This is a genomic window from Ammoniphilus resinae (genome assembly GCF_017873965.1).
Taxonomy (GTDB): Bacteria; Bacillota; Bacilli; order Aneurinibacillales; family RAOX-1; genus Ammoniphilus_A; species Ammoniphilus_A resinae.
The window spans coordinates 57,320-172,662 of sequence record NZ_JAGGKT010000010.1; the positions used below are offsets into that span (position 1 = coordinate 57,320).

General features: G+C 40.5%; 114 protein-coding genes and 3 pseudogenes (2 of these 117 running past the window's edge). 86 read left to right on the forward strand and 31 right to left on the reverse strand.

All coding sequences use genetic code 11. The features are described from left to right. Window positions 1–1,432: the 3' portion of a DEAD/DEAH box helicase gene (locus J2Z37_RS15820; protein ID WP_209811255.1), read on the forward strand. Its footprint begins 1,382 nt before the window's first position; the window shows 1,432 of its 2,814 coding nt (coding positions 1,383–2,814); the start codon falls outside the window, past its left edge; the stop codon is at window positions 1,430–1,432. A gap of 35 nt (window positions 1,433–1,467) precedes the next feature. On the opposite strand, the gene mutT is transcribed toward J2Z37_RS15820, so the two are convergent. Next, the gene (gene mutT, locus J2Z37_RS15825; protein WP_209811256.1) at window positions 1,468–1,866 is read right to left on the reverse strand and encodes an 8-oxo-dGTP diphosphatase MutT; all 399 of its coding nucleotides are present in this window, start codon (window positions 1,864–1,866) and stop codon (window positions 1,468–1,470) included. Between the two features lie 913 nt (window positions 1,867–2,779). Here mutT and J2Z37_RS15830 point away from each other — a divergent pair. The 4 genes from J2Z37_RS15830 to J2Z37_RS15845 all read left to right on the forward strand — a co-directional run bounded on the left by J2Z37_RS15830 (window position 2,780) and on the right by J2Z37_RS15845 (window position 7,371). After that, a complete protein-coding gene (locus J2Z37_RS15830; RefSeq protein ID WP_209811257.1) occupies window positions 2,780–4,081 on the forward strand; it encodes a DUF262 domain-containing protein in 1,302 nt (433 codons plus the stop codon). 3 nt (window positions 4,082–4,084) lie between these two features. Further along, window positions 4,085–5,872, forward strand: a complete 1,788-nt coding sequence (locus tag J2Z37_RS15835) for a DUF262 domain-containing protein (RefSeq protein ID WP_209811258.1) — start codon at window positions 4,085–4,087, stop codon at window positions 5,870–5,872. A 461-nt stretch (window positions 5,873–6,333) separates the two neighbouring features. Then, on the forward strand, window positions 6,334–6,813 hold the full coding sequence (locus J2Z37_RS15840) for an IS110 family transposase (RefSeq protein WP_209811259.1): 480 nt from the start codon (window positions 6,334–6,336) through the stop codon (window positions 6,811–6,813). 21 nt (window positions 6,814–6,834) lie between these two features. After that, a complete protein-coding gene (locus tag J2Z37_RS15845; RefSeq protein WP_209811260.1) occupies window positions 6,835–7,371 on the forward strand; it encodes a transposase in 537 nt (178 codons plus the stop codon). A gap of 122 nt (window positions 7,372–7,493) precedes the next feature. On the opposite strand, the gene J2Z37_RS15850 is transcribed toward J2Z37_RS15845, so the two are convergent. The 9 genes from J2Z37_RS15850 to J2Z37_RS26135 form a co-directional block, all read right to left on the reverse strand. Further along, window positions 7,494–7,652 (reverse strand): YvrJ family protein, encoded by a 159-nt coding sequence (locus tag J2Z37_RS15850; protein WP_245203855.1) that lies wholly within the window; start codon window positions 7,650–7,652, stop codon window positions 7,494–7,496. 67 nt (window positions 7,653–7,719) lie between these two features. Next, window positions 7,720–7,947: a DUF2922 domain-containing protein gene (locus tag J2Z37_RS15855; RefSeq protein WP_245203868.1), complete on the reverse strand. Its 228-nt coding sequence runs from the start codon at window positions 7,945–7,947 to the stop codon at window positions 7,720–7,722. A 61-nt stretch (window positions 7,948–8,008) separates the two neighbouring features. Further along, window positions 8,009–8,233, reverse strand: coding sequence for a DUF1659 domain-containing protein (locus tag J2Z37_RS15860; RefSeq protein WP_209811263.1), 225 nt, complete (start codon window positions 8,231–8,233; stop codon window positions 8,009–8,011). Between the two features lie 107 nt (window positions 8,234–8,340). Beyond that, entirely contained in the window at window positions 8,341–9,033 is a 693-nt protein-coding gene (locus J2Z37_RS15865; protein WP_209811264.1) for an N-acetylmuramoyl-L-alanine amidase, read from the reverse strand. 70 nt (window positions 9,034–9,103) lie between these two features. Continuing rightward, window positions 9,104–9,292, reverse strand: a complete 189-nt coding sequence (locus J2Z37_RS15870) for a hypothetical protein (RefSeq protein WP_209811265.1) — start codon at window positions 9,290–9,292, stop codon at window positions 9,104–9,106. Next, entirely contained in the window at window positions 9,293–10,189 is an 897-nt protein-coding gene (locus J2Z37_RS15875; protein WP_209811266.1) for a hypothetical protein, read from the reverse strand. Window positions 10,190–10,226: 37 nt separating this feature from the next. Beyond that, window positions 10,227–10,583 carry a helix-turn-helix domain-containing protein gene (locus J2Z37_RS15880; protein WP_209811267.1) on the reverse strand — a complete coding sequence of 119 codons (357 nt, stop codon included), beginning with the start codon at window positions 10,581–10,583 and terminating at the stop codon, window positions 10,227–10,229. Between the two features lie 1,421 nt (window positions 10,584–12,004). After that, window positions 12,005–13,033 (reverse strand): PQQ-dependent sugar dehydrogenase, encoded by a 1,029-nt coding sequence (locus J2Z37_RS15885; protein ID WP_209811268.1) that lies wholly within the window; start codon window positions 13,031–13,033, stop codon window positions 12,005–12,007. 761 nt (window positions 13,034–13,794) lie between these two features. Beyond that, window positions 13,795–14,031, reverse strand: coding sequence for a helix-turn-helix domain-containing protein (locus J2Z37_RS26135; protein ID WP_425340332.1), 237 nt, complete (start codon window positions 14,029–14,031; stop codon window positions 13,795–13,797). 461 nt (window positions 14,032–14,492) lie between these two features. Between J2Z37_RS26135 and J2Z37_RS15895 the strand changes: the two genes are divergently transcribed. Genes J2Z37_RS15895 through J2Z37_RS15925 form a run of 7 tightly spaced genes read left to right on the forward strand, consistent with a single transcriptional unit; the run spans window position 14,493 to window position 21,140 of the window. After that, entirely contained in the window at window positions 14,493–15,566 is a 1,074-nt protein-coding gene (locus J2Z37_RS15895) for a TRAP transporter substrate-binding protein (protein ID WP_209811270.1), read from the forward strand. Between the two features lie 60 nt (window positions 15,567–15,626). Next, window positions 15,627–16,094 (forward strand): TRAP transporter small permease, encoded by a 468-nt coding sequence (locus tag J2Z37_RS15900; RefSeq protein WP_245203869.1) that lies wholly within the window; start codon window positions 15,627–15,629, stop codon window positions 16,092–16,094. 14 nt (window positions 16,095–16,108) lie between these two features. Beyond that, window positions 16,109–17,380 (forward strand): TRAP transporter large permease, encoded by a 1,272-nt coding sequence (locus J2Z37_RS15905; protein ID WP_209811272.1) that lies wholly within the window; start codon window positions 16,109–16,111, stop codon window positions 17,378–17,380. A 47-nt stretch (window positions 17,381–17,427) separates the two neighbouring features. Beyond that, on the forward strand, window positions 17,428–18,126 hold the full coding sequence (locus tag J2Z37_RS15910) for a FadR/GntR family transcriptional regulator (RefSeq protein WP_209811273.1): 699 nt from the start codon (window positions 17,428–17,430) through the stop codon (window positions 18,124–18,126). Window positions 18,127–18,144: 18 nt separating this feature from the next. After that, window positions 18,145–19,389: an aconitase X catalytic domain-containing protein gene (locus J2Z37_RS15915; RefSeq protein ID WP_209811274.1), complete on the forward strand. Its 1,245-nt coding sequence runs from the start codon at window positions 18,145–18,147 to the stop codon at window positions 19,387–19,389. Beyond that, window positions 19,377–19,811 (forward strand): aconitase X swivel domain-containing protein, encoded by a 435-nt coding sequence (locus J2Z37_RS15920; protein WP_209811275.1) that lies wholly within the window; start codon window positions 19,377–19,379, stop codon window positions 19,809–19,811. Before J2Z37_RS15915 ends, J2Z37_RS15920 begins: the two co-directional genes overlap by 13 nt. A gap of 21 nt (window positions 19,812–19,832) precedes the next feature. After that, a complete protein-coding gene (locus tag J2Z37_RS15925; RefSeq protein WP_209811276.1) occupies window positions 19,833–21,140 on the forward strand; it encodes an FAD-dependent oxidoreductase in 1,308 nt (435 codons plus the stop codon). A 166-nt stretch (window positions 21,141–21,306) separates the two neighbouring features. Here J2Z37_RS15925 and J2Z37_RS15930 read toward each other — a convergent pair whose 3' ends face one another. Further along, window positions 21,307–21,465, reverse strand: a complete 159-nt coding sequence (locus J2Z37_RS15930) for a YvrJ family protein (RefSeq protein ID WP_245203856.1) — start codon at window positions 21,463–21,465, stop codon at window positions 21,307–21,309. 766 nt (window positions 21,466–22,231) lie between these two features. Between J2Z37_RS15930 and J2Z37_RS25580 the strand changes: the two genes are divergently transcribed. Further along, window positions 22,232–22,339: a putative holin-like toxin gene (locus J2Z37_RS25580; RefSeq protein ID WP_245203857.1), complete on the forward strand. Its 108-nt coding sequence runs from the start codon at window positions 22,232–22,234 to the stop codon at window positions 22,337–22,339. A 503-nt stretch (window positions 22,340–22,842) separates the two neighbouring features. On the opposite strand, the gene gloA is transcribed toward J2Z37_RS25580, so the two are convergent. The 3 genes from gloA to gloB all read right to left on the reverse strand — a co-directional run bounded on the left by gloA (window position 22,843) and on the right by gloB (window position 24,990). Further along, window positions 22,843–23,223, reverse strand: coding sequence for a lactoylglutathione lyase (gene gloA / locus J2Z37_RS15935; RefSeq protein WP_209811278.1), 381 nt, complete (start codon window positions 23,221–23,223; stop codon window positions 22,843–22,845). 139 nt (window positions 23,224–23,362) lie between these two features. Beyond that, window positions 23,363–24,151, reverse strand: a complete 789-nt coding sequence (gene yghU / locus J2Z37_RS15940; protein WP_209811279.1) for a glutathione-dependent disulfide-bond oxidoreductase — start codon at window positions 24,149–24,151, stop codon at window positions 23,363–23,365. Between the two features lie 137 nt (window positions 24,152–24,288). After that, window positions 24,289–24,990 carry a hydroxyacylglutathione hydrolase gene (gloB, locus tag J2Z37_RS15945; protein WP_209811280.1) on the reverse strand — a complete coding sequence of 234 codons (702 nt, stop codon included), beginning with the start codon at window positions 24,988–24,990 and terminating at the stop codon, window positions 24,289–24,291. Window positions 24,991–25,446: 456 nt separating this feature from the next. Between gloB and J2Z37_RS15950 the strand changes: the two genes are divergently transcribed. The 5 genes and pseudogenes from J2Z37_RS15950 (at window position 25,447) to J2Z37_RS15965 (ending at window position 32,076) form a co-directional block, all read left to right on the forward strand. After that, window positions 25,447–27,213 carry an ABC transporter transmembrane domain-containing protein gene (locus tag J2Z37_RS15950; protein WP_209811281.1) on the forward strand — a complete coding sequence of 589 codons (1,767 nt, stop codon included), beginning with the start codon at window positions 25,447–25,449 and terminating at the stop codon, window positions 27,211–27,213. Further along, on the forward strand, window positions 27,197–28,972 hold the full coding sequence (locus J2Z37_RS15955; protein WP_209811282.1) for an ABC transporter ATP-binding protein: 1,776 nt from the start codon (window positions 27,197–27,199) through the stop codon (window positions 28,970–28,972). Before J2Z37_RS15950 ends, J2Z37_RS15955 begins: the two co-directional genes overlap by 17 nt. A 102-nt stretch (window positions 28,973–29,074) precedes the next feature. After that, a pseudogene (locus J2Z37_RS25585) lies at window positions 29,075–29,215 on the forward strand (S-formylglutathione hydrolase); the annotation flags it as partial. 92 nt (window positions 29,216–29,307) lie between these two features. Continuing rightward, complete coding sequence (gene gshAB, locus J2Z37_RS15960; RefSeq protein WP_209811283.1) at window positions 29,308–31,572, forward strand: bifunctional glutamate--cysteine ligase GshA/glutathione synthetase GshB; 2,265 nt, start codon at window positions 29,308–29,310, stop codon at window positions 31,570–31,572. Between the two features lie 153 nt (window positions 31,573–31,725). Further along, window positions 31,726–32,076 carry a DUF6568 family protein gene (locus J2Z37_RS15965; protein WP_209811284.1) on the forward strand — a complete coding sequence of 117 codons (351 nt, stop codon included), beginning with the start codon at window positions 31,726–31,728 and terminating at the stop codon, window positions 32,074–32,076. Window positions 32,077–32,140: 64 nt separating this feature from the next. Here the strand turns inward: J2Z37_RS15965 and J2Z37_RS15970 are convergent, their stop codons facing one another. Further along, window positions 32,141–33,193: a PQQ-dependent sugar dehydrogenase gene (locus J2Z37_RS15970; protein WP_209811285.1), complete on the reverse strand. Its 1,053-nt coding sequence runs from the start codon at window positions 33,191–33,193 to the stop codon at window positions 32,141–32,143. Between the two features lie 195 nt (window positions 33,194–33,388). Here J2Z37_RS15970 and J2Z37_RS15975 point away from each other — a divergent pair, with 195 nt between their 5' ends. Continuing rightward, the gene (locus J2Z37_RS15975; RefSeq protein ID WP_209811286.1) at window positions 33,389–34,306 is read left to right on the forward strand and encodes a ketopantoate reductase family protein; all 918 of its coding nucleotides are present in this window, start codon (window positions 33,389–33,391) and stop codon (window positions 34,304–34,306) included. Window positions 34,307–34,812: 506 nt separating this feature from the next. Here J2Z37_RS15975 and J2Z37_RS15980 read toward each other — a convergent pair. Together J2Z37_RS15980 and J2Z37_RS15985 are read right to left on the reverse strand one after the other, a co-directional pair. Then, window positions 34,813–35,043, reverse strand: coding sequence for a hypothetical protein (locus J2Z37_RS15980; protein WP_209811287.1), 231 nt, complete (start codon window positions 35,041–35,043; stop codon window positions 34,813–34,815). 321 nt (window positions 35,044–35,364) lie between these two features. Continuing rightward, window positions 35,365–36,180: a sugar phosphate isomerase/epimerase family protein gene (locus tag J2Z37_RS15985; protein WP_209811288.1), complete on the reverse strand. Its 816-nt coding sequence runs from the start codon at window positions 36,178–36,180 to the stop codon at window positions 35,365–35,367. A 258-nt stretch (window positions 36,181–36,438) separates the two neighbouring features. On the opposite strand from J2Z37_RS15985, the gene J2Z37_RS15990 reads away from it, so the two are divergent. Genes J2Z37_RS15990 through J2Z37_RS16060 form a run of 15 tightly spaced genes read left to right on the forward strand, consistent with a single transcriptional unit; the run spans window position 36,439 to window position 48,677 of the window. Next, on the forward strand, window positions 36,439–37,233 hold the full coding sequence (locus J2Z37_RS15990; protein WP_209811289.1) for an alpha/beta fold hydrolase: 795 nt from the start codon (window positions 36,439–36,441) through the stop codon (window positions 37,231–37,233). A gap of 1 nt (window position 37,234) precedes the next feature. Then, window positions 37,235–38,419: an LLM class flavin-dependent oxidoreductase gene (locus J2Z37_RS15995; protein ID WP_209811290.1), complete on the forward strand. Its 1,185-nt coding sequence runs from the start codon at window positions 37,235–37,237 to the stop codon at window positions 38,417–38,419. 11 nt (window positions 38,420–38,430) lie between these two features. Further along, on the forward strand, window positions 38,431–39,459 hold the full coding sequence (locus tag J2Z37_RS16000) for an alcohol dehydrogenase catalytic domain-containing protein (protein ID WP_209811291.1): 1,029 nt from the start codon (window positions 38,431–38,433) through the stop codon (window positions 39,457–39,459). Window positions 39,460–39,466: 7 nt separating this feature from the next. Continuing rightward, a complete protein-coding gene (locus tag J2Z37_RS16005; RefSeq protein ID WP_209811292.1) occupies window positions 39,467–40,414 on the forward strand; it encodes an NAD-dependent epimerase/dehydratase family protein in 948 nt (315 codons plus the stop codon). Window positions 40,415–40,439: 25 nt separating this feature from the next. Continuing rightward, window positions 40,440–41,507, forward strand: a complete 1,068-nt coding sequence (locus J2Z37_RS16010) for a TRAP transporter substrate-binding protein (protein WP_209811293.1) — start codon at window positions 40,440–40,442, stop codon at window positions 41,505–41,507. 59 nt (window positions 41,508–41,566) lie between these two features. Then, window positions 41,567–42,046 carry a TRAP transporter small permease gene (locus tag J2Z37_RS16015; protein WP_209811294.1) on the forward strand — a complete coding sequence of 160 codons (480 nt, stop codon included), beginning with the start codon at window positions 41,567–41,569 and terminating at the stop codon, window positions 42,044–42,046. A gap of 23 nt (window positions 42,047–42,069) precedes the next feature. After that, entirely contained in the window at window positions 42,070–43,350 is a 1,281-nt protein-coding gene (locus J2Z37_RS16020; RefSeq protein ID WP_209811295.1) for a TRAP transporter large permease, read from the forward strand. Between the two features lie 36 nt (window positions 43,351–43,386). Continuing rightward, window positions 43,387–44,154, forward strand: a complete 768-nt coding sequence (locus J2Z37_RS16025; RefSeq protein WP_209811296.1) for an IclR family transcriptional regulator — start codon at window positions 43,387–43,389, stop codon at window positions 44,152–44,154. 20 nt (window positions 44,155–44,174) lie between these two features. After that, window positions 44,175–44,951: an alpha/beta fold hydrolase gene (locus J2Z37_RS16030; protein ID WP_209811297.1), complete on the forward strand. Its 777-nt coding sequence runs from the start codon at window positions 44,175–44,177 to the stop codon at window positions 44,949–44,951. Then, window positions 44,951–45,127 (forward strand): tautomerase family protein, encoded by a 177-nt coding sequence (locus J2Z37_RS16035; RefSeq protein ID WP_209811298.1) that lies wholly within the window; start codon window positions 44,951–44,953, stop codon window positions 45,125–45,127. Before J2Z37_RS16030 ends, J2Z37_RS16035 begins: the two co-directional genes overlap by 1 nt. Then, complete coding sequence (locus tag J2Z37_RS16040; RefSeq protein ID WP_209811383.1) at window positions 45,127–45,666, forward strand: NADPH-dependent FMN reductase; 540 nt, start codon at window positions 45,127–45,129, stop codon at window positions 45,664–45,666. The genes J2Z37_RS16035 and J2Z37_RS16040 overlap by 1 nt, the downstream gene beginning before the upstream one ends. A gap of 38 nt (window positions 45,667–45,704) precedes the next feature. Then, window positions 45,705–46,712 carry a 3,4-dihydroxy-2-butanone-4-phosphate synthase gene (locus J2Z37_RS16045; protein ID WP_209811299.1) on the forward strand — a complete coding sequence of 336 codons (1,008 nt, stop codon included), beginning with the start codon at window positions 45,705–45,707 and terminating at the stop codon, window positions 46,710–46,712. Between the two features lie 30 nt (window positions 46,713–46,742). Beyond that, entirely contained in the window at window positions 46,743–47,126 is a 384-nt protein-coding gene (locus J2Z37_RS16050) for a riboflavin kinase (RefSeq protein WP_209811300.1), read from the forward strand. A gap of 26 nt (window positions 47,127–47,152) precedes the next feature. Next, entirely contained in the window at window positions 47,153–47,434 is a 282-nt protein-coding gene (locus tag J2Z37_RS16055) for a hypothetical protein (RefSeq protein WP_245203859.1), read from the forward strand. Between the two features lie 40 nt (window positions 47,435–47,474). Continuing rightward, a complete protein-coding gene (locus J2Z37_RS16060; RefSeq protein ID WP_425340330.1) occupies window positions 47,475–48,677 on the forward strand; it encodes a CynX/NimT family MFS transporter in 1,203 nt (400 codons plus the stop codon). 156 nt (window positions 48,678–48,833) lie between these two features. Here the strand turns inward: J2Z37_RS16060 and J2Z37_RS16065 are convergent, their stop codons facing one another. Next, entirely contained in the window at window positions 48,834–49,043 is a 210-nt protein-coding gene (locus J2Z37_RS16065) for a hypothetical protein (protein ID WP_209811303.1), read from the reverse strand. Window positions 49,044–49,398: 355 nt separating this feature from the next. Between J2Z37_RS16065 and ltrA (J2Z37_RS16070) the strand changes: the two genes are divergently transcribed. From ltrA (J2Z37_RS16070) to J2Z37_RS16170, 23 genes are all read left to right on the forward strand, one after another. Then, window positions 49,399–50,697, forward strand: a complete 1,299-nt coding sequence (gene ltrA, locus J2Z37_RS16070) for a group II intron reverse transcriptase/maturase (RefSeq protein WP_209811304.1) — start codon at window positions 49,399–49,401, stop codon at window positions 50,695–50,697. A 649-nt stretch (window positions 50,698–51,346) separates the two neighbouring features. Then, on the forward strand, window positions 51,347–52,609 hold the full coding sequence (gene ltrA / locus J2Z37_RS16075) for a group II intron reverse transcriptase/maturase (RefSeq protein ID WP_209811305.1): 1,263 nt from the start codon (window positions 51,347–51,349) through the stop codon (window positions 52,607–52,609). Between the two features lie 283 nt (window positions 52,610–52,892). Then, window positions 52,893–53,855, forward strand: coding sequence for a tRNA dihydrouridine synthase (locus J2Z37_RS16080; protein ID WP_209811384.1), 963 nt, complete (start codon window positions 52,893–52,895; stop codon window positions 53,853–53,855). 298 nt (window positions 53,856–54,153) lie between these two features. Further along, entirely contained in the window at window positions 54,154–54,264 is a 111-nt protein-coding gene (locus J2Z37_RS25590) for a putative holin-like toxin (protein ID WP_245203860.1), read from the forward strand. A 195-nt stretch (window positions 54,265–54,459) separates the two neighbouring features. Then, on the forward strand, window positions 54,460–54,633 hold the full coding sequence (locus J2Z37_RS26140; protein ID WP_425340331.1) for a putative holin-like toxin: 174 nt from the start codon (window positions 54,460–54,462) through the stop codon (window positions 54,631–54,633). Window positions 54,634–55,221: 588 nt separating this feature from the next. Continuing rightward, window positions 55,222–57,534, forward strand: coding sequence for a helix-turn-helix domain-containing protein (locus tag J2Z37_RS16085; RefSeq protein WP_209811306.1), 2,313 nt, complete (start codon window positions 55,222–55,224; stop codon window positions 57,532–57,534). Window positions 57,535–57,730: 196 nt separating this feature from the next. Then, window positions 57,731–58,678 carry an ABC transporter permease gene (locus J2Z37_RS16090; protein ID WP_342453846.1) on the forward strand — a complete coding sequence of 316 codons (948 nt, stop codon included), beginning with the start codon at window positions 57,731–57,733 and terminating at the stop codon, window positions 58,676–58,678. Window positions 58,679–58,690: 12 nt separating this feature from the next. Continuing rightward, window positions 58,691–59,587: a carbohydrate ABC transporter permease gene (locus tag J2Z37_RS16095; RefSeq protein WP_245203861.1), complete on the forward strand. Its 897-nt coding sequence runs from the start codon at window positions 58,691–58,693 to the stop codon at window positions 59,585–59,587. A gap of 30 nt (window positions 59,588–59,617) precedes the next feature. Next, window positions 59,618–61,291 (forward strand): ABC transporter substrate-binding protein, encoded by a 1,674-nt coding sequence (locus J2Z37_RS16100; protein ID WP_209811307.1) that lies wholly within the window; start codon window positions 59,618–59,620, stop codon window positions 61,289–61,291. 22 nt (window positions 61,292–61,313) lie between these two features. After that, entirely contained in the window at window positions 61,314–61,613 is a 300-nt protein-coding gene (locus tag J2Z37_RS16105; RefSeq protein ID WP_209811308.1) for a hypothetical protein, read from the forward strand. After that, entirely contained in the window at window positions 61,597–62,391 is a 795-nt protein-coding gene (locus tag J2Z37_RS16110) for a phytanoyl-CoA dioxygenase family protein (RefSeq protein WP_209811309.1), read from the forward strand. Before J2Z37_RS16105 ends, J2Z37_RS16110 begins: the two co-directional genes overlap by 17 nt. Before the next feature lie 62 nt (window positions 62,392–62,453). Beyond that, on the forward strand, window positions 62,454–63,065 hold the full coding sequence (locus J2Z37_RS16115; RefSeq protein ID WP_209811310.1) for a YesL family protein: 612 nt from the start codon (window positions 62,454–62,456) through the stop codon (window positions 63,063–63,065). Window positions 63,066–63,421: 356 nt separating this feature from the next. Continuing rightward, window positions 63,422–64,387, forward strand: a complete 966-nt coding sequence (locus tag J2Z37_RS16120) for an aldo/keto reductase (RefSeq protein WP_209811311.1) — start codon at window positions 63,422–63,424, stop codon at window positions 64,385–64,387. 213 nt (window positions 64,388–64,600) lie between these two features. Continuing rightward, window positions 64,601–65,293 carry a GntR family transcriptional regulator gene (locus tag J2Z37_RS16125; protein ID WP_209811312.1) on the forward strand — a complete coding sequence of 231 codons (693 nt, stop codon included), beginning with the start codon at window positions 64,601–64,603 and terminating at the stop codon, window positions 65,291–65,293. Window positions 65,294–65,582: 289 nt separating this feature from the next. Continuing rightward, window positions 65,583–66,362: an SDR family NAD(P)-dependent oxidoreductase gene (locus J2Z37_RS16130; protein ID WP_209811313.1), complete on the forward strand. Its 780-nt coding sequence runs from the start codon at window positions 65,583–65,585 to the stop codon at window positions 66,360–66,362. A gap of 23 nt (window positions 66,363–66,385) precedes the next feature. Next, window positions 66,386–67,222, forward strand: coding sequence for an amidohydrolase family protein (locus J2Z37_RS16135; protein WP_209811314.1), 837 nt, complete (start codon window positions 66,386–66,388; stop codon window positions 67,220–67,222). 39 nt (window positions 67,223–67,261) lie between these two features. After that, window positions 67,262–68,341, forward strand: coding sequence for a sugar ABC transporter substrate-binding protein (locus tag J2Z37_RS16140; RefSeq protein WP_209811315.1), 1,080 nt, complete (start codon window positions 67,262–67,264; stop codon window positions 68,339–68,341). 105 nt (window positions 68,342–68,446) lie between these two features. After that, window positions 68,447–69,412 carry an ABC transporter permease gene (locus J2Z37_RS16145; RefSeq protein ID WP_209811316.1) on the forward strand — a complete coding sequence of 322 codons (966 nt, stop codon included), beginning with the start codon at window positions 68,447–68,449 and terminating at the stop codon, window positions 69,410–69,412. 29 nt (window positions 69,413–69,441) lie between these two features. Continuing rightward, entirely contained in the window at window positions 69,442–70,485 is a 1,044-nt protein-coding gene (locus tag J2Z37_RS16150) for an ABC transporter permease (protein ID WP_209811317.1), read from the forward strand. After that, window positions 70,482–72,041 (forward strand): sugar ABC transporter ATP-binding protein, encoded by a 1,560-nt coding sequence (locus J2Z37_RS16155; protein WP_209811318.1) that lies wholly within the window; start codon window positions 70,482–70,484, stop codon window positions 72,039–72,041. The genes J2Z37_RS16150 and J2Z37_RS16155 overlap by 4 nt, the downstream gene beginning before the upstream one ends. A gap of 17 nt (window positions 72,042–72,058) precedes the next feature. Next, window positions 72,059–72,382 carry an L-rhamnose mutarotase gene (locus tag J2Z37_RS16160; protein ID WP_209811319.1) on the forward strand — a complete coding sequence of 108 codons (324 nt, stop codon included), beginning with the start codon at window positions 72,059–72,061 and terminating at the stop codon, window positions 72,380–72,382. A 104-nt stretch (window positions 72,383–72,486) separates the two neighbouring features. Beyond that, a complete protein-coding gene (locus J2Z37_RS16165; protein ID WP_209811320.1) occupies window positions 72,487–73,587 on the forward strand; it encodes a mandelate racemase/muconate lactonizing enzyme family protein in 1,101 nt (366 codons plus the stop codon). Between the two features lie 309 nt (window positions 73,588–73,896). Next, entirely contained in the window at window positions 73,897–74,007 is a 111-nt protein-coding gene (locus J2Z37_RS16170; RefSeq protein WP_209811321.1) for a putative holin-like toxin, read from the forward strand. A gap of 304 nt (window positions 74,008–74,311) precedes the next feature. On the opposite strand, the gene J2Z37_RS16175 is transcribed toward J2Z37_RS16170, so the two are convergent. After that, window positions 74,312–75,283 carry an NAD(P)H-dependent flavin oxidoreductase gene (locus J2Z37_RS16175; protein WP_209811322.1) on the reverse strand — a complete coding sequence of 324 codons (972 nt, stop codon included), beginning with the start codon at window positions 75,281–75,283 and terminating at the stop codon, window positions 74,312–74,314. A 315-nt stretch (window positions 75,284–75,598) separates the two neighbouring features. Here J2Z37_RS16175 and J2Z37_RS16180 point away from each other — a divergent pair, with 315 nt between their 5' ends. The 5 genes from J2Z37_RS16180 (at window position 75,599) to J2Z37_RS16200 (ending at window position 82,250) form a co-directional block, all read left to right on the forward strand. After that, window positions 75,599–76,816 carry an MFS transporter gene (locus J2Z37_RS16180; RefSeq protein ID WP_209811323.1) on the forward strand — a complete coding sequence of 406 codons (1,218 nt, stop codon included), beginning with the start codon at window positions 75,599–75,601 and terminating at the stop codon, window positions 76,814–76,816. A 77-nt stretch (window positions 76,817–76,893) separates the two neighbouring features. Then, window positions 76,894–78,270: an FAD-dependent oxidoreductase gene (locus J2Z37_RS16185; protein ID WP_209811324.1), complete on the forward strand. Its 1,377-nt coding sequence runs from the start codon at window positions 76,894–76,896 to the stop codon at window positions 78,268–78,270. A gap of 845 nt (window positions 78,271–79,115) precedes the next feature. Next, a complete protein-coding gene (locus J2Z37_RS16190) occupies window positions 79,116–81,026 on the forward strand; it encodes an ATP-dependent DNA helicase (RefSeq protein WP_209811325.1) in 1,911 nt (636 codons plus the stop codon). A gap of 213 nt (window positions 81,027–81,239) precedes the next feature. Further along, the gene (locus J2Z37_RS16195; RefSeq protein ID WP_209811326.1) at window positions 81,240–81,440 is read left to right on the forward strand and encodes a cold-shock protein; all 201 of its coding nucleotides are present in this window, start codon (window positions 81,240–81,242) and stop codon (window positions 81,438–81,440) included. 555 nt (window positions 81,441–81,995) lie between these two features. Next, window positions 81,996–82,250 carry a hypothetical protein gene (locus J2Z37_RS16200; RefSeq protein WP_209811327.1) on the forward strand — a complete coding sequence of 85 codons (255 nt, stop codon included), beginning with the start codon at window positions 81,996–81,998 and terminating at the stop codon, window positions 82,248–82,250. 96 nt (window positions 82,251–82,346) lie between these two features. Here the strand turns inward: J2Z37_RS16200 and sbnB are convergent, their stop codons facing one another. Genes sbnB through J2Z37_RS16215 form a run of 3 tightly spaced genes read right to left on the reverse strand, consistent with a single transcriptional unit; the run spans window position 82,347 to window position 85,069 of the window. Further along, complete coding sequence (sbnB, locus tag J2Z37_RS16205) at window positions 82,347–83,312, reverse strand: 2,3-diaminopropionate biosynthesis protein SbnB (protein ID WP_209811328.1); 966 nt, start codon at window positions 83,310–83,312, stop codon at window positions 82,347–82,349. A gap of 14 nt (window positions 83,313–83,326) precedes the next feature. Continuing rightward, window positions 83,327–84,292, reverse strand: coding sequence for a 2,3-diaminopropionate biosynthesis protein SbnA (gene sbnA / locus J2Z37_RS16210; protein WP_209811329.1), 966 nt, complete (start codon window positions 84,290–84,292; stop codon window positions 83,327–83,329). 3 nt (window positions 84,293–84,295) lie between these two features. Then, the gene (locus tag J2Z37_RS16215; RefSeq protein WP_209811330.1) at window positions 84,296–85,069 is read right to left on the reverse strand and encodes a YheC/YheD family protein; all 774 of its coding nucleotides are present in this window, start codon (window positions 85,067–85,069) and stop codon (window positions 84,296–84,298) included. Window positions 85,070–85,194: 125 nt separating this feature from the next. On the opposite strand from J2Z37_RS16215, the gene J2Z37_RS16220 reads away from it, so the two are divergent. Continuing rightward, entirely contained in the window at window positions 85,195–86,403 is a 1,209-nt protein-coding gene (locus J2Z37_RS16220) for a phenylacetate--CoA ligase family protein (RefSeq protein ID WP_245203862.1), read from the forward strand. A gap of 283 nt (window positions 86,404–86,686) precedes the next feature. Here the strand turns inward: J2Z37_RS16220 and J2Z37_RS16225 are convergent, their stop codons facing one another. The 3 genes from J2Z37_RS16225 to J2Z37_RS16235 all read right to left on the reverse strand — a co-directional run bounded on the left by J2Z37_RS16225 (window position 86,687) and on the right by J2Z37_RS16235 (window position 89,149). Beyond that, window positions 86,687–87,067, reverse strand: a complete 381-nt coding sequence (locus J2Z37_RS16225) for a hypothetical protein (RefSeq protein ID WP_209811331.1) — start codon at window positions 87,065–87,067, stop codon at window positions 86,687–86,689. Window positions 87,068–87,272: 205 nt separating this feature from the next. Then, window positions 87,273–88,220: a DMT family transporter gene (locus tag J2Z37_RS16230; protein ID WP_209811332.1), complete on the reverse strand. Its 948-nt coding sequence runs from the start codon at window positions 88,218–88,220 to the stop codon at window positions 87,273–87,275. Between the two features lie 137 nt (window positions 88,221–88,357). After that, window positions 88,358–89,149 carry an IclR family transcriptional regulator gene (locus J2Z37_RS16235; RefSeq protein ID WP_209811333.1) on the reverse strand — a complete coding sequence of 264 codons (792 nt, stop codon included), beginning with the start codon at window positions 89,147–89,149 and terminating at the stop codon, window positions 88,358–88,360. Between the two features lie 230 nt (window positions 89,150–89,379). On the opposite strand from J2Z37_RS16235, the gene J2Z37_RS16240 reads away from it, so the two are divergent. The 8 genes and pseudogenes from J2Z37_RS16240 to J2Z37_RS16275 all read left to right on the forward strand — a co-directional run. After that, the gene (locus J2Z37_RS16240; RefSeq protein WP_209811334.1) at window positions 89,380–90,687 is read left to right on the forward strand and encodes an aspartate aminotransferase family protein; all 1,308 of its coding nucleotides are present in this window, start codon (window positions 89,380–89,382) and stop codon (window positions 90,685–90,687) included. A gap of 369 nt (window positions 90,688–91,056) precedes the next feature. Next, window positions 91,057–91,782 carry a GntR family transcriptional regulator gene (locus J2Z37_RS16245; protein ID WP_209811335.1) on the forward strand — a complete coding sequence of 242 codons (726 nt, stop codon included), beginning with the start codon at window positions 91,057–91,059 and terminating at the stop codon, window positions 91,780–91,782. Continuing rightward, entirely contained in the window at window positions 91,779–93,287 is a 1,509-nt protein-coding gene (locus J2Z37_RS16250; RefSeq protein WP_209811336.1) for a M81 family metallopeptidase, read from the forward strand. Before J2Z37_RS16245 ends, J2Z37_RS16250 begins: the two co-directional genes overlap by 4 nt. A gap of 17 nt (window positions 93,288–93,304) precedes the next feature. Next, entirely contained in the window at window positions 93,305–94,498 is a 1,194-nt protein-coding gene (locus J2Z37_RS16255; RefSeq protein ID WP_209811337.1) for a DegT/DnrJ/EryC1/StrS family aminotransferase, read from the forward strand. A 26-nt stretch (window positions 94,499–94,524) separates the two neighbouring features. Then, complete coding sequence (locus J2Z37_RS16260; RefSeq protein WP_209811338.1) at window positions 94,525–95,559, forward strand: sialic acid TRAP transporter substrate-binding protein SiaP; 1,035 nt, start codon at window positions 94,525–94,527, stop codon at window positions 95,557–95,559. Window positions 95,560–95,623: 64 nt separating this feature from the next. After that, entirely contained in the window at window positions 95,624–96,121 is a 498-nt protein-coding gene (locus J2Z37_RS16265; protein WP_209811339.1) for a TRAP transporter small permease, read from the forward strand. Further along, on the forward strand, window positions 96,118–97,392 hold the full coding sequence (locus tag J2Z37_RS16270; protein ID WP_209811340.1) for a TRAP transporter large permease: 1,275 nt from the start codon (window positions 96,118–96,120) through the stop codon (window positions 97,390–97,392). The genes J2Z37_RS16265 and J2Z37_RS16270 overlap by 4 nt, the downstream gene beginning before the upstream one ends. An 18-nt stretch (window positions 97,393–97,410) precedes the next feature. Beyond that, window positions 97,411–97,761: pseudogene (locus J2Z37_RS16275) on the forward strand (MBL fold metallo-hydrolase); the annotation flags it as partial. Window positions 97,762–97,809: 48 nt separating this feature from the next. Here J2Z37_RS16275 and J2Z37_RS16280 read toward each other — a convergent pair. From J2Z37_RS16280 to J2Z37_RS16295, 4 genes are all read right to left on the reverse strand, one after another. Continuing rightward, a complete protein-coding gene (locus J2Z37_RS16280) occupies window positions 97,810–98,085 on the reverse strand; it encodes a hypothetical protein (protein WP_209811341.1) in 276 nt (91 codons plus the stop codon). Between the two features lie 88 nt (window positions 98,086–98,173). Continuing rightward, window positions 98,174–98,368 carry a hypothetical protein gene (locus J2Z37_RS16285; protein WP_209811342.1) on the reverse strand — a complete coding sequence of 65 codons (195 nt, stop codon included), beginning with the start codon at window positions 98,366–98,368 and terminating at the stop codon, window positions 98,174–98,176. Window positions 98,369–98,374: 6 nt separating this feature from the next. Further along, window positions 98,375–98,686 (reverse strand): Rossmann-fold NAD(P)-binding domain-containing protein, encoded by a 312-nt coding sequence (locus J2Z37_RS16290; RefSeq protein ID WP_425340333.1) that lies wholly within the window; start codon window positions 98,684–98,686, stop codon window positions 98,375–98,377. A 73-nt stretch (window positions 98,687–98,759) separates the two neighbouring features. Next, window positions 98,760–99,866: a TRAP transporter substrate-binding protein gene (locus J2Z37_RS16295; protein ID WP_209811344.1), complete on the reverse strand. Its 1,107-nt coding sequence runs from the start codon at window positions 99,864–99,866 to the stop codon at window positions 98,760–98,762. Between the two features lie 344 nt (window positions 99,867–100,210). Here J2Z37_RS16295 and J2Z37_RS16300 point away from each other — a divergent pair, with 344 nt between their 5' ends. The 7 genes from J2Z37_RS16300 to J2Z37_RS16330 all read left to right on the forward strand — a co-directional run bounded on the left by J2Z37_RS16300 (window position 100,211) and on the right by J2Z37_RS16330 (window position 105,741). Further along, window positions 100,211–101,308: an amidohydrolase family protein gene (locus J2Z37_RS16300; protein WP_209811345.1), complete on the forward strand. Its 1,098-nt coding sequence runs from the start codon at window positions 100,211–100,213 to the stop codon at window positions 101,306–101,308. 17 nt (window positions 101,309–101,325) lie between these two features. After that, window positions 101,326–101,736, forward strand: coding sequence for a Rieske (2Fe-2S) protein (locus tag J2Z37_RS16305; protein WP_245203863.1), 411 nt, complete (start codon window positions 101,326–101,328; stop codon window positions 101,734–101,736). Between the two features lie 156 nt (window positions 101,737–101,892). Then, a complete protein-coding gene (locus J2Z37_RS16310) occupies window positions 101,893–102,501 on the forward strand; it encodes a GntR family transcriptional regulator (protein ID WP_209811347.1) in 609 nt (202 codons plus the stop codon). Between the two features lie 27 nt (window positions 102,502–102,528). Then, on the forward strand, window positions 102,529–103,491 hold the full coding sequence (locus J2Z37_RS16315; RefSeq protein ID WP_209811348.1) for an NAD-dependent epimerase/dehydratase family protein: 963 nt from the start codon (window positions 102,529–102,531) through the stop codon (window positions 103,489–103,491). A gap of 60 nt (window positions 103,492–103,551) precedes the next feature. Further along, a complete protein-coding gene (locus tag J2Z37_RS16320; RefSeq protein WP_209811349.1) occupies window positions 103,552–104,148 on the forward strand; it encodes a TetR/AcrR family transcriptional regulator in 597 nt (198 codons plus the stop codon). A 286-nt stretch (window positions 104,149–104,434) separates the two neighbouring features. Further along, window positions 104,435–105,304 (forward strand): alpha/beta fold hydrolase, encoded by an 870-nt coding sequence (locus J2Z37_RS16325; RefSeq protein WP_209811350.1) that lies wholly within the window; start codon window positions 104,435–104,437, stop codon window positions 105,302–105,304. Window positions 105,305–105,363: 59 nt separating this feature from the next. Further along, window positions 105,364–105,741: an MmcQ/YjbR family DNA-binding protein gene (locus tag J2Z37_RS16330; protein WP_209811351.1), complete on the forward strand. Its 378-nt coding sequence runs from the start codon at window positions 105,364–105,366 to the stop codon at window positions 105,739–105,741. 187 nt (window positions 105,742–105,928) lie between these two features. On the opposite strand, the gene J2Z37_RS16335 is transcribed toward J2Z37_RS16330, so the two are convergent. Next, window positions 105,929–106,576 (reverse strand): NAD-dependent epimerase/dehydratase family protein, encoded by a 648-nt coding sequence (locus J2Z37_RS16335; protein WP_209811352.1) that lies wholly within the window; start codon window positions 106,574–106,576, stop codon window positions 105,929–105,931. 135 nt (window positions 106,577–106,711) lie between these two features. Between J2Z37_RS16335 and J2Z37_RS16340 the strand changes: the two genes are divergently transcribed. Together J2Z37_RS16340 and J2Z37_RS16345 are read left to right on the forward strand one after the other, a co-directional pair. Beyond that, the gene (locus J2Z37_RS16340; RefSeq protein WP_209811353.1) at window positions 106,712–107,143 is read left to right on the forward strand and encodes a hypothetical protein; all 432 of its coding nucleotides are present in this window, start codon (window positions 106,712–106,714) and stop codon (window positions 107,141–107,143) included. 138 nt (window positions 107,144–107,281) lie between these two features. Beyond that, window positions 107,282–108,959: pseudogene (locus J2Z37_RS16345) on the forward strand (formate--tetrahydrofolate ligase). Window positions 108,960–109,532: 573 nt separating this feature from the next. Here the strand turns inward: J2Z37_RS16345 and J2Z37_RS16350 are convergent. Next, window positions 109,533–110,534, reverse strand: coding sequence for a LacI family DNA-binding transcriptional regulator (locus tag J2Z37_RS16350; RefSeq protein WP_209811354.1), 1,002 nt, complete (start codon window positions 110,532–110,534; stop codon window positions 109,533–109,535). Window positions 110,535–110,867: 333 nt separating this feature from the next. Here J2Z37_RS16350 and J2Z37_RS16355 point away from each other — a divergent pair, with 333 nt between their 5' ends. The 6 genes in view from J2Z37_RS16355 to J2Z37_RS16380 are tightly spaced (at most 57 nt apart) and all read left to right on the forward strand, a layout consistent with a single transcriptional unit that may run on beyond the window. Then, the gene (locus J2Z37_RS16355) at window positions 110,868–111,932 is read left to right on the forward strand and encodes a TRAP transporter substrate-binding protein (RefSeq protein ID WP_209811355.1); all 1,065 of its coding nucleotides are present in this window, start codon (window positions 110,868–110,870) and stop codon (window positions 111,930–111,932) included. A 57-nt stretch (window positions 111,933–111,989) separates the two neighbouring features. Continuing rightward, window positions 111,990–112,508, forward strand: coding sequence for a TRAP transporter small permease (locus tag J2Z37_RS16360; protein WP_209811356.1), 519 nt, complete (start codon window positions 111,990–111,992; stop codon window positions 112,506–112,508). Beyond that, complete coding sequence (locus J2Z37_RS16365; RefSeq protein ID WP_209811357.1) at window positions 112,505–113,779, forward strand: TRAP transporter large permease; 1,275 nt, start codon at window positions 112,505–112,507, stop codon at window positions 113,777–113,779. Before J2Z37_RS16360 ends, J2Z37_RS16365 begins: the two co-directional genes overlap by 4 nt. Window positions 113,780–113,797: 18 nt before the next feature. Further along, window positions 113,798–114,472, forward strand: coding sequence for a cyclase family protein (locus J2Z37_RS16370; protein WP_209811358.1), 675 nt, complete (start codon window positions 113,798–113,800; stop codon window positions 114,470–114,472). Next, a complete protein-coding gene (locus tag J2Z37_RS16375; protein WP_209811359.1) occupies window positions 114,469–115,260 on the forward strand; it encodes an SDR family NAD(P)-dependent oxidoreductase in 792 nt (263 codons plus the stop codon). Before J2Z37_RS16370 ends, J2Z37_RS16375 begins: the two co-directional genes overlap by 4 nt. A gap of 32 nt (window positions 115,261–115,292) precedes the next feature. Beyond that, window positions 115,293–115,343 carry the beginning of a cyclase family protein gene (locus tag J2Z37_RS16380; protein ID WP_209811360.1) on the forward strand. It continues 738 nt past the right edge of the window, so 51 of the gene's 789 nt are visible here — the first part of the coding sequence; its start codon is at window positions 115,293–115,295; the stop codon falls past the right edge of the window.

Below are 115,343 nucleotides of genomic sequence, written 5' to 3' on the forward strand. Positions count from 1 at the left end.
AAGGGATTTCTATATTCGGAAACTTGAAGATGATGAGGATGATTTAGAAATTATCTTCACTGTAGACATATTTAATGAAGGAGTTGACATTCCTTCCGTTAATACGGTTCTAATGCTAAGACCGACGAACTCACCGATCATATTTATTCAACAATTGGGAAGAGGTTTGAGGAAACATGATGGTAAGACATTTTTAACGGTACTCGATTTTATAGGGAACCATAGCAAAACCTTTCTAATCGCCATTGCTCTAAATGGATGCAGATATTACGATAAAGATAGTTTAAAGGTATCTGTGGCAACAGGATTTGCAAATATTCCGGGTTGTACCCATATTCATCTTGATAAAATATCTCAAGAGAGAATCCTAGCACAGATCGATCTAGAAAACTTTAATTCAATGAAGTATTTAAAGGAAGAATATTTCGAGTTTAAAAAAATGAATCAGGGAAAAACACCGTATTTATTATTGGATTATCTAAAGTATGATGGCTCCCCCGATCCAATAAAATTTATCGAAAAAGAAAATACGTATCTTCATTTTGTCGCTAAAGTTGAAAAAGATAAAGGGTTACAAAATTTGTTAAGTGATGCAAATTTTGAAGGTGCTTTAAAAGAGTTATCAAATAAACTTCCAATCAAGAGAATTCATGAGTTTGTTATATTAAAATATCTTGTAGATCATGATGAAATTTCGTATGAGAAAGCTAGGAATGAAATTTTAAAATATGTGAAAAAAGTTGACGAGGATACTGTAAGGCACGCATTTGAATGTTTAAATCATAATTATTATGATAGTCAGCAAAAGAAAGGGAAATTAAAATTGGTAGTCTATTCCAGTGGGGGAAGTCTATATAAAAGCGAAGAATTTGCAAGTATGGTAGCTAATGATGGGTTTAAGGCATATATAATAGATATCATTAACTACGGAATAATTAGATATGAAAAGGAATTTCAAGAAGATTATTATGGTGTACCTCATTTCAAATTGTATGAACAATATCAAATGATAGATGCCGCATTACTCTCTAATTATCGAAAAATCCATAGTGCCTTTCGTGGAAGTGGCCTACTTAGTCATGAAGGAGAGTATTTCTTGTTTGTTGATCTTCATAAAGAAGAAGGGATCAAGGAAACCATTAGATATAAGGATAAGTTTATTGACGAACGATACTTTCAGTGGCAGACGCCTAATAGTACAAGTCAGAATACTGATAGAGGAAAAAATATAATTTTTAACAAGGATAGAGGAATAAACCTTCATTTGTTTGTAAGAAAATATAAGGAAATTGACGGGAAGTCCGAACCTTACATTTATATAGGTAAAGGAAATTCGGTTAAGTTCTATGGAGAGAAACCGATAACCGTCATACTAGAATTAGAAAATGAAGTGCCATCTAGTATTTACACCGAATTCATACAAATAATCTAAGTCTTCTCATCCGAGAAGACTTTTTTATTAACAAATTAGATTTGAATACCTAAAAGCTTATTAATAGTAGGTACATCTGCTGGAGCCCATTCCAATAACGATAGTTTTTCAAGGGGAACCCATTCTATCTTAGCATGTTCTTTTGCCTGAGGTATTCCATCAACAACCTTAGTTTTAAAAGTGATTAGATGAATAATGGCAAAAGGATATTCATGATTAATATCTTCAATTTTTTCATAGACTTCTATCACACATCCAAGTTCTTCCTGGATCTCTCTTACCAAAGTATCCTCCGGTTTTTCCCCTGTTTCTATCTTTCCACCTGGGAATTCCCACAAATTTGGTAAAGACATCGTAGGTGAACGTAATGCACATAAAATCTCATTTTTTTCGTTTTCTATTACAGCACCGACGACGTGTATTATTTTGCTCATGCATTTCCTCCTGTGATTTCTTGATTATTACTATTATGCCAAAGTGCATATGATGAAAACAACTTTAGATGTGGATCTTGATTGCATCACGTGTTATTTTGGTTATATTGTCTATCAAATTTTCGTTAACAATAAAAAAGCAGAGAGAAAAAGACAAATGTATTTTGTGTCGTAGCTTAAATTTTAATTTGAAATGTAGAAATTGAACCACCTGACGCCTCACGGACGTCACACTCGGTTTTGAAGTTATATCGAGCATGTTTTTTCTAAAATTATCTAATGATAGTAAGTCTCTTGAATCCAGATATACCAAGGCACTTGAATATCCCTGACCTTAGGTAGTCTCTTACTGTTTCATATAGTTTTATTTATTCTGTGACCAATCCATGACCAAAGAGTAATCTGTTTCTACATACTTATAACACTACTTGTAAGGAAAAATTAAAAAGGTGTACGGTGCTTGCTAAGGTCTCATATGAAAAGATGAGAAACCGAATTGTTGTGCTTTTTCTCAATTTCAAAAGTCAAAATACTTCTACCAACGAAATTATAATCTAAGTTGAAATAAGTAATGGAAGCGATACGCAGGCAGCTTTACAGATTCTTCTTAACCAATAGTAATAACTTGTTAGTCTGATGTTAATCTCAGCACACGAAACAGCGACTATCTGCCGCTACTTCGGAATTGAAGGGTGATTTCAGTCTACTGGTTGAAACGATATTGGCTAGTAAATTCTCTAGTATTCAACTCTAACCCTCCCTAAAAGTTTCTCAACTTTATTTTAAAAACTTTAAATACTATAATTAGAGGATTGTCCCACAGTTGTAGGGAAGTTTCTATACACTATCTTATTGGATGCTTACGTTACGCAGATGGATTTATTCTGGCACAGAAACCATAAGGAGAAGAATAATGGCACTAGTTCAAGACGAATTAAAAATTACCAAATTAAAAGACTTGCTTGCTATAAATTTAACCTTGCCATCATACCAGCGACCATATAGTTGGAGCGTGAAGTCAACCAATACCTTATTTATTGATACATATGAGGCGTTTAAAGATGGAATCAATGAATATCGTCTTGGATCGGTAATCTTACACAAAGAACGTTCAGAAAAATATAATATTGTTGATGGGCAACAAAGGCTTACTACATTATCAATTCTGCTTTATTGTTTAGGTGATGACAAACAAAGTCTGTTGGAAGAAAAATACAGCAAACTATCGAATGATGCTATTGTCACAAATTTTGGCGTCCTTTCTAAAAGAGCTGACGAATTAACTTATGATGAACGTCAAAAATATAAAGATTATCTTTTGAATCAATGCACCACAGTTCAAATTGTCACAGATAGTGAGCAAGAGGCATTTCAGTTCTTCGATTCACAAAATTCTCGTGGTAAAGAGTTAGCGCCACATGATTTGTTGAAATCATACCATTTGCGAGAAATGAATAGTGAAGATGAAAACCAAAAAGTTAAAATCATAAATCGCTGGGAAAACATGAACCAAGATGATTTAGACGATTTATTTAAAAGCTATTTGTACCCACTGACTCAATGGTATAGAGGAAAAGATGGTTTAGGTTATTCTTCAAGTAAAATTGATTCTTTCAAAGGAATTAAGGGAGCAAATATCTACAATTATGCAATTTACCATAAAGCTAGTAATCTTTATGTAGAACAATTCAATGCTAATGGTAGTAATGAATTGCTTGCCTCAAAATTTTTGAATCAATTCCAATTGACACAACCCTTGATAGCCGGGAAACGATTCTTTAATTACACACTTCATTACGGAAAACTATTAGAAGAAATACAAAAAAGAATTAAACGCTTTCATGACCAAGATAAAATTCCAAGCAAGCGTTCTGGCGATATTTACATTAAGCAGCTGTATGAATGCTCGTTATTATTCTTTGCCGATAGGTTTGGTCTTGAGAGCTTAACCCAATCTGTGATGCAGCAACTTTATTCATGGAGTTATTCATTACGATTGACAATGACTGCGGTTTATCCGCAGACCATCAATAAATATGCAAAAGGTCAGCATGAACGAGCAAATTATGGAATTGATATGTTTTCTGCAATCAGTGAAATGGCGGATCCAGAAGGATTGAAATTACTCGTGCTTAAACAGCCAGATATTGATGACAATAATAAAGAAAAATACAAAGCAGTTTATGAATTGCTTTGTAAATGGAATAGGTGGTAGGAGATGACTAACGATTTAAAAATAATACCGGTATCACATGTTTTTGCAAACATCAACTACCTAGTGCCGATTTATCAACGTAATTATGCATGGAGTGGAACGCAAATAGAACAGTTAATTGAAGACATTGAAAGCTCTATTGACGATTCTAAAAAAAATTACTTCTTAGGGAATTTGATTGTTAATCAAACAGATAACAATGTTTACGAAGTGATTGATGGGCAGCAACGGTTAACGACTTTATATCTTCTTGAGAAGTATTTAGGGATTGTATTTGCTAAAGAAGCATTGCGATTTGAGGCTCGTGAAAAATCAAATCGCACCCTTTCTTATGTTAGCGATAGTAGTAATCCGGAATTAAATGAAGAATTATCATCACCAGAAATCTTAAATGGTTTTCAAATCGTTAATAACTATTTCAAGAATAAAAATATCGACAAAAGCAGCTTTGTTCAAAAGCTGGAACAAGTTTTTCTTATTAGAGTTCAAGTCCCGCAGAATATTGATTTAAACCATTACTTTGAAATTATGAATACCCGTGGAGAACAATTGGAACTTCATGAAATCGTTAAAGCTAAGTTGTTAGAAGTGCTTGAAAGCGACCACGACAAAAATATAGCAGCGCTGATTTGGGAAAAATGTTCTGATATGAATTCCTATGTTCAGATGAATTTTGATGTGAAAGTGCGAAGAAATATCTTTACTGAGAACTGGAGTAGTCTAAGTCAATCAATTAAGGATTTTGATTCGATAAAAAGTAAAATCCCGACAGCGAATGAATCAATAGATAAAAAATCTTTAATTGAAATCTTGAGAGATAATAAAATGCTTAATGTATCAAACACGCAATCCGAAGATGAGAATGAGCGTTTTGAATCAACTATTTCATTTCCAAACTTCCTATTGCAAGTCAATGCTGTCATGAGAAAACTCGGAGAAGAAGATGCAAGTCTTGACGATAAACACTTCCTTAATAATTTATCTTGGGCATGGTCAACACCTGAAAAAGCAAAAGATTTCTTGTTCCATCTATTAAAGTGTCGAATTCTATTTGACAAGTATGTGTTAAAACGAGAGTTCGCTAGAGATTACAAAGAAACGGGTAAATGGTCTCTGCAACGTTTAGAAAAATATCATGATAACAAGAAAAATAGCGATAAACCTAAATACGTTGGCACATTCGGTGATGAAGGTAATGATAATAAGAAGCTAAGGACACTTCAATCTTGTTTACGTATTACTTATACATCACCAAAAACAATGCACTGGATTTCGGTGGTTTTATCTAACTTGTTAGAAAACGAGGCAACTGACATTATTACCTTGTTGGAGAACTATTGTAAGAAGAAGGTTGTTGATTCCGATTACCAAAACAGGAATGGTTTTGGAGTTGAACGAATTGTATTTACTTATCTTGATTATTTAATTTATCGAGATGGTTATTCATATGATGGAAAAGAAATCATATCACCATTTCAAGATGATTGGCATTTTCAGTTTAGAAGTTCCATTGAGCATTTCCAACCGCAACATCCGGTTGAAGGAGATTGTTGGGAACAAGAGGACTTGAACGGATTTGGTAATCTAGCGTTACTAACGGTTTCGGGGAACTCTAAGTTTTCTAACTTGCCACCTGCTGGAAAAATTAATTCATATCCGAGTATCATCAATCAAAGTCTGAAATTAAAAGTCATGGAAAAAATCACAAGGCTTGGTGATGGGAAGTGGACAGAAGAAAAGGCAAGTAGACATAAAGATGAAATGTTCAACATTTTGGGAAATATAGGGTAGAACACTACTCAAGGAGCATCAGAGGAAATTTAAGGTTCTTCTGATGTTACATACCCAGTAGTTTTTTATCTTTTAGGGAGGTTATAACTATGAATATATTTAAAGTCCTTTCATCAAATGACAGTACAATTTATGAGCCTCACGTACTTCGTTTCTGAACTATCTAATGAAACCTATTGAAAACCATGGGATTGGTTCATACTTGTTAACTTGTTAACTAGATTTTTGGAAGGAAGCATTCATACTGATAGACACTATTATCGTAACATTTTTGTAGACTCAACTCTTGACCTATCCGTTTTTGATATGATTGAACACGGGAAAGCTAGCGCTTTCCCTTCGACAAGCATTCCTGTAGTGCGTTAATTTCCGGTTTGAAATAAAAGGAGCACCTCCGTATGATGGGTAATATAGATGTTCACCACAAACATATATACCCAAACAAGGAGGCGCTCTTATTTATGAAGTTTAAACTTTTTCAAATAACAAATCAACGTATTTTAAATATTACCACTACCCACCTTGTCGTAGGAATTGACATTGCCAAGGAAACCCATGTTGCTAGGGCTGTGAATTTTAGAGGGATTGAGTTAGGAAGGCATCTCTCCTTCTCAAATGATGCGAAGGGGTTTGAGCAGTTATTAGCCTGGATCAGAAAACTACAGAACCAACACTCGCTAGACAAGGTGATCATTGGGATGGAACCGACACGTCATTATTGGTTGAATCTTGCTTATTGGCTCGTAGATAAAGGAGTAGAAACAGCTGTAGTTGACCCTTTCAAAGTCAAAAAGAATAAAGAGAACAGGGATAATTCTCAAACGAAACACGACATCAAGGATGCCCTTGTCATTGCCGACATGATGAAAAACGGTTACTATTCCTTCGTCCGTCTTGCAACAGGTACTCATAAGTCATTACGGGTACTCATGACTTCTTGATCATTTATTCAGAAAAAGTTGTTGAGTGTCCAAAATCAGATAATTCGCTGGATCGATATCTACTTTCCTGAATACCGAAATGTATTTAAAGATTTATGCTGTCGTACATCCCTTGTAACACTACGGCTTTTTCCCACACCAGGTGACGTGTTGAAGTATACTCCTGAAGAAATTCAGAGCGGTTGGAAAAAACATATGAAACGCGCAGAGGGATTAGCTCGCGCCCAAACACTGCTTCATCAGGCACAACATTCGGTGGGAGAAAGAGAGGCCTTGGAGGAAGCGAAGCTCTTTCTGATGCAGCTTTTAGACCAGTATGAACAGATGTCTAAACAACTGGAAGAATTAGAAACAAAGGCACTCTCATTCCTGGAATTGATTCCTTATACCAAGCACATGCTTGCCATTAAAGGGATTAAATCCAACGCGGTGGCTGGGATTTTGGCAGAAGCAGGAGACCTAAGTCAATATCAACATGGGAATCAACTTCTACGCCATGCGGGATTGCATTTATGCGAGGACAGTTCGGGAAAGCATGATCGATCACGGGAAAGCTAGCGCTTTCCCTTCGACAAGGGTCTGACCCCTGTCGAAATCGAGTGTTAAAGTGTTTCATAACACTTAAAAAGCCCAGATTCTCCATAAGAATCAGGGCTTTTCTTTTCCCAGGCTTCCGCCAGCTAAGCTTCCTTATGCCAACTATGAATCGCCTTTGTCATCTCAGTAATCGAGGTGGTCAGGGCTTCCATTTTGCTTTCCACTCGGGTGAGCAGATACCAGGAAACAAAGATGGGGAAACCCAGGTTACCGATAAGGGGTATCGGATCGAAGGCATCCATGGGTTTCCCTCCTTTCATGGGGTTAAGTAAAGGGGCCAGACGAGGTCAGGCCCCTTGGTTATGTTCATTACATACTTTCTACATCAAAGTCTGAAACGGTCCGTTGCGTGATGCCGGCATCTTTGACGGCTGCGATATCGAACAATCCGCCGATTGCAACGATGGCATCCATTTGGGTACGGGCTTCAGATGAAGTTAAGCCGGCTTTAGGAACAGGTACATCAAATTTTGCAGTGGATCCATCGGTTTTGCTGAAATAAAGGGAAAGCGTGGATTCGTTGACTTCACGAGGCATGGGGTACACCTCCTTTCATAAGGGGATGGGGTGAAAAGTTCTTGGGAGTAAAATCTAGAGGTTAGGGAATATCAATGATTTCTTGATCACTGGAGAGGATGACTTGATCCAGTGGCCAGTCGGAGAGAGCTGCGATGGCTTGTCCAAAAGCATAGGCATTGTCCAAAGTAGCATTCTCGACATTGACGTTTTTGTAGGTGCGGCTTTTGTAGGTTGGGTTTCCTTTTAGGTCTGTGCCGCTAAGGAATACTAACTTGATTTCCTTCACATCTTTGGTCGTTAGCATGTTGTTCACCTCCTTTCCTTGATGATTTAAGTATAGCATCTTTGGATCCCTTTGTAAACAATAAATTTATATAATTTATAAATTTTGTGTACAGAAGAAGAGTAACTTTATTTTATTCCTTTCTCCGGAGCTCCCACCAGATCCAATGTATAATCCACTTCGTTCCATTTCACGCTATACCCTAGGCTTTCAGCCACTTTCCGCAATGGGGCATAGGTGGTCCCGTTCTGTAAATAGCCCATGGCGATCGGTGTCCCTTCACGACGAATGGAGACCAGTGGCCAACCGGATTCGAGATCCTTCATTAACATCGTCCACGGGAAAAAGGGACCAGGGCAATTCTCTTTATTAATGGAGTCTATTTCATAATGGCCAATAATGTATTCACGGGTGAGGGGGATGTTCCAACGAGCAGTGATTTGTTGGATCAGCCATAATCCGGCTTGATACTGGGGTTGATCAATGGCTCCGCCGCGATCTTTTCCTTCAAATTCAATGGTGATCGTATAACGGTTAGGGTTACCGCCACGTTGAATGATTTGTTTTGATGTAGGTTTGAGAACCCTTCCGTTTGTCCAGGCTCCGTCTTTTTCTTGCACATATTGATGGATTTCTCCTTTTCGTCCTACGCCATAATGGCTGCTAACCTGGGTTTCTGGATTTTGAAAATGGGCCAAGGTTCCAGTCAGGGATCCGGCCATGGTGTGTAGGACAATCAAAGGGGGAGAGTTGATAGGACCGGATTGGGGTCTTACGTTTGGAGTGAAATGGGGACTGCCTTTCCATTCAATGGGATACATTCTAATTCTCCTCTCAATTATATAAATTTGGAATTACCTGGTTGTATTGAATTACACTCCTAGGCTGCTTTCACGAAGCGAGAAGGTTGTGGTCTTCTAGCTTCTTGGCACATTCATCATGAAAGTATCCGAATGAACCGAAAATCAGAGGATAGGATCTTCCATTGACGAATTCCGCAACGGTAAGTAAACAAAGTAAGCATACTTTGTTGCCATAAGAAAAGAGAACAGGTTGCAGGAGACTGTTTTCTCTTAACATCTATTCGATCTCTCCTAACTGTCTCAATAAATCTTGAATCTCTGCTTTTAATTCTGGGTCAATCTCATCTTCATCAGTGGGATTGGATTCAGGAGGTGATTCTTGTTGTCGCCATACCCATTCCGGGACATCGTGAGGTCGTGTGCGGGGAGGTTTCGGGAGGGAATTAGGAGGGGACACGGGTTTTTTCCATTCATTCAGTAATGCTTTATACAGATAAGCCCCAAATCGTTGTTTATCCTGGCAATAGTTCAAACAGATGAGCATTTTTTGTTTAAAATCAGAAATGCTGAAAGAAGGATGTGTAAAACAGCTCTCATAAGCTTGTATGATTCCTGTCATTCGCTCCTGGAGTCTTGGATCCTCTTGAATCGTCTGTTGTATTTCACTAGGAAGAGAATTCGAGGAAATCGGAATCTCTTTCTGTTCTTTTACAGGATCCTCGGATGGAGGAATAGGCATATCTTCTTTTGGGGTTTCCTGAAGGAAATCTGCATTTGAAAGGTGTCTACCATCAGAATTAGCGGAAATTTCTTCTGGAGAGGATAGAGGCTCTAGTACTTTTGCAGCGTTTTCGGGGCAATTGGAGGGATATTCATAGATGATTATATGAATTTCCTGTCTTTTGTCCTGGGTTGGATGCAGCTGGATGAAACCATATTTGAGAAGTGGTTGTAGTACCTTTTCATAAAAAGTGGTTTTTCCTATTTTCAGTCGTTTGATGATTTTGTTCAGAGAAAGGGGCAGGTAATGATGTTCGCTTGAGGAAGCGCTTTCGTTTTTCCAGCTATGAAATCGTAGCCAGGACAGAAAGGCTTTTTCACCAAGTTTTGTGATCCAGTCCGTTATGGCTATGGGGTGTAGCTGGGGGATACATGCGGGGGATATCATTGTCATTTTTTTAACCTCCTAAAGTTTTTAGTGGTGAAGGGGATTAATTGCGTTTTTGCGATGGAGTAAGCGTTGAAGCGTGCTTGGATACAGCGCCGATCACTTCTTCCATGGTTTGAACCTTCTCGAAGGTGTTCGGTGAATCACAAAACTTGATGAAGGCCAGGTTTGCCTTACTTTTTTTCAGTAAATCTAGGGTTCCATTCGGAACTAAATGGTATAGATTGACATCTAATGCCATCGCTATCCGGGCGAGGGTCTCGATGTTTTTAATGTCTTGTTCTCCGCGCTCTGCCTTTGAGATCGTCTCCGTACTTACACCAGACAGATGTTCCAGGTCTTCTTGGGTCAAACCTAATTCCTTTCTCCGTTTGCGAATACGCTCTCCAACCGATTCCATGCGTTACACCACCTTCCCTTATAACCATAAAGGACAAGCTCTCTTTATCACCAGGTACTGAGAGTCGTTTTATTTGGTGTAAATTCGCATTTTTATACGAGTTGTAAAATGTTAAATAAAAATGGTTTGAAAATTGTTGGATGTTTTAATGATCTATGATCATTTGATGATCTTTTTCAATATCTATTGTTTTATATCTCTATTAATTAATGAGGACAGGACTGGTTCTGGGTGGAGACTAGTGTGTTTTTGAGTGTGGTAGAGGGAACAGGCGGTATGAGTTCTAGCAATATAGGATAGAGGTGGTTTCCATTTGAAATTGGTTTTGATTGAGGAGAGGGCTTTAATCGGGACTGGTGAAAAAGTTAAAGTTCCAGATACTCCTAAATGATTGATTTCTTAAGATTGCTTTAGGCTGTTGCCAGAGGAATCAAAGAAGAAAGTGCAAACAGTCTAGGTTGGGGAGGGAGTGGGGTAAGTAAGGACTAGTACTTATCTAGGACTGATTACTGGATGAAACCAGTTTTCCTGATAGAATATTTACTGATTAAAGCTTGGTTAGGACTTAGAACCGGTTCTGAGTAAGGACTGGTTTTTATTCAATATTAGTTCCGTAAGGGTTGTGAACAACGCCGCCACAAACCAAATAGTTCGAAACAAGAATATACGTTCTTGTTGTTATGCTTTGTGATATAATCTTCTTGTACAATAGAATAGGCTCCTCAAGGGTGGTCGGCTCATCCCCAAATGAAAGGGGTGAGAACATGGTGTCAATAGATGATGCAATAGATTTAGCCATCAATTTCGGTAGCTTCACACTAACATTTATTGGTGTAGTTATTGCCGTTTTGACACTTCTAAGCAAAAAGAAATAGACCGCCCTTGAGCTCACAACTCTGCGGTCTATTTCTCATATACTTGAGCCGACCCCACTTGGGGATCCTCTGTTGTACATGACCGACCGTGTTCCAGCACGATCGGTCTTTTTAGTTTATACAGTGATAATTAATTCTATTATATACAGGGTAACCGATAAACGTCAAATCACATGGTTTCTATTGAAAACTGGTTTTGATTGAGGAGAGGTATCTCTGATCGCAAACGCGTAGCACTTTCCCTAATCTGCTCAAACTTAAAACAAAAACTGATGGAGATACAAAAAGATGGCAAGTAAGCAAAAACAATTGGCCTCATCAATGAGTGACAAGAGATTCACTTGATCGGGATGCCGAAATTGGTAAGAATATAATGGAAAACGACTCCTATAACCATTAATGATCGCAGACGGAGAAGGGGCCAGACCCCTTCTCTGAGCTAAAGCTAAAGCTTTGCGAAGTCGAACACAATTAATAAAAACGTAATTACAGGCTTGCTGAATTGTAGTTCGACTATTTCATTCTAAGGAAGCAAAGCACTCAGCCTTAAACCGGCCTCAACCGAAACAAATGATCATCACCCGGTCGAACACGACCGCGTCCGTCCCGATTGCTGGTCAACACAAAAAGCGATCCATCCGGTCCCTCTACGATATCTCGAATCCGCCCACTCGAACGAAAAAAAGAAGACAATAAGCGGATCGAGCGAGGGCGCCCCTCCTCAATCGAAAAACGTAGAATTTGGCTGCCCCTCAGATTGGCCACCAACAATTGGTTTCTCCACGGTCCTCTTGTCACAAAGGTCATGCCGGAAGGGGCCCAGGTTCGATTGCCACTATGAATCAAGGGACGCACCAACGACTCCTGCTGTTCATCGCCTTCAATGATCGGCCAGCCGTAATTGCCGCCGGCCTGGATCAGATTGATCTCATCATGACCAGAATCCCCATGTTCAGAACTATACAAAATCCTTGTACGAGGATCCCATGCCAATCCTTCAGGGTTTCGGTGGCCTAAGCTGTACACAGGGGAACCGCGAAATGGATTCCTGCTTGGAATTGCCCCGTTTCGTTGAATGCGCAGGATCTTGCCGGATAACAGTCTGCGATTTTGAGCCGAAGAGGATATCCCTGCATCTCCTGTGGTTGCATAAAGCAATCGATCGGGTCCGATTTTTAACCGCCCCCCGTCGTGGATCCGACTGCCAGGGATTGTATCAAGTAAAACCCGGTCAATCCGAGCCACCTGATTATTTTCCACTAATCGGACAATCCGATTTCGGATTTGCCCCCCAGCTTCATAAGTAAGATACACGTAGAAAAAATGGTTTTTGGAAAACTCGGGATCGACCGCGATTCCCAGTAGACCGCCTTCACCGATGCTGATAAAAGGGGGAGAGAACGTAATCAACGGCTCAGGCAAGAGCCTTCCCTGGGCCACCACTCGAACTCTTCCCGGCCTTTCAGTTAGAAAAATCCGTCCGTCAGGTGTAAAATCCAGAGCCCAAGGCACTTGTAATCCTGTGGTGACAATTTCAATGCTGTAGGGTATTCCACCCTGATTCTGTCTTAACATCTCCACACCTCGTCATCGTTTCATAAGGTGATATAACATATTCCAGCAGCGACCTAAGAAGTGCACCCAACAACAAAAAAGCCTGTAGAATCCCGAATTTCCATTGCTTGTATAATGTAATATTTCTTGTACAATCGAATAGGCTCCTCAAGGGTAATCAGCTCACTCCTCATTTTAGTGAGAGGGGGTAGGATTCATGACAGTATACGAAGCACTAAATCTTGTATATGAATTTGGTTAATTGGTTGTAACGATTATTCTTATGATCGTCACCTTTTTGTCAAACAAAAACAAATAAGGCCTCCCTTGGGATTGGCATCCAGGAGACCTTACTTATACGAAGCATCCCTGTTTTTCCTTTTCGAAAGGGTTTAGGAGAATAGCCTGGATGTTTGAATGAACCTTTCTTACCCTCTTGTTTTCACCAATTTTCTATCATAATTAATAGTTGCAGGCTGGTTTTACGTGAGGACTGGTTTTAGTTTTAGCCCGGGTGTGGTTGGTGTGGACACGATCCTGTAAGTGTTACTGCAGCTACGCATTCGGATATGGTGGGTTTCCTTTCCTGATTTCAGATTTACATTGATCAAAGAATAGACCGCACTTAAGTTACGAACTCTGCGGTCTATTTTTCGTGATAAAGACAGAAAAGTCAGCGCTTTCACTGCGCAGGGGATGATTCCTTAGCCGAAGCTTAAGCGCGGAGCAGTTGAACGTCTTCACTCACAAGGTCAAACCGCAATAGTAAACAGGATTAATGTTCATGGTGAGTCTCTAATAATATTATATCTAATCATTTTCCGTACCAATGTAGTTCTATGAACTCCTAAAATGCTTGATAGCTCCTCGATAGAATGAACGCTCTTTAGTTTTTGTGATATAAAATGTTTCTCAAACTCCGCGGTTGCTTCTTTCAGATTATTAATATGTAGCAGAGATCTACTAAAGCTTCTAATATTTTCAGGAAGGCTGTCAGCATCTATGATGCCATCATTCATGATAATTAATCGCTGACGCTGAAGCACTTCCGCGCTTCACCTCTGAATAGGGGTCAGACCCCATCTCTGAGCTAAAGCGTTATCTTTGCGAAGTCGAACACTAAAGATGGAGTAAAGAGGTTGTTTAAACGACAATTTTTTGTATGTAATGAAAAGAAAGAAAAACCATCACTGAATCTTAATTTATTATTGACTAGCTAAATATTCTGAATTAATATAACATTATACCGAAAATTGACCCAACCAATTTCACTAAAAAACAATAATTGTAATCTGTAGTACAAAATATTTCGATTGGGGGTCTGATTAGATGGCATTAAATTCTGTAAATAGGGAGGGTTGCATATTAACTAATACGCTTGAAAGATTAGTGATTTATAGATTAAAAAAGCATGGCTTTAAATTGGTCGGACCGATATTGATCATGGAAGTATAATACAATTTTAAGGGGAAATATTTCTATGAAAAAATTAAAATGGATGCCATTGTTCACTATTGTCACAAGTTTTTTTCTAATAGTAGGATGTTCAACATCTAATACGAGTTCTAATACGACGAATAACACAGATAATGTGGCTAATTCCAAAAATACAAATGAAGGATCAGCCAAAGAAGGAACACCTAAGCCAAAGATCACATTGCAATTTGGTAATATTTACAATGAGGACCATCCATCAGGAAAAGCTGCTTTAAAATTTATTGAACTTGTTAAGGAAAAGACAAATGGAGAAGTAGCAATCGAACATTTTCCATCGGAGCAACTTGGTTCGGAATCGGAGATGTTAGAGAGTGTTAAAATGGGTGCACTAGATATGTCAATTTCAGGAACTGGGATTGCGGGGAAATTCCAAAAACAATATCAGATTTTCCCTCTTGTATATATCACCAAAGATATGGAGCAATTAAATCACATTATGAACAGTCCGCTTGGTGAAGAAATGGCGAATAAGTTTTTAGAAGAGAACGGCGCTAGAGTTCTCGCCAGCAATTGGATTAGAGAACCAAGAGTGCTATTTGGAACTAAACCGGTGAAAACACTTGAAGATCTAAAAGGCTTCCGAATTAGAGTACCTGAGCAACCTGTTTGGATTAAATCTTGGGAAAGACTTGGCGCATCTCCGACACCTATTGCTTTAGGAGAATTATATACAAGTATCGATTCAGGAATTATTGATGGAGCTGAAACGGGAATTTCCTATTACAGTAGCAATGGGTTCCAGAATATTGCTCCCTACGTTATGTTGACTGATCATGTTTTTGAAACCAATTTGGTTGTCATGAATGAAAACGTATTCCAGAAGCTTTCCCCCGAAAACCAAAAAGCGGTAATCGGAGCAGCAAAAGAAGCTGGAGAATACCACATTGAATTAGTTGAAAAGTCTGTCGATGAGCAACTAGAAAAATTGAAAAATGAAGGCGTTACTGTTATTGATGTTGATCGTGATAAATGGATTCAAAAAGTGGATGGACTTGGTTTGGAGCTAGAAGATCTTTGGGGCAAAGGATTATATGAGAAATTTAAAAGCTATCAATAAAATATTCAAAGTATCTTATTTCAGTGTGATTCTAGGAAGAAGGGGATTCAATTGAAAGTAATGCTGCCAAGGATGAAGTCATGGATTGATCTTTGTACGGAAATTGTTTCTGGCATCGGGTTGATTGTGATGTTCTTGTTGCTGTTAATTCAGGTCATTTTACGTTATTTTGACAATCCGCTTTTTTGGGTGGAGGAAGTTGCTTTATTGCTGCAAATTTGGGTGGTTTTTCTAGGTGTATCCATCGTATTGAGAAAAGGCGGCCACCCTTCTCTCATATTATTGCAAAGAGCTTTGTCTTCCACATCATTTAAGTTGCCACTAGAGTTTGTGATCTATGGCTTGATGGGTATTCTTGGGGGGGCGATGTTTTATTATGGAATTCAACTGGCCGAGGAAACGTGGTCCGTAAAAAGTCCAGCATTGGGAATTTCCCGGGGGGTATTTATTTTGCCTGTATCGTTAGGTGGTGCTTTAATTGTGATTGAAGTTTTCTATCAATTTTTCAAATTTCTTAATAAGGATTAATGGAGGATAATCATATGATTCTTACGGTAGGACTCGCGCTGGCAATATTTATCATCATTGGTGTTCCAATATCGTTCAGTATGGGATTGGCAGGCCTTCTCTATCTATGGTTATTACCTGATATTCCTACGATGGTTATTGTTCAACGTTTTGTAAAAGGTGCCGATTCATTCCCACTTATGGCTATACCAATGTTTGTTTTAGCGGGTTCTCTACTAAATGTTGGTGGGGTTACAAGAAAACTGATTAAATTAGCTTCATCACTAGTTGGGCACATACGAGGTGGATTGGCTCAAATGAATGTAATCTCAAGCATGTTTTTTGCAGGAATATCAGGTTCTTCTAATGCTGATGTAGCTGGGCCGGGACGGGTTCTTATCGACGGAATGATAGAGGAAGGGTATGAAAAAGAATTTAGCGCTGCAATCACTGCGTCATCTTCCGTGATGGGACCAATTATTCCTCCAAGCACTTTGTTTATAATTTTTGGTAGCATTTCTATGGTGCCTGTAGGAGATCTTTTTCTTGGCGGTGCAATCCCTGGAATCTTAATGGGAATCTTGATGATGGCGATATCCTATTATTTAGCCCGAAAAAGAAATTATCCATGGCATAGCTCCTTTAGTTGGAAAACGATGTGGGTCAACGTTTACCAAAGCTGGCCGACACTCTTTACGCCGGTGATCATTCTAGGTGGTATTTTAGGTGGTATTTTTACTCCAACCGAGGCAGGAGTTGTAGCTTCAGCATACGCGTTTATTTTGTCAGCATTTGTTTACAAAGAGTTAAAGCTAAAAGACATATGGATTGTTGTTTCAGATACGGTTCAAGCTACCGCGATGATCATGTTTCTGGTAGCTACTGGATTAGGGTTAAGCTGGGTATTAAGTAGGGAGCAGGTTCCCAAGTTATTAGTAGATTCCATTACTTCCTTATCTGGAAACACAACAATCATCTTATTATTAGTGGCATTTGTTTTGTTGGTGTTGGGAATGTTTTTTTCTGTTACTTCCAACTTAATCATGATGGTTCCGTTATTAATGCCTTTAGTTAATATACTACATATTGATCCCGTTCATTTCGGTGTGATAACAGTTCTAGCATTGGCGATCGGGGAGGTTACTCCACCGGTAGGTGCCCCGATGTTTCTTGCCTGTAAGTTTGCCAAAGTATCAATAGGTGATTTTGCACGGGCAAATATGCCGTTCTATATCGTGCTAATTTTAACTCTCCTTTTGGTCGTGCTGTTTCCGCCACTTTCTTTATGGTTACCATCGATATCGTAATAAGTTGAAAATATTGTACCAATTAACAAAGGGATGTGTAGACAGCTTTGGATTTAAATTTAAGTAAAACCCATAAAATTATCAAAATGATTCAGGAGCTTATAAAAGAACGAAAATTAACTACTGGGGAGAGGCTCCCTTCTGAAAGGGTTTTAGCCGAACTCTTTCAAGTAAACCGTTCATCAATTAGGGAAGCTATTCAAATTTTAACAACTTTACGTATGGTAGAAACTAAGGTTGGGTCTGGAGTCTATATAAAAGACCCTAATGTTGAAGCTAGCATTGAATGGCTTTATTTACAGAATAGCTTGGGAATTGGTATGAATCTTCAAGAAATTAAAGATGCCCTTGAAATTCGGCATGTATTAGAAATGTATGCCATCCGAAAAATTTGCCTTCGCCAGGACGACTTCGGATTACGAAAGTTTAAGAAAATATTAAACGAACAAAAAGCCCCCAATATAGACGCAAAAACAGCGAATGAAATTGATAGGAAATTCCATTTAGCCTTGGCAGAAGCCTCTGGTAACCAATTGCTTGTCCGTCTTTTAAATACTTTATATGACCTTTCAATGGACAGAAGAAACAAATATTTCGAAGATGCCAATCGTGTTAAGATATCATTTTCTCACCATGAAGCGATCTATAATGCGTTAAATGCTCGAGATTTAACAAGGGCAGAATCTCTCGTGGCACTTCATGTGAAAGAAGCTCAAGTTGTATATGGAGTGGAAAATAATTTTTAATAAAGGAGGGAAAGCGTAATGATATTAACAGATGAACAAAATAATATATTACACGGAAGTCAAGGGCCACTGCTTCAAAAATACATGCAATGGATGGTTCGATGGGGAACTGCAATGAATGCAGAAAGACTAGTTCCCGTACACAATGTTCATGTATCGGGTGTATCAGCACCTGGTCATATGGTGATCGGCATGCCTGATGGTGTGATGAAGGGAATGAAAGAACAAATTTGGGATACGACTAGCTTCAAGGTGAAAGCACCCACGTATACACATGTTGCAAGGATTACGCTCGATTATGCAGATGAACGAGGATTGGAACCAGATCAACAACAGTTCCAACATGAAATTATAGAACGTGCACGTAAAGCGGGTATTGTTCTAACCTGGTCATGTGCCCCCTATTTAGTTGGTGTTCTTCCAGGAAAAGGCCAGATTTGCGCCTGGACCGAATCTTCCGCAGTAATCTATGCAAATTCCATTTTGGGAGCTCGGACAACCCGTAACGGCCAAGAGTCCGCAACAGCTGCAGCTGCCCTTGGTGTCGTACCTGAATTTGGAGTGTTACTAGATAAAAATCGTGTTGGTGAAATCCTTATTTCGGTTGAAACAGACATAAATAATTCACTGGATTTCGGTCTGGCAGGATATTTTGCTGGTGAATTAGCAGGACTGAAAATTCCCGTATTTGAAGGGTTGCCATCTATTCCTGTTGAGGCAGGCAAACAAATTTCTGCCGCTTTGGCCACCTCCGGAGGAGTCACGATGTTTCATGCTATAGGGGTTACTCCCGAGGCTTCTTCCTTTGACCAGGCTTTTCAAGGGGGTACCCCTAAAGGTAAGTATGTGTTTGATGGTCAAGCTAAAAAAGAGGTATTAAATAAGTTGAATACTATTAAGGACGGGATGATTGACCACGTAATGATAGGGTGCCCACATGCCTCATTAGATGAAATTAGAACGGTTGCAGATTTATTGGATGGAAGGAAGGTGGATAACAACATCAGGTTGGAGGTATGGACACCGAGAGCCATCCGAAGAACAGCAGAGGATTTGGGTTATCTTCAGGTAATTGAAGAAGCTGGTGGAAAAGTTTTATCTGATTCTTGTCCAGCAATTAGTCGAGTTAGCCAAGGAAAAGCGATGGCAACCCATTCTTGTAAACAGGCACATTATTCCCAACAATTATTGGGTAATAAAGTTGCATTGGGTACGATTGAGCAATGCGTCAATTCTGCAATTGAAGGAAGGTGGTTATCATAGAAACCGTAATTCGAATTAAAGGGAAAGGGTTTGCATCTGGAATCGCTGAGGGGGAAGCTGTTGTAGCAGATACAAGAATTTCGTTTTGGGGTGGATTTGATCCTAAAACAGGGGTGATCGTTCAAGATGGGCCTTTAAAGGGGGAAAATATTTCAGGAAAAATCATGGTATTTACTTCCACTAAAGGATCATCAGGGACATCGGGAATGATTTCACTGGCACAGCGCGGGAATAATCACCCGCTAGCTTTTGTGAATCAAGAAGTTGATTGTATGGCGGTATTGGCGTGCATCGTATGTAATATTCCAATGGTTGGTGAACTCGAAGTAAATCCTCTTGAATATATTCAAACAGGGGATTATGTTCGTGTTGATGGGGATAACGGAGTGCTTGAAGTTTACAAGGCCAATATTCATGCCTAAGCGATAATTGGAGGAATTTCAATGTTAGAATGGACAACTGATGTTGCTGTTCTTGGAGGAGGACCCGCTGGGATAGCAGCTGCAATAAGTGCTAAACAAGAAGGTGCCGATGTTATATTAATAGAAAAGTACGGATTCTTAGGAGGTATGGCAACGGCTGGGATGCTTGGCTCTATCTGTGGATTTTACGGAAAAAATGATAAAGGTAAATTTTCCGTGGTAGGAGGTATTGGCTCAAAACTTCTAGACCGTTTATCTTCTCTAAACGGTCTAGGACAAGATATTCATATACTAGGAAAAACATATGTCATACCTTATGATATTCAAGCTTTCAAATTTGTTTGCGATGATTGGGTTGAAGAAACTGGAATTCAACTGATCTTGCATGCATGGGCAGTAGATGTTGATTCACAAAATGGTGAAGTTCGCGAAGTCCACGTTCAGACCAAAGAGGGTTTAGGAATATTAAGAGCTAAAGTATTCATCGATGCAACCGGGGACGGGGATATTGCTGCTGCTGCAGGTGCCGAATATACACTAGATCCTCATCAATTGCAATTGCCATCTACTCTGTTTACTGTAGCGAACGTCAACCAAGAAAAAGCCGAAAAAGTTGATTCCGCTCAATGGGCCTCCCTTGTTCAATTAGCTAAATCAAAGGGGTACCGTTTACCACGAGTTAGCGGTACTGTTAGAAATCTTCCTTACAAAGGATTGTTTCGACTCAATGTGACAATGATTAGCAACGCGTTGGGGGTATTGAATGGTGTTAATCATCAAGATTTAACATTTGCTGAAATAGAAGGACGAAAACAGGTGCGTGAATATTTCAAATTCATGAAAGAATATGTACCTGGTTTTGAAGATAGCTTTATTGCTGAAGTTGCACCGCAGGTTGGAATAAGAGAAACGAGGAAGATCCTTGGTGAGTATGTATTAACAGAGGAAGATATTTTTCGAAATATTCAACCTCATGATGTGATTGCTTTAAATGCTTGGCCATTGGAGCAGCATACAGGCGAACCTGTTACAAAATGGGAATTCATCCCTGGTTCAGGACACCATGGCATTCCGTTTCGTTGTTTGCAACCGGTCAATATAAATAACGTAATGGTAGTTGGACGGTGCATATCGGCTACACATCAGGCTCAAAGTTCGGTTCGCGTTATGGGACCGGCCATGGCAATGGGAGAAGCAGGTGGGGTAGCAGCAGCGTTGATGGTAAAGAAACATCTTAACAATAGTCGTGATATTGAACTAACTGATCTACAAGAAACATTAGTACACCGTGGAGCAATTTTAAGCCTAGACAAAACTGATTGGCAATAAGGAATTTTGTAAAATTCACTAGTGCGAACACGTGAAAGCTACCGCTTTCCCTTTGACAAGTCTGACCCCTGTCGAAATTAGTCGGGAGTTAAAATGTAAATAACACGCAAAAATCCCTGATTCCATAAGTGAATCAGGGACTTCTTTCTTTCCAGGCTTCCGCCAGCTAAGCTTCCTTATGCCAACTATGAATCGCCTTTGTCATCTCGGTGATCGAGGTGGTCAGGGCCTCCATTTTGCTTTCCACTCGGGTGAGCAGGTACCAGGAAACAAAGATGGGGAAACCCAGGTTACCGATAAGGGGTATCGGATCGAAGGTGTCCATGGGTTTCCCTCCTTTCATGAGGTTAAGTAAAGGGGCCAGACGAGGTCAGGCCCCTTGGTTATGTTCATTACATACTTTCTACATCAAAGTCTGAAACGGTCCGTTGCGTGATGCCGGCATCTTTGACGGCTGTGATATCAAACAATCCGCCGATGGCAACGATGGCATCCATTTGGGTCCGGGCTTCGGATCGCAGACGGTGAAGCGCTTTTGCGCCTCACCTCTGAAAAGGGGTCAGACACCTTCTCTGAGCTAAAGCGTTAGCTTTGCGAAAAATAATGCACACCTACAAGGATGCCATTCGTAGGGCTTTCATGGCATGTATCTTATATCCGAATCGATCGTCCTCAGGGGTGAGGTCTTTCCCGGAAAGCCAGCCGACCCCGTGCATGGGTGGGGGCGATCCTGCTTGTGCCGAATCAGGATATGAACGAGCTTATTTCATTTTTAAAAGGGTATTATTTTACTGAAGATGGCGTTGGAGGATAATCAATAAAGGCCTATAGTTGGTAAAGGAAAACGAACCATTTGGATCTACCGGTGTGCCTTAACTATATTTTGTATCGGTATTAATCACAGGATTGCTCAACCGTATTATTATCCAAACCAACCATTTATTTGGTGTGAATAAATAGAATTAAACTAGAACAAACATTCCCTACAATAGGGGCTTATGGTATAATTTTCTTGTACAATCGAATAGGCTCCTCAAGGGGCGGTCGGCTCACTCCTGTTTACTCATTAGGTGAGGAAGGGGGTGAGTGAAATGATGACAGTATACAAAGCATTGAATCTAGTAATTGGATTTGGTCATCTGGTAGTAACGATTATTTTAATTGTAGTTACTATCCTGTCGTCAAATAAAAACAAGTAAGGCCTCCCTTGAGATTAGCACCCAGGAGGCCTTACTACCTTAATAATGAGCCGACTTCCCTAGTGGGAATTCGATTCGTACAATGTAGTCACAGATGTTCGCAGCATCTGTGGCTCTTTCTTATTGTATCCATTTTATCACAGAATTGATTCTTTTTAAACTTTCTATTCTTATTTTACCCATTGTCTGTTTTTTGCCGGGTTTAACCACAGAGCATGAATCTACGTGATGTTCCATTGTTTACTTCTAGTCGTCATCACCATCACACGGAGAGGGTACATTATTTTCTTGTAATCGCTGACGCTGAAGCACTTCCGCGCTTCACCTCTGAATAGGGGTCAGACCCCATCTCTGAGTTGAAGCGTTAGCTTTGCGAAGTTGGACACTCGCCTAACGAGAAATGACACGACATTAAAATAAAAGCCTAACCCTCGTTTCTCTATTTTGTAATTAGAGTGTCGAGGGTTAAATCTTTTTACAATCATTTTTGTATTTAGAACGTTTTATTTCTTACGCTTTACTTCGATTCTATAGCCGTCAGGGTCAGTAACAAAGAAGTAAGAAGGTGTTCCACCTGAAAGTCCTCTCAATTCACCTGTTTCATAAGAAGAAGCTTTACAAATTTTATGCATTTCTTCTAAATCATTTACTGTTACGCCCAAATGACTGAAACCATTTCCTATAATATATGGATCTGCATCATAATTGTAAGTAAGTTCTATTTGTACTGAAGAACCTGGTGAATTTAGATAGATTAAATCAAATTTATCTTCAGGGAATTCTCTGCGACTGGCTACTTCAAAATCAAAAAGCTCAGTATAAAAATCTAAAGTAGCATCAATGTCTCTAACACGTAAACAAATTTCAACGAGCACTTGGTCCATTATATCATCCTCCGTAATTTTATTGATTTTATTTTATCATAGATACTATATAAGTACATTTAATTCGATGAATAAAGTTAATTGTTATTTAAAATGGTTATTTAAAGGAGAAAAACATCAATACATTGTTTTTTTGAAACTACTCCCCAAGCGGCTGATACTCTGCTGCAAGACCTTTTTGAACGCCTGGTCGTTTCGCAATGCGATGAGCCCATTCCAAGAGATAAGTATATTCATCCATGTTTAAAAATTCATAAGAGCCTTCATACAATTTTCCTAAAGCTAAACGTCCGTACCAAGACCATATCGTAATATCTGCAATAGTATAGGTATCACCAGCGATATAAGAATGCTGAGCTAATATTTTATCCAGTAAGTCTAATTGACGTTTCGTTTCCATAGTAAAACGATCAATTGGGTATTTCATAGGCTCTGGCGCATAAGCAAAAAAGTGACCAAACCCTCCACCAACATAAGGACCTGACCCAATTTGCCAGAATAGCCAATTCAGGGTTTTTGTCCGTCCATGAATATCTGTCGGGATCAGTTTTTTAAATTTCTCAGCCAAGTAAAGTAGAATCGATCCTGATTCAAAAATTTCCACACGTGGACTTTGACTTTGATCGACTAGGGCTGGGATCTTAGAATTAGGATTGATCTTGACAAAATCTGAACCAAATTGATCGCCGGCTCCAATATTGATTTTATACAAATTATAGTCTGCACCATCGACACCCAACTCTTTTAGTTCTTCCAGCATAATCGTCACTTTAATACCGTTCGGCGTTCCCAGTGAATAGAGTTGGAACGGTGCCTCTCCGACTGGTAGTTTTTGTTCGAAACGTTCACCGGCTGTCGGACGATTACCGCCTCTATTCGAATTCTCTTCTTCCCACTGCCACACGTTTGGTAATTCATATTTTGTCATCTCAACACTCCTCCCAATAGCTATTTAATAACTCCGGACTCCATCATACTAACAGTATAAAAGTATTCCTGATATTTAGTTTATCATCTATCTATATTTATCATTCGGCAAAAAGCAGCCCAGTAACTCGAATCCCCCTAGAAGTCATCACGGGCGTTGCGCAATTCGATAAAGTACTCCAATGTTTCCACTTGCAGAAAGAGGTTAATTTCCTTCTCTCTGCCGATCGTTGTCGGGAGTGTTGGATGTCCTTTTGCACGCATTTCCCGGACTTCTTCCAATGCTTTGGAAATTTTTTCATTATCTGTCTGCATGTCGTATGCAAAACGTAAATTAATTTCGGTATACTCGTGACCGGGATAAACATTTATATCATCATCCAAGCGCTTAAATTTCTGCAAGGTTTCATATTGAGCTTCGTAATCGCCGGTAAAAACCCGACCGCATCCTGCTGAAAACAAGGAATCCCCGCAAAAGAGATGATCTCCCATTAAAAAACTGATATGGCCATGCGTATGACCTCCCGTTTCGTAGACTTGAAAAGTTTGGCCCAACAAGTTAAAGGAATCCCCTTCCTCTACAACACGATTCGCCAAGCCTTTCGTTTCATTCGGTCCATAAACAGGACTTTCCGGATGTCTCGCTACAATCTCCCGTACCCCGCCGGTATGATCTTCATGCTTATGCGTTAAAAGAATGGCCGCCAAACGAAGCTGCTTTTCTTCGAGGTAATCAAGGACAACTTTCGCTTTTCCCGGATCAACCACAACTGCCTCTGTTTCTTCTTGAATGCACCATATGTAATTATCAGAAAAGGCTTTGATTGGATGAATAATCACCTTACGATTCCTCCTCTTTTCATATATCTTATTCTTTCGCTGACAAGTTTTAGTTTACCTTACTATCATAACATAGAGAATATTATTAATATACATGAAGGGGATAACTCCTCTGACTGAAATTCAATCCAATCCTGTACCGATTATTGGATACATCATTGCGAGTCCGGTTGTTCATGTGCGACGTGCTTTTTAGCCTTGCCTAAACTAGACAATTACTAGATAATGATTGATAGAATTGATATTTCTTTCTATTTGAAAACTGTCTAGTTTTTTTGTAAACTTATATCCGCTTATAGGATTTGATTTTTGAAGTGAATGGGAGGCGGTCACAACCATTCACAGCATTTGGCAGTAAAATTCAAAGAGGACAAGCACTCGCAAAGGAGTGCTTTTTATTTGGTGTAGAGAAGGTGACAGGGTTCATATTCTTATGTTTTTACAGGGGGTGGTTGAATGAAGGTTTTTATGGATTTGAAATGGTTCTTTAAACAGGAAAAAAGACCATATATTCTAGGAATCCTTTTATTAATTGTGGTAGCGATGCTTGAATTGGTTCCGCCCAAAATCATTGGGATTATTGTAGATGCAATGAAAGACGGGACTCTAACAGGAAGCCAGCTTCTGACATGGATGATCGTTTTAACGGTCACAGGCATTTTGATGTATATCATTCGCTATTTTTGGCGGGTCATGATTTTCGGTTCCGCTTATAAGCTTGCTAGACAGCTGCGGGATATGCTGTATTCTCATTTTACGAAAATGTCGCAAACCTTCTATCAAAAGAAAAGAGTAGGCGACTTAATGGCTCACGCGACAAATGATTTACAAGCTATTCAGCAGACCGCAGGAGCCGGCGTATTAACAATGGTCGATTCATTAACGATTGGGATTGCGGTCGTTGTGGTAATGGCAACTACGATAAGCTGGGAATTAACGCTAATTTGCTTAATTCCAATGCCATTCATGGCGATTATGACGAACTGGTATGGTCGTTTGCTTCATAAACGGTTTTACAAGGCGCAAGAAGCCTTTTCGTCTTTGAACGACAAAACACAGGAGAGTATTACAGGAATTAAAGTCATTAAAACATTTGGTCAAGAAAAGGAAGATGTCGAAGAATTTTATCACCAATCAGCCGATGTCGTGAAAAAGAACTTGGCAGTTGCGCGAGTGGATGCCTTATATGATCCAACCATCGCTGGCATTGTAGGGGTCTCTTTTTTCTTATCGATTGCTTTTGGTGCGAAGTTTGTCATAGATGGAATGATTACAATTGGGGAACTCGTTTCGTTTAATGCCTATTTAGGGTTGCTCGTCTGGCCGATGCTGGCATTTGGCTTTTTGTTTAATATTTTGGAAAGAGGGAGAGCTTCTTATGATCGGATACGATCGATTCTGGAAGAGCCAGTTGATATAGTAGATACACCAGATGCGTTCGATCAAGTTCCGACTGGGGATATTGCATTTCATATGGATGATTTTGCTTACCCAGGAGAACAGCAGCCTGTATTAAATCAAATACACTTTAAGTTAAGAAGGGGAGAAACCCTCGGCATTGTCGGAAAAACAGGAGCTGGAAAAACGACTTTGTTAAAACTTCTCATTCGGGAGAGTGAAGGGTTTGATGGAGATATTTTGTTTGGCGAAAGACGTATAGATGAATATAAACTTGAAAGGCTTCGTGAAGCAATTGGTTATGTACCACAGGAGCATTTTCTATTTTCATCTACGGTTGCAGAAAACATTTCATTTGCAAAGCCAGATGCGTCAATTGAGGAAATTCGTCATGCTGCGAGATTAGCGAAGATAGATGAGGATATTCTTCAATTTACGGATGGGTATGATACGATTGTCGGCGAGAGAGGCGTCTCCCTTTCCGGTGGACAAAAGCAAAGGATATCCATTGCTAGAGCGTTATTAATGGAACCAGAAGTCTTAATTCTCGATGACTCTTTATCCGCCGTTGATGCGAAAACGGAAGATGGGATCTTAGCATCATTAAGGGGAACTCGTGCTGGAAAAACAACGATTATTACAGCACATCGCTTAAGTGCGATTCAGCATGCGGATACCATTCTCGTTCTTGATAAAGGAGAGATTGCCCAAATGGGTACACACGATGAACTAATGGAACAGGATGGCTGGTACAAGGAAATGTATCTCCATCAGCAGTTAGAAGCAATTGTAGAGAAAGGGGGATCTCATGGGCAAACCAACTGAATTTACGAAACAGGAGCAGCGTACGATCCTGTTTCGACTGCTTTCCTATACGACCCCTCATTATAAAAAAATTATTTTTGCCTTTATCCTCCTGACGTTGGCTACATTGGCGGAAATTGTCGGACCGTTAATGATTGCACATTTTATTGATGACTATTTAGCGCCGAGATCTCTTTCTCTTCAGCCATTGCTCGTTTTAGGAGGAGGCTACCTTGCTATTCAAGTAGCAAGGTCGTTTATTACGTATTTTCAACAATATAAATTTCAGGAGATTGCCTTAAAAATCATTCAAAAAATCCGTGTGGATGTCTTTACTAAAGTACAGGGACTCGGATTAAGATATTTTGATAGGACTCCAGCTGGAAGTACGGTTTCTAGAGTTACGAATGATACAGAGGCAATAAAGGAACTGTTTGTAACGGTTCTCGCCAGTTTTATCCAAAGTGGATTTTTACTTATCGGTATATTTATCGCGATGTTCATTCTAAATGTTAAATTGGCAGCATTTTGTTTAATCATTATTCCGCTAATTTTATTGATCATAAAACTGTATCGGAAATACAGTTCACGTTATTATGCGGAAATGCGTGAACGATTAGGTGAGCTGAATGCAAAGCTTAATGAATCATTGCAGGGCATGGCCATGATCCAAATGTTCAGACAGCAGAAAAGACTAGAAAGTGAGTTTTCTGCGATCAACGAAAAGCATTTTCTTGCCGGTCGCAGAAATATTAAACTAGACAGCTTGCTTTTAAGGCCTGCAGTCGAGCTCGTGTATTTTGGTTCTTTAATAATGGCACTAAGCTATTTCGGGATTACCTCTTTAAATAGTCCTGTTGAAATCGGTGTGGTATATGCCTTTACAACGTATTTGCATCGTTTCTTTAGGCCAGTGAATGACGTGATGAGGCAGCTATCCTTGTATCAACAAGCCATTATTGCTGCCGGCAGGGTATTCCGACTGCTTGATGAATCGGAAGTGGCACCGGAACAAAAGAATGCGGGTGAAACAAAAATCAAAGAAGGGGAAATTGAGTTTCGTGACGTGAGCTTCTCCTATGATGGGAAAAAGGATGTGCTCAACGAGATTTCCTTCACTGCAAAACCGGGTGAGACTGTAGCGCTAGTCGGTCATACGGGAAGTGGCAAAAGTTCAATCATTAATTTGCTGATGAGATTTTATGAATTTGAGCGAGGGGATATCTTCATCGATGGTATTTCAATTAAGGAATATTCACGTGAAGAGTTACGGGAAAAAATGGGACTCGTCCTTCAAGACCCTTTCCTATTTTATGGTACGGTAATGGATAACATTCGTTTGCATAACGATTCAATGACAAATGAAAAAGTAAAAGAGGCAGCGGAGTTTGTTCGTGCACATCACTTTATCGAAAAGCTAGCGGATGGTTACGAGCATCGGGTCGTTGAGCGTGGCTCTACTTTCTCTAGTGGACAGCGGCAGCTTATTGCATTCGCCAGAACCATTGCTACGGATCCAAAGATCCTTGTTCTCGATGAGGCGACAGCTAATATTGATACGGAAACAGAAGAAGAAATTCAAGCTGCTTTAGCAAAAATGCGTAAGGGGAGAACGACGATTGCGATCGCGCACAGATTATCAACGATTCAAGATGCTGACTTAATTCTCGTCCTCCATCAAGGAAACATTGTCGAAAGAGGATCACACCAGGAACTATTGGCGCAAAAAGGACTCTATTATCAAATGTTCCAGTTGCAAAATGGTCTTGTCGTTTCGTAATGTTTGTCACAAAATATTCACGTGAACAGAAACACTTGCTATATTTTTATGTATTCTTTTGAAATAACAAAACTAATCCTACTGCTGCCAGATGAAACTTATTTATTAAAGAATGCTGGGGAAAATAATCAAGTAGTCAATTATGAGAAAAAGGAAGGTTATGATCATAGCTATTTCTTTATATCTACTTTCTTAGCGGATCATTTCTCTTTCCATATGAAGTACTTAAGATTATTATCATGAGGGGATGTAAAAAATATCCGCATTTTTAACATAACATGGATATTTTTTCCGAATATTTAGTCATATATGGTTAATTGGGAGGAGGCGAAGCTATGGATTTTAAAAAAATGTTAGCGAATGACCGTGTGAAATCATACTTATTAAAAGCCCGTTATGGGATTGAAAAAGAAAGCCATCGAGTGGATTTATCGGGAAATTTAGCTAAAACCGATCATCCTAAGAGCATTACGTTAAAAGATGATCACCCATATATTCAACGAGATTTTTCAGAAACACAAATGGAATTAATCACACCTGTTACGGAGACCGTAGAGGATTTGTTTCATTCCTTGGCAGCGATTCATGATGTTGTTTATCGCTCGATGGATGAGAATGAAATGCTATGGCCATTAAGCATGCCGCCACAGTTACCAGAAAAAGAAGAAGAGATTGTGATTGCGAAATTGGAGAATGTCGAGAATGTTCGATATCGTCAAATTTTATCGCAAACTTATGGCAATCGCAAACAAATGGTTAGCGGAATTCATTTCAACTTTGAATTTGGCGAAGAGTTGGTTCAAGCCTTATTTCGTGCACAATCGGAGTTCAAAGATTATCAGCAGTTTAAAGTGGAAATGTATTTAAAAGTTACAAGAAATTATTTGCACTACCGATGGTTTGTGACTTATTTTTATGGGGCTTCTCCTCAGAGCGAAAAGAACTTTTTTGAAGATGATTCTTTGAATGAACCTGTAAGAAGCATTCGAGGCAGTAAATACGGGTATGCCAATTCGGATGATGTTCAAGTGTCGTATAGCAGTATTCGGAACTATATTTCAGATCTTGCTTCCTTGGTTCAAAGAGGACTTCTATCAGAAGAAAAGGAATTTTATGGACCCATTCGTTTAAGAGGGGGGCATCATGTTTCAGATTTAAAAGATCACGGTATTCAATATATTGAATTGCGCAATATCGATTTAAATCCTTTTGAAAGATATGGAATTAGTGATGAACAAGTAGAATTTCTCCATCTTTTCTTACTTTATTTACTATGGAAAGATGAAGGAGATCATTGTGATGAATGGGTAAAATTGGGGGATTCCTACAATGAGATCGTGGCTCTCGAGCATCCATTAGCGCGCACACAATTTGAAGTAGATGCGAACAAGATGATTGATGAGATGGAGAAGTTAGTAGAAACCTTAGATTTACCTGTTTATGATAGGTTATTTGTTCATCTAAGAGAAATGCTGATGGATCCAAGCAAGACTTTAGCGGGCAGACTTTATAAAGAAAGTGAAAAAAGCAGTCAAAGTCAGGTGGCTACATTAATCTCTAAAGAAAATCATAAAAAATCATGGGAGAAACCATATCAATTAGCAGGATTTACGGATATGGAGTTGTCCACTCAGATTTTAATGTTTGATGCGATTCAACAAGGGATCCAAATAGAAATCTTGGATCGACAAGATCAATTTTTAAAGCTGAAATTAAAGGATCATGTTGAATATGTGAAAAATGGGAACATGACAAGTAAGGATAATTATGTATCGACTTTAATTATGGAAAATAAAACGGTAACAAAGAAAATTCTTCACCAACATGGATTCCGAGTGCCTAAAGGTGAAGAGTTTCAAACAGTTGAGCAGGCTATTCGTTCCTATCATCTATTTTCCAGCAAACCTTTTGTTGTGAAGCCGAAAACAACAAACTATGGAATAGGAATATCCATCTTCAAGGATGGCGCAAAGGAAGAAGATTATCTTAAAGCAATCACTTTAGCCTTTAAAGAAGATCATTCTGTTTTAGTAGAAGAATTTATGAAAGGAACAGAATATCGTTTTTTTGTGTTAAATGATCAAGTTCTTGCTGTTTTATTACGAATTCCTGCGAATGTAAAAGGTGACGGGAAACAAACTATTGAAGAATTAGTCATTAATAAGAATCGTGACCCGCTAAGAGGAAGAGATCATCGGACCCCTCTAGAAACGATACAATTAAGTGAATTAGAGAACCTGATGCTTAAAGGTCAAGGGTATCAAATGGATTCCATTCCAGAAAAGGATGAAATCGTCTATCTGCGTGAAAACTCTAATATTAGTACAGGTGGAGATTCGATTGATGTGACCGATCTCATTCCTGATGATTATAAAAAAATTGCAGTGGATGCGGTAGCCGCCCTAGGCGTTAAAATTTGTGGAATTGATTTAATTATTGAAGATACAGAGGTTCCTGCAGCACATAAAAATGCTTATGGAATTATTGAAGCGAATTTTAATCCATCCATGTATATGCATGTTTATCCTTATAAAGGCAAATCACGACGATTAACAATGCATATTATCCAGTATTTATTCCCTGAACTATTACAAAGTTAGGACTCAAAATTAATCAAACTAGAGGTACCACTAGCAAAAAGCGAATTTACAACGGTAACCTGTTGAAATGAGGGGACGGTTCTCCCGTTCTCCTAATAATTAGGAAAACAAGAGAACCATCCCGCTTTTTACCTAAGAAAGGAGATTGGAACGATGATTGCTGCTTATGAAGAAGATGTAGCTAGTTTTGATAAAATTGATTCCGCAAAAGCACAGGAATTGATAAAAGGAAAAGGCGAAGCGGTTATCTATATTGGCAAGGCTGTTTGTCCTTATTGTCAATTATTCATTAAAAAACTAAAAAAAGTGGCTGCAGAAACGGATACTCACATCTATTATATCAATAGCGTGGAGGAATCTGATATGGAAGGGATTACGGCCTTCCGAAATGAATACGACATTCCAACGGTTCCCGGTTTCATCTATACGAATGGTTACACAGTAAACGTAAAATGCGATTCATCCATGTCAGAAGAAGAAATCAAAACTTTTATCAATAAATAATTCAATACTAAAGACAAGTGTCTGTTATAGAGAAAAGGATTCGCTCCCGCTCATTAAGTGAGCCTTAAATCGGCCTCAACCGAAACAAATGATCATCACCCGGTCGAACACGCCCGCGTCCGTCCCGATTGCTGGTCAACACAAAAAGCGATCCATCTGGACCCTCTATGATATCCCGAATCCGCCCGCGCGAACCAAAAAAAGAAGACAATAAGCGGATCGAGCGTGGGCGCCCCTCCTCAATCGAAAAACGTAGAATTTGGCTACCCCTCAGATTGGCCACCAACAATTGGTTCCTCCACGGTCCTCTTGTCACAAAGGTCATGCCGGAAGGGGCCCAGGTTCGATTGCCACTTTGAATCAATGGGCGCACCAACGCCCCCTGCTGTTCATCGCCTTCAATGATCGGCCAGCCGTAATTGTCGCCTGCCTGAATCAGATTGATCTCATCATGACCAGAATCCCCGTGTTCAGAACTATACAAAATCCTTGTACGAGGATCCCATGCCAATCCCTCAGGATTTCGGTGGCCTAAGCTGAACACAGGGGAACCGCGAAAAGGATTCCTTCTTGGAATTGCTCCGTTTCGTTGAATGCGCAGGATCTTGCCAGACAACAGTCTGCGATTTTGAGCCGAAGAGGATATCCCTACATCACCGGTGGTTGCATAAAGCAATCCATCTGGTCCGAATTTTAACCGCCCCCCGTCGTGGATCCGACTGCCAGGGATTGCATCGAGTAAAACCCGGTCAATCCGAGCCGCCTGATTATTTTCCACTAATCGGACAATCCGATTTCGGATTTGCCCCCTCGCTTCATAAGTAAGATATACGTAGAAAAAATGGTTTTTGGAAAACTCGGGATCGACCGCGATTCCCAGCAGACCGCCTTCACCGACGTTGATAAAAGGGGGAGAGAACGTAATCAACGGGTCAGGCAAGAGTCTTCCCTGGGCCACCCTTCGAACTCTTCCCGGCCTTTCAGTTAGAAAAATCCGTCCGTCAGGTGTAAAATCCAGAGCCCAAGGCACTTGTAATCCTGTGGTGACAATTTCAATGCTGTAGGGTATTCCACCCTGATTCTGTCTAGGCATACCCACACCTCGCCATCGTTTCATAAGGTGATATAACATATTGCAGCAGCGACCTAAGAAGTGCACCCAAAAAACAGATCTCTGTCCTTAAAGGACCAACATATAAAAAACGGAATTCAAAGTATTCACCATTTACAGGTTACATAAGGAATAGTAGTATGTAACTATTAATTACTATTTTCAAATTATTTGGACCCATTTCAGAAAGGGTGATAATAGATGCGAACACTTGTATTAGGAGCAGGAGCAATCGGTGGTTATTTTGGGGGAAGATTGCTTGAAAAGGGAGAAGATATTACCTTTTTAGTAAGGGAAAATCGCCAAAAGGAATTAAGGCAAAATGGATTAGTTCTGAAAAGTGACTTTGGTGATATAACAGTTTCTCCTAAAACCATTACGGTCAATGATTCTCCTTCCTCCTTTGACTTGATTATCTTTTCAACGAAGGCGTATCATTTAGAACAGGCAATAGCTGATATTAAACCATTCGTTGGAGAGCATACAGTGATCCTACCGTTATTAAATGGGATCGCACATGTGCCTTTATTAAAAAGAGAACTGGGAGAACAAAACGTTATTGGGGGTCTGTGTTATGTCTCAGCCACACTAGATGATAAAGGAACCGTGATCCAATCCGGCCCAAATAATCGAATGGTCATTGGAGAATTTGATAGAACGCCATCCAAACGGATTGAAAAAATAAAACACCTGTTCACAAGTGCAAAAACGACATGTGAAATTAGCGATAATATCGAACAAGAAATGTGGCACAAGTATTTATTTATTGCGACTATGTCCGGAGTTACAACGTTGTTCCGTTCCCCAATGGGGGCTATTCGTTCTAGTGAAGGTAGCCGGTCATTCCTGGAAGGATTATCGAATGAAGTAAGAACCGTCATGGAAAGATATGGTGCTCCCTTGAGTGAGGGAATATCCCAAAAGCATTTAGCATCTTTTGATTCAGCACCCTACGGCAGCAAGGCCTCCATGTTAAAAGACATGGAAAAAGGCGCACCGCTTGAAGGAGACCATATACACGGTTATTTACTAAAGCTGTCAAAAGAATTAAATCTTAATAGCCCTTTACTTGAAGTCGTTTATAGTAATCTGGAAGTCTATCAGAGTCAAATTGGATAAAGGCTGAAGCGGCGAGGCGCTTCTAATCGAACACGGAAAAGCTAGCGCTTTCCCTTCGACAAGGGTCTGAAATTATTCGAGAGTTAGAGTGTTTTATAATATGTAAAAGTCCCTGATTCTATGTAGAAATCAGGGACTTTTCCTATCCCAGGCTTCCGCCAGCTAAGATTCCTTGCGCCAACTATGGATGGCCGGCCTGTGTCACCTCGGTGATCGAGGAGGTGGTTAGGGCTTCCATTTTGCTTTCCACTCGGGTGAGCAGGTACCAGTAATCGCTGACGGAAAGCACTATCGCACTTCATCTCAGAAAAGTCAGACCCCTTCTCTGAACTAAAGCGTTGGCTTTGCGAAGTCGAACAAATTTGACATTCTTTCAAGTTGGTTGAAGAGAAGAATTAAGCTATGGACTATGTTTACGATAGGGTGTCAATACATCCGTAAAAAAATCATACTTCTCTGGGTGCAATTTTTTCTCCATGTAAAGGAAATAGTTCCATATACACCTTTCATTTAAATTTTAAAAAAATAGGATATTCGTTGCGGATAATGGCAACCTCCAGGTGCCTCATTCCTTCCACATGCCTTTCCTTCGAAAAATACTGTTCAAGGATTCCATCCACGAAATCGGATCGATTCCCTTTCGTGTTTATCCTCTTGCCGCCTGCCACCCGATCGATGAGCTTTTTTGTTTGCGGTCTGAGGTAAACATGGACCCCGATTTTTTCTATTTTTTTCACAAATATAAGTATTACCATCCGGCAACGGAGCAGCTGTCAGCTTTGTTCTCAATGGATTTCTCATAATGATCACAGATGGTGAAGCGTTGGCTTTGCGAATTTGGACATAGTCATGAATGGGTAGGAATATTACGTTCCTTGTGATTTCAGTACTCAACAATTGGTTTCCATTTGGAAACGAGGTGTTTATTTGAATTCAATTTGATGGCTATAAAGAATCAAAAAGCCCACATACCTAACCGAAATGTGAGGGCTTATACGTTTATTAAATTTCGCTTCTATAACGTCAAAATAAGGGAAATGTTTCAAGGGGGAATCTAGCTATTTAAGAAAGGCAGTTGTTTTTTGAAATGCTTCGATGCAAACCTCCTTTGTATTTCGTTGCCAATAATCCTCGTTAAAAACCTCAACAGAGAATGGTCCGTGATAGCCAGTTTCCTTTATTAGTTTTATCCAATTCATAATTGGTATTATACCATCACCAGGAAAAACTCTATGCTTTGTTCCGATTAAATTAGAAATTGGAATAGACATGGAATCATCAAGATGAACTACCATTATCCTTTCTGGATCAATTCTCCTTATTGCCTTAATGTTTGAGTTTCCTCTATAAACATGAAAAAGGTCGATCACTAGTTTACAGTTAAATCGATTTACTTTTTCAATAACACTTAGAACGCTTTCTAGTGTATTTAACTTCCTGTTTGATCCGATAAATTCTAATCCAAGTACAAGATTGTATGAAGCAGCGATATCACATAATTTTTGAGTGTTAGATATTGTTTCGGGTATTGTTCCTATATTTCCGATAATAGGCATAACAATTCCGCTCGCACCAAGGGCCTGACTGCGTTCAAAAAGTTCTTTAAAATCATTAAGGAGCAGTAATGTTAAATCGTAATGCCATGGATAATAGGATGGGGCAGGACATACGAATAGAATTTCCATTTGATGTTGGTTCAATAATTCTTTGAAAGAGTTAAGGTTCCCATCGATTGAAATAAGCTCCTGTATTTCGTTACTCCAAAGTTCAATGCAATTAAAACCGGCTTCCTTGATCATCTCAATTTTTTCATTAATGGATGCGTATTTTATTGTTATTGTATTTAAAGCTAAATCAAATGGAGTTCTTATCATAGTATTGAACACCTCCGAATTATTAATTTTCAAATAGAAGGACTAACATATGGAATTTCGCTTTTTTACAGATCATGAGGAATTAGGGATTATTTGTTTTGTATTTTATCTTCCATAAGTTAAAAAGTCCATATAAATAACAGAATTTTATATTAACAATAAATACACAGTAAATATAGTATTGACAGAATAAACGGAAAGGTTTATCCTGAAGTTGGATTCGGGGCAGTGTCCCAAATAAAAAACGGAGGGGTTTAGGTGACTACAACAAGTAAGCATTTGCTCGAATATGTTTCAATACAGGGAACAAAAGTGCGTTTGATGCAAGGAGGAACTGGGGAACCGCTTATTTACTTACACGGTGCAGCTGGTGGGGGGAACTGGTTGCCTTGTCTTGATTTACTATCCAAGCATTTTCAAGTATATGCACCGGAACATCCAGGGTACGGCAAGAGTGAAAATTGTACAAAAATCCAGTCGATGACAGATTTGGCTTATTTTTATTTGGATTTAATGGATGATTTATCAATTGACTCAGCTACATTTGTTGGATCTTCTTTAGGAGGTTGGCTTGCCTTAGAGATCGCTATAATTGCACCCCACCGAGTGAGTAAACTTATTCTCCTCGATTCTGCAGGAATTAGGGTTGAGGGTGTTGAGGTAGTTGATCAATTTATTATGGATCCTAACGATGTACTTGAACTTTTATTCTATGACAAATCAATTCCTGAGAAACTGAGATCCCTAGGATCGTCTGATCCTGAAGCAGTGGAAATGAACATACGAAATCGGATAATGACCTCTCATTTGGCGTGGAATCCTTACTTTCATAATCCAAAGATTAGAGAACGAATTCACAGAGTGAAAATACCGGTTTTAATTGTTTGGGGAGAGAAGGATGAAATTTTCCCAGTAGAGTATGGGCATGAATTTTTAAACTTACTGCCAAATGCGAAGTTAACAGTGATTAAAGACTGTGGACATTTGCCTGCTCAAGAAAAAGTAAATGAATTCTATAATGAAGCAATTTCGTTTCTTCAAGGAGGAGAATAAAATGAGGTTCTTTTTTCATCACCTAATGGCGTGGCCTTATGTTACCGAAGAAATGGTAAATAAATATGATGCAGCATGGGTCACTTTTCCAAATAAACATTATGATCCAGAAAAAGGTGTTAAGTTATACGAAAGATATCTAAGTGAACTTGAATATGCCGAAAAGATTGGTTTTGATGGGGTATGTGTAAATGAGCATCATCAAACAGCTTACGGAACGATGCCTTCGCCAAATATTATGGCGGCTGCGCTCGCCAGTAGGACATCTAAGGTGAAAATTGCGGTATTAGGCAATGCTATTCCACTACGTGACAACCCATTAAGAATTGCGGAAGAAATTGCCATGTTAGATGTATTGACGAATGGAAGGATCATTTCGGGTTTTGTAAGAGGAATTGGACCAGAATACCATAGTTTTTCAAAGGACCCAACCTTATCGCGGGATAAATTTTACGAAGCACATGATTTAATTACTAAAGCCTGGACTGAGGAGGGACCCTTCGAATATTATGCAGAGTTTACCAAACTAAGATATGTGAATCCATGGCCACGTCCTGTTCAAAGTAACCCACACCCACCTATTTGGATTCCTTCCCAAGGTAGTTTGGAAACTATTGATTGGGTAGCTAAGAAAAAATACACTTATCTCCAAACCTATAGTTCCATTTCAAATGTTCGAAGGGTATTTACTATGTTCAAAGAAGCAACCCTAAAATACGGATATGAGGCTTCACCATTCCAAATGGGTTGGGCTCTACCTATTTATGTCGCCGAAACGGATGAGCAGGCAAAGCAGGAAGCGCGCCGTCATATTGAATATTTGTTCAACGATGTATTCAAAATGCCTCAGAGAATGTTTTTCCCGGATGGATATCTAACACTTAAATCAACCCAAAAAGTCCTTGAAAGCAAAAAAGGAATCGGAACCAGCTACCTCTCCTTCGACGAACTCTATGAAAAGGAATATGTGATTGTTGGAAGCGCAAAGACAGTTCGAGAGAAAATTAAAAAATATCAAGAGGAATTTGGCTTTGGGAATTTACTAGGGATGATGCACTTTGGTACCTTACCCCATCACCTAACAATTAAGAATATGGATCTATTCGCATCCGAAGTTATGCCGTTCCTTCGTAATTTGGGTGAGAACTCTATGAATGAAGTCGCCGCAGCGGCAGACAACACATAGGAGAACCAGTTATGAGGGCTGCAATATTAAAGGAATTCGTTAAACCAATGATACTACTAGATATTCCGGAACCTGAACCAAAACCTGGTGAGGTTGTTATCAAGGTAAAGGCTTGTGGGATTTGTCACACAGATGTTTCCATATGGGAGGGGAAATACCCTCCTCGGAAACCTTTACCAATGGTGTTGGGACACGAATTGTCCGGTGAAGTCATTTCTGTAGGAGCAAATGTTAAAAGCATTTCCAATGGGCAACGTGTAGTTGTATATAACCTATTAACATGCGGGATTTGTGAGAATTGCAAAAATGGCCGTGAAAACTTATGTTTTTCTTTACAAACCTTAGGCATTGACACTGATGGTGCATTCAAAGAATACATTACTGTTCCTGAAAAAAACTGCCTCTATTTGCCGGAATCGGTTAGTTGGAACGAAGGAGCTGTTATAACTGATGCCGTAAGCACTCCATTTCATGCAATTGAGAGAAGTAACATCAAAATGGGGCAAAATGTGATTATTTATGGAATTGGTGCTCTTGGATTAAACGCTGTGCAAATTGCATCGAAACTTAGAGGGGCAAATGTCATAGCAGTTGATATTACGGATGAGAAATTGGAATGGGCTAAAGAATTCGGGGCGATCCATACTATTAATTCTTTAAAAGAAAACTTGATTGAGAGCATAAAGGACCTTACAAGTGGAAGAGGGGCAGATTGCGCCTTAGAATTTGTCGGATTGGAACAAACATATCAACAAGCAATAGGTAGTGTCCGAACAGGTGGAAAGGTTACAATCGTAGGTGCTACCAGAAAACCATTTATGGTTGATCCGTATCGGTTCTTTAAAGAAGAGGTGCAACTTTCTGGATCATATGGTTATCTGCGTAGTGATCTTGAAAAAGTTTTAGAACTAGTATCTAATGGGAAACTCGATGTAAAAAAGTCGGTATCACATCAGGTAGAACTACAATCAATAAATGAAGGATTTCAAATTGCGCAAGATCCTTTAATCCATTCGCTTAGAGTTGTAGTGTCTTTATAGGAAGGGAGTGTTTATAATAGCTAATATTTTAGTAACAGGTGGAAGCGGATTCATAGGTAGCCATGTAGTTAGACAATTGGTGGATCGGGGTCAAAATGTTGTAGTTTATGATATGTTTCTTAGTGAAAGGTTAAATCAAGTTAAAGAGTCAATAGGATTTGTACAGGGCGATATAAGTGAATGGGATCAGTTGCTTCATGCAATTAAGCAGCACCAGGTTCAAACGATTATTCATTTAGCGTATTATCGTGATATTCAGGAACAGGAAAAGAATCCTCATAGAGCTACGAAAATAAACTGTCTAGGTTTTAATCATATTTTGGAAGCTGCTAGAATTATGGGGATTAAAAGGGTAGTATGGGCAAGTTCAACTGCCGTTTATGGATACCCTCATCTGTATAATGAACCTGTAGATGAGGATGCATTATTAAGTCCTACATCAATATACGGTGCTTGTAAGGCTTATGACGAATATTTATCGAACCATTATCGGAAAGCGTTTGGTTTGGAAACAATCGGATTAAGGCCAACGGTTGTCTATGGGGATGGTAGATGGTACCGTGGATTATCTAATTTTACTTATGATTTATTTGCATATGCTACATCAGGTAAAGAATATGTTGTTCAACACGGTGATAAACGAGTGGATTGGTTACATGTAAAAGATTGTGCAAGGGCTTTTGTTCTAGCGGCATTAGTAACAAATACGGTACACGGTATTTTCAATATTACTGGCCAAGTTGCTACATTAAGAGAAGCAACGGAAGCGATCCAACGCATTGAACCAAATGCAAGATTTGAGATTAAACCGGGTGGCAGAGAAGAGGAATATTGGCCTGCTTATTTGGATGGCACTAGAGCCAAAGATGAACTAGGCTATATACCAGAATTTGATTTATCAAAAGGGTGTAAGGATTACTTAGACATCCTGCGTGCAAGTTTCATAGAAGTTTAAATTTTATTTGGGGGCGGTATTATTTATGTTGAAAAAAAGGGTAGCAACAATTTGTTCCGTCACTTTGATAGCTATGACCACACTAGTTGGTTGTTCTACATCCAACCAAGCCACATCAGAAAATTCAACCTCTAATTCAGGTCAAGAAAGCGAGAGTTCTAGCAGTGAATCTAAGGTGTTCCGTTTAGCACATGTAGTGGCCCCTGATGAAAATCATCCTTACACCGTTACAGCCGAGTCTTTTAAAAAATATGTGGAGGAAAAAACGAATGGAAAAATTAAGATAAATATTTTTCCAGGCGGACAGCTTGGCGGAGATACGGATTTACTAGAAATGGTTAGGAAAGGTACCTTAGATCTAGGTGTCATTTCAGGTCCAGTTTTGGCAAATTATACACCTGTTCAAGCGGTATTAGACCTTCCGTGGCTTTATAATAACAATTTGGAGCTAATGCATGAAGCTTTTACAAGTGAAATTGGACAAAAAGTTTTGGAGCGGATGTCTAAGGATGTTGGGGTTAAAGGATTAGCATATTCTTATCAAGGATTTCGCCATTTTATTACGAACAAGCCTGTTCAGTCAATTGAAGATTTACAAGGTATGAAGTTCAGAACCCAACAAAGTCCATTACATGTTCAAATGTTTCAAACAATTGGGATGAGCCCAACACCAATCCCTTTTCCCGAACTATACTCATCAATGCAAACAGGTGTAATAGACGGCTTTGAAACTGACCTATTCGGCTACGATACATCGAAATTTTATGAAGTCGGAAAATACGTCTCACTCTCAGGCCACTTTAATAATACTGAATTACTTTTGATGTCCAATGAAATATTCGATAAACTCTCGCCGGAAGAACAGAAAATCATTCAAGAAGGTGCTAATTTTGCCACCGAAGAAGCTTATAAGAAAAGTGTTAATTTAAGTGACGAGTACCTAGAACGTTCTAAGAAAAATGGAGCAGTGGTAACAGAGCTTGATATCAGTAAATTGAAGGAAATGGTACAACCGGTATATGATGAATGGTTGGCTAAGGATCCTTTAATAGAAGAATATGTTACATACGTTGAAGGGATAAAAAAGAACTAAAGGTATACACCCGCTGAATAAGCGGGTGAGAATAATTATTTCGGCGGAGAGTGATTTATATGTTATCACGATTGGCGGGATTTGTTGATTCCTTTGCAAGGAATTTCACAACGGTTATTACTATTGTAATAGTAGTGACAGTTATCATGCAGGTTTTTTGTAGATATATTTTAGGTTATTCACTGGCTTGGTCTGAAGAATTAGCTAGAAATTTACTGGTTTGGCTCGTTATGATCGGGGTAAGCACTGCATTTTATAAAGGTAACACTATTGCTGTAGAGTTTTTCAGGGAGCGCTTTCCGGAACCATTACAAGTACTTCTCATTCGAATTGAAAACCTCTTTGTAATGGCGTTTGCAGTTGTTATTGGTTATTTTGGGTGTTTTTTTGCAATTGATAATATGGTTCAAAAAAATCCGGTAATCAATATTTCTATGGGTGTATTATACCTAGGTATTTTGATTGGATCGATTATGATTTTTATTCAATCCTTTGTAGGTTTGTTTATGGCTAAGAAAAGAATTGAAAGTACCCAATAGAACGTGAAGGAGGTCTGAATAAGATGTGGGTAACCATTTCTTCTTTTGCAGTTATACTGGCACTTGGTGTTCCAATTGCAGTTTTACTAGCATTGACTAGTATAATTTACCTTGTGAGTACTGGTCAATCTATGCTTATTGAAGTGATAGCCCAACGTGTATATAACGGTCTTGCCAATTTTAATTTACTTGCCATACCACTTTTTATTTTAGCTGGTGAACTCATGAATGCGGTTGGGATCACTCAAAAGCTTGTTAATTTCTTTAATCTCTTATTCGGCCATATAAAGGGAGGATTAGCCTATGTTAATATCTTCTCAAGTATGTGTTTTGCGGGGATATCAGGAACAGCTACATCTGATGCAGCTGCTATTGGTGGGGTTTTAATACCCGCCATGAAGAAAGAAGGGTATGACGTTCGATTTAGTGCAGCTCTTACGTCAGCGGCATCTACGATTGGACCTATTATTCCTCCAAGTATGATTATGATCCTTTATGCTGTTTTCGCGAATACTTCAGTTGCCGCACTTTTTATAGGGGGAGTCATACCAGGTATATTAATAGGTATTTTTTTGGTTGCAACTGTTTATATTCAAGGAAGGAAGAATGCCTTTCCAAAGACTATGAAAAAAGCTTCTTTTAAAGAAGTTAGGAGAGGATTTTTAGATGCCATTCTTGCCTTTTTGATGCCACTCATTATTTTGGTGGGACTTACAACAGGTGTTTTTACAGCAACAGAATCAGGGGCTGCAGCTGTGGCATATGCCTTAATTATTGGACTATTTATTTATCGATCAATAACACTAAAAGAAATTTATAAAATATGTATGGGTGCAGGGATTTTCTCTGCGAATATTTTAATTATTGCTGGCACAGGTTCTTTTATGGCGTGGGTATTAGCGGCTGGAATGGTCCCGCAAACCATCGCTACATCTATTTTGGAATTTACCCAAGATCCATATTTGATACTTTTTCTAATTAATATTTTTTTATTAATAGTTGGTATGTTCATGGATACAACGGCTGCTCTCATAATTCTGGTTCCAGTATTATTACCAATTATTCACGAAATAGGGGTTGATCCCGTTCATTTTGGTGTTGTGTTATGTTTTAACTTGATACAAGGTCTGATCACACCTCCTTTAGGAGTCAATCTATTTATTACCTCACAAATTGCAGGTATTAAGTTTGAAGAAATGTTAAAACCGCTTACTCCTTATCTATGTGCCAACATCATAGTTTTATTTTTAATTACCTATATTCCACAATTAGTCACGTGGCTTCCAGATCTTTTATTAAAATAAAAGATCTCTTCGAATAATATCAAGGGGGAAATTCATTTGGATAATAAAGAGACTGTTGATAAAAAGGAAACGATCAAAAACATTGAAGTTGTTTTTGATCTTTTAGAGTACATGTCATTGAATCCTGAGGGCATAGGTATTCGCGAAGCGGGTCGTTTAACTGATACAACCAAAAGTACAATCCAAAGGATTTTTAATACTTTAGTTGAAAAAAGAATTGTAACACTAAATCCATTAACTGAAAGATATGTCTTAGACGTTGGTATATTTAAAATCGTCGTACGCCATCAATCAGAGAATAGATTAATCCTGTCAAGTGATTCTATTCTAAAAAATTTGAGGGATCAAACGGATGAAACAGTTTGCCTACATGTTTTAGTAAATGATCAACAACTTCCAATCCTTCAATATAAAAGTACACAAGAATTGAATTGGCACTTAATTGTTGGTAAGACATACCCCGTAAATAGTGGTGCTTCAGGAAAGATATTTTTGGCTTACATGGCACCAGCGAAATTAGATTTCCTTATGTCAACATTTGTAAAGGTAACACCTAACACAATTACGGATGTAGAGGACATATTACAATCTAATGAAACAATTCGAAAAGAAAGGTATGCTGTAAGTTTTGGTGAAATGTCACCTGGCGCGATCGGAATGGCCGTTCCTGTCCTTGATCACAATGGTGTACTTGTTGCAGTGGTGGGACTTTACGGACCGGAATTTAGAATGAGGCCTAAGATAGATGAATTTAAAGAAAAACTTTTAAAAGCTGCAAGGGAAATCGAACAAAAATTAATATAGCAACTTCGGGAGGAATGAGTATGCCATTTAGTACAAGAGAAGGTATTTCAATTCATTATCATACTGAAGGAGTAGGGACCCCAATTATTTTTCTGCATAGTTTAGGAACTAATCATAATATTTGGGACGATCAATTTAATGCATTTAAATCGGATTATAATGTAATTGGTTTTGATTTTAAAGGTCATGGAGAATCGGGTAAGAAACTGCCTTTCACCATTGAGAATGCGATGTTGGATGCAAAACATATCATGGATTTACTTGAAATAAGTGAGGCTCACATTGTGGGTATCTCCCTAGGCGGACACGTTGCAATGAAATTATATGAACAAGTCCCAAATCGAGTTAAATCCCTAACATTGGCGGATACATGGGCATATGTGCCACCTCATTTAAGAGTGGAAAGAACAAACAATAGAATTGGAAGACTTCAAAGTATAAGTATTGAACAGTTTTGTGAGGAATTGGCTGTAAGTTCTATCGCTTTAGGAGCGGAATCAAAGACTATAGAGAAGTTACGCGCACTGATGAATTTTTCAAAGGATACCTACATAAGTGCCTGGGACGCCGTACATAGTGTAGATTTTCGTGAACTCCTCAAAACAATTCATGTACCAGTTTTAGTAATGGTAGGCGATCAGGATAAAAGTTCTCCGTTGAGCTATGCTGAAGAAATTACCACTCAAATTGAAAAAGCTAAACTTGAAATTATTCCAAATGCAGGTCATTTATCTCATTTGACCAATGTACCTTATTTTAATCAAAAATTAAGAGAGTTTTTGGGAGGTAATAAATAATGCCAACAATAACCGTGCAATTGAAAGAGGGACAGAGTGAAGAACAACGTACGAGAATAATTCAAGGATTAACAGATGAGTTTGTAAGATTAACAGATATTAATCCGGAAAAAGTCCACGTTATTATTGAAGAAGTAAAAAGTGGTAATTGGGGGATAGGAGGGAAAATTATTTGATGAAATTATTGGGGATTTCTGGAACAATAACTGGTTCGAAAACAGCTGCTCTAGTCAACAAGGTATTAAACGAAGTTGAAAGAAATTATCCAGACGTTCAGGTGGAGCTTCTAGATCTAAGGAATTATAAGTTAGAATTCTGCGATGGTCGACCTAATTCAGAGTACAATGCCGATACTCAAATGGTGATAGAAACGGTTAATTCGGCTGATTTCTACCTTGTAGGTACACCAATATTTCAAGCATCTATCTCAGGGGCTCTCAAGAATCTTTTTGACCTTATACCAGTTGCTACATTTCGTCAGAAGGTAATAGGGTTCGTAGCAACGGGCGGGACGTATCAACACTTTCTGGTGATAGAAAATCAGTTAAAGCCTATAGCAGGTTATTTTCGTTGTTACATTGCCCCGAGTTATGTTTATGCACATAGTGAACATTTTGATAAAAATAACGAAATAATAGACAGTGATGTAATGGAAAGAATATCAAGTTTGGCGCACGAGTTGGTCTTAATGCAACGAACTTTTAAAAAAGAATAGTATTGAATCTTTTTATGGAGGACGATAAGAGGTGGGGTATGGGGTATCTTAAGGAGAATCAAGATCTTGGATTAAACCGCAATAACCTTTTGATTATATTTGATGACGTCCATTCCCAAGTCGGATATGCTATGGGTTTTGGGCAAGATGTGAAAACTGAACATGTGAATTTTATGATAAAAAACTGCAGGGGATTAGTCTATGTATGTATTTCAAAAGAAAGGGCCTTACAGCTAAAACTACCTCTTATGGTTGTTGAAGGAAGGTCAAACCCTCCTGTAAAAAACTTTGCTATTTCAGTAGATTACAAGAATTCTACTACTGGTATTTCAGCAATTGAACGCGTGGAAACGATTAAAGCATTCACGAATCCTAACACAAAATCGAATGATTTCAAGAAGCCAGGGCATATCTTTCCTTTGATAAGCCAGGAGAATGATTTACAAGAATATCATGGGATTACAGAAGCCGCCGTTTTCTTATCACGACTTATTACAAATGATCCGACTTCGTATTTTTGCGAAATTTTAAATGCTTCGGGAGATGTAGCCGATCTAGAGGAAATTCAGAAGTTTGCTAAAGATCACGGCATGAAACTCTTAAAAGTAAGTGGGATTCTTGAAAATATGTATAGGGACCCAAAATGGTTAGAGATTGTGGATAGAAGTGTTATACGAGTTTCAAATCAGGGGGTAGAGGTCTTTGAAGTTCTAAATCATCTCTATCAGACACATCATGCCATATACTTAAAGATGGGCAGCACTTCAACAAAGGGAGTGATTTTTTATGATGAGTGTCAGCTAGGAGATCTTTTGGGATTGAAAATGAACTGTAAATGTAACAAACATTTTATTGATTTTATGAAGGAATTAGTAAATGGTCGTCTGGATTGTATTGTTTATCAACGACATTCTAAAAATTTATTCAAATCAAAAACAGATACCAATTTTGTTAAAAATCAAGTATACGAGTTTATTCTTCAACTAAGGAAATCCGAATACGGAAGAATTAAAGAAATGAAGGCTCCATTGACAACTATAATTTGATTTACCTAATCATCATGAGGGGTGAAGAGGATGGATAAACCTATCTGCGTATTAATAGGACTGGTGGTTCGTGGGAAGAAAATTGGAAGAAAATTAGGATTTCCAACTGCCAATTTATCTATCCTATCCCCAGATCCTCATTTAAAACATGGAGTTTACGGAGTTAGGGTGAATATTGACGGAGTGGAATACTGTGGCGTGTTAAATGTTGGGGTTAGACCTTCGTTTCGCGACGGTTTAGAGGTTAGCTATGAGGTATTTATTATTAACTTTAATAATGACATTTATAATAAAAAGATAAATGTAGAGGTTTGTTTTTATATAAGACCCGAACTTTCCTTTCCTAACAGTGGGGAACTAATAGACCAGATCAAAAAGGATGTTAATTTTGCAAAAAGATACTTTGATTTGTAACTTAAAAAGTAAAAAGGGGTTGAATGATGTTGGCACCTAAAAATATCGTCCACTGGCCGGATTTGTCATTTGTAAAATTTTGCGAAGAGACATTTGGTATTAATAGGGGGATATACAACACAATTGATCTTTGGTTTTTTAATAAGGGAGTCAAAGAGATAGTTAAGCGCAGAAATATATTATTGGGCTTTTTAAAATATTTAAGTGAACCAAACAATTCCAATGAAAAGAATCAGAAAATAAAGATCGGCAAGAAGGGGTTATCTTTTAGATTAATTGATTATTGGATAGAACAGGAAAATAGTTAAAGTAAGAAGTAACAACAGGATCCGAAAGAGGTTGACTATGATGACCGAGAAAAAGAACAGCTTAAATATCATATTAATCATAGGAGTTGTTCTTATAGCCTCCAATCTCCGAGCCCCCATTACATCCATAGGTCCAATAGTTGGGATTATAGCTGCAGATACAGGCTTTTCCAATGCTTTAACAGGACTGCTCACTACCCTTTCACTCCTTTCATTTGCAGCCTTTTCATTTTTTATCCCAAAAATTTCTTTTCGATATGGGATTGAATATACACTAATGGCAGGTTTAGCGGTGCTAACAATAGGAATTATTTTAAGGTCAGTTAATTCAATATTCACCCTATTTTTTGGAACTATAATTTTAGGTCTGGCAATTGCAATTGGAAATGTTTTACTACCAAGTTTAATTAAACGTGAATTTCCCAATAATATCGGATTTATGACCGGTTTATATTCTGTCTCTATGAGTATTTGGGCTGCTATTGCATCAGGTTTAAGCGTACCTCTTGTACTTTCTTTTGGCCTAGGATGGCGTGCGGCACTAATGTGCTGGGCCATTCCCTCAGTAATTGCTTTTGTATTTTTTTTGCCTCAGATGTCTTCAAGTAACCCTCTCTCGAGGAGAACTTACTCTCCAAGCGGATATCTTTGGCGGTCTAAGCTTGCATGGCAAATAACACTTTTTATGGGCCTTCAATCTTTAGGATTCTATTCCATAATCTCATGGCTTCCGGAAATACTTTATAACCAAGGTTTGGAAACTAATTTTGCCGGTTGGTTGCTATCCTATATGCAGATTGTAAGTATTCCATTGACATTTATAGTTCCATTAATTGCTGGGCGTCTTTCAAATCAAAGAGTCATCGTTCTAATTATCTTCCTCTTTTTTCTCATAGGATACTTTGGACTTCTTTATGGAAGTACGTTTTTTTTAACGCTATGGATAACTCTTATTGGTATTGGTCAAGGGGCAAGTATTAGTTTGGCATTATTATTTATGGGGCTACGAACAACTAATACCCAACAGTCATCTGAACTTTCAGGAATGGCACAATCCATCGGATATTTAATAGCAGCTGGTGGCCCAGTATTTTTTGGCTTTCTGCATGATTTGACTCAAAGTTGGACAACGACAATTCTAATACTTATTGCAACAACTATTATACAACTTATAGTAGGGTTAGGTGCTGGAGGTAATAAGAAAATTTCTATTGAGGAAAAAGCTAAGGTGGAAACAATTTGAGTGACCGAATAAGGAAAAGCTTGCGACTAAACTTCGATTAGTATTTATCCCCAGTAATTATTCGAAAACCATAATTACCTATTGGATAATTGCTTGTGATTCAGATTTAGCTTTTAAGAGCATTTAATGAAGACAGTAAGATTCTGTCGTGAAGAATCACATATAATGCAGCGCTTGGTTTACCGCCAAGCGTTTTTTGTGTGCGGCGTGCCCAGGCAAGCCGCTAATTGCTAGTTGGTGAAAGTCCAACCGAGGTAAGAGCCAAGTCACCTCGTAGCTAGCGGACAGCTGGTGGAGAAATCCTAAGGTTGAAGCTCCGTGAAAAGTGCTCATATTGAGTGCCTGCGAATCATCAGACCGTAACATCAAGTGAATCCTGCAGCCTCGTTAAAAAGAACCGAGAAATCGGACAAAGAGGAGTCGAGCCCGTCGCACAAGGGCGAAGACCAGGGACAGTGTGTAGAACTTGGATTTCAACACTTAGGAACCTCTCGGGGTAGGGGGAGCGGTATGTTGAGAAAGTGATTAACGGAACTGGGGAGACCCTCCTTTGCACTTCACTTAAGAAGTAAAGCGGAAACCTATAAGCCCAGCGGTGAAGTGGTGGACGGCAAAGAGGGAGTCGGAGGGGGTAATAGTACTTATGAACACAAGGACAACACAACCTTGTGGAGGGAAGGACCCCTACTTCTGGTCACAAGTTGAAAGGAGGTAAGAGTTAGTGAATGCGAGTAAACTTGCTAACTACACCGATGTAAAAGCTCGAGAACTCTGGACAACTTTATATCTTTGTGCCAAGGAACAACCAAAGCGAAGATTTCATGCGTTGTATGACAAGATTTATCGCCCTGACATTCTAGCCGAGGCATGGCGGAGAGTGAAGCGGAACAAAGGGAGTGGCGGAATCGATGGGCAAACCATCGAAAAGATTGTTTACGAATACGGAGAAAGTAAATTTCTGAACGAAATCTATCTAACTCTCAAAAAGAAACAATACTGCCCAAATCCAGTAAGGCGAACGCACATACCAAAAGGAGACGGTAAAACACGTCCTCTCGGGATTCCTACAATTAAGGATCGTGTTGTTCAGATGGCAACCAAAATAGTCATTGAGCCTATATTTGAAGCAGATTTCAAAGATTTCTCGTATGGATTTAGACCAAAACGGAGTGCTAAGCAAGCTTTAGCGCAAATCCGTAAAGCGAGCAAAAACAGCTATTGGGTGGTTGATGTAGACATTAAAGGCTACTTTGACAACATTAACCAAGAAAAGCTAATGAAGCTTGTGGAGCAACGGATTAGCGATAGACGAGTGCTTAAGGTGATTCGCAAATGGTTAGAGGCAGGTGTCATGGAAGAAGATCAGTTCCATGAAACGGAAGTTGGGACGCCACAAGGAGGAGTAATTTCTCCACTGTTAGCGAACATCTATCTGAATTACATGGATACGATCTGGGAGAAGAAGTTTGCCCACCTTGGAACACTCATTCGCTACGCAGATGACTTCGTCATCATGTGTCGGACGAAACAACATGCATTCGATAGCATTCAAGTGATTCTATCGATCATGGAGAAACTAGATCTCTCGTTAAGCAAAGAAAAATCCAAGCTAGTAAACATATGGGATGGAACAAACGGTTTCGATTTTCTTGGCTTTCATCACCGAAAGTTTCCTAAATACAACAAAGGTGGCTCTAAGATATACATCCTCACTCATGTTCCGAGCAAAAAGGCAATGAAGAAGATGAGACAGAACATCAGGGAATGTATAGGACCAAGAAGCCAGTTGTATCGAGGAATAAATGACGTGGTAGAAGATTTAAACGCCAAGATTAGGGGACTTCGTAACTACTATGCGATTACACCCATGGCGAAGAAATGGCTAAATCGAATCGATTGGTATGTCCTAGAGAGATTGAACTTGTTCTGGAACAAGAAACGAAAAGCTCGACACAAGCACGGAAAGATCGGGGAATTAATGATAATGACGAGTGGAGTCTTATTAAAGCTCACTGGATGACCGTATGCCAAAGACAAAGACAGTCGGAAAGCCGTATGAGGGAAAACCTCACGTACGGTTTGATGAGGAGGGGCAGGCTCCCCTGCCCTTTACTCTACCCCAGCATGGGCGCTGTCTATAGGGTGAGAGTCCCGAACGGGGGTTGGCGAACGCCTACCGTTAGCCAAGAGCAAGGGTGTCTACCGTGAGGTAGAATCTGAAGGAAGCTGGAGGCAAATGCTTGACCTGAGGTACACGAATCCAATTTGAGGCTAGGCTAGTCGGATGAGTCTGCACAACAAGACGAAGTCCTAAGTCGCCAAAAGGCTAGTTTAGTAAACTTGGGCAGGTGCATGAGCAGAAAGACAGCGTTCTTACCTGGGGAGGTCTGTATGGAACGCCATGTACCCATGGTAAGCGAAACCGTAAGGGGTCGTTGAACATACAGAAGTCAGCAGACGTCATAGTACCTAAGTAGAGGACGCTCGAACAGGGAAGGACTGAACGCTAAATCAAGGATGAATCAACCTCTTTCGTATGGATGTGTAGAACGCAGAATTCCAAAAGGAACTACTCTAGGAGAAGAAGGGTGAAGCCCTGGGGGTACTAGAGAGGGCGGAGCATCCATCGGCAAGACTTGACCCTCATCCTGCGAAAGGAAGATATCGAGATGGACTTGATGGAGAAAATCCTAGAACGGAATAATCTATTGGAAGCCCTCAAACGAGTGGAATCCAACAAAGGTGCGGCTGGCGTCGACGGAGTGTCAACCCGACAACTTCGAGCATACGTCAAGGGACACTGGGACATGATCAAACAACAATTAATAGAGGGAACCTATAAACCTTCTCCTGTCCGTAGGGTCGAAATCCCGAAACCTGACGGAGGCGTAAGGTTATTAGGTATCCCTACCGTTCTAGATCGCTTGATCCAACAAGCCATCCTCCAAGTATTTACACCAATCTTTGACCCTACGTTCTCTGTCCATAGCTACGGTTTTCGGCCGAATAAGCGAGGACATGATGCTGTACGCCAAGCTCAACGGTACATCCAAGAAGGCTACAACTATGTTGTGGACATGGACTTAGAGAAATTCTTCGATCGAGTGAATCATGACATTCTCATGAGTCGAGTTGCTCGTAAGGTGCAGGACAAACGGGTACTGAAACTTATCCGTTCGTATCTGAAAGCAGGAGTGATGAGCCATGGAGTTTGTATTCGAAGCGCAGAAGGAACTCCACAGGGAGGCCCGCTTAGTCCACTCCTTGCAAATATCCTGTTGGATGATCTAGACAAGGAACTAGAAAGAAGAGGACTCCGCTTCTGTCGCTACGCAGATGATTGTAATATCTACGTTAAGACAAAGCGTGCGGGAGAACGAGTGAAAATGAGTGTAACAAACTACCTGGTGCAGAAGTTAAAACTGAAGGTAAATGAGGATAAAAGTGCGGTGGATCACCCGTGGAAACGGAAATTCCTAGGTTTCAGCTTTACATGGGGAGAGAAGGCAAAGATTCGAATTGCTCCCAAATCGCTGAAACGAGTGAAAGATAAAATCCGTTCCATGACAAAAGCCAATGACCCATCCCCGATGGAACAGATTATAGAAGATTTGAACCGCTATCTGATGGGGTGGCTAGGATACTACGCCCTAATCGATACCCCGTCACCACTAAAAGAACTAGATTCATGGATACGAAGAAGATTACGAATGATCCAGTGGTTACGGTGGAAGAAGGTGCGAACTCGCTACCACGTCTTAAGGGCTCTGGGGCTGAAGGAAAAGGATGTCCATCGAATTGCCAATACAAGAAAAGGGGCATGGCGCATCTCCAGCATACCTCAAATACACAGAGCTCTAGGGAATGCCTACTGGCAATCCCTAGGACTTCGAAGCTTACTTCAGCGATATACAGAAATTCGTCAAGTTTAGTGAACCGCCGTATACGGAACCGTACGTACGGTGGTGTGAGAGGACGGGGGTTAGTCACCCCCTCCTACTCGATTTCCTTAAAACAAAAGAGGCCTGATTGAACTGACCCAGTCATTTGAGATATGCATAAAAATCCCTTTTAGGCTGCTTGCTTCCTCCGAGTGTACTTGTGTTTGAAAAAAGTTATACTGCATGATATAAGTGTAAAAGAAGTGGAACATGTTGCTGTATATTTTTGGATGAAAGTTTGAAGTTGTATCGATAATGAGAGGATTTGAGTTTGTTGATAGATAATTTTTGGCGTGATTTACCACGGCCATTTTTTGTACTTGCACCAATGGAAGATGTAACAGATGTTGTATTCCGCCATGTAGTGAGTAAAGCAGGAAGACCGGATGTGTTTTTTACAGAGTTTACAAACTCGGATAGCTATTGTCATCCAGAGGGCATGAAAAGTGTGCGTGGCCGTTTGATTTTTACAGAAGATGAACAGCCCATGGTGGCACATATTTGGGGCGATCATCCCGAATATTTCCGTCAAATGAGTATTGGCATGGCAGAACTAGGATTTAAAGGGATTGATATTAATATGGGCTGCCCAGTACCGAACGTGGCATCGAGAGGGAAAGGGAGTGGCCTTATTCTGCGTCCAGACGTTGCGGCAGAATTGATTCAAGCAGCAAAAGCGGGTGGACTGCCTGTTAGCGTAAAAACACGACTTGGCTTTAACGATGTAAATGAGTGGGAGGAGTGGCTAACGCATATTTTAAAACAGGATATTGCGAACCTTTCTATTCATTTACGTACAAGAAAGGAATTGAGCCAAGTAGATGCGCATTGGGAGCTCATTCCGGAAATCAAAAATTTACGTGACCGTATCGCATCAAATACGCTACTAACAATCAATGGAGACATTCCTGACCGTCAAACGGGGTTGCAGCTTGCTGAACAATATGGTGTTGATGGGATTATGATTGGGCGTGGTATATTTAAAAATCCTTTTGCTTTTGAAAAAGAGCCAAAAGAGCATAGCAGTAAAGAATACCTTAATCTTTTAAGATTGCAGCTTGATCTACAAGATCATTATGCAGAAGTACTGCCACGTTCAATCACAGGGCTTCATCGCTTTTTCAAAATTTATGTCAAAGGATTCCCTGGAGCTGGTGAATTAAGAAATCAATTGATGCACACGAAATCAACAGATGAAGTACGTACATTGCTTGATCATTTTGAGAAAAAATGTTGATGGGACGGGGATAGTGAAATATTGCAGTCTACAAAGCACTTCCACGCTTCAACTCAGAGATGGGGTCAGACCCCAATTCTTGATCCCATTTCTGGGCTAGTCCTGGTATGAAAACTACTTAAAGTTCCAGATACTCTAATATTAGTTCCATAAGGGTTGTGAATAACGCCACACACCATATATTTTAAAATCGGAATATATGTTCCTGTTTTTGTGTTTTGTGGTATAATTTTCTTGTACAATAGAATAGGCTCCTCAAGGGTGGTCGGCTCATCCCCGAATGAAAGGGGGTGAGAACATGGTGTCAATAGATAATGCAATAGACTTAGCCATCAATTTCGGCAGCTTCACACTAACGTTTATTGGTGTAGTTATTGCCGTTTTGACACTTCTAAGCAAAAAGAAATAGACCGCCCTTGAGCTCACAACTCTGCGGTCTATTTCTGCATATACTAGAGCCGACCCCACTTGGGGATCCTCTGTTGTACATGACCGATCGTGTTCCCGCACGATCGGTCTTTTTAGTTTATACAGTGCTAATTAATTCTATTATACACAGGGTGACCGATAAATTCAAATCACATAGTTTCCATTAAAACTGGTTTTGATTGAGGAGAGTATCCCTGATCGCAAACGGCGTAGCACTGTCCCTAATCTGCTCACACTTAAAACATCAATAGATGACGCAATAAATCTTGCAATCAATTTTGGCAGTTTCACATTAACGTTTATTGGGGTTGTTATTGCCATTTTGACACTGATGACCAAAAATAAATAGACCGCCCTTGAGCTACCAACTCCGCGGTCTATTTCCCATATCTTGAGCCGCCCCCATTTGGGGAACGTCTGTTGTACATGACCGATCGTGTTCGCGCACGATCGGTCTTTTTATTTTATACTCTAGTCTTTAGTATTATTATACATAGACTTTTTAAAAATGTAAAATCATCAAAATGGGTAAGAAGTGCTTTGACTCAGTCGCCAGACCCCATCTCTGAGCTAAAGCGTTAGCTTTGCGGGGTTGAACAGAGTGCAACATAATTGGGCACAGCCATTCCCAAAATCACCGAAACACCCTCTCTGTTTGGTATAAAATGAAAACACCGAAAAGCCCTGGGGACCCTCGGTCCAGACCCATTACTGAATAAAGCGTTAGCCTGGTGAAGTTAAACTCGCGAAAGGGTGATAAAAGTGCTTTCCATAGAAACGGATCTAATAGTTACTTCTACCGAATATAGCAACAACATCTGTCTATAAGCCTCTATTCGAGAATGGATAATTGATTAGACTGAATAATATAAATAATATGGGTAGAATAAAAATGAATCTCATTTATCTTATTCATTCAGAAAGGGGGCGGGGGACAATGAGAAGTAAACTCTTAATTGGAAGAAACCCGATTTTAATACAATATATGCTTCCTTACATTGCCATCCTTTTGATACCACTTTCGATCGGTTGGATCACCTATGAACAAACTGTACATATGGTCAAGGAAGAGGTGGTCAAATCAAATATGACGCTTCTTGAACAAAGCAAGGAAATCCTGGATCGGCGATTGGAAGAGGTAGAGAATTTTGCTCACCAGCTTATGTCCGATTCAAAAGTAGTTTCTTTTCAATATTTAAAAGATCCTTATAAAGGTTCTAATACTTATCGTATTGTTGAAACTAGAGAAAGACTTAAGGCTTATAAAACTTCCTCCAATTTTATATTCAATTATTACATTTTATTCAAGAATAGTAACCTCGTTCTTTCTTCCAATAGTACCTATAAATTAGTGGATTTTTACGAACACTTCATCCAGCCTCAATCATCAGACTATGATTCTTGGTATGAGCACTATTTGGGGCGCTTTCATCATCGAGAATACCTTCCGGCACAACCATTTCAATTCTCTGGCAACCCATACAGTATGGTTACTTATATTCATTCTCTTGGATACCCCAATTATTTTAATGGTGTATTGATGGTTCTCATTCAAAATGAGGAAATAAAAAATTTGTTTAGTGGTCTGGATACATCCAACGGAGGATGGGCTTATATCGCGGATGAACAGGGGAAAATCATTAGTTTTGTATCGAACAATCAACAGGTGGCTCCGATCAATTTTAATGGACAGCTTGAACAAGGTGTAATCGAACGAACCTTGAATGGTCAGGAGTATATGATCACATACACGACATCGAAACAAAACCAATGGAGATACGTTGTAGGACAACCTTCTCATATTGTTCTTGAAAAAGTTCATTATTTAAAAGAAATAACAATGAATTTTATGTTCATCGCATTAATAGTGGGATTAGCTGTTGCTGCGGTATTGGCTTATCAAAATAGCAGGCCAATTAAGAAACTAGTGTCGATGATTACGGAACGGTATGAAGGGAGGTATTCCCTTTCAGAAAGTGGTGGTACTTATGGATTCATCCAGAATACACTCGCTACATTGTTTAAGAGTAATGAGGAGCTTCGCAATAAGATAAAAGAACAGGTCCCTGTATTACGGGGAATTCTGATTGAAAACCTGATAAAGGGTGGGTTTAAGACGGAAAAAGAAATTGAAAATATTTTGGAACATGTGGGCATGAGTGTCCATGGTAGAAGGTACGTCGTATGTATATTGGATCTAGGTCCTTTTGACATCGTTTTAAATGAAGACATTCTAAATGCTATGGATGAAAAACGAGTGATGATTAAAGAAATTCTAAGTTATTATTTAGATGGATTTGGTTTCATTCATGATATTGATCAAGATAAAATAGCCATTTTGGTTGCCCTAGATTTGGATGATGATGAGAAATGCAGGGTACATGTCAATCAGTTGCTAGGCCAAATTAGCGAAGAAATTCGTCATACGCTGATTTTCCATCCGTTCTTTGCAGTAGGCGGGATCTATGATCAATGGCTTGATATTTCCCTATCCTTCGTTGAAGCAAGAGAGGTTTTGCATATGAGATCTAAGGGAATCAATGAAACGATTTTATGGATAAATGATTTACCGAACACAGGTGAATCGTATTATTATCCCGTGGATCTTGAAACAAGACTGATGAATTTTGCGAGAGCAGGGGCAAAAGAAGAGACATTGAAACTGGTACAAGAGCTATATCGGGTGAATTTTGTGGAAAAACATCTTTCACGGGCTATGCTTCTATTGTTTTTATCGGAGTTATGGGGAAGCGTTGTCAAGCTTGTGGATCAGGTAAATGTTGCACAAACTTGGGAAGAATTAAGACCTTTCATAACGGGATTAAGGGAATCTGAAGATCCTCAAATCCTTTTTTCTAACATCGAGCATGCGCTTGTGGTCATGTGTGAAGAAGTGAACCAACGAAAAAAGAGCCGAAATGTCCAATTAATTGACTCAATTATTGAATTTATCCAAAGTAGGTATATAAATCCAGATTTGTGTCTATCGACAATCTCGGAGAAATTCCAGATTTCCGAGGTGTACCTATCCCAATTTTTTAAAGAACAAACGGGAATTAATTTTTCAGATTATCTGGAGAGGATTCGTATGGATCGGTCAAAAGAACTCTTGGCTTCAACGAACATGTCAGTATATGAGATCGCCACCGAAGTAGGCTATTTATCATCTAACACATTTGGCCGAGCCTTCAAACGAATCAACGGCTTAAGTGCGTCAGCCTACCGTCGTTCGCTTGATAATCCTAGATAATCTTAAAAAATGCACATGAATTAGTCCTGTGCATTTTTCATTTTAAGGCTAATCTTAAAAGCTGAATAACAAATAATAACTGAATATATACAATTATTTAAATTGTTAATATAGTTAATATAGTGATAAACCCTTTAGTAGCAGAAAGGAGGTGGGAGTTTAATTGGGGGCCGTAAATAGTAAGGAGTATGTCAAAGTGGAATTGAAAAGTGTTACTTATGTAAAGCCAAGGGAAAAAACCACTATTCAAAAGCTCAAACAGTCATGGCGATTGTACGTTTTACTGATACTTCCGCTCGTCTATCTTGCGTTGTTTAAATACGCACCAATGTTTGGGGCTATCATTGCTTTTAAGGACTATCAAGTATCGAAGGGAATCTTGGGAAGTGATTGGGTGGGATTTAAACATTTTCTCCGCTTTTTTCATTGGTATGACTTTTGGAGGGTCATGTGGAACACGATCAGCTTAAGCTTTTATCAGCTTGTGGCATCTTTTCCCTTACCAATCATTCTTGCCCTAAGTATTAATTATGTAAAAAACCAATTTTTTAAGAAAAGCGTACAAATGATTTCTTATGCACCACACTTTATCTCGGTAGTCGTAATGGTTGGGATGATACTGCTGTTTTTCGCTCCGCGTACGGGGATTATCAGCAATATCCTTGTCTTATTTGGGTTTGCCGACATTAATTGGATGGGAAAGCCGGAATACTTTCAGTCAATCTATGTCTGGTCCGGGGTATGGCAAAATGTAGGTTTCTCCTGCATTATTTACTTGGCCGCGTTATCTAGCATTGACCCTTCATTACATGAGGCGGCTGTTGTTGATGGCGCTAGCAAGTTAAGAAGGATCTGGCATATTGACCTACCTGGAATAATGCCTATTGCCATCATTTTGCTGATTTTAAACTTTGGAAACATGATGGAACTTGGATTTGAGAAAGTCCTTTTAATGCAAAACCCATTAAATTTACGTACATCTGAAGTGATAGACACCTATGTATATAAGGTAGGTTTGGTATCTGAAGCGGCTAACTTTTCCTATTCATCAGCCATTGGATTATTTCGAAACATCATTAATCTGATTTTACTCTTGTTAATCAATAGAATGGCAAGGAAGGCAGGGCAAGCTAGTTTATGGTAATGGGGTGAGCGGTTGAATATTCATACAATAAAAGAATCAAGAGGGGATCGAATCTTTACTATTGTCAATTACATTGGATTAACTATTTTCATGATCATGGTTCTCTATCCTTTAATCTATATAGTAAGCGCTTCCTTTAGTTCAACTAAATCAGTGATTTCAGGAGAGATGTGGTTATGGCCTATCGAACCAACCTTAGATGGCTATAAAGCAGTATTTGAACATCACTTAATTTGGAGCGGTTTTTTAAATTCACTGTTTTATACGGTGTTTGGAACACTCATTAATGTCATTATGACTTTATTAGCGGGCTATCCATTATCAAGAAAGGATTTGTACGGAAAAAACTTCATTATGTTTTTGTTTGTATTCACGATGTTCTTTAGTGGGGGATTAATTCCTACTTATATTTTGGTGAAGGATTTAGGGCTGCTAGATACCCGTTGGGCCATGCTTCTTCCAGGTGCCTTAGCAGTGTGGAACGTTATTATTACCCGAACCTTTTTCCAGGTGACAATACCCGATGAATTATTGGAAGCTGCAAAGATTGATGGTTGTTCAGATTTCACCTTTATAACCAAAATTGTATTACCATTGTCTGCGCCAATTATAGCGGTGATTTCATTGTTCTATGCTGTAGGTCATTGGAATCAATTCTTTCAAGCATTAATTTATTTGAAGGACCCCCAATTATTTCCTTTGCAGCTCGTTTTGAGGGACATTTTGGTAATGAATGAAATTAGTTTAGAGATCCTACCGGATGTCGAAAGTGCTGCAGCTCTTGAGGGATTAAGAGAAAAGTTAAAGTACGCCCTCGTTGTTGTGGCTAGTGTACCACTGCTTATTGTCTATCCGTTTGTTCAAAGACACTTTGTAAAAGGTGTTATGCTTGGTTCACTTAAGGGATAATTTAAAAATTCAAAAAGTAGGAGGGATCAAATGGGACGATTCATGGCGGTATGTCTTTCCTTTGTTTTATGCTCTTCGTTATTTTTAATCGGTTGTAGTCAGGATCAGAGTAAGGAAACGGTAAAAAAGAGTGAAGATGCGACCCAAGAGTCCATTGTGACAGATCCAGGCACCTTCCCAATCGTCAAAGATAAAGTGACTTTAAGAGTCATGGTAGGTGCATTACCTTTTATCGAGAACTATGAAACCAATGAGTTTACCAAGTGGTATGAAGAAAAAACCAATGTACACATCGAATGGGAAATCGTCCCATTAAAGAGCATTCAAGAAAAACTGAACATTGCTTTAAATAGTGGAGATTACCCGGATATTATTATGAACATGGAAGTATCTCCAACCCAAATGATGATTTATGGAAACCAAGGAGTATTTCTTCCGCTGAATGACCTCATCGAGAAGTATGGGGTGGAAACGAAAAAAATGTTTGAACAAATGCCCATGGTAAAAGATGCTCTTGCAGCGCCCGATGGGAATATTTATTCTTTGCCTGATGTGAATGATTGCTATCACTGTACCATGCAATATAAAATGTGGATTTATCAGCCATGGCTCGACAAGTTAAGATTAAAAATGCCTGCAACCACAGAGGAGTTCTACCAAGTGTTAAAAGCCTTTAAGGAGCAGGACCCAAATGGGAACGGAAAGGCAGATGAGATACCGCTTGCAGGAGCAACTGTCAACGGTGGAATTATCAATGCAGGGGCAGATACGATTGAGAAATTTTTAATGAATCCATTTATTTACAACGATTATTACACAAGGATGCTGTTAAACGAAGGAGAAATCGATGTTGTATTTAATAAACCAGAGTGGAAAGAAGGGCTAAGTTATCTACACAAGTTGTACGCAGAGGGATTGCTGGCACCCGAATCCTTTACCCAAGATATCGCCCAATTAAAGCAGATGGGTGAAAATCCAAATGTACCCATTCTTGGGGCAGCACCTGCGAAATATACAGGAAGATTTACAGAGCTCTTGGGAGAATCAGGTCGTTGGGCTGATTATAAGGCGGTTCCACCTCTGAAAGGACCGAACGGTGCGCAATACGCAACCTACTATCCTGATCCGACTCGGCCTGGAAAACTCATTATTACCAATGCTACCAAACATCCCGATGTAGCATTCCGTTGGGCAGATGCTTTCTTTTCAGAAGAAATTACTTTGCTGTCCAATTATGGGAGGGAAGATCAAGAATGGAGAAGAGGGAAGGAAGGAGAGATCGGCATCAATGGGGAACCCGCAAAGTATGTAGACAACAATGCCTACGGGAAAGCCCAAAATATCCACTGGTCCTCTACAGCACCCTACTTAAAAACCAATGATTTTCGATTGAGTTGGGCATCTGTTCACCAACCCGATAATGAGGTGATTCTTTACGAAGCAACAAAACAATATGAACAATATACGCCAGAGGTTAGCCAAGTTCTTCCGAAGCTCTTTTTTACCGATGAACAGAGCAGTGAATTGGCAGACCTTGAAATGACGATTAATGGTTATGTTGATCAAATGTTTGCCCGGTTTATCACGGGGGATGCAAACCTTGAAAAGGAATGGGACACTTATTTGGATACATTGCAAGGAATGAACGTCAATCGCTACATCGAAATTTATCAGGAAGCTTATGATGCGAAATATAAGAAGTAAGAAAAGAAGGAGGCCAATATAAATGGAAAAGACTCGCCAGCAAATTTTGATTCTGCATTTAGAGAATCCAGATCTGCAATCCAAAACGGTAGCTTGGGCCCTGTACGATGGAGCTACTCCTGTCGGTCAGAGGCAAATGAGTCCCGGGGATTCCGATACCCCTCCCTACACGTCAGTGTTAGATGCGATGCGTGATGGATGGAATGTGATTCAAGTTGCACAGCTTCCTTATCTTGTTCACGGACATGAATATGACACAGGCATTCTTCCCTTTGAGTACATTATGGAAAGGAAGGTACAGATTCATGACGAAGTCAGATGAGAAAAAATATCTTTTAACTGCCAAACAAATGGCTCAATTCGTTGTAGATGGATTCCTGTTCTTTGACGATTTGATCCCTGAAGAACTAAATAAAGTTGTATTGCAAGAAGAAAAGGAGTTAAAGGATTCCGGATATGACTTCTGGTATAAATCTCAAGCGATTCGCTCCGTTTTTGAGCTTCCGGAAATCAAGGGAATATTACAAAGTCTTATGGGAAATGCCATTTATGATCATTCGTATCTCCACGTAGTAGAGGGAAGGGATATGAAAGGCAGGGGGCATGAATGGCATTATGATTCGACTTACGATGTTCGACCTTATGCATTTGATATTCAGGTCTTCTATTTCGCCCACGATGCACCAGCGGAAATGGGACCTACACTCGTATTACCTGGATCCCACTTGCGAAGAATTAACAGCCGTACGATTGCCCGCTACAAGAATATTGTCGGACAGAGGCAATTAGCCGGAAAAGCAGGCACCATTTGTTTCGTTCACCATGGTTTATGGCACTGTTCCCAGCCCAATTACACAGACCAATCACGTTTTATGTTTAAGGTTCGGTTTCGACCGGATCAGAAGCAATCTAGGCTATTTAACATCGAAGGGTATGATAGTCAGGAAGTGAAGGATATTTTCCTTAATGGTTCTCAAGCCTGGCTGGGGGATGAACGTAAACATGAGATAGTTAGGCGGGCAAAACTATGGCGGTATTTGGTGGATGATGACCTGGTAGATGTTACGCCGGAAAGTGCACTCCAGCGAATGTCAATTTAATAAATAGGAAATAGGGTGGCTTAGCAGCCGCCCTCCAATTATGTTGAGAGAGGAGAAGCCTAATGGAACTAAGGGGGATACTTGGTGTTATTTATCATTTCTGTGAATGGGTCATGAAACTTACCTACGTCAATTTCTTGTTTATCATTTTTACACTCCTCGGAGGGGTTGTTCTCGGTGCTGCTCCTGCGACAACCTCCATGTATACAGTTATCAGAAAATGGATTATGGGTAATCCACATATTCCTATTTTTACAACATTTTGGCATGCTTATCGAAGAGATTTTTTTCAAGCAAATCTAATAGGTTTTATTCTTCTAATTCTGGGATTTATACTGTATTTGGATATTAAATTTGCTGTGATATTTAAGAGTATGATTTGGAATTTCTTTATAATCGTATTCTTATGTCTTTATGGTTTGATTTTGCTCTACATTTTCCCGATTTTCGTTCATTATGAACTGAAAATAATTCAGTACTTTAAGAATGCATTCTTTATTGCCTTCTCCCAACCAATTATGACTACTCTTATGATCGCATCCCTATATCTCGTTTATCTTCTTTTCACGATCCTACCCGGCCTACTTCCTTTTATTGGTGGCAGCCTCATTAGCTTTGTTCTGATGAAGTTGGCATCTATTACTTTTTTAAAGGTTGGTAGATATCAAGAGTGATGACCATTCAGAAAATTGGTAGTTAGTCTTGAAGCATAGTAACAGCTATGTTATAGCTTAGGCAAACAAGGTAGCGTAATCGCAGACGACAAATCGCTGTCGAGCTTCACCTTGGAAAAGGAGCCTACCCACTTCTCTGGGCAAAAGCGTTAGCTAGACGAAGCCTTAATAAATTGTTCCAGCAGTTTGAGGTTGGTTGAATCTAGAGTCATCTGATCGAGGCAATTGTTGACTTCTAGGGAATCGGAGAACAAGCAACTACTTTTATCAATATTGTCTAATGGATAATAGTAGTCTATAATTATAATCTAGTAAGAATATATCATAAATTCAAAAATGAAGGAGAGTGTCGCTTCATGTCTCAAACTTTGCTTTCCAAGCGTCCATTTGGCCGTACTGGCATGTTTGTCACACCGGTTTGTGTTGGTGGTGCCCCACTCGGTAATATGCCAGAAACTTTTGCCTTCAGCGTACCCGAAGAAAACGCATTGGCTACCATTCGCGCCGCCTTTGAAAGTCCAATTAACTTCCTTGACACATCTGCAATATATGGAGAGGGTGAGAGTGAGCGCCGAATTGGCAAGGTAATTAGAGAAATGGGTGGGCTGCCATCAGACTTTGTTCTTGCTACCAAAGCAGACCGCTGCTCCAAGACCGGTGATTTCAGCGGTGAGCAAATCAAAAGGTCAATTGAAGGAAGTCTCTCTCGATTGGGTTTAGAGAGACTACAATATGTTTACATCCATGACCCAGAACATACTACTTTTGAAAATATTATGGGGCCTGGTGGTGCGCTTGAGGTGCTAAAAAGCTTCAAGCAACAAGGAGTTATTGAACACATTGGGATTTCTGGCGGTCCCATTGAGATGCTCATTCGTTACGTGGAAACAGAGGAATTCAGCGCTGTTGAGACGCATAACCGTTTCACTTTACTTAACCGATCTGCGGGGCCTTTACTCGATGTGGCCAGTCGGTTGGGGGTTGCAGTTATTAATGCCGCGCCATATGGCAGTGGCATGTTAGCCAAGGGACCGGACGCCTATGCTCGCTACGCTTATACAGAAGCGCCACCGTTGTTGCTTGAACGTGCACGTTCAATGGCAAAAAAATGCCAAGAATTTAATATACCCCTAGCCGCAGCAGCTCTTCAATTCTCTATGCGTGATCCTCGAGTCACGAGTACGGTTGTGGGCATGACCAAGCCGGAACGAATCTCCCAGACGTTGGAACTTGCCAGTTACGAAATTCCGTCCGAGCTTTGGACGGCTTTGGACGCCATCGGATTTGAAACCGATGATCCTGAAGCGAATAGATTTAATTAAGATCATGAGGGGATCCTTCAGCCTAAAAATTCTAGTCTAGGGGACACCCTCATTCTTTTCAAGGGTTATATTATTGGAAAATGGAGTTCGTCTGCAATAGTTTATTAGGTTGAATACAAGTTTAAATTGGTATTCAAAGTATTTTCATTGTGATGTTGACTAAAAAATAGCCCAATAGTCAGCAATTAACTAAAACAAATAGGAGGAAAAATATTGAAGCAAGATTACACGATTAAATTAGAAGAAATAAAACTCGATGAAGGCGATATTAAAAATGGTGTATACGATTTATTGAAAAAAATGGTAATGAGAAGGGATTTCACACCAAATGAAAGATTAGATGCCTACGAGATTGCCAAGAAACTTGGAGTAAGCAGGACTCCTGTAAGAGATGCCTTAAATATGCTAGATAGTGAAGGCTTTGTTAAAACTTTACCGAGAAAAGGCACATTTGTTGTCGGAATGTATAAAGAAGACGTTATACATTTGTTTCAATACCGGGAAATGGTGGAGTTATTTTCATTGAATGTAGGCTTTGAATATCTTCAAAAGAATATAGCTGTGCTGGAAAATCTCATCAATTACTGGGAGATGATTCAAAATGATCGTGAGTATGATCGTGGTGAGATTATGGAAAACGACTCGAAGATTCACAAGTTTATTGTAGCTAGTTCGGAAAACCCTAAAATTATAAATTCCTACGATAATTTACAATGCCATGTGAAGGTTGCTAGATCCTATTATCAGCCACATAAAAGATTGAATGAAACACATCAAGAACATAAGCAAATTTTACAGTCGATCGAAAAAGGGGATAAGGAGGCTGCCAAAATCCATTTGAAAAATCACTTAGAAAATTCGAAAGAGAATTTACTTAGTCAATTGGAACTTACAAAGGTGTTTTAGAATAAATGTCACTCTTAACTAAATAGTCGGTTATTAAATAATCTTAATTTTTGTAGTTTTTTATATTGAAAATATTGGCGAAAGATGCTATCTTTTCTTTAGCGAGTATATTACCTGATATATTACATGAAATATCAAACGGTGTGTTTGTTGATATTTTTTGTGATATACCTCATGGTATATCAGGTGAAATATAAGTATTCTGCGTTTACCGTGCGAGAATGTTACCTGGATACTTACTCGTGTTCTATGGTGTTTTTTAAAAATTGGAAGGGAAGGGGGAATTAGATTGTTTAAAGACAAGGTAACAATCATTACGGGAGGAACTTCTGGCATAGGAGGGGCTTGTACTCGAATTTTTGCGGAGAGAGGCTCTAAGGTTGTGTTCACCAGCAATAGAAGAGAAGAAGGGGAAGAATACGAAAAACAACTATTAAAAAATGGTTATGATTGTAAGTTCTTCGAATGTGACGTGGTCAATGAAGAAGAAATTATTCAGGTGATTCATGAAACCGTATCCAAATATGGAAAAGTCAACCATATTGTGAATAACGCTGGGGTACATATTTCGAAAATGATGGATGAATATACCAATGAGGATTTTGATCGCTTGTTTACGATCAACGTAAAAAGTTATTTCTGGCACATGAAACATGCCATTCCCTATCTTAAAAAGGAAAGTGGGTCCATTGTGAACATCGCTTCGGCCACGGGGAAGGTAGGGCAATACGCTGGATCCCTTTATGCAGCAACAAAAGGAGCCGTCATGTCCCTTACGAAATCTGCGGCACTGGACTATGCGAGAAGCCCTGTCAGAGTCAATGCGATCCTTCCTGGATTTGTAGATACCCCACTTCTTCAAAATTGGATCAACCAGCAAGCTGATCCCGAGTTGACAAGGAAGTTTTTAGGGAAAAATCAAGCCATTGGAAGGCTAACTGCTCCCGAAGAAATTGCTAGACTCGCTGCGTTCCTGGCTAGTGAAGATGCCTCTACCGTAACAGGGGCGATTGTTGATGCGGATGGGGGAGCAACATTAGATTATTCTCCGGCAACTATTGAATACTAATTGTCATTTAAGGGAGGAGCCAAATGAAAATTGATTCACACCAACATTACTGGAAACTAAGCAGAGGTGACTATGGTTGGTTGGAACCACATATGGAAAAGATCTACCGGGATTTTACTCCCGAAGATTTGCAACCCCATTTAGAAAAGTTCCAAATTGACAAAACGATTGTTGTCCAAGCAGCACCTACCATGGAAGAAACCGAGTATTTACTAGAGTTATATACAAAATATGAATCTATTGCTGGGGTTGTTGGCTGGATTGATATGGACTCAGATCAATTTAAGGAAAATTTCTTCCGTTTTCGTGAAAACGAAGGATTTGTCGGAATACGACCGATGCTGCATGATATTGAGGACGACCGATGGATCTTACGCCCGAAAGTCATGAAGAACTTGGAAGTATTAATTGAAGAGGATTTTCCTATCGACATTCTCATTCGTCCAAGACATTTGCCACATATTCTGGAAATGTTTGAGCAACTGCCCCAATTAAGGGCCGTGATCGATCATATTGCCAAACCACTGATTGCTAAAGGAATCCTAGAGCCGTGGAATGAGCAAATGAGACAAATTGCTGGTTATGAGAAAGTGATGTGTAAACTATCAGGGATGGTAACAGAGGCGGATCACGAAAACTGGAAAGTAGAAGATCTGATTCCTTACGTTACCCATGTGGTTGAGATATTTGGAACAGATAAAGTGATGTATGGAAGCGATTGGCCTGTTTGTCTTTTTGCAGGTAGCTATAGTGAAATACACAATGCCTTGACTGAAGCACTGCCTCAAAACTTATCCAAAGAACAATTAGCGGCGATCTTCGGTGACAATGCAAAGCATTTTTATAAGTTAAATCTATAGTAGTTACTATTCTAACAATCAATTAGGAGTGAAAAAGTCATGTTAAAAAAGCACTGGTTAACTGGATTAATTATGGTACTAGCTTTTTCTTTGACTGGTTGTTCATCCGTTGTTACGACATCGGATTCTAAGAATTCACAGCCACCATCGAAAGAATCTGCGGCGCCTGGTAAGGATCAAGCATCTGAAAAAAAATACAAGTTTGCGGTAGTACCTGCTGGAGTTCATCCTTTTTTTGAACCGATGGAAGGGGCAGCGCAACAGGCTGCTAAGGATTTTGGATTCCCAGAAGTTACGTATCAATCACCACAAAAATGGAACCAGACAGAGCAAAATGTCATACTGGATGGATTAGTTGCGAAAGGTTATACAGGAATTGCGATGTTTCCAGCAGATCCTGTAGCATCAAATGAGGAAATCTCCAAAATTGTAAAACAAGGGATCCCTGTTATTGCTGTCGGCGGAAGTCCAGCAGAACCAACCGATACTCTTTTTACACTTGCAACCGATGTATATGAATCTGCCTACCAGGCCACACAGCACTTAATTAAGTCCATGGGAGATAAAGGGAATATCGTCCACCTTACGGGGTTAATTACAGACCCTAACACACAGCTGCGGATCAAAGCAGTAGAAACAGCTGTATCGGAACATCCGGATGTAAAACTGATTCAAACGATCTCCGATATTGATGCTGCTGAACCAGCGCAGAATGCAATTAGCAGTTTGTTAGCAGCGAAACGCTCTGAGCTTGACGGAATTGTGGCAACCGCATACATTCCTTCCGCTACTGTGGCAAGACAGTTCAAACAGCTGGGTGAAAATAGAATTAAGGCGATTCTAATAGATACCGACCAATCCGTTTTAGACGGGATAAAGGAAGGGTATATTGAAGGTACCATGTCTCAGAACCCTTGGGGAATGGCTTATATCGCTTCCTATACTTTAAAACTATTAGAAGACGGATATACCTGGAAAGACGATGCACCCTACTTTATCAATGCCGGAACCTTCTTGGTTAACAAAGAAAACATCGATAACTATGATGATCTAGTAGATCAAACAACAAAGGATATCTTAAAGGATTGGGAAACCAAATACCTTAATGCACCGAAATAAGTCTAAGGAATGAAATAGAGATGTCCCTTCTCCTTGAAGGGACATCTCAAAATTTATGATCGATAGGAGAAGTCCATATTATGCTAGGTTAAGGAGGGAAAGTTCATGTCACAGAAGATCATACAAAAATTAATAAAATGGGAAATGGCCGGTGTGATTTTGCCAATCCTGTTGATTAGCTTATTGCTTCATTTTTTAGCGGATGGTTTCTTAACCCCATTTAATCTCGATTCGCTTGCCTTAACAGTTGCCATCACAAGTATTGTGGGATTGTCACAATTGTTAACCCTTTCCATCGGACAGTTTAATCTCGCTTTAGGCTCCATGGGGGCCTTTACCGCGATGTTACTAGGCGCGTTGTTAGAAAAATATGGAGTACCCGTTCTGTGGGCCATCCTCATCGGTGTAGCCGCAGGAACACTTCTAGGTATGATTCAGGGACTATTGATTGTCAAAACGGGAATCAATCCCTTTATTATTACCTTGGCTCTATCCAGTGTCATTTTAGGGATTGCTACTGCCGTAACCCGCGGAGAGGCTTACTTTCAATTACCAGAAACTTTTAAATTAATCGGTAAACTATATATTTTTAACATTCCACTATTGTTTTTGATTGCGGTTTTTGTTGCGATTATTGTTTTTATCATTATGAATAAAACACCGCTTGGCAGGCAAATCCTCGCAACGGGTGCAAATGCAAAAGCAGCTTTGTTCTCGGGAATCAATACTGCAAAAATTATTATTATCGTCCATTCATTAAGTGGGGCATTGGCAGGTTTAGCAGGAATCCTACAGGTCGCAAGGCTGGGGTCAGCTCAGTTGTCGATTGGAATGGACTGGCTGCTTGTTTCATTTGCAGCACCCGTATTGGGAGGAACACTTCTCTCGGGTGGAAAAGTTACCGTTTTTGGTACCCTGTTTGGTGCGATTCTTATGGCCATCATCATCAATGGATTGGTCCTGATTAATATCAATTCATTTTGGTTCCAATTATTTTTAGGGGTTATCTTGCTTGCAGCCTTTGAGATGAATAGAATTCGTCTTCTTCTATTAGGACAAAAGGGCAATTAATTTTACTTTCATAGAAAGGAGTGGAAACAATGAGTATGCCAGAAAAATCTCTCATGCCGACCGAACCCATGGTAAATAAGGTTTCTTTAAAGGGGATTCGGAATTCGAATAGCTTAAGCATATTAGGTATCATTGTGTTGTTTTCGCTTGGATTGACTGCTGTAAGTAAGGACTTTCTTACAGCGACCAATTTATTTGTTGTTGCACAGGCTTTTTCCATAACAGCATTAGTAGGATTAGCCCAAATGGTAGTGCTCGGAAGCGGTGGAATGAACCTGTCCGTCGGAGCCATTGGAGGTCTTGTGGGTATCGTTACCGGTGGTTTGATGGATAGCTTGGGATTACCCATCATCTTGTCCATTTTAATCGGGGTCATTGTCGGTTCTCTATGTGGTTTATTAAATGGATTGATTATCACACGAATGGGGGCAACCAGTGTATCCTCCTTTTTGGCCACTTTGGCTACATCGAGTGTTTTCTTGGGTCTAAATATGGGTATTACGAATGCGCAGCCATTTTACAATATCCCTGCCAGTTACACATTTCTTGGGAATGGGAAGATCATTGGGATCCCAATGATTATGATAATTACGCTTATTATTGCTGCCTTGCTTGGTTTTGTTTTCAAGTATACAGGTCTTGGAAGACAAATTCTTGCCTTAGGGGGCAACTTAAAATGTGCTGAGCTATCCGGAATCCTCGTTCAACGTACGGTGTTGATTACCCACGTTATTTCTGCCGTGTTGGCATCTGTTGCCGCCATTCTTCTAGTTGCACGATTGACATCGGCACAACCCGATATAGGGAATGACTGGATGCTCTTTTCTTTTGCCGCTCCACTCATTGGCGGGACCAGATTAATGGGGGGAAAGGTAAGTGTCAGTGGGACGGTTCTTGGAGCATTATTGCTCGCATTAATATCGAATGGATTGGTCCACTTAAACCTTGATATCTACTGGATGACCTTCATTCAAGGGATGATCATCCTGGCAGCTGTTAGTATTGACCGTATTCGTGTGGTAAGAGAAGAAAGGTCACAAAGAAAACAACGACAGGAGCGTGAAGCAGCATGAGTACAAACCGAATGGAGAATGCGGAAAGTTCTGTTCCTGTCCTGGAACTTAAAAATATTAGTAAAAGCTTCCCCGGGGTGAAAGCCCTTGATAACGTTTCACTTACATTGAATAAAGGGGAAGTCCTTGCCTTGATGGGCGAAAACGGTGCGGGAAAAAGCACTTTAATCAAGATTATCACAGGCGTTTATACACCAGACGAAGGATCCATTCTTTTAAATGGGCAAAATGTCTCTTTTTCGAATCCACATGAGCCTATACACCAAGGGATTAATGTGGTTCACCAAGAGAGAAACTTGGTACCGACTTTTACGGTGGCAGAAAATATCCTTCTTGAGAGAATTACCAAAAAATCATTCTCCGTTATTGATAAAAATCAATTATTTAAGGATGCACAACAGTATATCGATATGGTTGGGCTCAATGTCTCTCCAGAAACCAATGTGGAGACGCTAAGTGCGGGGCAAAAACAATTAATTGAGATAGCAAAAGCGTTATCATCCAATGCAAAAATAATGCTTCTAGACGAGCCGACTGCTTCTATCTCTCTGAAAGAAGCTAATAAGTTAATAGACACTGTGCGTGAACTGCAAAAACAAGGCGTATCCTTTATATATGTGAGTCACAAACTCGAAGAAATATTCCAAATCGCGAGTTCAGTTACCGTTTTAAGGGACGGGAAAAATGCTGGGCCAAAATCATCGATTAAAGATTTGAACAGGGATTCCTTAATATCCATGATGGTAGGTAGAAAAGAAAATAAACTAAGTTTCCCAATCAAAGAAATGAAAAATGATAGTGAAATTGTATTAAAGGTAAAGGACCTAAGAAGTAATGAGAGTTACAAAAAGAAAAGCTTCCAGCTAGCAAAAGGAGAGATTCTTGGATGGTACGGCTTAGTGGGTTCTGGCCGTACGGAACTTGCTAGAGTTCTAACAGGGATTGACCCAGCTACAAGCGGAGACATTGAAATAAAGGGAAAAAAGGTGAATATTAACTCGGTTAGTGATGCCTTAAACAAACATAAAATTGCATATATTAGTGAAAACAGAAAAGAAGAAGGGCTATTTTTGATGCACCCCATTTTTAATAATGTGGCAGCATCCATCTGGAATCGAATCCGCAACCGGTTTTTCACACTCAGTATGAACACGGAAAAAATGATCGCTGAAGAATATAAATCGAAACTCGAAATTAAAACGCCGAGCGTTTTGCAAATTGTTGGTAATTTAAGTGGGGGAAACCAACAGAAGGTGAGTATTGCCAAGGGATTATCAACTGAACCGGAAATATTGATCTTTGATGAGCCAACCGTAGGAATCGATGTGAAAACGAAAGCCGAGATTCACCAATTGATTTGGGATCTTGCCGAAAGCGGAAAATCTGTGATTGTCATCTCTTCTGACATGCCGGAGATCATCCAACTCGTAGATCGAATCCTCGTTTTCCGAAATGAGGAGATCTCAGGTGACATTATCAACAATAAAAACTATGACGTGATGAGTAAGGAGATTATGGAAAATATTATCGGTGGTGGAGAACAAAAGATTTCTTAAAAGGAGGTGACAAGTTCATGCAAAGATATGGAAGTGTGATACGAGTCAAGCCGGAAAAACTGGAAGAATACAAACAACTTCATGCAAATGTTTGGCCTGGAGTAGTGAAAATGATTAAGGAGTGTAACATTCAAAACTATTCTATCTTCCATAAAGACGGCTATCTATTTAGTTATATGGAATATGTGGGTGAAGATTATGAGGCAGATATGGCAAGAATGGCGTCGGATTCCACTACCCAAGAATGGTGGAGTGTTTGCGGACCGTGTCAGGAACGCCTTGAGACCCGAAAAAAGGGTGAGTGGTGGGCATCTATGGAAGAAGTGTTTCACGTAGAATAAGAAAACAAGTGATAGAATTCAAGATTACAAAAGTTGAACCGTTTATTGTCTATGATTAAGCCCAGTTCAGAATAAAAAATAATAACAAAAAGGGGCTAGTAAAAATGAAAATTATTAAAGCAGAACTTTTTATGATTGTATTAAAACCAAAGGTAAAAAGAACAGACGCGATCCAATCTTTTGAAGCGCAGGAAACTCCAATTGTACGCCTAACAACTGAATCCGGTCAATTTGGTGAAGGTTACACCTATACGATTGGAACAGGCGGTTCTTCCATTGTAGCGTTACTAAAGGATCACTTATTACCGAAACTTATTGGTCGTGATGCTACTATGATTGAAAGTATATGGCATGACTTACTAATGTCTACACACGCAACGTCTGTAGGGGCAATTACTTCATTAGCGCTAACAGCCATTGACACTGCATTATGGGATTTGAAGTGTAAAATGATGAATTTACCATTATATAAAGTTGCTGGTGGTTCAAAAGACAAAATCCGTCTCTATACAACTGAAGGTGGTTGGCTGCATATGAGTCAGGAGGAGTTGGTCAATGACGCTTTAGCAGCAAAAGCACAAGGATTTGGTGGTTCTAAGGTTAAAATTGGTTCACCCAGTGCTGAACGTGATGTGCAGAGATTAAGGGCTGTACGCGAGGCTGTGGGACCAGACTATATGATTATGACAGACTGTAATCAAGCCTTGACATTAGCCGATGCAAAGCAACGCGCCGATCTGCTAGAAAAGGTAGTATTAACTTGGATTGAGGAGCCTTTACTAGCACACGATGTAGCTTCCCATAGAGAATTATGTCAATCCACTACTATACCTGTTGCGGTTGGTGAATCTATTTATTCAATCCATCATTTTAAAGAATATTTACAAAGTAATGCGGCTGATATCATTCAAGTTGATGTAGCAAGAATTGGTGGAATTACACCTTGGCTGAAAGTTGCTCATATGACAGAGTGTTTTAACAAAATAGTTTGCCCTCACTTCTTAATGGAGTTGCATGTTTCATTATGCTGTGCAATCAATAATAGTAGATGGCTAGAATATATTCCGCAGCTAGATGAGATTACAAAATCAAAGGTAACAATTAAAGATGGTTTTGCTTACCCATCCCAAAAACCTGGCATAGGAATAGATTGGGATTGGGAAAAAATCCAAAACGAAACAGTTGTTAATATAATTATTGAATAGAGACTTCTACGAGGAAACCATTCCCTAGATGTTCGAGAAATAGAAACAGCACAGATCACCTTATCTGTGCTTTTTTCATTTATTCAAAGAATCGCAGACGGTGAAGCGCGACAACGCTTCACCTCAGAACAGGAGCCGATGGACCCCTTCTCTGAGAAAAAGCTTTAGCTTAGCAAAGTCGAATACCAAATAATTTCACAACAGGAATATATGTTCCTGTTGTTATGCTTTGTGGTATAATCTTCTTGTACAATAGAATAGGCTCCTCAAGGGTGGTCGGCTCATCCCCGGATGAAAGGGGGTGAGAACATGGTGTCAATACAAGAAGCAATTGACCTTGCAATCAATTTCGGCAACTTCACACTAACATTTATTGGTGTAGTTATTGCCGTTTTGACACTTCTAAGCAAAAAGAAATAGACCGCCCTTGAGCTACCAACTCAGCGGTCTATTTCCCATATCTTGAGCCGACCCCATTTGGGGAACGTCTGTTGTACATGACCGATCGTGTTCCAGCACGATCGGTCTTTTTAGTTTATACTCTAATCTTTAGTATTATTATACATAGACTTGTCAAAAATGTAAAATCATCAAAAGTGGGTAAGAAGTGCTTTGATCGCAGACGCCAGACCCCATCTCTAAGTTTAAGCTTGGCGAATCGCAGACAGTAAAGTGCTTGCCTATCCCATTCGGATACCGCACCTCTGGCTTTCCTTTTTTTATATTATCCTTTGTAAACGAATTGTTGCCCACGTGATAAACTTTCCTCAGCCTCTTCGCCGATTGCTTTTAAAATGTTTGGCGCTGAGTCAATACAATGGATTAGGCTAACACCTTCCCCCGCAAAAATGTGAATGGTGTTAATGTCTCCTGTTTGAAGACCTAATTGGTATTCCCTGACCACTTTATCCTCATTTGCTTTTAATTCATTTTCCCTCCCATCCCAATGATTGAAAAATTCATTGCGTATTGCTCTCCCCGTAAATGGGGGTGGCCAGTTTAGCCTGCGAACGATATCAAAAACTGTGGTACGCGCTACATCATTCCCTTTGGCAGATATGATACATTCCTTAGCCTGTTCAAAGCCAATAGACTCTTCCGTTGCATAAAACCGTGTCCCAATCATTGCCCCCGCTGCACCAAGCATGATGGATGCCGCCAACCCCCGGCCATCCACGATTCCACCCGCTGCCAATACAGGGATAGGGGATACCCTATCAACAATAGAAGGGACCAATGGAAGTGTGGCACGCGCAGCACCATGTCCACCGGCTTCTGTTCCTTGGGCAACGATCAGATCAGCTCCAGCTTCCATCGCCAATTCGGCTTGTTCTTCATCCTGAACTTGACAGATCAACTTGCAATTTTGGGCCTTAATCATTTTCGCGTATTCCCTTGGATCTCCAAATGAAAGCAAAAATACATCTGGGTTATACTTTAATGCCAATTCAACGGTATCACGTTCTACCGCCCATGTAATCAATCCGACACCCCATGAACGACTGGTTTGTTCACGTACGATAGATAGCTCCTGCTTTAATACATCATGATCCCCATATCCACCACCGACTAGGCCAAGCCCTCCTGCGTTCGAAACCGCTGCAGCCAATCTTCCCCCGGGTACCCCTCCCATTGGGGCCAATACAATAGGGTATTGCAGGTCAAACATCTCCGTTAGTAACGTCCTAATAGCCAATGTATACACATCCTTTTTCTTTACGGGGACTTTAATCCACCGTTTGTACAAATGCCATCAATAATCCATAGTATTCTTTAGTAGACTGGGAAATCCTCTAGGATTCAATAAATTCAAATAAAGGAGGGATCGTGCTCCTTATACTTCAACTGAATTTTTAAAAAATAGAGTTTTATTTCCATTTATGATAAAGTTTCAGAATAGGGTTTCATTCAATTTATCCTTTTTTAAATTTTGATACGTCTTTCTTAGGATTTAGGATTTAGCATTTATCTTTATTTCATTGTCATAAAAAAAGATTAAGAGGTTATACACATGGAAACGTCAAAACCCCAATTATGGAGTAAAAATTTTATTTTATTTTCAATGATCACTTTTTTCATTGCTCTTACTTATTTTTTAACGATAACAACTATAGCGGGATATGCCATGAAAGGGTTTCATGCCACGGAAGGGATGGCTGGGCTTGCTGCTAGTGTTTTTGTTATTGGTGTCCTTTCACTTCGTATCCTGATAGGAAAATACATTGACATCATCGGCAGAAAAAAGCTGCTTTATCTTGCATTGATTTTAGCTTTTTTCTGCACGCTGCTTTACTTCCCAATCAAAGATTTAACTATTTTCATATTCATCCGCTTTCTCCACGGTGCGCTAGTGGGGATCGTGCTGACCGTTATGCAAATCTCGGTGATCGATATCATTCCTGTCAAACGACAAGGGGAAGGAATTAGTTATTATACGTTAAGTTTTATTCTAGCAACAGCTATTGGACCTTTTCTCGGGCTTTTAATGACTCAGTTGGCAAGTATTTACGCGATCTTTGTTTGCTGTACGATTTTAACGGGTATTGGTATTTTATTAGCTTTGTTTACTAAGTTTCCTAAAGTAGTACTCACAAAGGAACAACGCGAAGGAATGAAGGGTTTACATTTTAGTCAGTTCTTTGAAATAAAAGCGATTTCTATGTCCTTAATAATGACTGTTTTAGCTTTAACTTTCTCTGGTATTATCACATTCCTTGCTTCTTATTCGGTGGAAATTAATTTAACGTATGTTGCGAGTCTCTTTTTTATTATCTATTCTGTCTGCATCTTCATTTCTAGACCCATCACTGGCAGAATACTAGATACAAAAGGGGATAATATTGTGATGTATCCAGCGCTCATTCTTTTTGCGGCCAGCTTCATTGTTCTTGGTCTAGCTAACCATGGTTTTACTTTAATACTTGCCAGTATATTAGCTGGGCTCGGATATGGAAATCTACAATCTTCTATCCAAGCGATCGCGATTAAAAAATCCCCACCACATCGAGCGGGGCTTGCAGCATCCACTTACTTTATCTTGAATGATATAGGAATTGGAATTGGGCCTTTTCTTCTTGGTCTTTTTATTCCATTTATCGGGTACCGCAATATGTACTTTGCCTCATTCATTATCGTTATTGCTTGCACCTTTGCCTATTATGTGATTCATGGGAAAAGAGCAGTAAAACTAAACCACCGTGAAGGCCAAAGCAGTACTAGCCTAACATAAAGCAGACGGTGAAGTGCTGTCGAACTTCAGCGCGAAAAAGTGGTCGTTGCTATAATTATTAAGGAGGATCCTTTAGGATGAGTGAAACTAGAATATTAGGGTCCCATGCCATTGTCATTGGTTCTGGAATAGCTGGTTTATGTGCGGCACAAGTGCTGTCTGGTTACTTTGAGCGAGTGACGGTTATAGAAAAAGGCGATCCTAGACCTTCTCCTACAGAGCCTAGGAAGGAAGTTCCTCAAGGTTATCATCTCCATGCTTTACTTAAGGGAGGAGAAGAGGCGCTGGAGCGACTTTTCCCAGGAATCACTAAAGTTCTTATTCAGGAAGGTTCAACATGGATAAATGGTACTCAAGATCTGAAATGGTTTCATCATGGCGTTTGGAAAAAACGATTTAAAGGCCGCTTATCGGTTCTTCTTCAAAGCCGTCCGTTCTTAGAAGGCCATATTCGCTGCAGAGTGGAAGAGGACCCTCGCATCTCGATTTGTTATCGGACGCAAGCTGTCCGCCCCCTATATCATTCAAGTACGTCCACCATAACGGGGATCCATGTGGAGGAATTGAGTTCTGGACTCTCCAAAGATTTATCCGCGGATCTGGTCTTGGATGCAAGTGGCTATGGATCTAAGTTCCATCCGTGGTTTATTTCAAATGGGTATCACGTTCCGGTAGAGAAGGTGAACATTGACCTTTGCTATATTAGTCAGATTTATCAACTTCCCCCCGTTGAAGAACGAGATTGGTCCACTCTCTTGGTTTATCCTTATGCTCCGGTTGAAAAGACAGGAGGAACAATATCCTGTATCGAAGGAAATCGGCATATTGTCACATTGTTTGGTTATCATAGCCCGCTTGCACATGCCAACCTAAAGGAAGCCGGTGAGTTTCTGGAGTTCACGAAACAGTTGCCACAAGATACCATTTATCAAGAACTTCAGGGGGCTATCCCTCTATCAGAAATAAGAGTACATAAGGTTCCTCATATGACTAGGTATCGCTGGGAGAAAATGAGTAATCCTCCTCAGCGATTTTTATTTATGGGCGATTCCTTATGTAGATTCGATCCTGTATTTGGACAGGGCATGTCAGCTGCAGCCATGCAGGCTCTTCAGTTGAAGGATTGTCTGCAAATGGAGTGGGAAAAGAGGAGGTCAATTACCACCCATTTCACAAAGCGTTATTATAAAAAGATGTCAAAGCTGATCGATCCGATCTGGGATATGATCCTTATTGAAGATTTTCGCTATCCTCATGTGTCAGGGAGGAAACCGAGGGGACTTCGCTTTCTCCAATGGTATATCAGGCGTGTTTTTCGGCTTTCTTCAGAAGACACCGATATTTATAATTCCTTTATTTATGTTATGAATTTGCTGCGCCCTGCCACTACCTTGTTTTCTCCGTCAATCCTTTGTAAAGTGCTTGGAAAGTGGAAAAGGGATCCAAATATGTAAAGTCGATGACATGATTTGTCAACGATTGGGTCATAGACCGCCCTTGAGCTCACAACTCAGCGTTCCATTTCTGGATAAATTAGTGCCGACCCCATTTTGGGGATCCTCTGTTGTACATGACCGATAGTGTTCCAGTACTATCGGTCTTTTTACAAGGAGAATAAACCGGATTCGTGACAACTACGCAAGGAGTCACCCCGTCCTTGTCGCGAATAGCTCGGATTCGTGACAGGTTCGCAAGGAGTACCCCCACTCTTGTCACGAATAAACCGGATTCGTGACAACTACGCAAGGAGTCACCCCGTCCTTGTCGCGAATAGCTCGGATTCGTGACAACTACGCAAGGAGTCACCCCGTCCTTGTCACGAATAAACCGGATTCGTGACAACTACGCAAGGAGTCACCCCGTCCTTGTCGCGAATAGATCGGATTCGTGACAGGTTCGCAAGGAGTACCCACGTCCTTGTCGCGAATAGCTCGGATTCGTGACAAATCAGCATGGGATTTGATGTACCGATTGCGGTTAAACTTTTAAAAGTCTGGAAAAAAGGGGAGGATCTATTCATGCTGAATGGGTCTACTAAACGTCTTGCTCATTTGATTTTCTCCTCCAGAACGTCCTTTAGGCGGAATTTTATTATTCTAATTTATATGCAACGCTAGTGGGTCAGACCCCTTCCCTAATAAGGCGTTAGCTTGGCGAATTTACTCAAGTAAATGTCTTGTTTGAGAGTTTGCCCAGCCCGCACATTTAGATCGATTACCTTTAGCATTGGTGTATGCAAGGATTCTTTTGCGGTATAATGAACAGATGAAGTTGACAACACGATTTGGAGGCAGCCTGATTGAAAACTTATCCATTTGCATTTGACCCCACACAGCCGTTTGATCAGCAAGCTAGCGATTGGATAGCAGATGTGTTTTATGAGATTTTACCGGAAGCTGGCTTTGAAATAAGAGATGAGCAGATCTACATGGCTTTTCAATTGGAACGGGCCTTCAGCGGGAATCAAACCATTTTCGCGGAGGGCGGCGTAGGAACTGGCAAAACGTTCGTCTATTTGTTATACGCGATTCTCTATGCCCGATATACGAGAAAACCGGCCATCATCGCCTGTGCGGACGAATCCTTAATCGAACAATTGGTCAAGCCGGAAGGGGATATCGCCAAACTTGCCCGGTACTTGGACCTCACGATCGACGCCAGGTTGGGCAAATCCCAAGACCAGTATCTTTGTTTAAATAAGCTCGACGATGCTAGATTAGGAATGGATGATGCGGAGGTTTTTCGAGAGATATATCGGGGGTTACCGGAGTTTGTTCGTTCTCGAAGTACCCTGCAATCCTTTTATCCTTACGGGGACCGTAAAGATTATCCTCACTTGACAGATCAGCAATGGGGGAGTTTGGGGTGGGATGTTTTTCAAGATTGTCTCGTTTGCCCCCAACGCCAACGCTGTGGACTAACTCTTTCCCGAGATTATTACCGGAAGTCTGCGGAGTTGATCATTTGCTCGCATGATTTCTATATGGAACATATTTGGACTTATGAGGCTAGACAGCGTAGTGGACAGCTGCCGTTACTGCCGGCACACAGCTCCGTCGTGTTTGACGAAGGACATTTGTTAGAAACGGCCGCACAGAATGCGTTGACTTATAAACTGAAGCATTCCCAGTTCGAAAGCATCGTGATTCGTTTGCTGCATGGAGAAATCCGCGAGTCTTTAGCTGTAACCATCGAAGAAGCTATAGCGCAAAGCGAAACCCTCTTTGCCTTGCTCGAGAGCAGCAGTCATCAAGTTCCTGCCTCTGATCGCAGAGACATCGTGTGGAGTCAGAATTTGATGCGAGAAGTCGACCGGTTCAGGGGGCTGCTTGATGCGATTGAAGAAGAGCTCGTGTTGGAAAGTGGTTTGTTTACGCTGAGCGATTATCAGCTAAGGATCGTGGAAGAGCATTTGGATATGATGCAATTGGCATTAGGGTTAATTAAACAGCCGGAACAACTCATTTCCTGGGTTGCGGAAGATCAAGAGGAGATCAGCTTTGTGATCATGCCAAAGAGGGTCAAAGAAGTGCTGAAGGACCATGTATTTTCCCAAAAAATGCCGATCGTGTTCTCTTCCGCGACGCTTTCCATTGATGGAAGCTTTGAACATATGGCACAAAGCCTCGGGATTGAAAATTTCCTGTCGTTTTCCGTGCCTTCGCCCTACGATTATGATCAACAGATGAAAGTGAGTCTGTTCCCGGATAACCCCTCGACGGATAAAATGAAGCTAGCGCTAAGTTTACTGCAACAGTCGGAAGGAAGAGCCTTGATTTTGTTCCCGTCCCAAGAGGAATTAATTCGATTTAAGCAGGACATGGCCACCTATCCGGAATCGATGGACTTCCGCTTTTTATACGAAGGAACTGCGGAAATTAGCCATCTGATCTCTACATTCCAGAATGATATGGACAGTATTCTTTGTGCGGTTACCTTATGGGAGGGGTTGGATATACCAGGACCCACACTATCCCAAGTGCTGATTTGGGCATTGCCCTTTCCGCCGAACGATCCATTGTTTGCTGCTAAACGGAGAGATACGAACCATCCTTTTGAAGAGGTCGATATGCCTTATATGCTTCTCCGATTGAAGCAAGGAATCGGACGATTAATTCGCTCTCGCGAGGATCGGGGAATGGTATCGATTATGGGAAAAGAACTGAATCAAGAGGGGGTAAGGGAGAAAGTGAATTCAATCCTCCCTTAAGGATTGGCTAGGTTGAAAAGATGTCATTCATGGTTTGATACATCGTACAAAATTTGTATTTGCTTTCCTGATTTTTATCTGTTATACTAAGTAAGAATTATCTTTGTTCGGGATTTAAGGAATGAATAAGTCTTTAAACTTTTCGCCTTTGATATCTAAATGAGCAAATATAGTATTGATATGTGGAATAGATCCACACAGGAGGAAACAAGCATGCAACAAGGAACAGTAAAATGGTTTAACTCAGAAAAAGGTTTCGGATTCATCGAAGTTGAAGGTGGAGAAGATGTATTCGTACATTTCTCAGCTATCCAAGGCGAAGGATTTAAAACTTTAGAAGAAGGTCAAAAAGTTACTTTTGACGTTGAAAAAGGTCAACGTGGACCTCAAGCAACTAACGTAAACAAAGCGTAATAATGATGAAAGGACTCTATATTAGAGTCCTTTTTGTTTGCGCAAAAATGGTCGTAATCGGTCAAGATAGCCTTTTTCTCCAACAGCTCTATGTTGGCGGACACAGGAGCCCTTATTTCTGAAAAAAAACATGATTTTCGGTGCCAACCGGACACACAGGCCCTTATTCCTTGAAATTTGGCTTCCGAATCCATCGAAAGTAGAAAATAAGGGCTCTCCTGTCCGGTTCATTCTCCAAATGGGTGTTTTTAAATAAAATAGAGGCTTCAGTGTCTGCAGACGGTGAAGTACTGTCGCGACTTGCTTCGAAAAAGGGGAGTCAGACCCCATCTCTGGGCTATAGTGTTAGCTTTGAGAAGTCGAACACGGGAGTTAATAATTTGTTAATATTTTATTTAGATAATTTCAAGAAACCCCCATTATAATGAGTGTGAAGCAAATAATTCCCCAATTTTAAATGAACGGGTGGCCCACAAATGATCCTACGTTTGCGGCCGTCCATGTCATTGTTCTCGATGTAAAGGTGTTCTTGGGGGAAAAGGTTGGGGGAAGGCAATGACTCAAATAGAGAAACAGCAAGAGCTATTGCGCAAAGCAGATGTGCTCAAACAATATGAAGTCTACGGATACCGAATTGCCTATTATGTGCTAAAGAATGAAACTTTGGCAACGAAAGCGGCAACGCAGGCTTTGCTAGAGCTATTCTATAATGATGATTTCTTCCATCTGCCACCTTTTACTCAGAAACACATCACGAAAAAAGTGTTTATGAAGCAGTCACTCATAACAAAGGCATCAGTCATCGTGTGATGGGGAAAAGAGTCAGAACCGATCTCTGAGCTAAAGCGTTAGCTTGGCAAAAGAACCCGATTGATCATCTAGTTGATCAAATCGGGTTCTCTTATTTTAATCAAGCCATTGCCCCATTCCCTGGGTTTGAGCGACCCGAACGTAATGTGCGGAGACACTGATGTCGAATACAGCCATGCCCATGGGACTGAATAAAACAGGCTGGCTTAAGTCACACCCCGATAGGCTCTGCCGGCATACCACATCAGCAAGCGAGTGTGTATCTTTTTTTTCTAGTCCGCTCTCTTTGTGAAGGACTTCGATGTCGGTATTTTCCCGGCAAACCTCATCCCAGTCATCGACAATGATGGTGCCGATGGAATCAAGGGCCTCCTTCTTATAATCGCGAAGGGAGATGTGCATGAGTAAGCTGCCGGGCTTCGGGTTCCGGTCGATATAGCGATAATCAGAGGCTGTGCACGTGAGGACGATGTCGGATTCCATGTAAGCTTCCTGCCAGGACTCAGCCACTTTCACCTGATGCTGATAGGCGAGAGGGATGTTCTTTTTGTCAATCGGCCTGAGATCGTAGAGAACCACTCGCTCAATGAAATGACCGAACTGTTCCATGCACATCTTAAAATGATACTGCCCGATCGGCCCCCATCCGATGATTCCGAGAATCGCCTTGTGGGAGGGACGCTGATTTAGATAGTGCTTGAGCATTAATCCGCTGACCGATGCAGTCCGGATCATGCTGACGAGCGGGGTATGAAGGATCGCGGCTGGTTTTCCGGTAGCGGGGTCATTTAAAATGACTACGCTGTGCGCGCGCGGAAGCTGACGATGAATATTATCGGGAAAGCTAGAGATCCACTTGATTCCAGCCGTATCGATGTCTCCCCCGATATAGGCCGGCATCGCAATAATGCGGTTTTTTGGATTGCCATACCTTAAATACGGCTTGATGGGCTGCGAATAATCGCCCTGGTCAAGATGGAAGACGGTTTTTTTCACTGTCTGGATCAATTCATCCCAGTGGATGCCCATCGCTAAAATGTCCTTTTGATTTAAATACAGCATATCATTTCCCGCCTTTACTGCAGTTCATCTGGCATAGCGCCCACATGCTCTTTCACCCATTCCCTCGAATAAACAGTGTCCAGATACCGGTCGCCCCGATCGGGGAAAATGAGCACAGACGTAGAGTCCTTGGGAAGTTCTGCAGATATCGATTGGAAGCCCATCATGACGCCACCCGAGGAAGCCCCGGCGAGGATCGATTCCTTTTGCAGCAACAGCCTGCAGCCGATCACGCAATCCAAGTCGGTGACATAAACCGTCCGGTCGATCAGCTCCGGTTTAAGCTGGGGAGGAACCATTCCAGCCCCGAGGCCCGGGAACAGGCGCTTGGATTTTTCTCCGCCAAAAATCATACTTCCTTTCGCATCTACGGCGATGACTTTGGTTTTAAGTTTATGGTCTTTAATATACTCCGCGCACCCTCGGATCGTGCCGCAGGAGCTGACCCCGCAGAAGAGGTAGTCGATTTCCTTCAGAGAAGCTGCGATTTCTTTCATGGTGGTGTGATAATGGGATAGGTAATTGTGAGGATTAGCATATTGGTTAGGCCAATAGCTGTTTTCAATCTGGCTCAGCAGTGCCTGAACGCGGGCGATGCGGGCCGGTAAGAATTCACCGGTCTGTGGATCGGGCTGCTCCACCCAGTCAATTTCCGCTCCATACGCTTTCATGATCTGGACGTTTTGGGTGGTCGTTTTCGGATCAATGACACAAATCAAGCGCAAGCCTAGATAAGAGCAGATCATGGCCAAACTGATCGCCATATTCCCGGAGCTCGACTCGATAATGACCGTGTCCGGGCCGATCTCGCCGGATCGCAGCCCTTCCTGGATCATCCGCAGCGCAGGGCGATCTTTGGCGCTACCGCCGGGATTCATCCCTTCCCATTTTGCATAGACATGCTGCTTTGGTTCTCTTGTGATTTGACGTAAGGGAACCAGGGGCGTATTTCCAATGGTGGTTAAGATTCCGTTTTTCATCTGCTACAACACCCTAACTTTCGTATAGCGGCCATAGGCCTTGCCATAACGGATCATTTTATGATACATGCGTTGATCTTTCAATTTCATAAAAGGGTGTGGCTCGGGAAGGGTATTGAATTCGAGGATCCATGGCTTAAAACGGGAATCAAAGGCGATGTCAAGGCCGATTTCTTTAATGGGTGGATACAGTTTTTGCAGATGTAAGGCAGTGGTAAAGCCTATATTTTTTAGGAGAGCCTTCAGCCGATGACGTTGGAGTTTGGGCAACAAAACATCCACGTACACGCTTTGAGCCCCTTGGCTGCCATTCGTGACAATTTTTCCCCGCTTGGCCAGTCGGCCGACCATGCCGGTGGTTTCCCATTTGTTCTCTGGGCTCATTTGCACCATGACGCGAAGATCATAAGGTCGTTCTTTGAATCGTGGAAGATGAATGCCCCTTTGAATCAAATAAGGTCGTTTTCCGGAAAATGCTTGAACATATTTCTCCAGAGATTCATATACAGAAAAGGTGCGAACCTCGGTCCCGGATTGGCAGCGATAGATCGGGCTACCGCTTCCCCTCGGTTTTTCGATTTTCATCACGCCTATGCCTTTCGACCCCTGATCCGGCTTGATGTAAACCATAGCATGTTGACCCAGCATGGCCTGAAGGTTCGCTTTGGTCATTTTTTTGGTTGCCGGCACCCATCCCGCAATTCGGCTATTTTTTAGTAAGGCCTGCGTTTTTTCCCATTTGCTGCGAAGATGAAATGAATAGTGCTTCCCTTTCATTCCGAATCACCCCTATTTACTATATGGGGTCGGTGCATGGCGTGACATTGCGGTTGGCATGGCCTTGGCATTTTTCTCCATGTGCGCATATACATACATATCGATAACAGGAAGAAGGGGAAAAGATGCGCTCCTCAGAGCATGACTGGAGACAAAAAGCAGATGAGGTCACGACCGTGTTCCCATGGTACAAAGACTTGCTGTCCGAAACACCGAAGCGCTTGGAGGATTTTCCGCTGATGACAGCGGAGCTTTTAGAAAAGCATTATTATACGCAGCCATTAACAGCTCCAGATCACACGCCGCTTCATGTCTATCGGACTTCGGGCACCAGTTCCAACGTCCGAAAGCAGATTTATTATTCCGAAGCCGATGATGAAGCTTACGTGAATTTGAAAACGGAAGTATTCCAGCGATTCATCAAACAGGCGGGAATCCAAACAGCCATGGCGGATATGGGAACAGGCCATGCGGCAAGTACGGCCTTGAAGATTTTTGATAGATTACATTTGCAGAGCAAAGAGATTTCCTTTCAACTGCCCATTGCGGAGCATGTAAAGCAACTGAAAGACTTTAAGCCGGGTCTCTTGTATACGATGCCTTCAATTTTGGATCACCTCGTATCTGCAGCGGATGACCCCGCCGAATTTGGGATCAAGAAAATCATTCTCGTGGGAGAGGTTGCAACCGAGCAATGGATCGGGCGAATGGCTCAGCAATTCCGTATTCAGTCGGCCGATATCATGGATACGTATGGATCCATCGAGATCGGAACCATCGCCTACTATTCCCATGAACATGACCGGTACATCCTTGTCGATGGCATGGTTGCCGAAGGGATAGAAGCGGAAGCCTTGAATATCGAAGTTGATCCACTTCGAGAGAATGAGCGGATTCTGGTCTTAACCTCCTTTGTCAGGAACATGTTCCCCGCCATCCGTTTTGTCACGTATGACGTGGTCCGCGACTTAAAGCCTGTCCTGATCGAAGGCGAATGGAGGCAAAGCTTTAAGAAACTGGTGAAAAGAGTAGGCACCGAACTGAAGCATGGAGAAAAAATCAGTCTGTATGATATTGAGGACATCGTGTATCAACATCTTCCTAAGGCAGGCATCCGCGTCAAAGTCAGCGGAAATGCACTAAGTGTTTACATTCAAAGCCCATACCTTAAAGATGCCATCAAGCGGCAAATTCAGCATGAGATTGAGCACAAAATCCCTGAGATCGGGCAAATGATTGAGCATAAAATTCTCGATGAAATCCGTGTCATCGCGGTTCCAATCGGAGAGCAGCTGAATAGGGGAGCCGTTAAAAACAAGAAAATCTACGATTGATAACGAAGGGTGAAGTGTTGTCACGCATCACCTCAGGGATCAGGCGTCACTCAGAGAACGTCGAATAAAAAGGCAAAAATCCCTGATTTCCGTGTTGAGAAATTAGGGATTTATTTCTTTTCCCAGCTCCTCAAGGGTGGTCGACTCACTTCTGTTTACTCCATCAATGGAGGGGAGGGGGGGGCATCCCATCTCTGGGCTAAAGCGTTAGCTTGACAGAGTTGCAAAAATTGGTTGAAATGAATTTTGAGAAGATTTACATTGGCGAGGTGTTATCCTTTTCTTATGTTCTATTACAACAAATACAGAATGTTTTTTGAATATATGCATCAATTGATGCGTGTGCTAATATTGAATTTGTTATAACTAAACTTTCGAAATCCTCTACTTGATATACTCTCGTTTGTCCTAGTCTTATATTTTCGTTAACAATAGGAGTGGTAGAACCTCTTACATTAATCGTTACTCCAAGTTCGCCAGGAACCGGTGTTCCTGAAAACTCAGGATAATGTAAAAATATTAATGTCTTGTTGTGATTCAATGTAAAATCCCTAAAAATAGGTGAATCATCTTCAGCACGAATAAAAAATGTATAGGGCACTATTGAACCTGAAACTGTATGATTGTCAATAAAGCAATGACAACCTTGAGGGCGAATACCCACTTGAAAACACCTCTTTCATCAGATTTAAAATATGTTATTCCTTAAGCAGAAAATTGGTTTGGACCGACTTCCCCTGTCAAAAAGTATAAAAATCTTACTAGAATAGCTAGAAGTATTATTCTAACTGACTAGTAAGAGGTTTCTATAGGGTTCCTATGGTCGTAGACGGTCACTTCACCTCAAAAAAGGGGCCCATCTCTGAGCCTTATGTAAGGGGCATTTCCTCTTTTAGCGGTTGGTTCGTCTTTGATGAAGATTGTTTATTTAATGCCAATAATAAGATCATGCCAATAATACAAGCAGTTCCCATCCATTGGAAAAATCCAAAAGGTTCTTTTAACCAAAATACAGTTGTTAAAACAGCCGAAAGTGGCTCTAAGCTACCTATAAGGCTTGTTTCTTTTGGTGAAAGACTTTCTAAACTTTTAATATAAAAATAAAAGGCAACCATTGTACCCAATACGATAACGAATAGTAAGTATAAATAGGTTGCTATCCTCAAGCTTGAGAGGTCGATTTGCCAAGGGGGATGGATAAAGCTAAATGCAAAACCACCAATGATCATCGCCCAGCCAACAATGACGAGGGAATTGTAATGCTTTAATAGGGAAACTGCATATAAGGTATAAAAGGCTAGTGCTATTCCTGATAAAATCCCCCAAACGATTGCAGGTGTGGGCACGGATAGTTGAGAAATGGAACCGTTTGTTAATAAGAATAAACAACCAATTAAAGTAAGGAGAATATTTAATAAATCTTGTCGTGTGAAGGCAGATTGTTTTCGCAGGATTAAATAGATGATAATGAATACAGGTGCTAAATATTGTAATAGCGTTGCAACCGCAGCATTACCATGGTGAATCGATGCCATGTACGTGTATTGAACGGCTAGCATACCAAGTAATCCGAAAACAATGAGTTGAAACGCTGACCTTCTATTTTTCCATACACCAAATACTTGTGAATGGTCTTTTCCAAAAAAATGAACGGTCAAGAGTAAAATACCAGCGATGAGCAAACGTGTCGTGACAAGCCAATTGACATCGATTGCATATTCTTGAAAGAGCTTTTTTACCACGGTGCCACTCCCGCCCCAAAAGATCGCACCTGTTATAACAAGAAGGAAACCTGTTCTTCTAGCTTGTCTATCCATGAATGATTCGCCACCTTGAAATATAATCATCGTGTTATAATGTTAACACCTAATAAAACAGCGACAGTCTAAGACTTTATCCATGACTGCCGCTGTTTTTCATTTAATGGAACGGGTATTCAATAGATTCTAATTTGTTAAGAATCGCCAGCAAAACCCATTTTTCTCGATATATTTCTTGCTGCAAGTACGACATCTTTACTGATGGCATCTATATTTCCATCATGGATCCGATGAATGGTACCAGATAAACTGATCGCAGCTTCAGCCTTCCCGAACATATTGAATATGGGCGCAGCAATGCATTTGACACCGAGCACGATTTCTTGCGTATCTACAGCATACCCAACACTCTTGATAACAGGTAATTGCTTCTTTAATTCTGCGAGATCAACAATCGTATAAGGGGTGAAAGCGTCCATATTCTCTTCTGGAAGTAATTGATTCATTTCTTCATCGGAAAGATAGGCAAGAATCACCTTTCCCATTGCAGTCGCGTGAAAAGGGGCCTTGGATCCTACTTCATCCTTAAACCGAAGTTGATGGGTTCCTTCCAATACTTCAACGTACGTAATTTCCCCATCTTTTAAGATCCCTAGATTGACCGATTCTCCATATTTGTGGAGAAGAGCATTCATTTCTGCAAGTGCGGCATTTCGTATGTTGTTTTTTTCAAGAAACTGTTTAGAGAGATCTAGTATCTTCAATCCTAGACAGTATTTATCATTATTTTCACTTCGAGCGATATATCCTCTATTCTCTAGTGTGGTAATGATTCTAAATAAAGAGGATTTCGGCCGATTCGTTAGTTCAGCTAGCTCGAGAAGGTTAAGGTTTTCTTTTTCTGCTAATAGTTCAAGCAGATCCAGTGCTTTTTCTATAGAATTTATCGTGTACCGATCATTATTTTTAAGGTTGTCTGCTACCATGTTACCACCTTTCTTAACTTGAATTTTGAAACCCGAATTTCATTTATTGAAACCATGGTATAATATTGGCGCAAGTTTGTAAATAGCAGCAGATAAATTACTCTGTTTAATATTTTGAATATTTGTATTGATATAAAAATTTTACCGTGTTATGATGAATTCGTTAAAATAAAACCTTGGTTTTATTAGGTGGATTTTGTGGATTTCAATTGAAAAGGAGAAAAAGCAAAATGAGAACTTTCAACGAGTCAGTTTCCAAAATCGAAGAATCCAAAAAGTATTTAGCAGGAGGGGTTTCAAGCTTTCTTCGCGGTGCGATGAAACCGATCCCTCTATTTGTGAAAACGGCATCGGGATCCCATGTCATCGATGCAGATGGAAATGATTATATAGATTACTTGTTGGCGTACGGTCCGCTCATTTTAGGGCATGCCGATCCCGAGTTAACAGAAAAAACCTATCAGGCAATGAAAAGCGGGAATGCTTATGGACTTCAGCATGACGGAGAAATCCTGCTGTCCAAACGTTTAACGGAAGTCCTTCCTTGTGCTGATAAGGTTACCTTTAGTGGATCAGGTACAGAGGCCGTTATGTTGGCCCTGCGCTTGGCTCGAGCGTACACAAACAGACAGAAGGTGATTCGCTTTCACGGACATTACCATGGTTGGTCTGATGCGATTTTTACTTCTTTCCCAAGTCCGGATTTGGTAAAGGAGAATAGCGATCAGGCAGACCGTGTCCTTCCAGGTACTTCAGGGCAAAGTGAATCCAGTTTACAAGACATTATCTTATTGCCTTGGAACGATCCGGAAGCACTGAAACAGGCATTAGACATGTATGGGGAGCAAATCGCTGCCATCATAACCGAACCTGTCATGTGTAATTCTGGATGTATCCTGCCTAAACCAGGATACCTTGAACAAATGCGAGAGTGGACACAAGAGTTAGGCATTGTTTTGATTTTTGATGAAGTCATTACTGGATTCAGACTTGGGATCGGCGGTGCACATGGAAGATTCAATATTAAACCCGACTTGGTTACGATGGGGAAAGCCGTTGCAGGAGGAGTACCGTTAAGTGTTGTTGCAGGCAAAGAAGAGATCATGGATTTGGTGGCAACAGGACGCGTAAACCATCTTGGTACCATGAATGGGAATACGATGGTCACCGCAGCAGGCTTGGCTACCATTGATATTCTTTCGAAAAATAACAACGCCGTGTTCGAAAAGATGGAAAGGCTAACGCAGAATCTTGTTTCAGGTCTTCGTGATGTGATGTTGAAAAATGGTGTAAGGGGAGTCATCAATCAGATTGGACCTGTCTTTCATATGATGTTTATTCAGGAAGATGAAGTACGCGACTTTGCCACTTTCCAAAAAAGGGATGCTGCCAAATATAGCCTATTTGCAGAAAAGATGCTGGATGAGGGGATTCTCGTTCGTCCAACAGGTCTATGGTATGTGTCCGCGGTTCATTCCGATGAGGATATTCAGAGAACCATTGAAGGAGCCGACCGTGTTTTACAATCAATGGAGTGATTCTATTTATCAAATGAAGGATTCGAATTGATCCCACGGTTGCTGCACTTCGAATTTAAAACACCTGGAATATAAGCAATTACCGAAAACCGTTTCCATTGTACACTGAGTTGCTTAGCAATAGGCCAAAGTTTACCAGCTGCAGCTCATCCTAATCCCTGTTTCTCCTAGAGAAATCAGGGATTTCTTTGTTTTTTGGACTTGATCATAAAGATTTTTTAACCATTTTTAGGGTTCTAGGTTTTGTTCGATCCCCAACTGTCATAAATGTTTGAAAACACGAATAGGATAAACTGCAGCATGTAACATGTTACATGTTTGAAGCAGGAGGTTTTTAACATGTAAGTATAACGGAAAGCAGGTTATTCCATGCTAAACAAAAAAAGTTTAAGTGAACAAGTTTATGAACTAATTAAGAAAGAAATTATTCTTGACAACCTTAAACCTGGAGAAAAGCTCAGCGTGGAAAAGATAAGTAAACACCTCAATGTAAGCAGAACTCCAGTTTCAAATGCTCTTCAGGCCCTTGAACGAGATGGATACGTGGAGATTGTTCCACAGAGTGGAACTTACGTAAGAGAACTATCTTTAGAAGAAATTAAGGCCATTTATGAGCTTCGTGAAGAAATAGAAGGATTAGTAGCAAAAATTGCCATCAATAAAGTCGACAGCAAAATACTAGAGGATTACCTTCAAAAGTTCCATCAATTTTTAATCAAGGAAGAAGTGAACGAGGAGGTGTTGTTGGACTATTTTCAACTTGACCTGGAATTACATGATTATTTACTTCGATTCTGCCCTCAAATCATTCAAAAGGAAACCCGAAATATTATTGACCTAACCAAACGGAGCAGACGCTTATGTATATTGTATGAGTTAAAAGAAAAGAGCCCAAAAGATCTGATCAAAAAAGAAATCCGAAATCACAGGGAAATTATTGATGCTTTCCTAGAAAAAGATCTAGATAAAGCCATCTATTATTCGAAACGTGATGTAAGAGAAGCAAAGGAACAAGTTCTCAAGTTTTTTTACTTAGTTCAAGAGGAGTCATATGAAGCTGTGAAGGAAGAAGAGATAGGAGGATGGTATAATTGAGAATTTATTATGCCAGTATTATACAAGAAACAAATACATTTAGTCCTCTGATCACGAATCTCACTAATTTTCAGAGAGGGTATTATTTAGAAGGGAGTGAGATTAGGAGTCACCTGTTCCATACAAATAGCGAAATTGCTGGTTTTTTACAGTACTTAGAGCTGTTCGATGAGGTAACGTTAATCCCAGGGATCGCTGCCTGGGCCGTTCCATCCGGGAAGATCAAAAAGGATGCTCTTCAATTTCTCATCAACCGTCTAGTAGATGAACTGCAAAAAAATCTACCGGTAGATGGTGTCTTATTGTCACTTCATGGAGCTCTTGTGTCGGATGGGTTGGAGGATTGTGAAGGATATATCTTAGAACAGGTCCGAAGAGTCGTCGGAACTCATGTGAAAATTGTCAGCACATTGGATTATCATGCTGCTGTAACCGAAAAAATGATAGAGATGTCAGATATTCTAGTGGGATTTCGTACGTATCCTCATGTTGATTTTAAAGATACGGGAGTTAGAGCCGCGAAGTGTATGAAACAATTATTAGATGACAATCCCAAAATAAGCAAATACTATGCAACGCTTCCTCTGATCCTTCCTGTTGAGAATACAGAAACTTCCCATGGACCGATGTCCCACGCCATCCAGCACATTGAACAACTTGACCACAATCGTTTGATTCTCAGTGCCTCCCTTTTTTGTCCGCAGCCATGGCTGGATATCAATCAACCAGGTGTTTCCATGATTACTTATACGCTGGGAGATTCCAGCGAGGAATGGATGAAGACTGAAATCGTAAATATTCTCTCTTATATTTGGGACTCAAAATTATTGTTTTTTAATACCTATCCAACCGTAGAAAGGGTGTTGGATAAGGTTGATCAATGGGAAAGTCCAATCATCTTGATTGACTCCGGTGATGTCATTAGTGGAGGGGCAATCGGTGATAGCACGGTTATTCTAAGAGAAATGATTAAGCACAAGAAAAATCTTTCAGCGGTGATCCCCATCGTAGATTCCAAAACAGTAGAACAGGCATTTCAAGTTGGCAAGGGGAAATCAGCCTGGTTTGAAGTGGGTGGAGAAAAAGATTACGGATACAATTGTGCAGTTAAACTACAGGCCTATATTTCTGAATTATCGGAACAGATTATAGAGGTGAAAGGGTCATCGTTTTCTGGGATTAAATTGAATTTAGGTAGAAGGGCATTATTAAAAATTGATCCATCGATTCAATTAATTGTATCTGAATATCCTACCCTCATTCATGATGCTGAAGTCTTGAGAAGTATTGGGATCATCCCTGAAGAGCAAGATTTAATCATCCAAAAGTCACATAAGTTATTCCGAGCATCATACCAAAATATTGCTAAATCCATCGTGATCGTGGATACTCCCGGATTTACAGATTTAAATCTGAAGCGATTAAGGTTTAACCATATCAAAAAACCAATGTATCCATTTGATCAGATCACTCTTCGTGAAATAAAAATCCAACAATACATTTGAAAGAGAGGATGGGGACCATGAATGAACTGGCCTTAATGGGAGGAAGCCCGCAAATTCCTTATGAATTGCCAAGTGTAAAGAATACTTCGGGTAGAGATGTTGGGGAAGAGGAATTAAGGTTGGTGACAGAAGTTGTTAAGTCTGGAAATATGGGATTTTTATATGGAGCGAAAATAAAACAATTTCAACAAGAATGGGCAGAAAAATTCAAGGTTGATACGGCAGTTGCTGTAAGTAGCGGTACAGCTTCCCTGCACACGGCGATGATCTTTTTGAATATTGGCCCAGGTGATGAAGTTTTAGTTCCTGCAATTACCGATATGGGTACCATTATTGCGGTGTTATCTGAGAATGCCACTCCTGTTTTTGTGGATGTCGATTTGCATACGCAAAATATGGATCCAAAAGATATTGAACATCGCATAACGGAAAGAACGAAGGCCATTATACCCGTTCATCTGTATGGTTTTCCTTGTGATATGGATCCGATTATGGATATTGCTAGAAAACATAAGTTATTTGTTGTTGAAGATTGTTGCCAGGCCCACCTAACGGAATATAAAGGCAGATTGGTAGGGACGATTGGTGATGTAGGCTGTTTTAGTTTTCAGCAAAGTAAGCATATGACGACCGGTGACGGTGGGATGGTTATTACCAATCGTGACGAAATATGTGGCCGTAAATTACAGCATTGTGCAGATAAAGGTTGGCCCAGAGAAAAATATAGAGACCACCTCTTTTTAGCACCTAACTATCATATGACGGAACTACAGGCAGCAGTTGGTATTGCACAGTTTCGAAAGTTGGACGATTTTATTGAGAGGAGGCGCAAATCAGCAACCTATCTATCAGATTTGCTTAAGGGCCTGAATGGAGTTGTTCCCCCTTTAGAAGTAGAGTGGGCCAGAAATACGTACTATGAGTATGCACTTACCATAGAACCTAAACAATTCAAAGTCAGTAATCAGGTGTTGGCAAGGGCATTGACAGCTGAAGGAGTCCAAACTGCACCCGGTTATCTTCCTTATCCCATTTATATGTATGAGGTGATCAAAAACAAAGTTCAATCATTTGATGTGGATCTGTGTCCAGTAGCAAATCAGGCTTGCCAAAGCATGTTGTTTATCCCATGGAATGAAAAATTGACTGATCAGCATGTAGAAGATATTGCTGCAGCCATTAGGAAGGTACTCATGTACTACAGCAAATGATGAATGCAAATGGAGGAGGATGGTAGATGATGAAGAAATGTGCACGTCAATGGATTTGTCTGCTAGCTTGTTTTGCATTATTGGTTGGATGCTCTGGCGGGGTAGAAACAAACTCTGGTGGAGAAAAACCCTCTACAACCAAAGTAAAAGATGCTCCGGTTGTGCTGAAGCTTGCCCATGGATATGCACCTGAACATCCATTTGCCATAGGAGCCGAAAATATCGCGAAGGAAATTAATGAAAAATCCGGAGGAAGATTAGATGTTAAAGTGTATCCTGGAGGCCAGCTAGGGAGTGAAAAGGACCTCGTTGATGGGTTAACCACGGGATCGGTAGACATGACGATGGCAGGACCTGGAGAACTGGGTAAGCGATTCAAACCGATGCTAATCTTTGATGGGCCTTTTGTGTTTCGGGATGCTGAACATTTAATGAAAGCGATGAACGGAGAATTTGGCCAGGAATTGGCGAATGAGATGGCAAAAGAAATTGGAATTCGATCGCTTTCAGTCCTCTATATGGGGCAGCGATATATTACTACTTCAAATGTTCCCATAAATACACCGGAAGATTTAAAGGGTGTAAAACTTAGAGTTCCGGATCAACCCTTGAGTGTGGCGAATGCCAAAGCCATGGGGGCTACTCCCACTCCTATGGCGTTTTCCGAGGTCTATTTAGGTCTTCAACAGGGAGTTATTGACGGACAAGAAAATCCACTTGCCCAAATTACCTCAGCCAAGTTTAATGAGGTGCAAAAGTATATTAGTTTAACGGGGCACGTGACCCAAGCGGTTGCCTTTATCATAAATGATCAAAAGTTAAATTCGCTTTCTTCAGACTTGCAAAAAATTGTAACTGACGTCGTTCATTCGAATGGTGAGAAAATGAATCAAGCGATTCTAGATTTTGAAAAGAGTGCATTAGATGATCTTAAAGCAAAAGGAATGGAAGTGATCGAGCCTGATGTCGATGCCTTCAGAGAAGCGACGAAATCGGTGATCACAGAATTTGAATCTGAGTGGGGAGCAGGGATTTACGAAAAAATTCAAGCTGTGAAATAATCCGTGATGAACTGGTGGAGAACTATTCTCCACCAGACCTTTATTCAAAAGGTAGGGGATTGCGTTGAATAAATCAAATAAAATTCTAAGAATAATAGACAGTCTCGATGAATATGTAATTGCCGTTGGGATTGCCCTGATCACCTTCATGGTGACGGTGCAAATTCCTTTACGATTTTTCGATATGCCGCTCATTTGGAGTGAGGAGTTAGCCAGATATCTATTTGTTTGGATCACATTAATTGGTATTGGTTATGGTGTAAAGAAACAGATCCATGTACGAATGGAATTTTTTTTTCATTTTCTCCCTAAGAAATTACAAGATATTTTGTCTATCATTCTTAATTTCATAGCCATATTCAGTTTCTTATATATTGTGCCGTCTTCTTTTAGCTTTGCGGTATCTCAAACGAATATCCTATCTGCTGCTTTACAGATGCCTATGTTCTTTTTGATCATTTTTGTTCCAATCAGTATGGTGTTAGTTGTTATACGGCTACTCATTGAAACCGTTCAATTAATAAAAAGATTCTATGCTGAACTAAGAGGTGAGAACATATGACCATACTCTTCGGAACATTTTTTCTATTACTCATCCTCCGCGTACCGATTGCTTTTTGTTTGTTTATTAGTTCACTTTTTTACATGGTCTCTAACGATATTCCCTTAACAGTGGTTACTCAGCGGTTAATCGCTGGGGTGGATTCCTTTCCGCTTCTCGCTGTTCCGATGTTCATTTTAGCTGGAGAAATTATGAATGTATCGGGGATTACTACCCGTTTGTTTACCTTTGCAGAGCGTGTTTTAGGACATTTTACGGGAGGACTTGCTTATGCAAATGTTTTGGCCAGTGTGATTTTCTCAGGAATGTCAGGGTCTGCTATTGCAGATGTCGGAGGCCTCGGAGCTGTAGAATTAAAAGCGATGCGTAAAGCCAAATACAAGGAAAATTTTAGTTTGGCGATTACAGGAGCTTCCTCGGTCATTGGTCCCATTATTCCACCTAGTGTTCCCGTCATTGTATTTGCTGCAATATCCGATGTATCGATTGGGAGATTATTTTTAGGAGGGATTATTCCCGGATTAATTATGGCGATTGCCTTATGTATCATGATTTATATCTATGGTAGAAGAAAGGGTCTCCCCAAGCATCCTAGATCTTCTTGGAAAGAATTATATCTGGCTACAAAGGAAGCATTCTTGCCACTATTAACACCCGTCATTGTATTGGCAGGAATTTTTACCGGGATTTTTACACCTACAGAAATTGCTGGAGTTACAGTACTCTATGCATTGTTTTTGGGATTCTTATATAAATCTTTCACTTTAAGAGAACTGCCCACCTTTTTAATCACGGCAGGCAAAACCACGATCAATGTTTCGCTTATAGTTTCCTGTGCAGCAGTTTTTGGGTGGATTTTAGCTAGTGAACAAATTCCACAGATGTTGTCACAATACTTTGTCGGCTATATTAGCAGTGAGTTTATGGCTTTGATTATTATCAATATGTTTCTTCTGATCATAGGTACATTTATGGATAATTCTGCGGCCATTCCCATCCTAACTCCTGTTTTGCTGCCTTTAGCCATTAGTTACGGAATTGACCCTGTCCATTTTGGGATTATCATGATTTTAAACTTGATGATTGGATTGATTACGCCACCCGTAGGATTGGTCTTGTATGTGCTATCAAGTGTTTCATCCGTTCCTTTTGAAAGAATTTCCAAAGCCATTGCCCCATTTGTCATTGCATTGGTTATAGTGCTGTTAATCGTAAGTTTTGTACCACAGCTAGTCTTGTTTATTCCTAATTTGATATTGGGGTCTCCATAGAACGAAGAGGGGACTGTAAAGGGTATCACTTATAAAACGGTACCGGCTTACAATGTAACAAAAGAAAATCATCCGAAGGACCGGGAATGGGCCGGTTTTATCATTAACACCAATGGATCTTCCTATTACTTAGCAGGAGATACGGATCTGATACCAGAGATGGAGAATGTGGACGCGGACGTCGCATTCCTTCCGATGGGTGTTACCTATACGATGGCTTATGAAGAAGCAGCGAGAACAGCTAATTTCATTCGGCCTCGCATTGTCGTCCCGTATCATTATGGTGACGTGGTAAGGACGAGAGAAGATGCATTGAAGTTCATCAGCTTGGTTGATCCAGACATCACGGCATTTTTAATGAAGGAATAGTAGTAAAGAAAAACAGCCGCTCACATAAGTGAAGCCGGCTGTTTACATCTATGGAATAATTTTTTTCGATTTGAATTCCTGAAAAATGCGCAAAAACATTTCTTCACTGCCCAGCACCTCTGTAAAGCCAAACTGTTTAATTTTTGTTGTATCAGACATCACATCAAATTCACGGCCAAACACCAAGTCACCAAAGCGCCAGGTTACTACTTTTTCAAATGGAACAGATTGTAAACGGTATTTCGAGACCATCTTCTCCCACGTATTCCGTTGAAGCGGCATCATATCTTTTAAGGAAATGGTTTGCAGTGGTGCGTAGTCCATCTTGAAGAATTCGGCGAACTTGGGCCAAAGGTGTTCCCACCTGAAAAAGTCGCCGTTTGTAATGTTGAATACCTCAAAAGAGCATCTATCATCTGTGGCCGCCCAAACAGCACCCCGTGCCAGAAGTGATGCATCCTTGAGCAAGCGCTTGGTAGGCTCCTGTTTTTCCGGGGAATCGCAAGGGCAAGTCTAGTTCTTTTGAGATAGTGGCATAAACGGCAATCACCATCGCAATGTTCATCTGATTACCTATGGATAGACCGGCTACTAAATCCGGACGCAAAATAGTCTAAGTCCAGTTCTTTCCTTTTTGATACGAACGTAAAAAATCCTCCTGGTTATAATAAAAGTGTGGTGGCATATGCCGTGGATCTGTCTCTTTGGCAGGTGTTTTATATTTTCCTAAACGAACGCCGTAAACTTTCGCACCTTGCATTAATAGAACACGTTCCAGTGAATTCGATGTTTCCTGGACGGACATTGCCACATTTTTTAACATGGCTGTATCTACTTCGATTTGTTCTGATGAGAGTGGAGCGAAATCCTGGTATGCAGAATAAAAGATGTGGGTGATGTTATCTATTTGTTTAATCTTTTGCAGCGCTCCACCTCAAAAAAGGGGGCAGCCCCCTTTTTTGAGATAAAGCGTTAGCTTGGCCAAGTCGGACAAGGTTTTATTTCACCGCTTGAATACGACGTAAGATATCCCCATATTCACTGTCGTACTTCTGATAGACTTTTTGAGAGGCTTTAAGGAATGCATCATAATCGACATCTTCTTTATCTGTAACCTCCATCCCTTCTTTCTTAGCCAGTTCAAGATTCTCTTGCTCTTTTGAACTAATAAATTCTCTTTGGTAATCTCGAGCTTTAGCAGCAGAATCTAAAAGAACTTGTTGTAATTCAGGAGTAAAGCTATCAAATTTTGTTTTTGTAATGATAAATAAAGCTGGATTATAAAAATGACCAGTAAGGCTTAGGTACTTCTGCACCTCATAAAACTTACTCGAAATGATAACACCTAGTGGATTCTCTTGGCCATCCACTACACCCTGTTGCATGGAAGTAAATAACTCTGTAAATGACATTGGAGTTGGACTAGCACCAAATGCTAAAAAACTTTCCATATGTATTTTATTTTCCATCGTTCTAATTTTTAATCCGTTTAAGTCTTCAGGTTTTTTAATGGGATGATCGTTATTTGTTATATTACGAAAGCCATTTTCAGCCCATGCTAATACTTTTAATCCAGACTTACCCAATTCATTTCCAATCTCATCACCGATTTCACCATCTAGCACTTTGTAAGCATGTTCTCGGTCCCGAAAGAGGAAAGGAAAATCAAATGCATTTGCAATAGGGGTAAAGTTTCCTAATGGACCAGTAGAGGCAAGCATCATATCGACGGTACCTAGCTGCACACCTTCCATCATTTCACGTTCTCCACCTAATTCCCCAGCAGGATGGATTTCTACTGTCACCTTACCATTTGTCGCTTTTTCAACTAGCTCTTTAAATTTCATAGAACCTTGATGAAGATAGGAGTCTTCTGAACCTGCCTGCACGTGACCAAATACAATCTTCATTTCTTCGAATTTAGATTCATTTCCCTCGTTAGGATTGGAATTGCTATTGGATGATGCGGGTTTTTCGTTTTGAGGAGATGGGTCATTAGGTTTTTGTTCTGCATTCCCAGATGTTTGTGAATCCGCTCCACACCCTGTTAGTAAGCCTGCTAGAACAACAGCTGATAAGGAACTGCTTAGGATTTTTTTAACCATTCTTTCTTTCCCCCAACCTAGTAAATTTAATTGCGTCAGATCCCTTCTTAAATTACAAAAGTGTTTCAACCGACATACATCCTGCATACAAGTGATATGCAACAGAATATAACATTCACAAAAATTTGTCAATTTAGAAAACATAAGTAACTTGCTTATAGTGTTAAAAAATATAGTCGGACAGTTTTTCTAAATTAAATAATTGACTAAAAAGTCAAAATAAAATAAAATCGTTTTTAACAAATACAACTTGCATACAGGTTGTATTAAATAAGCCGATGCTCTAAGAGCGAAAGCAAAGGAAGCTTTAGTTTTTGTGCATGAAATTATAAGGAGGTTTGTATATGAGCGATAGTACAGCCACTCAAGCAGAAGTGAAAAGTCAAAAAAGAACATTAGCGGTCATCGATTGTGATGTGCATATCCAGCCCGTCAGCTATGATGAGATCAAAGCGTATATGCGTCAACCTTTTCGTGATATGTTCAATCTCTTTAAGGGAAGAGGGATATTTGATAATCCCTTAGGACGTACTACTATCAAGGGTAACACCCCATCAGGAGGCCCCATCGCTTCTGATCCGAATCATTTGCGTGAGCAGCTTATCAAGCCAAACAATATTGAAACAGCTATTTTAAGTCCATGGATTTATGCGGATTTTTTCTCGGATCCAGATTTTAAGGCAGAGATAAATGCAGCATTTAATAGCTGGGTACATGATAAATGGCTCAATAGTAAAGTGAATTACGATGGTGTTTTTAAAGCGTCTATTACAGTGTCTCATCAGGATCCCAATTTGGCGGTGAAAGAAATTGAGCGCTGGGCAGGACATCCCGATTTTGTACAGGTTTATCTAGATTCCGGATCCCGCGCTCCATTAGGACAGCGGCAATATTGGCCGATTTATGAGGCGTGTGAGCGTTACGGGCTTCCACTTGCCATCCATGTTGGAACAGATGGACTAGGAGGAAACTCGCGGTTCACCACAGGATTTCCCAATCGTTATGTAGAATGGCTGACTTTGGTTCCTTGTAATTTCCAGGCCCATTTAGTCAGCTTTCTGACGGAAGGTGTATTTGAACGATTCCCTGGACTGCGAATGGTACTACTTGAAGGAGGTACATTTTGGCTCCCTGGAATGTTATGGAGGTTAGATGCTCTTTATAAGAGTTTTCGCTTTGAAATTCCTTGGGTCAAGAAGTTGCCAAGCTTGTACGTGAAAGACCATATTCGGTTTGGCACCCAGCCAATGCACCGTCCTGACAATGACGAACATTTCCGTTATCTCTTGGAAGTGATTGATGCTGAAAATATTATGATGTTTAGTAGTGATTACCCACATTTTGATACAGACGTTGCGGCCGAAATTTTTCCTCGAAACATTTCCGATCAGATGAAAAATAAAATTTTCTATGAGAACGCGAAAGCATTTTACAATCTATAAATAGGGGGATGAGCCATATGGCAAGCCATATCGTATGCAAAGTATCTGAACTCCCTCCGGGAGAACGCAAGATTGTAGAGTTGGAAGGGCGTTCCATTGGCGTATTCAATATAAAGGACTCATACTATGCAATTAAAAATGTATGCCCTCACTATAAGGTTGCCCTTTGTGAGGGAACCGTAACTGGAATGCCCTTACCATCCAAAGTCGGTGAATATGTGTGGGGAAGAGAAGGGGAAATTATCCGTTGTCCATGGCATGGATGGGAGTTTGATATTTTAAATGGAAAATCAATTTTCAACCCACATAAGTGTCGGGTGGCAACGTATGATGTAACAGTTGAACCCATCCAGGAGAATCTTGAAGATGAACGAGTGGAAACGTTTCATGTGACTGTCGAAGATGGGGTGGTGGTCCTTCATATTTAGGATTCTCCTTATTCCGTCCTACTAAGGATCGTCCTTTTATTGGGATTGGGGTATAATGTGAGTATTTAGACTACACTGGTTTCCTGTCCCTGTTAATATTGATAGATGATTGGATGATGGACAGAATATGGGTTTTTGAGGAGAAGATACAACGTTATGAGTAAAAAGAGCCTATTGAAAGACATAGCCTATGAAAAAATAAAAGAGAAAATATTAACTGAAGATGAACAGTATACCTCTGAGAATTCATTGGTGAATGAATTGGAGATGAGCCGGACTCCCATTCGTGAAGCACTGCAGCGATTGATGCACGAAGGATACATTAAGATTATGCCCAACCAAGGCATAGCGATCCCTGATCTTTCTGTCAAAGAACTGAATGATATTACCGAATATCGTATTGCTATTGAATCAACCTCTATAAAACAAGCGGTTCATCTCTTGAATGAAGACCACTATGTTTATCTGCAAGAAATCATTGAGAGACAAAAAGAGGCTGTCAATCAAAATAACGTGGTTCAGTTTATTCAGTCAGATGTTGATTTTCACCTTTACCTCTTGGAGATTGTGGGAAATGAGTTGTTTATTCAAGGCTTTCAGCACGTGAGCGGCAGAGTGTTTCGGCTTCGTCGAAAGATGAATAGCAACCCTATGCAATTATTGAAAAGAATTGAGGAGCATATTCGGATCATCGAATTATTAAAAGATAGAAATTTAGATTTGGTTCTAGAAGAACTGGAGAATCATTTGAAGAGTTGGGCTTGATATTTTAAAACATAAGGAGTGTTCTGCATGATTTTAGTAACAGGAGGATTTGGTTTAATCGGCTCAAATCTCGTTCGCAGGCTGTCTGATGAAGGGCACGAAGTCGTCCTTTTTGATAAAAAGGTCCAAAAGGAAAATGAATTCTTTACGAATTGCAAACACGTGCATTTTGAAGAAGGGGACGTGAAAAACCGCCTTCAACTGGATTCTTTGATTGATAACTATAACATCGATTGTATTGTACATTCGGCAGCCAATTTAAATGGGGAATACTGTAAAAATAACCCAGTAGATGCGGTGGAAACAAATACGATTGGTACACTTAACTTGCTTGAACTAGCTCGCATCCACAAGGTTCCAAAGTTTATCTATATCGGTTCGGGATCCATTTACGGCACGCAAACCAACACAGATCCTATGTATGAGTCAACGCCAGCTGTCACAATGAATACATACGCTACAACTAAAAAATTAAGTGAAGAACTCGTCCATTGCTACCGAGTAAATTATGGGTTGGAAGCAGTAAATATACGCGTTTCTTGGGTTTTTGGCCCGCTGCCAGAGCTTCGTCAACCGCACTGGAATGCGCCGATCGCGTACTATTTGTGGAACGCTATAAAGAACAATCAACTTCATGAAAAGTCTGGTCTGGATTTCATGGCGAATTACACTTACATTGAAGATGTAGTGGAAGGGATTTACCGAGTGATCAAAACGCCAGATGCCCCAGAATGTGTTCACTTAAGCAGCGAAAAAATGTACTCGAATCGTGAAATCATCGAATTTATTGCTGACAAAATCCCTGATTGTCAGATTCAAGTAGGAGAAGGTATGGATCCTTTCGTCCAACAAGCACCATTGCGTGGTCCTTTAGTTTCCGAATATAAAGAGCAAATTGGTTATAAACCAAGTGTTCACTTTAGAGAGGCACTTGATAAATATTATACATGGATCAAAAAGGAAATGGATAAAATGGGGATCACAAAATAGTTCGGAAGATGGTTATGCCATCTCCTTGACAAAAAATATACCGAACGGTATTATTTGGTTATGAATTCAAATAAAACAGAAAAAACAAAGTCCTTCATTATTGAGAAAGCATCACCCATTTTTAATAAGAAAGGTTATTATGGAACGTCTTTATCCGACTTAACCCATGCAACAAAACTTACGAAAGGGAGTATATACGGTAACTTTAAAGATAAAGATGAGGTTGCTGTGAAGTGCTTTTTATTCAATGTGAACAAAATTACAGACGAAATTTTTAAAAATATGCATGGTGTAACTAGTCCAATCGAAAAATTACTGGTTTTCCCCAACGTATATAGGAATATTTACAAAGATATTATTGAAAATGGCGGTTGTCCAATCGCGAACACGCTGATTGATTCAGATGATACACATCCTACTTTGTTAAATCTAGCATTGGATGTCATACATCGTTTGGAAAACAGCTTGGTTTCCATTATTGAAGAAGGAAAATCGGGTGGGGAAATTAGGGTGTCGGCTGAATCACACAAAACTGCGCAAACAATGATCACTTTATTTGAGGGGGGGATTATTTTGTCAAAGTCCACAAATCAACCAAGCTATTTATTAAACGCCTTGGAAACAGTGGAAGAGATCATTACCTCTCTTAAAAGGTAATTTTTTTTGGACTAAGATATACCGAACGGTATATTTTAGTCCAAATATTAACTGAATTCATTTATAAGGAGGAGATAAGATGCCCTATGCGGAAATATCAATGACGAAGAATTTCATGACAGATGAGGAAAAGGACTCTTTGTCACAAACCTTAGAATTGACAAGGCAACTTGTCTCATCACACGCATAGTGAATTCAGACTGTTTAGATTCATATTTATATTGAGATCACAGGGCAATTTTATTAAACTATGATTATCATAATTATAGAAAGTAGGTTGATTCTATTGAAGCATGATTATGTGGAAATTCCTGACGGATACAGGCTCCATTACGTGCGGGAAGGCCAAGGTATTCCTGTATTATTGCTGCATGGCTGGCCTGGATTTTGGTATGATTGGTGCAAAGTTATTCCGTTACTAAGTAAAGAAGCGGACGTGATTGTTCCGGATTTTCGCGGCTTTGGGTTGTCGGATAAACCTAAGATTGAACCCGTTGCAGGATATAGCCCGGCCATATTAGCCAGGGATATCATTGGAATTTTAGACCATTTGGGAGTGGATGAGGTGATTGTTGCAGCCCATGATATTGGAGCGACGATTGCTCAAACACTGGCTAAAACGTACCCTTCGAGAATAAAATCATTGGTTCTTTTTAACCCGCCTTATCCCGGGATCGGAGCAAGAAGGTTCGACCCTGACGTTCAGCCTCAATTCTGGTACCAGCATTTACACAACCTCGATTTATTTGAACAATTATTTGCTAATGAGCCTTCAGCTGCAAGAAAGTATGTACGCCATTTCTATGAACATTGGTCAGGTGAAAAGGGATCCATTGAGGAGAATGATCTCCAGTCCATATTGGATAGGTATGCTGAGCCGGGAGCATTGTTGAGCAGTATTATGTATTACCGCGCCAGAGCAGCAGATAAAGCGAAACAAGCAAGTGGAAGTAGCCCGAGTTCACCTATTATTCAAGAGACCTCAGTTGTTTGGGGAGAGGCAGATCCGGTAATGAAGGTCGAATGGTCGGATCGTTTGGGGGAGTTTTTTGAGAACTTCACGCTAAAACGGCTCTCTGGTATCGGTCACTTTGTTCCTTTAGAGTCGCCAAAGGAGGCGGCCGCGGCAATACTAAGTCATTTACCCAAAAATTAGAACGCTCTAACTCGAAAAGGAGGTAGCCGTTTTAGGATTTGATTCCTTTAGGAGGACTTATGGAACACGATAAAACGATTCAATCAAAACACGGGATCGAGATTCTGGAAAAGGTCCGTGGAATTTGTGAAACCCTTCCGGAAGTTGAGGAAATCGTCGACGGATTTGGTCACACCACTTTTAAAGTTAAAGGGAAATCTTTTGTCATTATGGGTGAAAGTGGTGGAAGTATAGGATTATCTTTTAAGTCGGACAAAGAAATGCAATTTATCTTACTTCAGCAAGATAAATTTTTTAAAACACCGTATATCGGCCACCACGGCTGGGTTTCAGTCAAGACGGACGAACCGATCGACTGGAACGAGCTAGGTGCTTTGATTAAGGAAGGGTACTTAAGAGCTGCCCCAAAACGATTGGTGAAGCAATTTCTAGTTTGAACCTATGTAGGATATTTTGGGACTAGCGAACATCTAATTAGAAAATTGCGGGAATTCAATGCGCGTTCCTCTTAAAGTAACTATACATACCCCCACTAGAGATGGAAAAAAGGGCTGTTTTTTCTGCGATCAATACCCAACCATTTAAAAAAGACAGGAATGGGCTTGACCTGAGAAAAGACAACCCTTATTTCAACGCATGAATCTGATCATTTTCAAAAATTTGCGTCCCGGGAAGGTAGGTTTGAGCCATTTTATGCATCGCCGATGCCACGTCTGCCGCTTGAATAGGGCGGTATTTTTGTTTCATTAGAAAGGAGAGCGGTTTACTGATCCAACCCGAGATTCTTTCGCCCAAACGAGATTCTTTTCTTTTTCCCAGGAGGAGGGAAGGACGGAAGATAAAGAAAGCGGGCAGATGGAGCGCTTGGATCGATTTTTCTGCCTCTCCTTTTACTCTGTTATAAAAAAATCTGGAATGGACATCCGCTCCCATCGAGGAAATCAAAAGAAATCGTTGGACCCCTTCCTTCTTGGAAATGGATGCGGCTAAGTATGGCAGATCGTAGTCCACTCGTTTGAACCGTTCTTTGGTCTTGGCTTTCTTCATGGTTGTACCCAGGCAGCAGAACACATCATCGACATGAAAACAGTCTTTATACTGATTCATCTGTGACAGATCTTCGACCACTACTTGCTGGATTTTTGGGTGGGGTATCTCTAACCTGTTACGGACTATAACCATCACCTGCTCATATTGCTCATCCTGCAAAAGCAAGTCAAGCAGATGGCTGCCAACCAGGCCAGTCGAGCCTAAAATTAAAGCCTTCTTCATTTCATTTCCCTACTTTTTACAAAGTTTGATCACCTTATCATGGCATGGAAAAGAAATGAAAGTCAACCCAACGTCTCTTTTCTTATTCACCAAACCGATAGAATAGGATAAAGCAATTGTAAAGGGGAGGTTTATTTGAACAAAATATTTTTATTCGTTGTAGGAATTAGCTTGCTTATATTATTGTCGGCGTGTGAGAAGGGCACAATGGGTGATATCAACGTTGATTTTGGAAGTATTGATGCAATACGAATTCAAACAATGGAGCAAGTTGAGAAAAATAATGCTTCTGAGCGGTATGAAATACAAAATGTAGATGAAGTCTCAGACTTTATAAATAAGTTGCGTACTTCCAAAAAAATTGGTAAATCAGATGAACCTTTTCCGCTCGGTGATGGGGTAATTACACTTGCTTCAAAAGGTTCCAATATCTACGGAATTAGATATTACTTGAAAAGGAGAGAATTATTGGATTTGCATAAGGGGGTATATTATGAATTCCCTGATGGACTGGAACAGTGGTTAGGTGATTTGGAGAACATGCCAAAAGTCAACAATATCAACTAAACGAACGATTTGTTTTTAGAAAGTATTAAGATTCAATGATTGTTACGAATTATGACATGTTTCTTCAGAAAAATCATTTAAACTTAGAGTAGGCCGCTAGCTCATACTATCCCTTATATAAACCCTAGGAGGAAACCTATGTCCTATAAAAGTGATATAGAAATTGCAATGGGAGCAAAAATGGAAAGAATCTCAGTCATCGGGGAAAGGTTAGGACTTTCCGAAGATGAGATGGATTTTTACGGAAAATACAAAGCGAAATTATCTTTGGACATCCTTAACAAACCATCCACGAAGAAAGACGGAAAGCTTATCTTAGTGACTTCTATTAATCCGACTCCGCCGGGAGAAGGGAAATCTACGGTATCCGTAGGTCTCGGGCAAGCTTTTCAGCGAATGCGAAAAAACGCGGTGATCGCCCTAAGAGAGCCCTCTTTGGGACCTGTTTTTGGTATGAAGGGTGGGGCGACAGGCGGCGGTTTCGCTCAAGTCGTGCCGATGGAAGATATTAATCTTCATTTTACGGGTGATTTTCATGCCATTACGGCTGCAAACAACCTCCTATGTGCTTCGATTGATAACCATATTCATCATGGAAACCTACTAGACATTGACCCCAGAAGAATTCTTTTTAAACGAGTTATGGATATAAATGACCGAGCCTTACGCCATATCATTGTGGGAATAGGCGGTAAAACCAATGGATTTTTGCGGGAAGATGGATTTATGATTACCGTGGCTTCGGAAATCATGGCCATTTTATGTTTGTCTTTGGATCTCGAGGATTTAAAAGAACGATTAGGAAGAATTCTGATCGCCTATACGTTTGATGGACAGCCTGTCTACTGCAAAGACTTAAAGGTTCATGGAGCCATGACGATGCTGTTAAAAGAAGCGATTAAGCCTAATTTAGTCCAAACACTGGAAAACACGCCTGCGATCATCCACGGTGGACCGGTTGCGAATATTGCCCATGGTTGTAATAGCATTCTAGCTACCAAAATGGCGTTAAAATTAGGCGATTATGCCATTACCGAGGCGGGATTTGGAGCCGACCTGGGAGCCGAAAAGTTTTTTGATATCAAATGTCGGTTTGGTGGATTGGCCCCTGATTGTGTCGTGGTTGTGGCCACCATCCGGGCCTTAAAGCATCATGGGGGCGTAGCCAAAGACCAATGGAATGTCCCAGACGTAGCGGCTCTTTCAAAAGGTGTAAGCAATTTGCGAAAACAAGTGGAGAATGTCAAGAAGTTTGGTGTTCCTGTCGTGGTGGCAATCAATAAATTCGTGTCCGACAGTGAAAAAGAAATCCAGTTTTTAAAGGAATTCTGCTCCTCTTTCAATGTCCCAATCGCTCTTTGTGATGTATGGGAAAAAAGGCGGTGAAGGCGGGATCGAGCTTGGACAGATGGTGATCGAAACCATGGAACAACACTCAAGTCACTTTCAACCCCTCTATCCGACAGACCTCACCATCCAACAAAAAATGACGATCATCGCTCAAGAAATCTATGGGGCAAAAGATGTGAAATTTTCTTCAAGTGCCTTAAAGCAAATCGCTGAAATTGAAAAATTAGGATTGGATAAAAAGCCTATCTGTGTGGCTAAAACCCAGTATTCTTTTTCCGATAATCCTTCTTTATTGGGCAGCCCATCAGGATTTACCATCCACGTGCAGGAAGTCAAAATCTCCAATGGCGCAGGCTTTATCGTCATCTTAACCGGAGATATTATGACCATGCCAGGACTTCCGAAAAGACCCGCCTACGAGGGAATGGATATAACAGAAAACGGAGAAATCATCGGACTGTCTTAATTGATTGATTGTATCACCTCAGAGAAGGGGTCAGCCTCCGTCTTCGGGCTATGGGATCGTTAGACGGGTTTGCTTGAGCGGCTGTATGGTGGCTGGCGGACCCAGGAGCCCTTATTTCTGAAAAAAACCAGGAATTTCGGCGCTAACCGGACACACAGGCCCTTATTCCTTGAAATTTTGCTCAAAGATCCATCCAAAGAAGCAAATAAGGGCTCTCCTGTCCGGTTCATTCCCCAAATGGGGGCTTTTGACTAAAATAGCGGCTCCTGTGTCCGTTTAGGTAGTTTACATCTTGGAACACTGAGATCTCTGATGTCAGCTTCATCACGATAAGCGAAGGAGAAGGTGGGTTGAAGTTTTCACCCGAAGAGAATTTGAACACGTAGGCAGGGGACATCTTCTCATTCCAGTTTCTCTGGTGATGGCAACGGAGCCTTCCAGCCTGAGAAGGGAGTCACTCGTAATTAAAAAAGCTGGCACAGACAGTCGATCTGTTCAGCTTTTTATCATTTCATATTTATTGGATAAACCCCAAACCCCGCCCCAGGAATCCAAGAGCAAACCTCGCGTAACCTAATTACACCCGCACGATTTCCGGATCACTAGGGATGTAGGCAGCTGGATGTGCTTGTTGTAGTTCGGGTTTTGTATTCGGTTGAGCAGGGCATCGAATGCGGTTTTTCCCACGGTATCAGGTGGTAGGCTGACATTGGTGATGGGAGGGTCGATGATGGTTGAAGCTTCAAAGTCGCCATATCCGATTAGAGCTATATCGTTTGGCCATTTTTTGGACATGTTTTTGAGCGCGGAAATCGTTCCGATGGTCATTCGGTCACTAAGAACGAAGATGGCTGTGATTTCTTTGTGGGCGGTTAGTAACTTTTCAGTGGCCAAAGCTGCACCCTCAATTGATCCATAGCCCTGTACAAGATATTCTTCCCGAAAGGGAATCCCCGACTGTTTCAATGCTTCTTTATAGCCTTCTAAGCGATCGGTTGTGGTGGTGACCTCAGGGAAATTATAAATAATTCCAATGTTTCGATGGCCGTGGCCGATGAGATGGTATGTTCCATCATACCCAGCTTGAAAATCGTCCGCTGTGACCCATGGGAGTTCGATCAGTTTGGGGTCATAACGGTTCACTAGAACGATGGGGAATTTCCTTTCGATCAGTGGCTGCAAGTAGTTAGCATCCCTTGTTGTGGGGGATAAGATCAATCCATCAATCATCCGGGAAGTAAGTAGTGTTACAGCTTCCTGTTCATCCTTTTGATTTTCATTGGTGTTGATAAAAAGGAGGTGGTAACCACGGTCCCGTGCGCGCTCACCTACAGCTTTGACAATGCTGGTGATATAGGAATCAGGGAAACTAGACACGACAAGGGCTGCCATGTTGGAGTTTTGTTGACGCAAGTTTTGGGCCATCGTGTTGGGGACGTAGCTGTATTTTTCTACCAGGCTCATAATCTTCGTATAGGTTTCTTCAGAGATCCGTTTGGTCCCATTGATTACATGAGAAACCGTGGTGACGGAAACACCGGCTTCTTTTGCGATATCCTTCATTGTTATCTTCATTATGCCTCTAATTCACCTCATTTTGGTAAAACGTTTTCCTCGGTTATTAGATATTTCTTGCAAAAGTTATAACTATTTCAGATTTATATTACCATATTTCGTAACAATAGAACAAACAAATATTATTTTTCATATGTTTCAGAATATTATTGACAGTAGAAATATTGTGTTTTAATATGGATACTAGGTAAAGCGATTAACCAAAATAAGAAAAATAAATAACTAAAGTTTCGCAAAAGAAAACTTAGATTAACTTTTTAGAAAGGTGTTTTAACTAGGGAAAATCAAAAAGGGTAAGCGATTAACCATTAATTTTAGGGGAGTTGAAGAAAAATGAGGAAGCTTTTATCTTTTTCAGCCATCGTTTTAAGTGCAGCTTTTCTAACAACTGGCTGTGGATCCTCACAAGAAGCTACAACTGAGCAGCCCAAAGAGCAGCCACAATCACAGCAACAAGCGCCACAACAACCAGAGAAGGCAGCAGGGAGTCAAGAAAAAATAGAATTTGGATTTGGACACGTTATGCCGATGGATCACCCGGAACATTTGGCAGCGCAAAAGTTTGCAGAAATCCTCGACCAGAAAACAAGTGGGCGAATTAAGGTAAACGTTTATCCTGCAGCACAAATGGGGGGATCCAGGGAGTTAATGACAAGCGTCATGAATGGAAGCATTGAGATGGTATCGACTTCAACTTTTGGTACGGTGGATCAACAACAATTAACACTGTCCTTGCCATATCTGTTCAAAGATTTTGACCATGTGAGCAAGTTTGTGGAAAGTGATATTTCCAACCAACTCTTATCCCGTCTGGATTCGCAAGGTGTACATGGAATGGGCTACTGGATGGTTGGTTTCCGCAATGTAGGAAACAGCAAGCACCCGATCAAGACACCGGAGGACATGAAGGGACTCCTGCTCCGTGTATATGAGGATGAAATGCTGAAGGATACGATAGCTGCCCTCGGAGCGAACGCGACGGTTATGCCGGTGACGGAAGTGTATACCGCTTTACAAACGGGAACGATCGACGGGGAAGAAAATCCATATGCAATTACATATACTCAGAAATTTTTCGAGGGCTACAAGTATAAGACGGAAACCCGCCATCTAAACAATTTCGAAGTCGTGGCGGCCAATCTCAATTGGTGGAATTCCCTCGCCAAAGAGGATCAAGAGCTCATCAATGGTGCTTATAAGGAAGCGACAGTCTATTACAACCAATTGCAGAAGGAAGCAGATGAAAAATATAAGCAATCCTTACTTGATGCGGGAATGGAAATTACAGAAATCACGGATTATGAGCCATGGATTAAGGCAGTGCAACCGGTCTATGACAAATGGGAAAAAACCTTGGGTGCTGACCTGATCAAATCGATTAAAGAATTAGGGTGGTAGTTCGATGCCGGAAGGGCACACCTTCCGGCTAACATTCAGCAAAGGAGGAGGGAACCCATGCTGATTCAAAGGCTGAGCGATGTATTGGATACCTGGACCAGAAGGCTGGTCATGGTGCTCGTCTGCTTGCTATTTTTAAATGTGCTTGTTACCGCACTACTTAGGTACGCCTTCAATATAAGCATTGTCAGTTCCTATGACTATTCGCGAATCTTTTTTCTCTGGTGCACGTTTTTAGGGGCCGGTATGGTGTTTAAGGCAAAGGGTCATGCCAAGTTCGTCTTTTTCTATGACCGGACAAAAGAGGGACTTCGGTTCTTGGTGGACCTGATCTGTAACACGCTTTATGTCATTTTTTTCGCCGTCATCCTGGTGGTTGGCACGAAATTGACGATTTCCGTGAGCGCACAGGTGCTTCCCGCATCGGGAATTACAGCAGCTTGGCTGTATTTGCCCATTCTGATCGCTGCCTTTCTGATGCTGATTCATGTATTATCTTTTTTCCATCACGATTTTGTCACCTTCAGAGAAGCGAAGGCCGAGGTCAAAGTAGGCGAAGGGGTTGAAAATCTATGACCCTGATTATGGTAATTGGTCTTTTTACATTTCTATCGATTGTTGGGATGCCTTTAGGCTTTGGGTTAGGGATTGCCACGATGATTGCCATTCTGGCTACGATGAATATCCCGCTAAATATCGTCATGGAGAGAATGCTGCTTGGGGTGGATTCCTTTTTATTCGTGGCGATTCCCTTATTCATGATGGCAGCAAGCATCATGAACAGGGCCGGGGTAACCGATCGGATCCTCGCTTTTGCCACCTCGTTAGTTGGACACATTCCAGGAGGGTTAGGGCACTCCAATGTGGTAGCTAGTATCATTTTCGGGGGGATTTCCGGATCGGCGATCGCAGACAGTGCGGCACTTGGCAAAATTGAAATCGAAGCGATGACAAAACAAGGCTATCCCAAAAAGTTTTCGGCGGCCTTAACATGTGCCTCCGCAACGATTGGACCGATTTTTCCACCGAGTATCCCGATGGTAATTTACGGAGGCATTGCCGGGGTGTCAGTCGGAAAACTCTTTTTGGGGGGAATTTTACCGGGATTACTGATCGCCGCATGCTTAATGATCATGGTGTATTACTTTGCTATCCGTAAGAATTATCCAAGGGAACCTTTTTCACTTAAAAGGGTAAAAGATGACTTCTTGGCCTCCTTTTTCCCGGTGATGACACCTGTTTTGATCGTAGGAGGAATTACGCTGGGGGTTTTTACCCCTACGGAAGCTGCAGCTTTCACCGTTTTATATGCATTTATCCTAGGCTTTTTCGTCTATCGTGAGTTAAAAATTTCTATGCTGCCAGAAATTCTCATGGAAACCATCACGACCTCTGCTGTCGTTATGTTCATCATCTCTACTGCATCGGCGTTTTCCTGGGTGTTAACCCGGGCACAGCTGGGGCGCGTCTTGTCGGAGTGGGCATCCAGTGCTGGAAGTGTGGCAGCCTTTCTGATTGTTGTCAATGTGATCTTGCTTATCCTGGGGATGGTGATGGAGTCTACAGCGATCCTCATTATCATGACACCCTTGCTTGTACCGGTTGCGCAAGTGTTAGGAATTGACCTGGTCCATTTTGGCATCATGATGGTTCTGAACTTAATGATTGGATTGTGCACACCGCCTTTTGGATTAAGTTTATTTACAGTTAGTCAAATTGCCAACATGTCCTTAGAAGATCTGATGAAAGCGATCCTGCCGTTTATTCCGTTCCTCTTGATCGCCTTATTGTTGGTGATGTTTATCCCATCTTTAACGACTTGGATTCCATCCTTGTTCTTCAAATAAAAGGAGGTGCTTCATAGTATGAACGTAATTGATCTCTCGATGACGATTCGAAACCACTGGCGATGGAAGATAGAGCACGTCGTCCAAGACTTCAAGGAAGGAAATGATTTCAGATCCTCTGCCTTTTACATGGGGGCGCATGCTTTTACACATGTGGATACCCCTCTGCACTGCAAGTCTGGAGAAGCAACAATAGAGCAAATGGCTGTCGATTCCTACAGCGGGGAGGCTGCAGTGATTGATCTTTCATACAAAAAGCCAGATGATCCGATTACTGTCGAGGATTTGCAAAAGGCAGAGCATGTGAGGATGAATGAGAAAATCATCTTGCTGAAAACGTGCTGGGATCTTCACTTTAGTCCAGACAGCAAAGAGTATTGGATCCGGGCCCCTTATGTTACAGAGGAGGCGGCGATCTGGCTGAGGGATAAAAAGCCGATGGTGGTAGGCTTTGATTTTCCACAGGATTATCCCATGAAGTTGATTGAAGGAGGGAAATTCAGCTTAAAAGAAATGCCGACACATATCCATTTGCTCAATGAAGGCATTCTACTTGTGGAATATCTTTGCAACATGTCCCAGATTACAGGAAATCGCGTACAGTTCCTGTGCTTGCCTTTAAAATTTGAAAACTCCGAAGGGGCACCTGCCCGGGCCATTGTGATTGAAAATGAAGAGGAGGACATGCGATGAGCTTTGACGGCCAAGTGGCCATTGTGACGGGCGGGGCAAGCGGAATTGGCAAGGAAACGGCGCGTGTTTTTGCCCAAAAGGGAGCAGCTGTAGCCATTATCGATTATGCTGGCGATGCGGCGATCAATGCGGCTTTTGAGGTTAGCAAGGACACCGGTAATGATCAGATCATGGGGATTAAAGCAGATGTGGCCCAAAGCAAAGAAGTGGTGGCCATGGTGGATGAGGTGGTGAAATCCTATGGTCGAATCGATTTTCTAGTCAACTCCGCTGCGATCCGGGCTGCCGGCAATGTTCTCACACTAGATAAGGAGGTATGGGATCAGGTAATGCAGGTTAATCTGAAGGGCATGTTCCTGACGTCTAGATACTGCTTACCCAAAATGATCGAGGGGGGCGGCGGCTCGATTGTCCATATTTCGTCGGTGCAGTCTTTTGCTTCGCAAAAGAATGTCGTAGCGTATACCGCTTCCAAAGGGGGAATCAACGCATTAACCCGGGCGATGGCTGTCGATCATGCCGCGGACCATATCCGAGTCAATGCAGTCTGTCCCGGCACGACCTACACCCCTGCTGTGATTAAATCGGCTGGACGATTTGAAGGGGAGAAAACGTTGGAGGAATGGGGCAAGGCAAACCCTGTAGGGCGCTTAGGTGAAAGCTTGGAAATTGCCCATTTGGTGGTGTTTCTTTGTAGCCGGGAAGCCAGTTTTATGACGGGTGGCGTCTACACAGCAGATGGTGGATTATTGGCCAAGTTACCATGTGAATTACCTGAAAACAATTGATATTTAAACTTACAAAATTGGAGGGAAAATGTATGTCTAAGTGGATCGATTTAACTTTACCTTTATATGAATATATGCCAGTA

Bases quoted from the DNA above. Each gene is read 5' to 3' on its own strand.
- mutT (WP_209811256.1), bottom strand. From the start codon at position 1,866: ATGAGCAAAATAATACACGTCGTCGGTGCTGTAATAGAAAACGAAAAA.
- J2Z37_RS15830 (WP_209811257.1), top strand. From the start codon at position 2,780: ATGGCACTAGTTCAAGACGAATTAAAAATTACCAAATTAAAAGACTTG.
- J2Z37_RS15835 (WP_209811258.1), top strand. From the start codon at position 4,085: ATGACTAACGATTTAAAAATAATACCGGTATCACATGTTTTTGCAAAC.
- J2Z37_RS15840 (WP_209811259.1), top strand. From the start codon at position 6,334: ATGAAGTTTAAACTTTTTCAAATAACAAATCAACGTATTTTAAATATT.
- J2Z37_RS15850 (WP_245203855.1), bottom strand. From the start codon at position 7,652: ATGGATGCCTTCGATCCGATACCCCTTATCGGTAACCTGGGTTTCCCC.
- J2Z37_RS15855 (WP_245203868.1), bottom strand. From the start codon at position 7,947: ATGCCTCGTGAAGTCAACGAATCCACGCTTTCCCTTTATTTCAGCAAA.
- J2Z37_RS15860 (WP_209811263.1), bottom strand. From the start codon at position 8,233: ATGCTAACGACCAAAGATGTGAAGGAAATCAAGTTAGTATTCCTTAGC.
- J2Z37_RS15865 (WP_209811264.1), bottom strand. From the start codon at position 9,033: ATGTATCCCATTGAATGGAAAGGCAGTCCCCATTTCACTCCAAACGTA.
- J2Z37_RS15870 (WP_209811265.1), bottom strand. From the start codon at position 9,292: ATGTTAAGAGAAAACAGTCTCCTGCAACCTGTTCTCTTTTCTTATGGC.
- J2Z37_RS15875 (WP_209811266.1), bottom strand. From the start codon at position 10,189: ATGACAATGATATCCCCCGCATGTATCCCCCAGCTACACCCCATAGCC.
- J2Z37_RS15880 (WP_209811267.1), bottom strand. From the start codon at position 10,583: ATGGAATCGGTTGGAGAGCGTATTCGCAAACGGAGAAAGGAATTAGGT.
- J2Z37_RS15885 (WP_209811268.1), bottom strand. From the start codon at position 13,033: ATGTTAAGACAGAATCAGGGTGGAATACCCTACAGCATTGAAATTGTC.
- J2Z37_RS26135 (WP_425340332.1), bottom strand. From the start codon at position 14,031: ATGAATGATGGCATCATAGATGCTGACAGCCTTCCTGAAAATATTAGA.
- J2Z37_RS15895 (WP_209811270.1), top strand. From the start codon at position 14,493: ATGAAAAAATTAAAATGGATGCCATTGTTCACTATTGTCACAAGTTTT.
- J2Z37_RS15900 (WP_245203869.1), top strand. From the start codon at position 15,627: ATGCTGCCAAGGATGAAGTCATGGATTGATCTTTGTACGGAAATTGTT.
- J2Z37_RS15905 (WP_209811272.1), top strand. From the start codon at position 16,109: ATGATTCTTACGGTAGGACTCGCGCTGGCAATATTTATCATCATTGGT.
- J2Z37_RS15915 (WP_209811274.1), top strand. From the start codon at position 18,145: ATGATATTAACAGATGAACAAAATAATATATTACACGGAAGTCAAGGG.
- J2Z37_RS15925 (WP_209811276.1), top strand. From the start codon at position 19,833: ATGTTAGAATGGACAACTGATGTTGCTGTTCTTGGAGGAGGACCCGCT.
- J2Z37_RS15930 (WP_245203856.1), bottom strand. From the start codon at position 21,465: ATGGACACCTTCGATCCGATACCCCTTATCGGTAACCTGGGTTTCCCC.
- J2Z37_RS25580 (WP_245203857.1), top strand. From the start codon at position 22,232: ATGATGACAGTATACAAAGCATTGAATCTAGTAATTGGATTTGGTCAT.
- gloA (WP_209811278.1), bottom strand. From the start codon at position 23,223: ATGGACCAAGTGCTCGTTGAAATTTGTTTACGTGTTAGAGACATTGAT.
- yghU (WP_209811279.1), bottom strand. From the start codon at position 24,151: ATGACAAAATATGAATTACCAAACGTGTGGCAGTGGGAAGAAGAGAAT.
- J2Z37_RS15950 (WP_209811281.1), top strand. From the start codon at position 25,447: ATGAAGGTTTTTATGGATTTGAAATGGTTCTTTAAACAGGAAAAAAGA.
- J2Z37_RS15955 (WP_209811282.1), top strand. From the start codon at position 27,197: ATGGGCAAACCAACTGAATTTACGAAACAGGAGCAGCGTACGATCCTG.
- gshAB (WP_209811283.1), top strand. From the start codon at position 29,308: ATGGATTTTAAAAAAATGTTAGCGAATGACCGTGTGAAATCATACTTA.
- J2Z37_RS15965 (WP_209811284.1), top strand. From the start codon at position 31,726: ATGATTGCTGCTTATGAAGAAGATGTAGCTAGTTTTGATAAAATTGAT.
- J2Z37_RS15970 (WP_209811285.1), bottom strand. From the start codon at position 33,193: ATGAAACGATGGCGAGGTGTGGGTATGCCTAGACAGAATCAGGGTGGA.
- J2Z37_RS15975 (WP_209811286.1), top strand. From the start codon at position 33,389: ATGCGAACACTTGTATTAGGAGCAGGAGCAATCGGTGGTTATTTTGGG.
- J2Z37_RS15985 (WP_209811288.1), bottom strand. From the start codon at position 36,180: ATGATAAGAACTCCATTTGATTTAGCTTTAAATACAATAACAATAAAA.
- J2Z37_RS15995 (WP_209811290.1), top strand. From the start codon at position 37,235: ATGAGGTTCTTTTTTCATCACCTAATGGCGTGGCCTTATGTTACCGAA.
- J2Z37_RS16000 (WP_209811291.1), top strand. From the start codon at position 38,431: ATGAGGGCTGCAATATTAAAGGAATTCGTTAAACCAATGATACTACTA.
- J2Z37_RS16010 (WP_209811293.1), top strand. From the start codon at position 40,440: ATGTTGAAAAAAAGGGTAGCAACAATTTGTTCCGTCACTTTGATAGCT.
- J2Z37_RS16015 (WP_209811294.1), top strand. From the start codon at position 41,567: ATGTTATCACGATTGGCGGGATTTGTTGATTCCTTTGCAAGGAATTTC.
- J2Z37_RS16020 (WP_209811295.1), top strand. From the start codon at position 42,070: ATGTGGGTAACCATTTCTTCTTTTGCAGTTATACTGGCACTTGGTGTT.
- J2Z37_RS16030 (WP_209811297.1), top strand. From the start codon at position 44,175: ATGCCATTTAGTACAAGAGAAGGTATTTCAATTCATTATCATACTGAA.
- J2Z37_RS16035 (WP_209811298.1), top strand. From the start codon at position 44,951: ATGCCAACAATAACCGTGCAATTGAAAGAGGGACAGAGTGAAGAACAA.
- J2Z37_RS16040 (WP_209811383.1), top strand. From the start codon at position 45,127: ATGAAATTATTGGGGATTTCTGGAACAATAACTGGTTCGAAAACAGCT.
- J2Z37_RS16045 (WP_209811299.1), top strand. From the start codon at position 45,705: ATGGGGTATCTTAAGGAGAATCAAGATCTTGGATTAAACCGCAATAAC.
- J2Z37_RS16050 (WP_209811300.1), top strand. From the start codon at position 46,743: ATGGATAAACCTATCTGCGTATTAATAGGACTGGTGGTTCGTGGGAAG.
- J2Z37_RS16055 (WP_245203859.1), top strand. From the start codon at position 47,153: ATGTTGGCACCTAAAAATATCGTCCACTGGCCGGATTTGTCATTTGTA.
- J2Z37_RS16060 (WP_425340330.1), top strand. From the start codon at position 47,475: ATGACCGAGAAAAAGAACAGCTTAAATATCATATTAATCATAGGAGTT.
- J2Z37_RS16065 (WP_209811303.1), bottom strand. From the start codon at position 49,043: ATGTTACGGTCTGATGATTCGCAGGCACTCAATATGAGCACTTTTCAC.
- ltrA (WP_209811305.1), top strand. From the start codon at position 51,347: ATGGACTTGATGGAGAAAATCCTAGAACGGAATAATCTATTGGAAGCC.
- J2Z37_RS25590 (WP_245203860.1), top strand. From the start codon at position 54,154: ATGGTGTCAATAGATAATGCAATAGACTTAGCCATCAATTTCGGCAGC.
- J2Z37_RS16085 (WP_209811306.1), top strand. From the start codon at position 55,222: ATGAGAAGTAAACTCTTAATTGGAAGAAACCCGATTTTAATACAATAT.
- J2Z37_RS16100 (WP_209811307.1), top strand. From the start codon at position 59,618: ATGGGACGATTCATGGCGGTATGTCTTTCCTTTGTTTTATGCTCTTCG.
- J2Z37_RS16105 (WP_209811308.1), top strand. From the start codon at position 61,314: ATGGAAAAGACTCGCCAGCAAATTTTGATTCTGCATTTAGAGAATCCA.
- J2Z37_RS16110 (WP_209811309.1), top strand. From the start codon at position 61,597: ATGACGAAGTCAGATGAGAAAAAATATCTTTTAACTGCCAAACAAATG.
- J2Z37_RS16115 (WP_209811310.1), top strand. From the start codon at position 62,454: ATGGAACTAAGGGGGATACTTGGTGTTATTTATCATTTCTGTGAATGG.
- J2Z37_RS16120 (WP_209811311.1), top strand. From the start codon at position 63,422: ATGTCTCAAACTTTGCTTTCCAAGCGTCCATTTGGCCGTACTGGCATG.
- J2Z37_RS16135 (WP_209811314.1), top strand. From the start codon at position 66,386: ATGAAAATTGATTCACACCAACATTACTGGAAACTAAGCAGAGGTGAC.
- J2Z37_RS16140 (WP_209811315.1), top strand. From the start codon at position 67,262: ATGTTAAAAAAGCACTGGTTAACTGGATTAATTATGGTACTAGCTTTT.
- J2Z37_RS16145 (WP_209811316.1), top strand. From the start codon at position 68,447: ATGTCACAGAAGATCATACAAAAATTAATAAAATGGGAAATGGCCGGT.
- J2Z37_RS16150 (WP_209811317.1), top strand. From the start codon at position 69,442: ATGAGTATGCCAGAAAAATCTCTCATGCCGACCGAACCCATGGTAAAT.
- J2Z37_RS16155 (WP_209811318.1), top strand. From the start codon at position 70,482: ATGAGTACAAACCGAATGGAGAATGCGGAAAGTTCTGTTCCTGTCCTG.
- J2Z37_RS16160 (WP_209811319.1), top strand. From the start codon at position 72,059: ATGCAAAGATATGGAAGTGTGATACGAGTCAAGCCGGAAAAACTGGAA.
- J2Z37_RS16165 (WP_209811320.1), top strand. From the start codon at position 72,487: ATGAAAATTATTAAAGCAGAACTTTTTATGATTGTATTAAAACCAAAG.
- J2Z37_RS16170 (WP_209811321.1), top strand. From the start codon at position 73,897: ATGGTGTCAATACAAGAAGCAATTGACCTTGCAATCAATTTCGGCAAC.
- J2Z37_RS16180 (WP_209811323.1), top strand. From the start codon at position 75,599: ATGGAAACGTCAAAACCCCAATTATGGAGTAAAAATTTTATTTTATTT.
- J2Z37_RS16185 (WP_209811324.1), top strand. From the start codon at position 76,894: ATGAGTGAAACTAGAATATTAGGGTCCCATGCCATTGTCATTGGTTCT.
- J2Z37_RS16195 (WP_209811326.1), top strand. From the start codon at position 81,240: ATGCAACAAGGAACAGTAAAATGGTTTAACTCAGAAAAAGGTTTCGGA.
- J2Z37_RS16200 (WP_209811327.1), top strand. From the start codon at position 81,996: ATGACTCAAATAGAGAAACAGCAAGAGCTATTGCGCAAAGCAGATGTG.
- sbnB (WP_209811328.1), bottom strand. From the start codon at position 83,312: ATGCTGTATTTAAATCAAAAGGACATTTTAGCGATGGGCATCCACTGG.
- sbnA (WP_209811329.1), bottom strand. From the start codon at position 84,292: ATGAAAAACGGAATCTTAACCACCATTGGAAATACGCCCCTGGTTCCC.
- J2Z37_RS16215 (WP_209811330.1), bottom strand. From the start codon at position 85,069: ATGAAAGGGAAGCACTATTCATTTCATCTTCGCAGCAAATGGGAAAAA.
- J2Z37_RS16220 (WP_245203862.1), top strand. From the start codon at position 85,195: ATGCGCTCCTCAGAGCATGACTGGAGACAAAAAGCAGATGAGGTCACG.
- J2Z37_RS16230 (WP_209811332.1), bottom strand. From the start codon at position 88,220: ATGGATAGACAAGCTAGAAGAACAGGTTTCCTTCTTGTTATAACAGGT.
- J2Z37_RS16235 (WP_209811333.1), bottom strand. From the start codon at position 89,149: ATGGTAGCAGACAACCTTAAAAATAATGATCGGTACACGATAAATTCT.
- J2Z37_RS16240 (WP_209811334.1), top strand. From the start codon at position 89,380: ATGAGAACTTTCAACGAGTCAGTTTCCAAAATCGAAGAATCCAAAAAG.
- J2Z37_RS16245 (WP_209811335.1), top strand. From the start codon at position 91,057: ATGCTAAACAAAAAAAGTTTAAGTGAACAAGTTTATGAACTAATTAAG.
- J2Z37_RS16255 (WP_209811337.1), top strand. From the start codon at position 93,305: ATGAATGAACTGGCCTTAATGGGAGGAAGCCCGCAAATTCCTTATGAA.
- J2Z37_RS16260 (WP_209811338.1), top strand. From the start codon at position 94,525: ATGATGAAGAAATGTGCACGTCAATGGATTTGTCTGCTAGCTTGTTTT.
- J2Z37_RS16270 (WP_209811340.1), top strand. From the start codon at position 96,118: ATGACCATACTCTTCGGAACATTTTTTCTATTACTCATCCTCCGCGTA.
- J2Z37_RS16280 (WP_209811341.1), bottom strand. From the start codon at position 98,085: ATGGACTACGCACCACTGCAAACCATTTCCTTAAAAGATATGATGCCG.
- J2Z37_RS16295 (WP_209811344.1), bottom strand. From the start codon at position 99,866: ATGGTTAAAAAAATCCTAAGCAGTTCCTTATCAGCTGTTGTTCTAGCA.
- J2Z37_RS16300 (WP_209811345.1), top strand. From the start codon at position 100,211: ATGAGCGATAGTACAGCCACTCAAGCAGAAGTGAAAAGTCAAAAAAGA.
- J2Z37_RS16305 (WP_245203863.1), top strand. From the start codon at position 101,326: ATGGCAAGCCATATCGTATGCAAAGTATCTGAACTCCCTCCGGGAGAA.
- J2Z37_RS16310 (WP_209811347.1), top strand. From the start codon at position 101,893: ATGAGTAAAAAGAGCCTATTGAAAGACATAGCCTATGAAAAAATAAAA.
- J2Z37_RS16315 (WP_209811348.1), top strand. From the start codon at position 102,529: ATGATTTTAGTAACAGGAGGATTTGGTTTAATCGGCTCAAATCTCGTT.
- J2Z37_RS16320 (WP_209811349.1), top strand. From the start codon at position 103,552: ATGAATTCAAATAAAACAGAAAAAACAAAGTCCTTCATTATTGAGAAA.
- J2Z37_RS16330 (WP_209811351.1), top strand. From the start codon at position 105,364: ATGGAACACGATAAAACGATTCAATCAAAACACGGGATCGAGATTCTG.
- J2Z37_RS16335 (WP_209811352.1), bottom strand. From the start codon at position 106,576: ATGAAGAAGGCTTTAATTTTAGGCTCGACTGGCCTGGTTGGCAGCCAT.
- J2Z37_RS16350 (WP_209811354.1), bottom strand. From the start codon at position 110,534: ATGAAGATAACAATGAAGGATATCGCAAAAGAAGCCGGTGTTTCCGTC.
- J2Z37_RS16355 (WP_209811355.1), top strand. From the start codon at position 110,868: ATGAGGAAGCTTTTATCTTTTTCAGCCATCGTTTTAAGTGCAGCTTTT.
- J2Z37_RS16360 (WP_209811356.1), top strand. From the start codon at position 111,990: ATGCTGATTCAAAGGCTGAGCGATGTATTGGATACCTGGACCAGAAGG.
- J2Z37_RS16365 (WP_209811357.1), top strand. From the start codon at position 112,505: ATGACCCTGATTATGGTAATTGGTCTTTTTACATTTCTATCGATTGTT.
- J2Z37_RS16370 (WP_209811358.1), top strand. From the start codon at position 113,798: ATGAACGTAATTGATCTCTCGATGACGATTCGAAACCACTGGCGATGG.
- J2Z37_RS16375 (WP_209811359.1), top strand. From the start codon at position 114,469: ATGAGCTTTGACGGCCAAGTGGCCATTGTGACGGGCGGGGCAAGCGGA.